Genomic DNA, 114772 nt, shown 5'->3' with positions numbered 1-114772 from the left:
GACGTGGGGCCAGTTCGGCCTCACGGTCGCCATCGGCGCCGTCCTGCTCGTGATCGGCATCTGGCTGCTCACCGAAGCCACCGGCATCCTGTAAGGCGAGGCCGGTATGTCTGAGCAGCAGCACGTCCGTGCGGACGGGACCGTGACGTTCCTTCCGCACCGGCTCAACCGCCACCCCGTTGTCGTGCGCGGCCTCACCGCCGACGAGCTGTGGATCTGCTGCGGCTTGTCCGGCGCCGCCGGCCTGCTGGTCGGCGCGCCGCTGTCGTGGGTGTTCCGCACGATCGCGCTAGCTCCCACGTTCGTCGTCCTGGGCGTGGCCTTGGGCGTGTTCATCGGCGGCGGCATTCTTCGCCGCCTCAAACGCGGGCGTCCCGACACCTGGCTGTATCGGCAACTGCAATGGCGCATTGCGACACGTCATCCACTGATGGCGGGTTGGGTGGGCGGCCATGTGCTGATCTCGCGTTCCGGCTTCTGGACCACCCGAAGGAGCGCGCGATGAGCCGCTTCAAGAACGAGATCACCCACCTGCAGGCGCACATCAAGACGCTTCGCCTGGGGGCTGGCGCCCTGGTCATCGTCGCCCTGGTCATGGGCGGCGGCTGGTGGAGCGCTCCGCGCGATCTGACCATCCACGTTCCGCCTGACCTGCGCTCCGGCAGTACCAGGAAGTGGTGGGAAGTGCCGCCCGAATCGGTCTATGCGTTCACGTTCTACGTGTTCCAGACGCTCAACCGCTGGCCGACGAATGGCGAAGAGGACTACGCGCGCAACCTCCACACGCTCTCGCCGTATCTCACCCCGTCCTGCCAGGCCTTCCTTCGCGCGGACTACGACTACCGCCGCAGCACGGGCGAGCTGCGCCAGCGCGTGCGCGGGATTTATGAAATCCCCGGCCGCGGCTACGGCGACGACCCTACGGCGCGCGTGCGCGTGGTCTCCGACCGCGACTGGGTGGTGACGCTGGACATCACCGCCGACGAGTACTACGGCGCCGAGCAAGTCAAGCGCGCTCTGGTGCGCTATCCAGTGAAGGTCACGCGGGTGGACGTCGATCCTGCCCGCAACCCGTTCGGCCTGGCGCTCGACTGCTATGAGGGCGCGCCCCAGCGCATCAGCACGCCGGAGCCAACGCGCCCGGCGTCTGGCGGCCTGTCTCCGCAAGCGCCCCAAGGAGAAACCCCATGAAGCATCCTGTACTCACGCTGCTGGGGCTGTTGGCCGTGGCCGCCGCTCCTGCTGTCCAGGCAGTGGAGATCCTGCGCTGGGAACGTATGCCGTTGGCGGTGCCGCTGAAGGTCGGCCACGAGCGCATCGTGTTCATCGACCGCAACGTCCGCGTGGGCGTACCTGCGGGCGTCGGCGAGCGCCTACGGGTGCAGAGCGCGGGCGGCGCGGTGTACCTGCGCGCCAGCGAGCCGATCGAGCCCACGCGGCTGCAATTGCAGGACGCCGACACGGGCGCGCTGATCCTGCTGGACATTGCGGCGGAGCCAGCCAAGGACGGCGAAGCCGAGCTGGAACCAGTGCGCATCGTCGAGGGCAACAGCACCCCGGCGCGCTATGGCGATCAGCCCGGCGATGACAACGAAGCTCCGGCGCGCGCCCAGGACCAGGCCGGCGCGCGAGCGGCGCGACGCGAGACCCCGGTGTCGGTTGTCCTGACGCGCTTTGCCGCACAGAACCTCTACGCGCCGCTACGCACCGTGGAGCCGCTGCCGAGCGTCATGCGGGTGAACCTGCGCCGTGACCTCGACCTCGGCACGCTGATGCCGACGCTGCCCGTGCGCGCGGTCGCGCTCGCGTCATGGCGTCTGGAAGACCAGTGGGTGACCGCCGTGCGCCTGACCAACAGCAGCAGCGGCTGGATCACCCTGGACCCGCGCGTGCTGCAAGGCGATTTCCTCACCGCCACCTTCCAACACGAGGCGCTTGGCCCGCGCGGGACGCCCGAGGACACGACCGTTCTGTACCTGGTGACGCGCGGGCGTGGCCTTGCGCAATCGCTGCTACCAGCGGTCAACCGCTTCGACCCGGCCGTGCATCTCCCGCAACCGGAAGCCGGTTCCCAGGATGGCACCGACCGCAAGGAGGTCCGCCATGCGCAGTAATGGACTCCTGAAGTGGCTGATGATCCCGGTTGCCGTGCTGGTGCTGTTCGTCGCCATCCGGCTGTTCTCGGGAGGCAGCACTTCGGCACCACCGACCGCGGATGCCGGCGCCAAGCTCACGCCAGCGGAAATGAAGGCGCTGGGCATCGAGGGCGATACCCCGCGCGACACCGTGGCGACGCTCGTTGCCCAAGTGAAGCAGTTGCGCACCGAGCTTCAGACCGCGCTCTCGGACAACAAATCCCAGCGCGAAGAAAACCAGCGACTGCGCCAGCGCGAGAACTCCATTGACCAGCGCATCAATTCGGCCCTCGACTCCGAGCGCACCAACCTGCGTCGCGACCAAGAGCAGGCAGCCAGCGCGCGTCAGCAGACCGAAGGGCTGCTGGCCGACCTGCAACGGCGCCTGGACAGTATCGGCGGACGTGGCGGCGGCCATGCCGACCTGCCGGTGGGTCTGGGGCTGCGTGACGGCGACGAGGCCGGCATGGAAGGCGGCGTGCGCTGGGTCGAACCCGACGATGCGAGGAAAGCCGAGGGGCGCAACAGCAGTCGTGGCACGGGTAGCGGCATGAGCTTCCCGACGAGCTTCGGCCCCGCGCAGAGCACGTTGGAAACCACGGCGGAAACCGTGGCGAACGCGGGCGCACGCGCCGCAGGCGTGAAGAGCGCCAAGGCGGTCTATACCGTACCGACCAATTCGACGCTGATGGGGTCGGTGGCGATGACGGCGCTGATCGGCCGCGTGCCGATCGACGGAACCGTCAACGATCCGTACCCCTTCAAGGTGTTGGTCGGATCGGACAACCTGACCGCCAATGGCATCGACATTCCCGACGTGGCCGGTGCCGTGTTCAGCGGCACCGCATCGGGCGACTGGACGCTCTCGTGCGTGCGCGGCCAGGTACGCAGCATCACCTTCGTCTTCCACGACGGCACGATCCGCACCATCCCCGAAGACCGCGACGGCAACCAGCAAAACAACCAGCAGCAGAACTCTCAAAGTGGAGGCCTGGGCTGGATCAGCGACCCATACGGCATTCCCTGCGTCAGCGGGGAGCGGCGCAGCAACGCCCAGCAGTACCTTGGCTCGCAAGCCCTGATTACCGCCGCCGGTGCCGGCGTCGCCTCGCTGATCGACAGCGACAGCGGCCAGATGTCCTACGTCGGCGCCGACGGCTCCATCGGCAGCGTCGGTATCTCGGGCAATGAAGCCGTGGGCCGCATCCTGGCCGGTGGCGTGCGCGACATGGCCGACTGGGTGAACAAGCTGTACGGCCAGGCGTTCGCCGCTGTCTATGTCCAGCCCGGCGCGAAGGTCGCCGTCCACCTCGAAAAGCCGCTCGCCATCGACTTCGATCCCGAAGGCCGCAAGGTCGATCACCGCGCAGGAGAAAGCCATGCTCTCGAACTTGAATAAGGCCCTGGCGCTGGCCCTCGCCGTCGCGGTGCTCGGCGGCTGTGCCACCAGCAAGGAAAAGCTGCTCCCCCACGGCGACAGCACGATGATGGACATCTGGCAGCAGAACGCCGGTGACGGGGGTGGTGGCGCCGGCCAGGTGGCGCGCAGGCAATTGCTCGATGCACGCCAGAGCCTGCGCCGGACGCTGACCGAGGCCGACGTGGAGGCCGCGCCCACCGAGCAGATGCGCTACACGCGCACGGCGCGCAACGAGGTCTATCGCCAGTTCCACCGCCTGCCGAACCCCGATCTTGTCATGTATGTGTACCCGCACCTGGCGGGCACCGATCCCGTGCCGGTTCCGGGCTACACGACGGTCTTTCCCCTGTACCAGCGTGTGCAGTACGCCATGCCGGGCGAGCGCGTGGAGGACTACTGATGCGCTGGAAACTCCCCTGGCCGAAGCTGGCTGCATCCGATGGTGGCAATGACGAGCAGCCGGACGGCTGGCAGCGCCACGTCGAGGCGTTGCGCCAGGCCGGCATTGCCGAACCCGGAGCGACGGTCCAGGGCCGCAGGCCGGCGACCGTGGCGGACGAGCAGGCGATGTACGACGTTGCGCAGTCATTCGCGGAGCTGCTGCCGTGGGTGGAGTTCCTGCCGCCGTCGAAGTCCATGCTGCTGGAGGACGGGCAATCGGTCGCGGCCTTCTACGAACTGGTCCCGCTAGGCACCGAAGGTCGGGAACCGGGCTGGCTCGCTCATGCCCGCGATGCGCTCGAAAACGCGCTCCAGGACTCGTTCGATGAGCTGGATGAGAACCCGTGGGTGCTCCAGCTCTATGCACAGGACGAGCCCAGCTTCGACCAGTACATGCAGACGCTACGCGACTACGTGCAGCCGCGCGCCCGCAGCACGGCCTTCACCGAGTTCTACCTCCGCTTCTTTGGCCACCACCTGCGCGCGGTGGCCAAGCCCGGCGGACTGTTCGAGGATACGGTGGTCACGCGGTTGCGCTGGCGCGGCCAGACGCGGCGCGTGCGCATGGTGGTCTATCGCCGGGCCGCCGGGCAGGCGAACCGCCGCGGCCAGACACCCGAGCAAATGCTGAACATCGTCTGCGATCGCCTCTGCGGCGGCTTGGCGAACGCCGGCATCCAGGCCCGGCGCATGGTCGCGGCCGATGTTCACGACTGGCTGCTGCGTTGGTTCAACCCACGCCCCACGATGCTCGGGCCCGGCGCTGAGGAGCGAGAGCGCTTCTATGCGCTGGCCCGCTATCCCGACGAGGTGGAGGAAGGTGAGATTGAGCTGGCGAGTGGTCGGGACTTCAGTCAACGGCTGTTCTTCGGTCAGCCTCGCTCCGATGCCGAGCACGGCACCTGGTACTTTGACGGTATGCCGCATCGCGTACTGGTCACCGACCGGCTACGCATGCCGCCCGGTACGGGGCACCTGACCGGCGAAACCCGCAAGGGGGACGCTATCAACACGCTTTTCGATCAGATGCCCGAAGACACCACGATGTGTCTGACCATGGTGGCGACGCCCCAGGACATCCTCGAATCGCACCTGAATCACCTGGCGAAGAAGGCTGTCGGCGAAACACTGGCATCGGAACAAACGCTCAAGGATGTGCAGGAGGCACGCTCGCTCATCGGCAGCGCGCACAAGCTCTACCGCGGCACGCTGGCCTTCTATCTGCGCGGACGCGATGAAGCCGAACTTGACAGGCGCGGTCTGGACCTCGCCAACGTGATGCTCAACGCGGGGTTGCAGCCTGTGCGCGAGGACGATGAAGTCGCGCCGCTCAACAGCTACCTGCGCTGGCTACCGTGCTGCTACAACCCTGCGCAAGATCGACGGAACTGGTTCACCCAACTGATGTTCGCCCAGCATGTGGCGAATCTCTCGCCGGCGTGGGGTCGCAGCCAGGGTACGGGTCATCCGGGCAACACGTTCTTCAACCGCGGCGGCGGGCCGATCACGTTTGATCCACTGAACCGCTTGGACAGGCAGATGAACGCCCATCTGTTCCTGTTCGGCCCCACCGGCTCGGGCAAGAGCGCAACGCTCAACAACCTCTTGAACCAGGTCACGGCCATCTACCGGCCGCGGCTGTTCATCGTGGAAGCCGGCAACAGCTTTGGCTTGTTCAGCGACTTCGCAAAGCGCCTGGGTCTGACCGTGAACCGGGTCAAGCTGGCTCCTGGCTCGGGCATCAGCCTGGCGCCGTTCGCCGACGCTCGCCGGCTGATCGAAACGCCCAGCAACGTGCAGACGCTTGATGCCGATGCACTGGATGAAGAATTGCCAGCCGATTCCTCGGTCATGGAGGAGGACGAGCAGCGCGACGTGCTGGGTGAACTGGAGATCACGGCACGGCTGATGATCACAGGCGGCGAGGACAAGGAAGAAGCCCGGATGACGCGGGCCGATCGCTCGCTGATCCGCCAGTGCATCCTCGATGCCGCCGAGCACTGCGTGGCCGAGAAACGCACGGTGCTCACGCGCGACGTGCGCAACGCGCTGCGCACGCGCGGCCAGGACCCGACGCTGCCCGAGATGCGGCGCGTGCGGCTGCTGGAGATGGCGGACGCGATGGACATGTTCTGCCAAGGCACGGACGGCGAGATGTTCGATCGCGATGGCACGCCGTGGCCCGAGGCCGACATCACGCTGGTGGATCTCGCGACCTATGCCCGGGAGGGCTACAACGCGCAGCTCTCCATCGCCTACATCAGCCTGATCAGCACGGTGAACAACATCGCCGAGCGCGACCAGTACCTGGGCCGTCCGATCATCAATGTGACCGACGAAGGCCACATCATCACGAAGAACCCGCTGCTTGCGCCCTACGTTGTAAAAATTACAAAAATGTGGCGCAAGCTAGGGGCCTGGTTCTGGCTGGCTACACAAAATATCGACGATCTGCCGCGTGCCGCGGAGCCCATGCTCAACATGATTGAGTGGTGGATCTGCCTGTCGATGCCGCCCGATGAGGTCGAGAAGATTGCACGCTTCCGCGAACTCTCGCCCGCGCAGAAAGCGCTGATGCTCTCGGCGCGCAAAGAAGCGGGCAAGTTCACCGAGGGCGTCATCCTTTCCAAGAGCATGGAAGTGCTGTTCCGCGCCGTGCCGCCCAGCCTGTACTTGGCGTTGGCGCAGACCGAACCCGAAGAGAAGGCCGAGCGCTACCAGCTCATGCAGCACTACGGCTGCACCGAACTGGAAGCGGCCTTCAAGGTGGCCGAGAAGATCGACCAGGCGCGCGGCATCGAGTCGCCGGCCTTGGAACTGTCGTAAGACGGAGAACGCCATGGAACAGAAACGTCCTTCCATTCCGATGCAGGTCCAGGCGTTCCGCCGCCGCAACGGGCGGCCCCGCTGGCCCTGGGCATTGGCTGCTGTGCTGGTCGCGCTGCTGCTGATCTGGCTTGTGTCAAGGTCGCCCGGCGAATCCCCGCCGCAGCCGCCCACGCCGGTCAGCATGGCACCGGTGGCCGGGCCGCCCTGGCTAATGGGCAACCCCAAAGGCCGTTTCACGCTGACGCTCTATGCCGACCTGGAGTGCCCGTTCTGCCGGGAGTATTTCCCGCAGCTCAAGCGGTGGATCGGCAACAACACCGACGTGGCGCTGCAATGGCACCACCAGCCGCTGGCCGAGCACGAGCCGGCCGCGTCAGCCGAGGCACGCCTAGTGGAATGCGCTGCCGAAGCAGGTGGGCATGTCGCGTTCTGGCAGGCGATCGAATGGGTCTATGCCCACACGCGCAGCGGCGGCCAGGGCTTGCCCGATGGCTTGCGGTACCCCGAATCGACGCCAGCCAGCGAGCAGTGCATGGCAAGCGAAAGGCCCAGTGCGGCTATCCGCGCCCAGGCTGCGGAAGCCACCAAGAGCGGCGTAACCGCCACGCCGTCGCTGCGCCTGCTCGATCGCCAAACGGGCCAGGCCATCCTGCTGCAGGGGCCGATCGAGGGCGATGCCTTGCTGTCAGCCATGGACATGCTGGCGGCTGAGGGTCCGACCAGCACACCCACATCCGAAATGCCTGCCGACGTCGTCGGCGACATGCCCAGGTAGCCCCGGTCTTCAAGGCTACGGCGCAGTCCTCTGCGCTGACCGCGACTCGTTCGCCTTGCATCCTGGCCGCGAACGGTCACCGCAATCGCGGTGATGGATGCATCTTTTCATTCTCATCCCCAGGAGGGCTTGCCCTCGGGGGCGCGCGCCCTCCGATCTCACCGTCTGGAGGTTCGCCATGTCTTTCGCCATCAATGACTCCTGTGTGGAGTCGCTTTCCGCCGTAGCTGCCCAGCACGAAGACTGGATCATCCAGCAGGCCATCGTGCTGCTGGAAAAACGGATCTTCAAAGCTGGACCATGCCTCAGCCAGCCGGCCGCCGTGCGGGACTATCTGCGCGTGAAACTGGTCGCTGAACCCAACGAGATATTCGCCGCTGTGTTCCTGGATAGCATGCACCAGGTGCTGGCCTACGAGCCATTGTTCAGGGGCACGATCAACTCGACTTCTGTTTATCCACGTGTCGTCGTACAGCGTGTGCTGGAGTTGAACGCCGCCGCGGTGATCTTCGCGCACCAGCACCCCTCGGGCATCTCCGAGCCGTCGAGCGCGGATCGTGTGCTGACCCAGCAACTGCAGGCCGCGCTGGCGCTCATCGATGTACGGGTACTGGATCACATCATCGTAGGCCAAGGTTCCCCGTTCTCCTTTGCGGAGTCAGGCCTGCTGTAACGGTCGCATTGCTTCATTGATCCTCGCGGAGGCTTCGGCCTCCGTTTTTTTATGGCCCGGGACAAGCAGGTATGCGGGCAGCCCGCGATGCGCATTGTTTGTTGGGGTGGCATCGGGTTCGCGTTTGACTATGGCCCTGATCAACTTTCGGGGCACGCGACATGCCGGCATCCTTTTCCACGTTCGCGTCGGGCTGGCGAACCCTTGGTCTCGTCGTGGCGCTGCCGGCGTCCCTGGCCGTGTTCAGCCCCGTCACCTTCGCAGCCGACGTACTGGTCGTCACCGACAGCCACCACCCGGTCAAGACCATGGGCGGCGAGCGGCTGATCGAGCTGGACGAAGCCCGCCGGATTGAAGCGGAGCTTTCTGCGGAACTGCCCGCCGCCCCCGAACAGGCGGCGGCCACCGTCAAGCGTCGGCTGAACCAAGGCGGCGCCGACCTACAGCGCCGCATCGCTTCCGCATACCAGGGCGTCACCGACGCATGGAGCCTGGGCATCACCAGCATCCCGGCTGTCGTGGTGGATCAGCGCTACGTGGTCTATGGCGAGCCGGATGTGGCCCGCGCTGTCGCGCGCATCGAGCAGCGTCGGAGGACCCAGCCATGACGAGGCCATTCGACCTTATGCGCCGCATGCGGGCTGGCGTGGCTTCCTTGCTGCTGCTCAGCGCCACGGGTAGCTACGCCTTGAACACCACCGCCATCGTTGCCTCGGTGGCCTCGCCCGATTGCTTGGAGTACCGGGTGGTGGGTATCTGCTACTGGCTCTACTGCACCTGGGGAGGCTGCACGGTGCGCACCTCTGTCAAGGTGCGCCACTACATCCCCGATGCGGTCGTCTCCAGCTACAGCAACACGGGCGAGAACCCGTGGGTCGAAGTCCGGGCGATGAGTACGGCCAACCCGTCCGCCCAAGCGGGCGGCGATGGAACGACGAACGAGGATCACGAAAACAATCTCGCGAAATTCAAGAACGCCGACGTGATCGGCCATCCCGGCGTCGAGGTGTTCAACCAGTTTGTTTCGTCCTCGGGCTACTTCTGCGAGGGCGCGGGAACGGCATTCATGCCGTATCTGCTCAGCACCTTGGACACGCTTGCCTGGCGCTACAACGTGCCCGAGATGGCCTACCCGGAGGCATTGATTCCCGGCATGCGCGAGGTCGGCGCACGCACCACGATGAACCTTTGGGGCAACGTGTATCCCCGCGGCGGCTTCCTGCACCAGACCGACGACCACAAATCGGGAGCCGTGGTGGCCCAGCGTGCGGGCGATGTCGTCACGCGCCGCGGGCAGTTGCACGTGTACCAGCCGCTGCTTGCCAATGCCCGCGATGGCTACTGGCCCGCCAGCGCGCTGATGGAGGGTGATGCCTCGACTGGCAAGTGGCAGGAACTCACGCCCGTCCTGTCCTCGTCCTGCACGGTTTTCCCACGCACCGGCTTCCTGACTCAGGCCCAGCAAGGCGACTACGCCTGGGCGCTGTGGCGGCCGTATGCCTGCTGCGAACGCCGTGGACAGGTGTTCCTTGGCAGCGTTGATTTCCTTTGAGGTGCCGCGATGAAGCGTTCCGACTCTATGCAGTTCTCCCCACCGGCTCGTGGCAAGAGGATCTGTTTGGCGCTTACCGGCGCGTTGGTTCTGGCAAGCGGCGTGGCCTGGGGCCAACTGGGCTACCAGACCAGCGGCAACGTCATCGGCGATGACGTCATGTACTCCATCGGCGGCGGCAGCGCCGTTTCGATGGGCCGCGCAGCCGGCATGCGCTCGCTCGGCGTGGGTGTCGGCTGGAACAGCAATCTGATCTGCGGCGACATGAGCATCCAGACCACGTTGAAGAATCAACTCAACGGTGTCACCAATGGCTTTCAGCAGATCATGTCCTCGGTGATCCAGAGTGCTACGAGTGCTGTGGCGTCCCTGCCGGCGTTGATCATCCAGCGTGCAGATCCAGGCCTCTACAACCTGCTCACCAACGGCGTTCTGCAAGCGCGGCTGGATTTCGACCGCTCGAAGCTGACGTGCCGCGCCATGGCCGAAAAGATGGCCGAAACGGCTGGCGGCCAACTCGGCTGGAGCCAGATGGCAGAGGGGTTGGCGCTGCGTGACGCTGTTTCGAGCACGGATGCCGTCTCGGCCATCGAGCAGGCCGAGACGCGCCGTGGCAACGATGGCGTGCCCTGGGTCGGGGGAAGCAATGCCGGCGGCTCCGGTCAGCCCGCGATCAAGGTGGTCGGTGACGTCACCCGCGCGGGCTACAACCTGGTCAATGGCCGCGGGGTGACCGACACGTCGGCAATCGCTCCGGCCAGTTGCACGAGCCTGTCGTGCCAAACCTGGACCACGCCGCAGGCGGCCATCGAGTGGGCAACACGGGTGCTCGGCGAGAAGGAGCAGCGCACCTGCGACGCCTGCACCAAGACGGAGACGGTGCCCGGCGTCGGGCTGACGCCCCTGATCCAGGAGGAGTACGACGCCAAGCTGCAGGCGCTCCAGGACCTGGTCTCCAAGGCGAAGAACACGACGCCCGAAAACCTGCGGGAGGCCGGCAGCGCGTCGCTGCCCATCACGCGCGGCGTGGTCGAGGCACTGCGCGACGAACCGGACCAGCACCTGCTGTCGCAGCGCCTGGCGTCCGAGGTTGCGCTGGCGTCGGTGCTGGAGAAGGCGCTACTGCTGCAACGCACGCTGCTGACCGGCAAGAAGGAGCCCAACGTGGCGGCCAACCAGCTCGCCGTGGAGGCGGTGAACCACGAGAGCGACACGCTCGATCGCGAGATTCGCAACCTCAAGACCGAGCTGGAGCTGCGCCGGGAGCTGGCGAACAACTCGCCCATGGCGATCATCCAGCGCCACGGCACGCGCGCGGCGGGCTCGCGTGGCATCTACGAAGGCGATCCGGTGCCTGACCGCCTCGATCAGTTGCAGAAGGGCAATCCGGGAGGCCGGCCATGAGCCTGATGCGTGCGGCCTGGCTGCGCCCGCGCTGGCTGTTCAACCGGCGCGCAGCGAAGGCGCTGCTGTGGACGATGGTACTCGCGGCCGTCGCCGTGGGTGCCAACATCGTTGGCATCTACCTCGTCGGAAGTGTCGCGGGCTGGGAGCGTTGGCTGGCGGCAGCAGCGGGCTACTTCCTGGTCTGGCGGCTGTGCCTGTATGGCGCGACGGCCTACGGCTGGGTCTGGATGCGTCGCCGGCTGCTTGCGCGTGAGGACGACGCGCAAGCGCGGCGCCGCCTGGTACGCAGCGAGATCGCCGGCGTCGTTGCCATCGTGGCGCTTGAAGCCAGCCTGTTGATGCAGGGCTGAGGGGAGGTCCGAGCCATGACGCTTTTCACAACCGACTACCTGGAGTACTACCTGACCTTGGTGTCCTGGATCGTCAACAACGGCATCTGGGCGGTACTGGTATCCAGCGGGGTATTCGCACTGCCCTTCGTGGCGATCATCGTGCAGGAATGGCTTAAGGCCCGTGCGGAAGGTGCCGACGAAGGCAACAAGGGCGTGCTCTCGGCCGCACGCATCGAGAACCGGGTGTTCGTCGCCATCGTGGTGGTGATGTTCGCCGGCATCCCCTTCATCGACGTGGACCTCAACACAATTCAGTACGACAGCTCGCGCTCGGCCCAGTGCCAGGTCAACGTGCCGCAGCCCACGGATACCGGCTGGTCCCAGTCCTTCAGCACCATCAACAACCAGAGTGCCAAGGTGCCGGTCTGGTGGGCCTTCATGCACGCGCTCTCGCGCGCCGTCACCAGCGCCTCGGTGGCGGCAATCCCGTGCGGGACAGACCTGCGACAGATGCGCATGGAGATCGACGCTACCCGCATCAATGACCCGGTTCTGGCTCAGGAAGTGGCCGATTTCACACACGACTGCTACGGACCTGCACGCGCTAAATTGTTCATGGCGCGGCCGGAGCTGGACGACGCTCAAATGAACGACGTGACCTGGATCGGTTCGAGGTTTTTCACGGATACCGGCGGCTACTACGACAGCTACCGTTCCAGCACGGCGCGCGAGTCATGGCCCTATGACGACACCCGCGACGCAGGGCTTGCGCAGGTGGCCAGTGGCGGCGGCTACCCGACCTGCAGGCAGTGGTGGGCCGATGGCAGCAACGGCCTGCGGGCACGGCTGCTGGGCCAGGTGGACCCCAGCCTGTTGAATCGCTTGGCGGGCTGGGCCGGGTTCCTGAGCCGTACCGAGGTGGACGATTCGGTGGTCCGTACCATCGCGTCACCGCGACAGCAGAAGCTCAACCAGGGTTCGGTCTATACCGACTACGGCGGCCAGATCGACAAGACCCTGCCGAACATCGTGACGCGGGCCACGGGGGATGTAGGAATGGCGGTCGGGGCACTTGCCGCATTTCCCGCCATGGACGTGGTGCGCCAGGCGCTGCCCATGGTGCTTGCCTTGCTCAAGATGGCACTGGTCATCTGCATCCCGCTCGTACTGGTCGTCGGAACCTATGACCTGAAGACGGTCGTCACCGTCAGCGTCGTGCAATTCGCGCTGTTCTTCACCGATTTCTGGTTCCAACTCGCACGCTGGATCGACAGCACCATCCTCGATGCGCTCTATGGGTGGGGCTTCGGCTGGAACCGGCCACACACTAACTTCGATCCGCTGGTGGGGTTGAACAATGCCTTTGGCGACCTGCTCCTGATGTTCGTCATGGGCACGATGTTCCTGGTCTTGCCGGGCTTTTGGCTTGCGAGCCTTACCTGGGTTGGGATTCGGGCCGGGCACGTCATCCAGGGGCTTTCAGATGGCAGCAAGAGCGCCGGCCAAGCAGGCGGTAAGGGCGCTGGGGCCCTTACCGGAGGTAAGCTGAAGTAGGGGTCGTTTGCGGGAGGGGGCGGAATCCTACGCTAAGGCTTTGGCCAGCGATATTCTCCGGTGAGATTGATGTGTTCCCATCCGAGCGGCGAAACATGGGCCAAGAGATCGGGCGATAGCAGCTTTCCATCGCGTTTCTGGTTTGCAACGACCTCGCCGAGCTTCATGGTGTTCCAGAAGATGATGATGGCGGCGAGCAGATTCATGCCGGCGATGCGGTAATGCTGGCCTTCGGCGGAACGGTCGCGGATTTCACCGCGGCGGTGGAAGCTGATTGCCCGCTTCAGCGCATGATGAGCTTCGCCTTTGTTGAGCCCGATCTGGGCACGCCGTTGGAGTTCGGCATCCAGAATCCAGTCGATCATGAACAGGGTGCGCTCGACGCGACCGACTTCCCGCAGGGCTGTCGCGAGCTCGTTCTGCCGCGGATAGGAGGCGAGTTTCCGCAGAATCTGGCTTGGCGCGACGGTCCCGGCAGCAATGGTGGCGGCGATGCGCAGGATGTCGGGCCAATTGCGCTCGATCATGGCTTGGTTGACCTTTCCGCCGATCAACGCTCGCAGGTGCGCCGGGGCGGCCGACGGATTGAACGCGTAGAGCCGTTTGGATGGCAGGTCGCGGATGCGCGGAGCGAACCGGTAGCCGAGAATGGCACATGCGGCAAAGACGTGATCGGTGAAGCCGCCCGTGTCGGTGAACTGCTCGCGGATATGGCGTCCAGCATCGTTCATCAGCAGGCCATCGAGGATGTAAGGCGCTTCGCTTGCCGTTGCAGGAATCACCTGGGTTGCGAACGGCGCATATTGGTCGGAGACGTGGCTATAGGCTTTCAGGCCCGGGGTATTGCCATATTTCGCGTTGACCAGGTTCATGGCCTCACCTTGCTCTGTAGCGACGAAGAACTGTCCGTCGCTCGAAGCCGACGTGCCCATGCCCCAGAACCGGGCCATGGGTAACGCTGCCTGTGCCTCGACCACCATGGCCAGCGCCCGGTCATAGGCTTCGCCCTCGACATGCCACCGTCCAATGCGGATCAATTCCCAGAAGGTGTGGGTGTTTGTCGCATCCGCCATTTTGCGCAAGCCGAGGTTGATCCCTTCCGCCAAGATAACGTTCATTAGCCCGATCCGGTCAGCGCAGGGTGCTCCTGTGCGCAGATGGGTGAACGCTTCGGTGAAGCCGGTCGCCGCATCCACCTCCAGCAGGAGATCGGTGATGCGCGTGGGCGGGATCTGCTTGTAGAGATCGAGCACCAGATCTTCGGCGCCTGTCGGCGCGGCGGCTTCGAGTTTCTCGATATGCAGAACGCCGTTTTCAATCGACCCGCCCGGGATCGTGCCTGCGCGAGCGGCACGGCCAAGCTCGCGCAACCGCATGTCGAGGCGAGCTTGCCGGTCTGCCAGCCATTCCTCCGGCCGCAATGGCACAGCGAGACGACCGCCTTCCGCGATGGATTGTGCCGGAACGAGTGCGTGTTTCAGATCGCCATAGCGCCGGGACCTAGTAAGCCAGACATCTCCGGAGCGGAACGCATCGCGCAGATGGAACAGCACCGCGATCTCCCATAGGCGAGCGTCGCCAGCCCTCTGGGCCCGAAGGTGGCGATGCCATTTCGAGCTGGGCCGCAAGAAGCTGGTCATCGCGGCATCGTTCAAACCGGTACGAAGGGCCGTCACCGCTTCCAGAAGCGGCAGTGCAACGGGCGCAGCTCGCAGATCGAGCAGGCGCAACATGCGTGGAGCGTATCGGCGGAAGCGGTGATAACCGTCGAGCACATGATTGAGCGGATCGTCGGCCATGGTGGCGGTCAGCCTGGTTGCCATTGCAACAAGGGTTTTTAAGCCGTCCCACCCTGACCCACTCGCGATGACATCGCCCAGCGGCTGGCCATCATCCTGTGCATCGACCAGGGCGCCCCCGATCTCGGCGAAGGATTTCAGGGTGTCACGCACCACCCCCGCTTCGTCTGCGACCTTTGCATGGCAAATACGCTCCGAAGCACGGTAGAGACGGCCGACGATCCGGTCGTGGGTTTCGACCACTGCGTCGGCCAACATCGCCTGCCATTCCGAGACGCAAACAGCCAAGATCGCAAGCCGCCTGTCCTCCGGGAGATCGCGCATGCCGTCGGCATAATACCGTTCACCCTGCCTGCGCAGACGAGTCACCCGATGGGCAGGAACGCCGGCAAGCAGATCCTCGGGGAGATCGATGCGTTGCAGATATTCGGGCACTGTTGCAAATAGTCGGTGGTGATAAACTTATCATCCCCTTTTGCTGATGGAGCTGCACATGAACCCATTCAAAGGCCGGCATTTTCAGCGTGACATCATTCTGTGGGCCGTACGCTGGTACTGCAAATACGGCATCAGTTACCGTGAGCTGCAGGAGATGCTGGCTGAACGCGGAGTGAATGTCGATCACTCCACGATTTACCGCTGGGTTCAGCGTTATGCGCCTGAAATGGAAAAACGGCTGCGCTGGTACTGGCGTAACCCTTCCGATCTTTGCCCGTGGCACATGGATGAAACCTACGTGAAGGTCAATGGCCGCTGGGCGTATCTGTACCGGGCCGTCGACAGCCGGGGCCGCACTGTCGATTTTTATCTCTCCTCCCGTCGTAACAGCAAAGCTGCATACCGGTTTCTGGGTAAAATCCTCAACAACGTGAAGAAGTGGCAGATCCCGCGATTCATCAACACGGATAAAGCGCCCGCCTATGGTCGCGCGCTTGCTCTGCTCAAACGCGAAGGCCGGTGCCCGTCTGACGTTGAACACCGACAGATTAAGTACCGGAACAACGTGATTGAATGCGATCATGGCAAACTGAAACGGATAATCGGCGCCACGCTGGGATTTAAATCCATGAAGACGGCTTACGCCACCATCAAAGGTATTGAGGTGATGCGTGCACTACGCAAAGGCCAGGCCTCAGCATTTTATTATGGTGATCCCCTGGGCGAAATGCGCCTGGTAAGCAGAGTTTTTGAAATGTAAGGCCTTTGAATAAGACAAAAGGCTGCCTCATCGCTAACTTTGCAACAGTGCCCCTGCGTGCGCTGCTGCCATGTCCACTACCTGACGCCGGTGATGGTGATGGCCTCGCCGGAGCGGGAATTTCTTAACCTCGACGAATTTAGACGATCGGCGGGCGAGGGGATGTCGTGGCAAGGTCCGCCTTGCGCTGCTCCGCAAGGGCGACACCAGCGGGTTCGTCGGCGGCCACGCCTAGCGCGACCGCAACCAAGCGTCGAAAAAGTATACGCTCGTCACCCGCCGTCTCCTGTGCTGAGAGTCTCAGGCCGATCGGCCGGCAGGGCTCAATGTCAGCAAACGCGTGATGAGCGGTGGCCTTCAACAGTGATAAGGCGGCACCAGAGAAAAATCACTCAGGGTCAATGCCAGCGCTTCGTTAATACAGATGTAGGTGTTCCACAGGGTAGCCAGCAGCATCCTGCGATGCAGATCCGGAACATAATGGTGCAGGGCGCTGACTTCCGGTGCCAGCAGATATTTTGGCAGTTTGCCTTGGATCAGAGCCATCTGACGCAGGGCTAGTGCAGCCGGATAGTCAATAGCTACCGGCAGCGGTGCGGACTGTTGTAACTCAGAATAAGAAATGAGGCCGCTCATGGCGTTGACTCTCAGTCATAGTATCGTGGTATCACCGGTTGGTTCCACTCTCTGTTGCGGGCAACTTCAGCAGCACGTAGGGGACTTCCGCGTTTCCAGACTTTACGAAACACGGAAACCGAAGACCATTCATGTTGTTGCTCAGGTCGCAGACGTTTTGCAGCAGCAGTCGCTTCACGTTCGCTCGCGTATCGGTGATTCATTCTGCTAACCAGTAAGGCAACCCCGCCAGCCTAGCCGGGTCCTCAACGACAGGAGCACGATCATGCGCACCCGTGGCCAGGACCCAACGCTGCCCGAGATGCGCCGCGTGCGGCTGCTGGAGATGGCGGACGCGATGGATATGTTCTGCCAAGGGTTGGTTTGCGCATTCACAGTTCTCCGCAAGAATTGATTGGCTCCAATTCTTGGAGTGGTGAATCCGTTAGCGAGGTGCCGCCGGCTTCCATTCAGGTCGAGGTGGCCCGGCTCCATGCACCGCGACGCAACGCGGGGAGGCAGACAAGGTATAGGGCGGCGCCTACAATCCATGCCAACCCGTTCCATGTGCTCGCCGAGGCGGCATAAATCGCCGTGACGATCAGCGGTCCAATGATCGAAGTTAGGCTGGTAAGAGCCGCGAGCGATCCTTGAAGCTGTCCCTGATGGTCGTCATCTACCTGCCTGGACAGCATGGCCTGCAACGCGGGCATCCCGATGCCGCCGGAAGCGAGAAGAATCATAATGGGGAAGGCCATCCAGCCTCGCGTCGCGAACGCCAGCAAGACGTAGCCCAGCGCGTCGGCCGCCATGCCGGCGATAATGGCCTGCTTCTCGCCGAAACGTTTGGTGGCGGGACCAGTGACGAAGGCTTGAGCGAGGGCGTGCAAGATTCCGAATACCGCAAGCGACAGGCCGATCATCGTCGCGCTCCAGCGAAAGCGGTCCTCGCCGAAAATGACCCAGAGCGCTGCCGGCACCTGTCCTACGAGTTGCATGATAAAGAAGACAGTCATAAGTGCGGCGACGATAGTCATGCCCCGCGCCCACCGGAAGGAGCTGACTGGGTTGAAGGCTCTCAAGGGCATCGGTCGACGCTCTCCCTTATGCGACTCCTGCATTAGGAAGCAGCCCAGTAGTAGGTTGAGGCCGTTGAGCACCGCCGCCGCAAGGAATGGTGCATGCAAGGAGATGGCGCCCAACAGTCCCCCGGCCACGGGGCCTGCCACCATACCCACGCCGAAACAAGCGCTCATGAGCCCGAAGTGGCGAGCCCGATCTTCCCCATCGGTGATGTCGGCGATATAGGCGCCAGCAACCGCACCTGTGGCGCCGGTGATGCCGGCCACGATGCGTCCGGCGTAGAGGATCCACAGGACGGGTGTGGTCGCCATGATCGCGTAGTCGATAGTGGCTCCAAGTAGCGAAGCGAGCAGGACTGGGCGGCGGCCAAAGCGGTCGGACAGTGCTCCGAGAACGGGTGCGCATAGAAATTGCATCAACGCATATAGCGCTAGCAGCACGCCATAGTGACTGGCGATGCTGTCGGAATGGACGATATCCCGCAAGAGGCCCGGCAGTACCGGCATAACCAAGCCTATGCCTACAGCATCCAGGGTGACGGTGCCGAGGATGACGATGAGCGCATTGTTAGATTTCATACACGGTGCCTGACTGCGTTAGCAATTTAACTGTGATAAACTACCGCATTAAAGCTTATCGATGATAAGCTGTCAAACATGAGAATTCGCGAATGAACAAGCTCCAACGCGAGGCCGTGATCCGAACCGCGCTCGAACTGCTTAACGACGTGGGCATGGAAGGTCTAACGACGCGCCGACTGGCTGAGCGCCTCGGGGTGCAACAGCCAGCGCTCTACTGGCATTTCAAGAACAAGCGTGCGTTGCTCGACGCACTTGCCGAAGCCATGCTGACGATAAATCACACGCATTCGACGCCAAGGGATGACGACGACTGGCGTTCGTTCCTGAAGGGCAATGCATGCAGTTTTCGACGGGCGTTGCTCGCTTATCGCGATGGCGCGCGTATTCATGCCGGGACGCGGCCAGCCGCGCCGCAGATGGAAAAAGCCGACGCGCAGCTTCGCTTCCTTTGCGATGCTGGCTTTTCGGCAGGTGACGCGACCTATGCGTTGATGGCAATCAGCTACTTCACCGTCGGCGCTGTTCTTGAGCAGCAAGCTAGCGAGGCAGACGCCGAGGAGCGGGGCGAAGATCAGTTGACCACCTCAGCGTCTACGATGCCGGCGCGCCTACAGAGCGCGATGAAAATCGTCTACGAAGGCGGTCCGGACGCGGCATTCGAGCGAGGCCTGGCTCTCATCATCGGCGGTCTTGAAAAAATGAGGCTCACTACGAACGACATTGAGGTGCTGAAGAATGTTGACGAATGACAGGGGGCGGCAGGTGCGGAGGGCGCGGTTGCTTCGTCATATGAAGCAAAGTCACCTAGCTGAATTAATGGGTGTGGATCAGGCAACCGTGTCGCGCTGGGAGCGGGGCACCCTTGCATTGTCGGATGGGAGGTGGTCAGCGGTTCTTCAATTGCTTACCGGGCCTTCCGATTCATCGTACGACGCTGCGCTGAAGCGTCTGGTGCAATCCTCCGCCCACAAAGTCCATCTGGTAGCGACCGGACACATTGTTTGCTCGCGGCATCTCCGGCCAGGCAAAGGGAATTGCGGATTGACCTAGCCGAACTCCTTGGTAAATCGCTGCGTGTTTATGCGTCCCCGAGATAGTTGCGGCCGACTCTGCGCTTAATGGGCTCGGTTGGCATGAGGGGCGGCTGGGGTCACTCGAGGTGGATACCGGCCCGAACTGGAGCGAGGAACTTCCATACTGCCAAGGCGAATGCTGTGGGAGCGCATCATGCTCGCTGATGGTAGCCCGGCACTACTTGTTACCACCACAGCTTAATGCGAAGGGTGCTCCTGTTCTTGTGCATATTTTATGCGCTGCTGATTGTGCATCGAACTGATAACCTCAACGGGTCTGCTTTGTAGTTCACCACACCCCTGACGCGCGCGTGCCGGATAAGCAGAACTATGGTGCCGATGGATGTCAGGAACACTCGGCCTGGTTCGTAACTAGGTCGTCCTGCGCGATCCTGCGGCTAGGGCCGGAATCGTGCTCGCCAGTCAGGCGCTGATGAAGCCTATGGGCACTGTTGCAAATAGTCGGTGGTGATAAACTTATCATCCCCTTTTGCTGATGGAGCTGCACATGAACCCATTCAAAGGCCGGCATTTTCAGCGTGACATCATTCTGTGGGCCGTACGCTGGTACTGCAAATACGGCATCAGTTACCGTGAGCTGCAGGAGATGCTGGCTGAACGCGGAGTGAATGTCGATCACTCCACGATTTACCGCTGGGTTCAGCGTTATGCGCCTGAAATGGAAAAACGGCTGCGCTGGTACTGGCGTAACCCTTCCGATCTTTGCCCGTGGCACATGGATGAAACCTACGTGAAGGTCAATGGCCGCTGGGCGTATCTGTACCGGGCCGTCGACAGCCGGGGCCGCACTGTCGATTTTTATCTCTCCTCCCGTCGTAACAGCAAAGCTGCATACCGGTTTCTGGGTAAAATCCTCAACAACGTGAAGAAGTGGCAGATCCCGCGATTCATCAACACGGATAAAGCGCCCGCCTATGGTCGCGCGCTTGCTCTGCTCAAACGCGAAGGCCGGTGCCCGTCTGACGTTGAACACCGACAGATTAAGTACCGGAACAACGTGATTGAATGCGATCATGGCAAACTGAAACGGATAATCGGCGCCACGCTGGGATTTAAATCCATGAAGACGGCTTACGCCACCATCAAAGGTATTGAGGTGATGCGTGCACTACGCAAAGGCCAGGCCTCAGCATTTTATTATGGTGATCCCCTGGGCGAAATGCGCCTGGTAAGCAGAGTTTTTGAAATGTAAGGCCTTTGAATAAGACAAAAGGCTGCCTCATCGCTAACTTTGCAACAGTGCCCATCCAGGCGCCAGCTCGGATCAAAGCCACGCCGCCAGAACCAGCGCAGCCGCTTCTCCATCTCCGGGGCGTAGCACTGGACCCAGCGATAGATCGTCGTATGGTCGACCGAAATGCCGCGTTCCGCCAGCATTTCCTCAAGGTCGCGATAGCTGATCGGATAGCGACAATACCAGCGCACCGCCCACAGGATCACATCACCCTGGAAATGGCGCCACTTGAAATCCGTCATCGTTCCGTCCGTCCAATCTCCGCCAAGCATGCTCAAGCTTCACGATTTTTGCAACAGAGCCCGCTGGCGCATGGCGCGGGCCTTGGCGGCGTCAACGTCCGGCTCGTCGTCCAGAAACTCGAACTCCTGTTCGGGCGATGGCGTCGGCGTGACGATTTCCTCATGCTCGGGCAATTCCGGCTCGCGGCGGATGCCGGCATTGGCCGGGTCGCCCTCGGCCTCGTTTCCCCTCGTCGCGGAACGGCTTTCCGCCGCGACCACGCGGCCGGACCAATCATCGGCGGATGGGCTGGGCGCCAGCGGAGCGGCGACCAGATCGGGCGGGGTCAGGATGCGTTCCTGCAACCGCGCGTCCTCGAAATAGCGGGCCTTGGTCGCGCGGATCGGCGGCGTGCCCGCGACCATGACGATTTCATCGGTAGGCGGAAGCTGCATGATTTCGCCCGGCGTGAGCAGCGGCCGGGCTGTCTCCTGCCGTGAAACCATGAGATGCCCGAGCCACGGCGCGAGCCTGTGGCCGGCATAGTTGGTGGAATCGCGCATCTCGGTCGCGGTGCCGAGCGCGTCGCTCACCCTTTTGGCGGTCCTTTCGTCATTCGTGGCAAAGCTGACGCGCACATGGCAGTTGTCGAGGATCGCGTTGTTCGGCCCATAGGCCCGCTCGATCTGGTTGAGGCTCTGCGCGATCAGGAAGCCTTTGATTCCGTAGCCTGCCATGAAGGCCAAGGCGGACTCGAAAAAATCCAACCTGCCCAATGCCGGAAACTCGTCGAGCATCAACAGCAGGCGATGGCGCTTGCCGGAGGTGGTCAATTCCTCGGTCAACCGCCTCCCAATCTGGTTGAGGATCAGGCGGATTAGCGGCTTTGTGCGGTTAATGTCGGATGGCGGCACGACCAGATAGAGCGTGACGGGCTGGCGGCTGCCGACCAGATCGGCAATGCGCCAGTCGCAATGCGCCGTCACCCGCGCCACCACGGGATCGCGGTAGAGGCCGAGAAACGACATGGCGGTGGAGAGCACGCCCGACCGCTCGTTCTCGGATTTGTTCAACAGTTCGCGGGCGGACGACGCGATGACGGGATGAAGGCCCGCCTCGCCGAGATGCGGCGTGTCCATCATGGCGCGCAAGGTCGCCTCGACCGGGCGGCGGGGATCGGACAGGAAGTTGGCGACGCCCGCCAAGGTCTTATCCTTCTCCGCGTAGAGAACATGCAGGATCGCGCCGACCAGCAAGCTATGGCTGGTCTTTTCCCAATGATTGCGCTTGTCGAGACTGCCTTCGGGATCGACCAGAATATCCGCGATATTCTGCACGTCGCGGACTTCCCATTCGCCCTGCCGCACCTCCAGCAGCGGGTTGTAGGCCGACGATCTGGCGTTGGTCGGATCGAACAGCAGCACGCGGCCATGCTTCGCGCGGAAGCCCGCTGTCAGCGTCCAGTTCTCGCCTTTTATGTCGTGAACGATGGCGGATGCCGGCCATGTCAGCAGCGTCGGCACCACCAGCCCGACGCCTTTGCCGCTGCGCGTCGGGGCGAAGCATAGAACATGCTCGGGACCATCATGGCGCAGATAGTCCCGGTCGTATCGGCCGAGCAGGACGCCATCGGGGCCGAGCAATCCGGCCGCGCGGATTTCTCTGTCCTCGGCCCATCGCGCCGAACCGTAGGTGGCGACGTTCCGGGCTTCGCGCGCGCGGATGATCGACATGAAGATGGCGGCAGCGATGGCGAGGAAGCCGCCCGATACGGCGATGATGCCGCCCTCGACGAAGATCGCGGGCGCATAGGCGTCGAACGAAAACCACCACCAGAAGAAGGCCGGTGGATAATAGACCGGCAGGCCCACCAGCTCGAACCACGGATTGCCAAGCTGCGGCTGGAAGCCGAGGCGGAATGCTATCCATTGCGTCGCCGCCCACGTCATCACCAGAACGATGGTGAAAACGACAGCGATCTGACCCCAAAGGATTCGGCCTCCGCGCAATGCAGGCTCCAGTTGGCAAGAGAGATTGAGCCGATTAGAGAATAAGCGTTTGCGCGGGAGGCAATAGCAAAGATGATGCAGGAGGGCTGCCGGATACTATCGGCGGCAAATAGGATGGGTGCTCGCAATTTCGAGCACATCCAAATGAATCAATTAGATCGGCTCATCTTGTCGGCGAGTCCAAGCAAATTTCGGAGCGCAACACTGCGATTGTGAGGCGACCAGACCGCCGAGAAAGCGACCGGCTCGGGTTCGTCGGTGATCGGCAGGAAGACCACCCCGGATGTTGGCAAGAGGGACGAAGCCGCACCTATGACAGTGATACCGAAATCCTGTCCCACCATCGACAGCAAGGTGCCGCGCCCAACATCAAATCTAAGGATCGAAGGCGCGGGCCAGGTTCCGGCAAGGCGTAAAACGATATGGTCATGCACTTGTGGGCCGGTGCCACCATGTCTGACGATGAACGTGTCCGCTGCCAGATCAGCCCATGTGGCGGCCGAGCGTCCAACAAGAGCGTGCCGCGCCGACACAGCGGCTAAAAGGGGTTCGGTCCATATTCGCCGGGAATGACAGTCGGGCGGTTTGGACGTGCCGGCAACGAACGCAATATCCAGCCGGTCGGCTCGAAGCTGCGTGAGAGTATCGCGTGCTGTGCCCTCCGTGATTTCGATGTCGAGATTGGGATGGTCCTTTCGATACTGACCAATCAGCTCTGCAAGGAAGCTGCCCGGAATCAGGGCATAGACACCGATGCGTAGCCGGCCGCATTCGCCTTGCGCTGTCATGCCGGCGGTCTTGACGGCGTGATCGAGTTGATCGACGCCTGCCACGACCCGCTCCATGAAGTGTCTGCCTGCATCCGTCAGCCGGACGCCTCGCGCATGGCGCTCGAACAGCAGGACACCAAGATTTTCTTCCAGCGCCTTAACGCGCGCGCTGACGCTCGACTGACTGACGCCGAGCGCGTTGGCCGCGTGCCGAAAGTTCAGATGCTCAGCGACGGCAACGAACTGAACAAGGGAAATGAGCGGTATCCTGCCGGACAGGATACCGCCATTCACGAGGCTGCGATGGCGGGTGCGCCGCATGGGTGCCAGCCGTCCTACCAATCGCCGGTTAGACGACTGGCGACCTCTCGGAAGGAACGTCGCGGGATCGAAGTAGCGCCAGACCCACCGATACCAGCACCGCCATCGTCGTCGCGTAGACGATCACGGGCCATGCGGTGTCGCCATTTAACAGCGTCACCGCCAATGTCCCGACGATGCTGACGATCAGACTTTGAATGCAGAAGTAGAACGCGACTGCCGATCCTGCGATGTCATCGAACTGTGCAAGCGCGCCGTTGGCGGTAACAGACACCGTGACGACAATGCCGACCGCCATAACCCACATTGGTAGGACGAAGGTGAGGAATGACGGCGAGCCGTAGAGTTCGCCTATCCCCAACAGGACCGCTCCGCAAACGAGCAGCGCCATCCCACGCGCCACGCATCCCGCGATGCCCCATCTGGCGACAAAGGACTTCGCGAAGCGGGTTGTCACGATCATGACGAATCCGACAGTGGCGAAGGCTAAGCTGAATCCGATCTCCGAATAGTCCGCTTGGCCTATGAGCACGCGGGGGGCCGTCGAGAAGAAGACAAAGAAAGTGCCCATGCCGGCGCTAAAGCCGACCGTGTAAACCCAAAAGGCCGGACTCGCGAAGATCGGCAAAACGGATCGGCGCGTTCCTGCTCCGTCCAACGGGCGGGTTTCGTGCCATCTGAAACCGGCATTCAAGAGTGCGGGTAACGCAAGCGCAGCCAGCGTGACGAATATCGCCCGCCATCCGAAAAACTCGCCGATGAGTGCTCCAGCGATTGGGCCAAGAGCAGGTACGAAGGCCAGCATCGAACTGAAAAGGCCGTAGATGACGACGCCCTCGGGCTGGCTGGCATACACGTCGCGAACCGTCGCGAACGTCGCCACCAGCGCAGCCGATGCGCCGACCGCTTGAAGCAGGCGGAAGGCGACCAAGGCTGCGGCCGTTGACGACCATGCTGCTCCGAGAGACGCAACGACGAAAATCACCCCGCCAGCAAGCAGGACTGGCCGTCGCCCGATGCGATCCGAAAGCGGCCCGAAGATCACTTGGCCCACGCCGAGCATCACCATGTAGAGGCTCAACGTGAGTTGGATAGTAGATGGCGTCGTATTCAGGATGCCGGGCATCGCCGGAACGACGGGAAGGTAAATATCCATCGCCAGTGACGCGAGGATGTCGAAGGGAGCCATCAGCAGCAGAGCTGCCGGCAACGTATAAGCCCACGCGGGGCGTGTGGTGGTCATGACGAATCAACCTCTCGAATAAGGATTCCGGGCGGCGTCTGCTCGTCAGCAATCAAACAGGATTGGTCTTACAGAACGCCGCAACAACAATGCTTGTTGTTGCGGCTTACTTGTCTGCTGTAATACTGGCTCCCATGCCGTTGACCTCACATTGAAAAGATGGATGGCGATTCTATCCGATCATCCCTTCCATCGCAATGCGTCGAGCTGCCAATCCGGGGTTGGACCACCTAGAGTCCAATCCCTCTCTGCCGGCCCAACTGCCAAGACACCGATCCGCCCTGCACGACGCCCATGACCTCGCGGCCGAGCTGACGGTCGATGATCGGCCGCCATGGGACAAGGGTGAACTCATGGGATTTCTCGACCACGGCGAACTTGCCGCTCGATAGCTGCACGGTGCCGGTGAACTTGCCGCTGACGCTCTCGCCATCCGCTGCTGCGCGGAACGGCAGACCTTTGCTCTCGGCCATCTCGGCGCCGACGCGGGCAACCTCGCGTTCGCGCAACGTGGCGAGAAGACTACGCCGATAGAAGATGCGGCCGTCCCGCGCTCGGGCGGCGTCGCCCTGTTCGATATGATGCTCGCGGCGCTGGTCCGCCACTCGTTCGCGACGGCCTTGCTCCGCAGCGGTTACGACATTCGAACCGTGCAGGATCTGCTCGGCCATTCCGACGTCTCTACGACGATGATTTACACGCATGTGCTGAAAGTTGGCGGTGCCGGAGTGCGCTCACCGCTTGATGCGCTGCCGCCCCTCACTAGTGAGAGGTAGGGCAGCGCAAGTCAATCCTGGCGGATTCACTACCCCTGCGCGAAGGCCATCGGTGCCGCATCGAACGGCCGGTTGCGGAAAGTCCTCCCTGCGTCCGCTGATGGCCGGCAGCAGCCCGTCGTTGCCTGATGGATCCAACCCCTCCGCTGCTATAGTGCAGTCGGCTTCTGACGTTCAGTGCAGCCGTCTTCTGAAAACGACAAGTCCCCTGCACGATGCTGTCTTGCGCCGTCACTTTACTAACCATAAACACCCTTTGTATGCCTTAGACAGAATTACGGGTTAAGTGACAATTTTTGACGACCGGCACGTTCTGGCTCACACTGTCACATAATCGAACGTTTGTGATACATGCTGATCGGATATGCCCGCGTCTCCAAAGCCGATGGCTCGCAGTCTCTCGACCTGCAGCACGACACCTTGCGCGCCGCAGGTGTCGAACGGGACAATATCTATGATGATCTTGCTTCCGGCGGTCGTGATGATCGCCCTGGCTTGACTGCCTGCCTCAAGTCATTGCGTGACGGCGATGTGCTGGTGGTCTGGAAGCTCGATCGCCTCGGACGATCGCTTGCCCATCTGGTCAACACGGTGAAGGAGCTGTCAGACCGCAAGATCGGCCTGCGGGTTCTGACTGGAAAGGGCGCTCAGATCGACACCACGACTGCGTCCGGTCGCATGGTGTTCGGAATCTTCGCCACCTTGGCCGAGTTCGAGCGGGATCTGATCCGAGAGCGCACCATGGCGGGTCTCGCCTCCGCGAGAGCGCGCGGTCGCAAGGGCGGACGAAAATTCGCGCTCACCAAAGCTCAGGTGCGTCTCGCGCAAGCCGCCATGGCCCAGCGCGATACTTCAGTTTCCGATCTCTGCAAGGAACTCGGCATCGAGCGCGTCACTCTCTACCGATATGTCGGTCCCAAAGGCGAGCTCAGAGACCATGGAAAGCATGTTCTCGGACTTACGTCGCAACTCGTTTCTTTTCGCAAGTTGAGCCACCTCCGCGCTTCATCAGAAAACTGAAGGAACCTCCATTGAATCGAACTAATATTTTTTTTGGTGAATCGCATTCTGACTGGTTGCCTGTCAGAGGCGGAGAATCTGGTGATTTTGTTTTTCGACGTGGTGACGGGCATGCCTTCGCGAAAATCGCACCTGCTTCCCGCCGCGGTGAGCTCGCTGGAGAGCGTGACCGCCTCATTTGGCTCAAAGGTCGAGGTGTGGCTTGCCCCGAGGTGATCAACTGGCAGGAGGAACAGGAGGGTGCATGCTTGGTGATAACGGCAATTCCGGGAGTACCGGCGGCTGATCTGTCTGGAGCGGATTTGCTCAAAGCGTGGCCGTCAATGGGGCAGCAACTTGGCGCTGTTCACAGCCTATCGGTTGATCAATGTCCGTTTGAGCGCAGGCTGTCGCGAATGTTCGGACGCGCCGTTGATGTGGTGTCCCGCAATGCCGTCAATCCCGACTTCTTACCGGACGAGGACAAGAGTACGCCGCAGCTCGATCTTTTGGCTCGTGTCGAACGAGAGCTACCGGTGCGGCTCGACCAAGAGCGCACCGATATGGTTGTTTGCCATGGTGATCCCTGCATGCCGAACTTCATGGTGGACCCTAAAACTCTTCAATGCACGGGTCTGATCGACCTTGGGCGGCTCGGAACAGCAGATCGCTATGCCGATTTGGCACTCATGATTGCTAACGCCGAAGAGAACTGGGCAGCGCCAGATGAAGCAGAGCGCGCCTTCGCTGTCCTATTCAATGTATTGGGGATCGAAGCCCCCGACCGCGAACGCCTTGCCTTCTATCTGCGATTGGACCCTCTGACTTGGGGTTGATGTTCATGCCGCCTGTTTTTCCTGCTCATTGGCACGTTTCGCAACCTGTTCTCATTGCGGACACCTTTTCCAGCCTCGTTTGGAAAGTTTCATTGCCAGACGGGACTCCTGCAATCGTCAAGGGATTGAAACCTATAGAAGACATTGCTGATGAACTGCGCGGGGCCGACTATCTGGTATGGCGCAATGGGAGGGGAGCAGTCCGGTTGCTCGGTCGTGAGAACAATCTGATGTTGCTCGAATATGCCGGGGAGCGAATGCTCTCTCACATCGTTGCCGAGCACGGCGACTACCAGGCGACCGAAATTGCAGCGGAACTAATGGCGAAGCTGTATGCCGCATCTGAGGAACCCCTGCCTTCTGCCCTTCTCCCGATCCGGGATCGCTTTGCAGCTTTGTTTCAGCGGGCGCGCGATGATCAAAACGCAGGTTGTCAAACTGACTACGTCCACGCGGCGATTATAGCCGATCAAATGATGAGCAATGCCTCGGAACTGCGTGGGCTACATGGCGATCTGCATCATGAAAACATCATGTTCTCCAGTCGCGGCTGGCTGGTGATAGATCCCGTCGGTCTGGTCGGTGAAGTGGGCTTTGGCGCCGCCAATATGTTCTACGATCCGGCTGACAGAGACGACCTTTGTCTCGATCCTAGACGCATTGCACAGATGGCGGACGCATTCTCTCGTGCGCTGGACGTCGATCCGCGTCGCCTGCTCGACCAGGCGTACGCTTATGGGTGCCTTTCCGCAGCTTGGAACGCGGATGGAGAAGAGGAGCAACGCGATCTAGCTATCGCGGCCGCGATCAAGCAGGTGCGACAGACGTCATACTAGATATCAAGCGACTTCTCCTATCCCCTGGGAACACATCAATCTTACCGGAGAATATCGTTGGCCAAAGCCTTAGCGTAGGATTTCGCCCTCTCCCGCAAACGACCCCAAGTAGCGCGGTGCCGATCAGTCGTCGGTGTACAACTCGTGCGACGTATCGTTGTACAGATTGGGATCGTAGCCGGGTGTCTTGCGCAGTTCGGTGAGGTCGGTGAACGGCCACTCGTCTTCTTCCGATGTATTGGCAGCCGCCGCCCATCCCGCCACCACGACTCCCAGCAACACGAGTGCGAACCAGAAGGCGGCGTAGAGCAGCGCGCCCAGCACAGCCAGCTTGACCACCCACAGCAGCACTGTGGCACCAACCGAAGGCACCCCTTTGGCCACCAACCAATTCGATACCCGCCGTTCGCCACGCGCATAGACGCGCCATCCGCGGCCAAAGGTACGGCCGAGGCGTTCTGCGGTACTGGTGCGGGTCGTCGTGTTCATGGTCGTCTCCTGCTACTGAGGAATGCCTATTCCTGTTTGCTCCACTTCATTCCGTTTCGGGCTTCAATGTGTTTTCTTGCTGCTTCAGGACGCTTCGTCATCCGGTTCCACCGGGCCGGGGTCGGGCTCCACGCCGATGCGGTAGGTGGCAACGAAACGCGGCCAGTCCACATGGTCAACCAGGTCGATGTCCTCGACAACGCTGACCTTCGTTCCCGCACGCTCGAACAGGGCGATGCTCGCGGCGGGATAGTTGTTGCGCGACGGATAGAGCACCCCGTCGAACAGCGGCTGGCCGTCGTCGCCGACCATCGCATGCACCTGAGCGGACACCTGCTGCGTGTGCGTGTAGTCGCGGCTCGCCAACTGCTCCAGATTCAGGCCGAAGTAGCCCGCCATGACGCCCGGCGCCGTGAGGTCGGCCAGGAGCACGTCGTCCAGCACGCCCACGGCGCGGACCATCCGGGCGTGGACCTCCTTCAGGGCGATGGAGCGCTTCGTGTCTTCAAGCCACTGGTGCTTGTGAAACACCGACTCCATCAGCGCCGTGGGCAGGTCGCGCCCCAGGTAGAGCACGCCGTAGGCCCCCGCCGGGTCATCGTAGCGATTCGTGCTGCTGCGACCATAGTACAGCGGGCTGCCCCGATAGACGACGCGGCTCACATGCTGGAGCAGTTCACCGGCATCGATCAGGAACGAAGGCAGCTCGTGGCTCATGGCGATCTCGCTTCAATGCACCTGGACGCCCAGCACGTTGAACACGGCCTCGGCCACGTCATCGATCGTGCCATGCGTCACCGCATCCACCGGCGAGCGCCCACCCAAGCCTTCGAGCGGTTCGGACAGTGCGCGGTAGATCGTCCAGTGATCGATACCCTCGACCTCCTGAAGCACGGTTTGGGTCAACTGCTGTTTCACCGGGTCGAGCTGCCAGTCGGGCAGCTTCTGACCGCGCGGCCCCACGTTCAGCGCCAGCAGCCGACGCGCGAGGATGTCCTTGTAGATCTGCTGGCGCGACTTGTCCGCCAGCTTGGCGAACTCCGCGGGCGGCAGGTTGTGCGGCTGGTTGAAGGTTTCCAGCAGCACGGCGCGGCCTCGCTGGACGTCGGTTTCATTCGGTGCCCAGCGCGTGTCGGCGCGCAGCGCGGCCGCCTTGCGTGCAAGGGCCTGCCCAACGGTCTCCCCCTCCAAGTTGGCGGGCAGTGTCACCGCTTCCACACGCTCGTGGACGAACGCCTGCAACTCGGCCGCGAAAGCCGTGGCATCCCGGATTTCGACGGTATCCGCGAAGCGGCGTACATCTTCCACCGTGACGCGCGGCAGACGGTCGGCAATGAATTCAATGGCAGTGGGCATGGTCATCTCCCGAGTAGGTTTGGGACAGGATTCACTCTAGTCGCCTTTGTCGCGTCTGTCAACTTAGTCGCCTGAGTGAGAACAACCTACCTGGCGGAAGCAGCGTTCCCACAGCATAGGCAGAGGCCAGCGCCGGGTCGCCGTCCAATGCATTCGAGCGGGTTCCACATTGACGCTGGAGCCGCAACCCAGGCCTCGCTATACCGAAACGGTTAAAGGCCAAAGGGCCGAAATGGCAAGGGAATGGGGTGCAAGGGGAAAGGCCCTACCTCGAAAAGGCCAAAAGGCCTCCCGGTCGGCCCGTCATCAGGACACCCACATGCTTTCCCTGTTCCAGCGAAAACGGCCCCCGGTCGCTGCCGCACCGACGCCACCACCCGTCACCGCCCTCCCGAAAGGGCTGCTGCGTCCTGAGTCGGCCGCATCGCTGCTGGCCACCCCACGCCGGCAGAAGCTGCTGGAGCACATCTGGCAGCGTACCTCGCTCTCGCGTAGGCAATTCGCCACCCTGTATCGCACGCCCCTGGAACGCTATGCCGAACTGGTCCAGGCCTTCCCGGCCTCCGAGGCGCATCACCATGCCTACCCGGGCGGCATGCTCGACCACGGCCTGGAGATCGTCGCCTACAGCCTGAAACTGCGGCAGTCCCATCTGCTGCCCATCGGTGCCAGTCCCGAAGACCAGGCGGCCCAGTCCGAAGCCTGGACCGCCGCCGTTGCCTATGCTGCGCTGCTCCACGATATTGGCAAGATCGCCGTCGATCTACACGTCGAACTGGCCGACGGCAGTACTTGGCATCCGTGGCATGGCCCGCTGCACCAGGCGTACCGATTTCGCTACCGTGACGACCGCGAATACCGCCTGCACAGCGCCGCAACAGGCTTGCTCTATCGCCAACTGCTCGACCGCCACGTCCTGGACTGGCTCAGCGACTATCCGGCTCTCTGGGCACCGCTGCTCTATGTGCTGGCCGGTCAGTACGAACATGCCGGTGTACTGGGGGAACTCGTCGTGCAAGCAGACCGGGCGTCGGTGGCCCAGGAGCTGGGCGGCGATCCGGCGCGCGCCATGGCCGCGCCCAAGCACGCACTGCAACGCAAGCTGCTGGACGGGTTGCGCTACCTGCTCAAGGAACAGTTGAAGCTGAACCAGCCGGAAGCCTCCGATGGCTGGCTCACCGAGGATGGTTTGTGGCTGGTGAGCAAGACGGTTTCGGACAAACTGCGCGCACACCTCCTGTCTCAGGGGATCGATGGCATTCCTGCGAACAACACCGCCGTGTTCAATGTGCTGCAGGACCACGGCATGCTGCAGCCCACACCGGACGGCAAGGCGGTCTGGCGCGCGACCGTGACCAGCACGACCGGCTGGTCCCATTCGTTCACCCTGTTGCGTCTCGCTCCCGCGCTGATCTGGGAGTCTGGCGAGCGACCAGCACCTTTCGCGGGCACGGTAGAGATCGACGCGACGCCCGCGGAAAACGACGCCAGCATGTCGGCTCCCGCGCCTACCGTCTCGGTGAACCCAGCGCAGGGAGGTCAAGAGCCTCCGATTTGGGAGGGCGACAGCACCACCATCGTTTCACCGCCCGCAGCCCAGCCCGTGCCCGACGTCATGGAGGATTTGCTCGCGATGGTGGGCTTGGGTGAGTCGGCCGGCGTTGGCCAGGATGCCGAGGAGTTCCTCCACACCCCCGCGCCAGCAACAGCCGCGACGTCCATTCCATCGCCTGCACCTGCACCCGCGCCTACGCCTGGGTCATCGGCAACGAAGCCATCCGGGGAACAGTTCATGGTTTGGCTGAAGCAGGGAATCGCCTCACGACGGCTCATCATCAACGACGCGAAGGCACTCGTGCATACGGTGAATGACACGGCCTACCTGGTCAGCCCGGGTGTGTTCCAACGCTATGCGCAGGAGCATCCCGAAGTGGCCGCACTCGCCAAGCAGGAGAGTCAACAGGATTGGCAGTGGGTGCAGAAGCGCTTCGAGAAGCTGCAGCTACATCGAAAGCAGCCCAATGGCCTGAACATTTGGACCTGTGAAGTCACGGGCCCGAGGAAGTCCCGCCGACTGCATGGCTACCTCCTCGAAGATGGGTCCTTGGCACTCGCCGAAATACCGCCCAACAATCCCTATCTTGCTCTGACTCAGGAAGGATGACGCGATTCGGGCATTGATCGCCACCGTCGTGTGGCGACGATCAATGCCCCGCGAAAACTGGCAACATTTGGCGAACTGAGCTACTCGGCCCGCGCCAACTCCTGTGCAAGGAACGGAGCGGTTCTGCTGCCAGACGTTCGGGCCACCTGCTGAGGGGAGCCCGCCACCACGATGCTGCCGCCGGCAGCGCCTGCACCAGGCCCCACGTCGATCACCCAATCGGCCTGGGCCACCGCGCGCATATCGTGTTCGATCATCACTACGGTATTGCCGGCATCGACCAGGCGCTGCAACTGCACCAGCAGCCGGTCGGCGTCCGACGCATGCAGCCCGGTAGTCGGCTCGTCGAGCACGTACAGGCTTCGGCCGCGCTGGCTGCGCTGAAGCTCGGTCGCCAGCTTGATACGCTGCGCCTCGCCACCGGAAAGCTCGGTGGCCGGTTGCCCCAGGCGCAGGTAGCCCAGTCCGATATCGCGCAGCAGTTGCAGTGGCCTTGCCACAGCGTCTTCACCCGCGAAGAATTCGCTGGCTTCGTCCACGGTCATCTGCAGCACCTCGGCGATGTTGCGCCCGTTCCATTGCACCTTCAGCGTGGCCTCGTTGTAGCGTGCGCCATGGCACGTCGGGCACGGCGCGTACACGCTGGGCATGAACAGCAGTTCCACGCTGACGAAGCCCTCGCCCTCGCAGGTCTCGCAGCGCCCCTTGGCGACGTTGAACGAGAACCGTCCGGCATCGTAGCGGCGGCGTCGCGCATCGGGCGTGGCAGCGAACAGCTTGCGCACATGGTCGAACAGGCCCGTGTAGGTGGCTAGGTTCGACCGCGGCGTGCGCCCGATCGGTTTCTGGTCCACCTGCACCAGACGCTGTACGGCGTCCACGTCGCCCGCCAGATGGCCGCCGGTCGCTTCGATCACTGCCGGCCCTTCGCTGGTGGCGCTTTCGGCTACATCGTCTTCCGGCTCGTGGCCCAGGTGCAGCAGCACCAGCTCCGGCAGGGCCTGCGCGACGAGGCTGGACTTGCCCGAGCCGGAGATGCCGGTGACGGCCGTCAGCACGCCCAGCGGAATGCGTGCGTCCACGCCATGCAGGTTGTGGCGGTGGACGCCCTGCAGCTCCAGCCAGCCGATCGCTTCGCGTGCCCGGCTCCCCGGCGCGGGGATCTCGTCGAACAGGTAACGGGCGGTGCGCGATTCGGCAATCTTGCGCAGGCCATCCGGCTCGCCACTGTAGAGCACGCGGCCGCCACGCTCCCCGGCATCCGGCCCGACATCCACTAGCCATTGCGCGCGGCGCATCAGTTCCAGGTCGTGCTCCACCACGAACACCGAGTTGCCTGCGTCGCGCAGCCGATCGAGTGCGTCGTACAGGGCCTGGCTGTCGGAGGGGTGCAGCCCCGCCGAGGGCTCGTCGAGCACGTACACGACGCCGAACAGCAGGGAACTCAATTGCGTAGCCAGCCGCAGGCGTTGCAACTCGCCAGCCGAAAGCGTCGGCGTGGCCCGGTCCAGCGTCAGGTAGCCCAAGCCCAGCCCGCGCAGTTGGCGCAGGCGTGCCATCACGCCACCGGCCAGGCGCTGCGCGGCGAGGCGCTTTTCTTCCGACAGCGCGGAGGTGCGGCGCACGTCGGGCGATACCGCGTGTACGGCACGACCGGAGGCCGCGCGTTGGGCACGGTCGCGCCGGGTCGCTTCCTTGTCCGTAGCCGCCCCCGCTGCATGGGCGCGGAAATCACCCTGGGCAATGGGTTCGAGCAAGGCCGCCAACTGGTCCAGCGGCATCTGCATGAACGCGCCGATGTCCACGCCGGCGAAGGTGACCGACAACGCCTCGGGCTTGAGCCGCTTGCCGTGGCAGGTGGGGCACGGCTTGCCCTCCATGAACCGGGACACGCGCTTTCTCATCAGCGCGCTCTGGGTGTTGGCAAAGGTGTGCAGCACATACCGGCGAGCACCGGTGAAGGTGCCCATGTAGCTCGGCTCCATCTTGCGCTTGAGCGCGGCGCGGGTCTCGGCGGGCGTGAAGCCGGCGTACACCGGCACCGTCGGTGTTTCCTCGGTGAACAGAATCCAGTCGCGATCCTTCTTCGGCAGGTCCTTCCACGGTCGGTCAACGTCGTAGCCCATGCTGACCAGGATGTCGCGCAGGTTCTGGCCTTGCCAGGCGGGGGGCCAGGAGGCGATCGCCCGCTCGCGGATGCTCAGGGAGGGATCGGGCACCATGATGGCCTCGGTCACCTCGTACACATGGCCCAGGCCGTGGCAGGTCGGGCACGCTCCCTGCGGCGTGTTGGGCGAAAAATCCTCGGCGTACAGCATCGGCTGGTTGGCTGGGTAGGCGCCGGCGCGCGAATACATCATCCGCACCAGGCTGGACAGGGTGGTCACACTGCCCACGGAGGAACGCGCGTTGCTGGAGCCACGCTGCTGCTGCAGCGCCACCGCCGGCGGGAGGCCGTCGATCGCATCGACGTCGGGCACGCCGGCCTGGTCGATCAATCGCCGCGCATAGGGGGCCACCGACTCGAAGTAACGTCGCTGAGCCTCGGCATAGATGGTGCCGAAGGCCAGCGAGGACTTCCCGGAGCCGGAGACTCCCGAGAACACCACGAGCGCGTTACGCGGGATGGAAACGTCCACCTCTTTGAGGTTGTTCTCGCGCGCCCCGCGCACCTGCACGAGGCCGCTGGCCGCAGCGGTACAAGAGGATTCACCGAAAGAATTGTTTGGCATGTTCTTATCCTGTAGTTCGTCCCGCTCAGGACGGGACTTCCTGAGTTCGTGGGCCGCGGCGACTGGCTTCGAGCGCCGCGGTGACAGTGCGGGCGTCGTAGCTGCCGCGCAGACGACGACCCTCGACGAAGAACGTCGGCGTGGCGTGCGCACCGCTGGCGACCGCACTGGCGAGGTCGCGCTCGACACGCTCGATCACCGCGGTGCTGTCGAGATCCGCGATGAACCGTTCGACGTCGAGCCCAAGCTCGGCGGCGTAGCCGATCAGATGCTCGCGCTCCAGCGCATGCTGACGGGTGAACACGAAGTCCAGCCACGGCCAGAACATCCCCTGGTTCGCCGCTGCCTCGGACGCCCGCGCGGCGATCGGCCCGTGCGGGTGGTGCGGCAGATGGCGCACCACATACCGCAGGTCGTCCCCGAAGTGGGCACGCAGATCGTCCCAAGAACCGGTCGCGTGCGCACAGTACGCGCACTCGAAGTCCACGTACTCGACGAGTGTGAGCTGGGCGTCCTCCGGCCCGCGGATGTGATCGATCTCCGGATCGACCGGTGGCTCAAGCACCATCGGCAGGTCAGCGGTCTTCTCACCCCACCGCTTGGCGGCGACCTTGAAGATCAGCCACCCGAGCAACGTGGCGAACACCATCGACACGAGCACGCCGACCGTCGCCTGGCGGCCCAGGTCGGAGGTCGTGCCGAACGCGAGCCCGATGATCAGCAGCGACACGGTGAAGCCGATCCCGGACAGTGCCGCACCACCGAACACGCTCCCCACCCCGACGCCCTCGGGCAGCCGGCCCAGGCCGAGACGGACGGCGACGAGCGTGATGAGCCCGATGCCCACGAGCTTGCCGAGCACGAGCCCTGCGATGACGCCCCACGTGACTGGCGAGCCGAAGGCCTCGGCGAGCAGCCCGCCACGCACGTCCACTCCGGCGTTCGCCAAGGCGAACACCGGCACGATCAGCAGCGCCGTCGGCAGCCGCAGGAACTCGTGCAATCGCTCGTTCACCGAGATACCCCGGGACAGCCCGCAGTCCACCGCGCGGGCCGATGCGGCACTCGGAGACTGCCAGAAGTCGCGGAACAGTTGTTTTGCCGCGACGACCTTGTGACGTTGCGTCGCGTAGGCGGGGATCAGCAGCCCCGCGGCCATCCCGGCGAGAGAGGCATGGATGCCGGAGTACACGGTTGCGAGCCACAGCACGATCACGATCAGCACATACGGCATTGCCCGCCACTGGCGGGTGCGCCCTAGCCACCACAACGCAACGAGACTGGCGAGGGCGATCAACAACGGGACGATCCGAATCTCCTCGCTATAGACGATGCCGATGATGGACACGGCGAGGAAGTCATCGACCACGGTCAGGGTGAGCAGGAACACGCGCAACTGACCGGATAGCCGCGGGCCGACGATCGCCAGGGTGCCCAGCATGAATGCCGTATCGGTGCCGACCACCGCCCCCCACCCGTGCAGGCCTTCACTTCCGGCCAGCCCCACGATCAGGACATACACCAGCGCGGGAAGCACGACACCTGCGACACCCGCGATCAGAGCGAGACGGGCACGGCTGCGGTCCCTGAGCGATCCGTGGGCGAACTCCTGACGCACCTCCAGGCCGATCAGGAAGAAGAAGACCACCATCAGGCCGTCGTTGACCCAGTGATGCAGATCCATGTGCATGCCCAGCGGCCCGAAGTCAAACCCGACGTCCAGGTGCCACAACGCGAAATAGGCATCGGATAGCGGCGAGTTCGCCCACGCCAGCGCCACGACCGTGACGATCACCAGCAGCACCGCAGCACCAGACTCCGTGCGCAGATAGCGGGCAACGCGTCCCCGGCTGATATTCGCCGAGGATGCACCGAAAGAAGTGGCTGACATGTTCTTATCCTGTTCCTGTAGTTCGTGAAGTCGCGATGAGCCGGTTTCGGAGGCGACCGGTCAGGCGTCCGCCTCTGGCAGCGTCCCATCATCCAGCGAGCGCAGCCAAGTAAGCCTTTCTCCCAGCCTGCGCTCAACACCTCTGTCCGTTGGCTGATACCAGCCCGGCCGCGCCACGCCCTCGGGAAAGTAGCTTTGCCCAGCGGCATAGCCGTTGGGCTCGTCATGGGCATAGCGGTAGCCTTCGTGATACCCCATCTGCTGCATCAGCTTCGTCGGCGCATTGCGAAGATGGAGAGGCACAGGCAGGGAGCCGCTGTTCTTGACGAAGGCCTTCGCCTTGTTCCAGGCGGCATAGGCAGCGTTCGACTTGGGGGCGGCAGCAAGGTAGGTCGCCGCGTGGGCAATCGGTATTTCGCCTTCGGGGGAACCCAGCCTCTCATAAGCCAGCGCGGCATTGAGCGCCAGTTGCAGCGCCTGCGGGTCGGCATTGCCGATGTCTTCGCTGGCCACCACGATCATGCGGCGCGTCACCTGGCTGACGTCGCCGCTGCCGTCGAGGATGCGGGCCAGCCAGTACAGGGCCGCGTCGGGGTCGGAGCCCCGCAGCGACTTGTGGAAGGCGGAGAGCTGCCAGTAGAACTCGTCGCCGCCCTTGTCGAACCTGCGCAGTGATGGGCTGGTGGACAGTTTGGCAAACTCGCCATCGACCACGGCCTTGCCCGCGCCCGACGCAGCATTCGTCACCTGCTCAAGCAGATTGAGGAAGCGCCTGCCATCGCCATCGGCAAAGCCCTTGAGCAGATCCAGCGCGTCCGCGTCCAACGTGACGCCCTGGAGATGCGGCAGTGCGCGTTCGTAGAGCTGGTTCAGTTCGTCGCCGGACAGCGGTTCGAGGGTATAGACCTGCGCGCGTGAGAGCAGAGCGGAATTGACCGCCAGCCCCGGATGCTCGGTCGTTCCCCCCACCAGGGTCAGGAGCCCCGACTCGACATGGGGCAGTAGGGCATCCTGCTGCGCCTTGTTGAAGCGATGGATCTCATCGACGAAAAGCACCGTCGATCGACCATGGTTGCCCAGTTCTGCCTGGGCCTCGTCGATGGCTTGCCGGATGTCCTTCACCCCGGCAAGCACGGCCGAGATGGCGATGAATCGGCTGTCGGTCGCACTGGCGGCCAGGCGCCCCAGGGTGGTCTTGCCCACGCCTGGCGGCCCCCAGAGGATGAACGAGTGCAACTTGCCCGCCTCGAACGCGAGACGAAGCGGCTTGCCGGGGCCGAGCAAGTGCCGTTGCCCGACGAATTCATCCAGCGTCTTGGGCCGCAGGAGTTCGGCCAAGGGAGGCTTGGGCTTTGTCGTGAATAGATCGGTCAAGTTCCTCTCCCTGGTATTTCTGATAGTTGACGTTCCGATAAGGTGTGCACCTCAATCCAGAGAGCCGGATTTATCCAACGCCGTGGGCTCTTTGTCGCTAATCGCATGCATGATGATGCGAGAGCCGCGGTAGCCGATGCTATGGTTCCATACCCAGCTCAACGCGACGCTGAGACGATTTCGCGTACCGATCAGAAAGTAGATATGCGCGAGCTTCCAGATCCACCACGCAAAGGCTCCACGCAGCTTAACCCGCCCCATGTCAATTACGGCCAGGCTGCGGCCGATGGTGGCCAGGTTCCCCTGATGCCGGTATTTGAAAGGCCCGTCAGCGGGCTTGCCTTTCAAACGCCGTCCAATGAGGTTGGCGACGTACTTGCCTTGCTGTTTGGCGGCGGGGGCGATGCCCGGTACGGGCTTCCCATCAGCCATGGTGCACGAGGCGGTATCGCCGATGGCGAAGACCTCCGGGCGACCGGCCACCGTCAGGTCGGGACCAACGACCACTCGACCCGCACGATCAGACGCAGCACCCAACCAGCGAGCCGCGGGAGACGCCTGGACGCCGGCGGCCCAAACGATGGTCTTGGCCGAAAGAGGCTTGCCGCCATACACCACGCCGTCGGCCGAGCATTCGGTGACCGGCGTACCCAGCACGACCTCGACCCCGAGCTTTTCGAGTGCCTGGCGCGTATAGGCCGAAAGATCCTCTGGAAAGACGGACAACAGACGCGGGCCCGCCTCGATCAGTACAACCCGGGACGTGCTCGGGTCGATCGAGCGGAAGTCACGCGCCAGCGTGTCTCGTGCAAGCTCGGCGATGGTCCCGGCCAATTCAACCCCGGTGGGACCACCACCGATGATGACGAACGTCTGCAGCGCGGCACGCTGCTGAGGATCGCTCGTGCGCTCGGCCTCCTCGAAAGCCGCGAGGATTCGGCCTCGAATGGTCGTGGCATCTTCCAGCGTCTTCAACCCCGGCGCGAAAGCCCCCCATTCGTCGTGTCCGAAATAGGCATGGGTAGCACCTGTCGCGAGTACGAGCGTGTCGTAGGTTTGGCGCGAGCCATTGTTGAGAATGACCTGACGCGCGTCCTGGTCGATACCTTCCACTTCCGCCATCAAGGTGTTCACTTCCGGGCGATTTCGGAATAGATAGCGAATAGGCCAGGCGATCTCGGATGTCGAGAGAGATGCCCCTGCGACCTGGTAAAGCAGCGGCTGGAACAGGTGATGATTGCGCCGGTCGATGATCGTCACATCGACCTCGGCACCAGCAAGCTGGTTGGCAACCTCGATCCCGCCGAAGCCCGCTCCGATAATGACGACGTGATGTCGGTTTTTGGAGGTCTTTGTCATGACCTGATCTCCTCTCTCTCAGCGTTTCAGCGCCGATGCGTGGTGTGCCATATGCTCGCCAATGAAACTGGCAATGAAGTAGTAGCTGTGGTCGTAGCCTGGGCGCAGATTCAACGTGAGCGGGTGCCCCGTCTCGTCGCAGGCCTTGCGCAGCAGATCGGGCTGAAGCTGACTCTCCAGGAACTCGTCGCCCAAACCCTGATCCACCAGCAGCGGCAGACGCTCCTGCACGGTGCGAATCAGCTCCACGGTGTCGTACTGCTTCCACGCCTCCCGGTCGCTGCCCAGGTACGCCTCGAAGGCCTTGTGTCCCCAGGGAACCTGGGTGGGCGCGACGATGGGCGAGAAGGCCGAGACGCTTCGATAACGGCCCGGGTTGCGCAGGGCGATGACCAGAGCACCGTGTCCCCCCATGGAATGGCCGCTGATGCTCCGCTCCGCTGTCACGGGAAAGTGGGCCTCGATCAGCGCCGGTAGTTCCTGCACCACGTAGTCATACATCCGATGATTCGCAGCCCAGGGTTCCTGCGTGGCGTTGACGTAGAAACCTGCCCCCTGTCCGAGGTCATAGGCGGGATCGTCGGCAACGCCTTCGCCGCGAGCGCTGCTATCGGGCGCGACGACGGCAATGCCATGTTCGGCTGCGTAGCGCTGGACGGCGGACTTGGTGATGAAGTTCTGCTCGGTGCAGGTGAGGCCTGAAAGCCAGTACAGCACCGGCACCTTGCCGTGCTGTGCCTGCGGAGGCAGATAGACGCCGACTTTCATCGTGCAACCGAGCGTCGTGGATTCATGCTGATAAACGTCCTGCCAACCATCAAAGCTGGCGTGATGTTCGATGCGTTCCATGGTGTTCTCCTATGTTCAAAGGAACGGCGCAGCTCTCGCGCGCCAGGACGGCAGCTCGTCAGGAAGATTTCTCTTCCGCTGCCGTGTCGCCGTGGGCGTGTCTGATCCTGCGCACGATCCACCAGATCGTCAGCATCACCGCAGGCACCAGAACCGCCATCACCGGCGCCACGCTGTCGTGAACCATCGGAATGCCCTTGAGCAAATAGCCGAGAAGACTCACGACGTAATAAGAAATTGCCGCGACCGACAGGCCTTCGACGGTTTGCTGAAGGCGCAATTGCATCTTGGCCCGGTTGTTCATCGACGCAAGCAGATCGCGGTTCTGGCGTTCAAGCTCGACGTCGATCCAGGAACGCAGCAACGCGATGGCCCGGGTCAGCTTGTCGGAGAGCTTGGTCTGGCGCTCCTTTACGGATTGGCATGTCCGCATGGCGGGAGCGATGCGACGCTGCAGGAAATCCGCCCAGGTGCAGTACCCGGATACGGCCTCTTCCGAAAGCGCTGCCAGCCTTTCCTCGACGATCTCGTAGTAGGCACGGCTGGCGCCGAAGCGATAGAGATTCGCCGCAACGCCAGCTTCCAGCTCGGCAGCCAGGCCGGTCAATTCGGACAGCAGCACGTCGCTGTCGCGCCGTTCCACCAAGCTCGTACACATCTCGTCGGTGATCGCCGCAAGGCGCGACTCCATGCGTCGCAGTTCCGACGTCATCGATCGTGTCAACGGCAGGGACAGCAACGCCAAGGTGCGGTAAGTCTCGATCTCCAGCAGACGTTGAGCCAGCGCACCCGCCCGCGCCGGGGTCAAATCGCGGGCCAGGACGAGGATCTGCGTCAGGCCATCCTCATCCTGTCGAAAGTCGGTCAGGATGGCGGCAGAGCCGTTCTCCACCAGCGAGTAGCACAGGCTGGCAGGATCGAAGCGATCGACCTCCTTCTCCGTTTCCGGCGTCCACGGAAGAAGTCTCAAACGGATGCCGGATACGACCGGGCCGGGAGGAACAAATCCATGCTTGAACGGATTTTCGCCGCACGGCTCTCCCGTCTCGGAATCCAGCGAAGCGCACCAGAGATACGTCGAGAACTCGGTGTGCTTTTCGCAGTGCAGGTCTCCTTCATCCCATGTCACGCCGTGGAGCGGCGTAGTATGGTCGGGTTCGGCAACGCCGAAGCGATGAGACAACTCGCTCATCGCCATCTGATCCCTGGCCTGGTCGCCTTCGGTCATGAAAGCGAGCTGCAATATGCCGCGGGGGGCCTGAATCAAGAGATGCGGGCGCGCGTGCACTTCACCCACGGCGGCAGCACGATCGGTATAGGCCGGCATGCCGTACACGGTGGCGGTCGGGGTGGGTTGTACGGTCGTCGTATTGATGTTGGCCGGCTCTTTCATAACGACCTCATTTCTTCTTGGTTGAAAAACACGCTTCAAAGCAAATGCCCGCAGCCATGCGTTTCGCACATGGCTGCGGGCCGATCTTCATGAGCGGGCACCGCTCTACACGGTCCGTCTAATAGGCTCGCCGTGTAGAGGCTTGTGCTGGCCCTTTCAGAACGCCCTCAGCTTCCTAGCTTTCAGACGAAGGTGTACGAGCAAACCTTGTTGCCCGCCGGATCACGCAGGTAGGCCGCATAGGCACCCGGCAGGTGGCCACGCGGGCCAGGCTGGCCCTCGTCGGTGCCGCCTGCGGCAAGGCCGGCGGCGTGGAAGGCATCCACTTCGGCGGGAGTGGCGGCCGCAAAGCCGACCGTCACGCCGTTGCTGGAAGGCGCTTCACCATTGCCCGGACGGGCGATGATGAAAGCCGGCTTTTCGCGACCGAAAAGCACCCATCCGTTGCCGAAAGGACCGAGGTTCTTGATGCCGAGAGCACCCAGAGCGGCGTCATAGAACGCGGCCGACTTCTGGACGTCGGCGGCGCCGATGAAGACGTGCGAGAAGATGCCGTCGCCGGAAATGACAGGATTGGACATGGTTAATTTCCTTGGTGGTTGGTGTTGAATGGATAGTGAGTGATCAGTAGTGGATCACCGTGCGAATCGACTTGCCTTCATGCATCAGGTCGAAGGCGTGGTTGATCTCGTCGAGACCCATGGTGTGAGTGACGAACGGGGCGAGATCGATCTCGCCTTTCATTGCGTCTTCCACCATGCCCGGGAGTTGGGTGCGCCCCTTGACCCCGCCGAAAGCCGACCCCTTCCAGGTCCGGCCGGTGACCAACTGGAACGGACGGGTCGAGATTTCCTTGCCGGCCCCGGCGACGCCGATGACGATCGACTGGCCCCAGCCGCGGTGGGCAGCTTCCAGAGCCGAACGCATCACGTTGACGTTGCCGATGCACTCGAAGGTGTGATCGACACCCCAGCCAGTCATCTCGATCAGAACCTCGTGAATCGGCTTGTCGAAGTCCTTCGGGTTGAGACATTCGGTCGCGCCGAAGGTACGAGCCAGTTCGAACTTCGCCGGATTGGTATCGATGGCGATGATGCGGCCCGCTTTGGCCTGGCGTGCACCTTGAATCGCAGCGAGACCGATGCCGCCGAGGCCGAAGATGGCCACCGAGTCGCCGGGCTGTACCTTGGCCGTGTTGTGCACGGCGCCGATGCCGGTGGTCACGCCGCAGCCCAGCAGGCAGACGTGCTCGGGGTTGGCGTCCGGGTTGATCTTGGCCAGCGAGACTTCGGCGACGACCGTGTATTCGCTGAAGGTCGAGCAGCCCATGTAGTGGTAAAGCGGCTGACCGTTGTACGAGAAGCGAGTCGTACCATCGGGCATCAGCCCCTTGCCCTGGGTTGCGCGAACCGCGACACACAGGTTGGTCTTGCCGGACTTGCAGAACAGGCACTCGCCGCATTCGGCGGTGTAGAGCGGAATGACGTGATCGCCAGGCTTCACGCTGGTCACACCTTCACCCACCTCCACGACGATACCCGCACCTTCATGACCCAGCACGACCGGGAAGAGACCTTCGGGGTCGTCGCCCGACAGGGTGAAGGCGTCGGTATGGCAAACGCCGGTATTCGTGATCTTGATGAGCACCTCGCCCTTGCGCGGCGGCTCGACGTCGATCTCGACGATTTCCAGCGGCTTTCCTGGCCCGAAGGCAACTGCTGCACGTGATTTCATGATGTCGCTTCCTTTACTAGCTAACTAAATTTGCCCTCACCGAGGGCACCCTGGTGCCTCTATCGCAGATAGGAGCGGACGATAGAGATGGTCTCGTCAATGGACTTGTTCTGCGAATCGCTCCTGATTTCGCTACTGGGAAATTCTTCCCGCAGATAGCTCTCCAGAACGGTTGCCATCAATCCGTTGACTGCCCCACGAACGGCCGCAAGCTGCTGAAGAATTGCAGGGCATTCCGCACCTGCATCAAGCGTTTGCTCAAGAGTCGCTACCTGACCTTTGATGCGCCGGATGCGCGTCAGTGCTTGCTTCTTTTCTTCCGGACTGTGTGGCATCGAACACCTCTCTACTTGGGTACACCGCCGCATTATACAATACTCCCCCATAGTATATGCGGCCGAACTTTGCCACAAATTCTGTGCTCTTCGAGCACTCTTACAGGCTAGTACAGGTTTGTTCCCAAGAAGCGCAAAACATTCAAATCAATGAATATTTCTTGCATGTATCGACAGCATCGGGGCAAGTTCAAAACTGGTCAAACTGGAAAAATCTATGCGCAGATAGATATGACCTATCTAAGCCGACTCATCGAGTTGAAGCTATCAAGATGAGACCGGCTAGGCGACCTGATGACCCGAGTGTCGAGCTTTCCGCAGTGCAGGCAACATCTGTCCGTCCCAGTCACGATCGACCGCAACCTGGGCCTGTTCTTGGTTTCGTTCGAGTGCTTCAACGTCAAGATCACCGATCGCCCATGTCTGCGTGCCGCAAGTAGTCGCGAGAATGCCATCCTCGGGGAATCCACGATCCATGGGTGCATAGATCGTGGCCTCGCCAGTGTTCGTGTCCAGCGCCGGACTCCAGTCAGCAGCTCCGGTCGTCACGGCCTGTGCGACGAACATCCGGTTCTCCAGTGCCCGCGCCATGCAGCCCACACGAACCCGGGTTGCACCTGCCCTCGTGTCCGTACAGCTCGGGACCAACAGCAGGCGTGCACCCGCCTCTCGCTGGGCTCGCACGGGCAATGGAAACTCACTGTCGTAGCAGACAGCGATGCCGGCACGCACGCCTTTCAAATCGAACACCTTCAGTTCGTCGCCACCCTCGATGACGCCGGCGTCTTTCTCGAACCCCGTCAACTGCAATTTGTCTTGGTAGTCGCGTGTGCCGTCAGGCGCAAACCACCAAGCCCGGTTGCGGTAGCGGTCCAATCCAACCTGGGTCAAAAACGTACCGGCCTGAATGGTCATGCACAACTCGCGCGACAGGTCGGCATACAGTGCCAGCCACGCAGGCTGCAAGGCCTGCAGCGCGGCCAGAGAGGCGTTGAAATCATGGCGGATGCCAGGCTCGAACGTTGCAGCCAGTTCGAGGGATAGATACTCGGGCAACACGGCCAGTTCCGCCCCGCCACGGCGCGCCTCCTCCAGAACCAGCCGCTGCCGCGCAGCAAATGCCTCGAAGCCCGCGGGCTGACCCACTGAGTATTTCGCAACTGCTACTTTCATTTCGCGTTCTCCAGGGAGTGCAGCCACATCGTGAGCGTCTGCTCGGTTTCGCTCGGCTCACCCACCTGCTTCCAGGGCAGCGTAACCTTCATGTCCGACTGCCGCACGTAGCCGCGACGGGTCCAGAAGGGGTCATTACTGCGGTAGTTGGAAGGACGCCGGAGATCGTCGTCTGCACGATCCACCGACGCGAACGATGCCCACTGCATGCCGCCCAACGAACGGGCATGCGCTTCGCGCTCGTCAAAGAAGCGATGGCCCAGGCCAAGGCCCCGGAAGGCCGGGAGCAGGACTGATTCGCCGCAGTAAAACACTGCCTCCATCGGGATTCCTCGATCGGCGAACGGCACCTGGAAGGCCGGCTCCGCATCGCCGAGCGGCAATCCCGTGGACGCACCCACGACCACGTCATCAGCGAGCGCGAGTACCAGCAGGCTGTCTGCCGAACGGGCGTACATAGCGAGGTAGTGCTTCTCGTATTCGGTGTCGCCCTCGTACAGGTAAGGAAAGCTGCGGAAGACGCTCGCCCGCAGGCCTGCCACGGCATCGAACCATTCGGCAATGTCCGGACCACGATGAACCAGCACCTGCACGTCGCTGGTCATTTCAGGCGTCCCCTCCAACCTGTGCGATCCAGTCGCCGAGGTTGTAGTAGTTGGTGACACGAGCGATCTTGCCATCGCGGATCTCGAAGAACGCGCCGCCCGGCAGCACGTAGCGCTGGCCCTGGGCTTCCGGCAGCCCGTCGTCCGTGACCTTGTATTCGCCATGCACCACGTACTCCGCGCCTGCACACAGGCCGTCGGCGCTGACCATCACCACGATCCCGCGCAGTTGCTCGCCATAGCAGCGGTCCATGCGCTGCAGGAAGGCGCGGAAGGCTTCGCGACCGACCTCACGAGCGCCCTGGTTCAAGTCGTGCGCGACGTCATCGGTCAACATTGACAGCATGGCCTCGCGGTCACCGCGGTTGAAGGCGTCGTAGTAGGCAGTGATGAGAGTCGCAGCGTTCATTCGCGTTCCTTATTGGGTTGTTCGGAGCGGAGCATTCCGGGGTGTTGTCAGTCTGGGCAACCGCGCCTCCCTTGTATATGGAATTGTTGCGATTTTATAATTCCACAATCTGGAACAATCAACGAGCAGCGAAATCGGCCATAAGGCGTGCGTCATGAACAAGGAAATGGAACTACTGCGCATCTTTCGGGTGGCGGCCGAAAGCAGCAGTTTTCGCGATGCGGCCGTCCGGCTGGGGACTTCTCCGCAAGGTGTAACCCGTGCCATCCAGCAACTGGAGCAACACTACGGCGAGGTGTTGTTTCATCGAAGCACGCGCCAGGTGCGCATCACCGCCTTCGGCGAAGGGCTGCTAGACCAAGTGCGCCCCGCATTGGAGCGGTTCGAGGATCTGTGGCGAACGCCTGGCTCCGACCAGCAGGCCTCTCTGTCCGGTACGGTTCGCATCACCGCACCGCACAGCTTGGGCACCAGAGCGGTGCTACCGGCACTGGAGCGCGTGGCCGCGCGCCATCCCGGCATCACGCTGGATGTGCGCCTGTCCGATCGCATCAGCAATACGGTTGACGAAGGGATTGACGTCGGGATCAGGGTCGGATTCATGCGCGATAGCCGCTTCGTCGCACGCAAGGCCGCCGACATGAGACTCCCCATCGTTGCCGCTCCGCGCCTGATCAAGAAAGTGGGCGTACCTGCAAACATCGATGCGCTAAGCAGCCTGCCAGTTACCGTGGCCTTGGATATCAATACCGGCCGTCCCTGGCCTTGGCACTTCAAGGCGGGACGCCAGTGGACACCTACCGCACCCACTCTCGTCGCAGACAATGCCGACATGGAAATGGGAGCGGCGCTGGCCGGGATCGCGTTCGCGCAACTGGCGGACTACATGGCCGCCCCCTACATTGCCAGCGGGAAGCTCGTGCGAGTGCTGGAGAACGAAGAACCTCCGGCATGGGGGTTGTACGTCTATCGGCCTCAGCGTGGCCCCATTCCGGGAAGGGTTCGAGCGGTATTTGATGAAATGCTGGTCGCCGTTGGATCGTTGCCAGCTTTGCGCTGACACGTCGCAAGACGCTGTAGGGCACACACCTTGGAAAGCGGGGCACTGAGCCTCGGCGGCTCACCCCTCCGGTTGAATGATGAGCCGACCGTCTGCCCGCTTGCCCCAGATGCAGATCGGTCGGCCATGCAACCCAATGCCGGCGAACGATTAGATGTAAATGAATTGCCGGTACAACCCATCCAACTGACGACGAATGTCTTCGACGCGCTGCTCGTCACCGGTATCGGTAAATTCGAGTAGCTGCTGTTCCTTGGCAGTGATCTGATCGCAAAGGTCGGACAAGTTCTCGCAGAAAGCCTCGGAATGAACGGTGGGCTCCTCCGTATTCGTCTCTTCCCCTGCTAGTTTTCGCACAGACGAGGCTGGAGAAATCCCATTTTCCTCGTTAAAGGCAATTTGAAGCTGCCTGCGCCTATTGGTCTCATCGATCGCCTGCTTCATCGCCGGCGTCACCGCGTCGGCGTACAAGATCGCCTTGCCGTTTTCATTCCGAGCGACTCGACCGATCATCTGAATGAGCGCATGGGCCGAACGCAAGAACCCTGCACGGTCTGCATCGAGAATGGCAACCAATGATGCCTCTGGAATATCCAGCCCTTCGCGCAAAAGACTAATCCCAATCAAAACATCGAACTCTCCTGCGCGCAGGCCATTGATGATCTCAACACGATCCTCCGCTTTTATGTCCGAATGCATGTAGCGCGCTCGAATCCCGTTGTCCGTCAAGAAATCCGTTAGCTCTTCTGCACTGACCTTCGTCAGCGTAGTCACAAGCACTCGATTCTTTCTCTTCACGCACTTCGATATTTCGGCAAGCAGGTCATCTATGTATCCATCCGCTTTCCGCACTTCAACCTTGGGGTCAAGCAGTCCCGTTGGCCTGATAACCTGTTCGACAACCCTGCCTTTCGACACCCTCAGCTCGTAGTCGCCCGGAGTAGCGGAAACAAAGATGGTCTGAGGCTTGACCTTCTCGAACTCGTCAAAGTTCAATGGCCGGTTGTTCTTCGATGAAGGCAAACGGAACCCGTAATCGATCAGCGTGTCCTTGCGCGCCTGATCCCCCCGGTACATTGCGGATATCTGTGGCACCATGACATGAGATTCATCGACGAACAGCAGCCCGTCTTTCGGCAAATAATCCAGCAACGTGATCGGAGGAGAAGCTGCGTCTCGGTCGCTGAAGTAGCAGGAATAATTCTCCATCCCCGAGCAATAGCCGACCTCGCGCATCATTTCCACGTCATGCGTGATCCGCTCGTACAGCCTGATTGCCTCGACCAAGCGATTATTCCTGTTCAGCTCGGCAACCCGCTCTTCCATATCAGCGAGTATCTTTTTGGATGCAGAATCTATTTTGTTCGTGGGCGGCGCGAAAAGCGTTTTTGGCGAAACCAAATAATGGTCTATCTCTCCCAACGTCTTGCCGGTAACAGGGTCCATCCATTGGACAGACGCAACAGTGTCATCCAACAGTTCCACCCGAACCGCCCTGTACTCGGAATCAGCGGGGAAAATGTCAATCACATCACCTTGGACGCGGAACGTTGCACGCTTGAGAGTGCGCTCCGTGCGATCATATTGCAGCAAAGCCAAGCGACGAATTAGCTCTCTCTGGTTTAGTTTGACCCCAGGGGACAGAGCGATCTGTAGCGCTCGGTATGCATCTGGATCACCCAGGCCGTAGATTGAAGACACCGAAGCGACGACGATCACGTCACGACGCTCAATCAAGGATTTGGTCGTGGACAGGCGCAGGCGCTCAAGGTGGTCATTGATGGCCGAGTCCTTTGGAATGAAACGATCGGTGCCCGGCATATAGATTTCGGGCTGAAAATAATCGTAGTAGGAAACGAAGTACTCGACCGCGTTCTCAGGAAAGAAGTGCTTCATTTCACCATAAAGCTGCGCGGTCAACGTCTTGTTAGGAGCCAAGATCAACGTAGGCCGCTTCAGACGATGAATCACATTGGCCATGGTGAAGGTCTTACCTGAGCCGGTGATACCTTTCAGCGTCTGGTGCGTCGCACCTTCTTCTATGTCCGACAGCAGGCGCGCTATCGCCTCTGGCTGGTCCCCCGCCGGCGTATAGTTGGAGTGCAGAATAAACATACCGGTTGACATTAGATATCTCCTAATTGAGCTACTTCAATTTGTCCTGATGTATCGGCTATTCCAGAAGACCTATAGCAGTACCAAACTGGGGTGTAAATGACGGCGATCCTGCCGCGCCCCACCTGGGCGTAGGCGTCGCCAACATGATAGCCCAGCACATGGGCGGGCTTCCCAGTGCATATCCGCCGATCGCCACGACGTCAGCCAGCGGCCCGTCTGCCAATGCACCTGGAGCCACTCGCCTCGTTGAGCGCTGACATCGAGCCGTGGCGGGCGAGGTTGCTCTGTACGCCCAATGTGTGGCGCCGGCTCCCGCCGATACGCGCCTTTGTCTCTCTCAGCCCTCCAGACGAGGCGTTGGAAACGTGGAGCTACGTCAATGTCATCAACTTAAGGAATTTTTCCTATAAATATCATATAATTAGCGCTAAATTCAGCGCATAGGAGAAACCCTTTTGGCCCCTCATTCCACACCGTTTGACACCGCCCAGCAAACCCTGGCTTGAAAATTGTACAAAAAATAACCAGTCAGCTCGATTGTCCCGACTTCATCGATACCCACCGCCAGCGCCCTCACGACTTTACCCGCCGACGCCAACTGACCTTCAAGAACCTCGTCCTGTTTTTGCTCAATCAGCCACGCACCGCCCTGCAAACCGAGCTCGATCAGTTCTATCGCGTGCTCAACCAGGCCTCGGCCGAGACCCAGGTGGTCACCGCGCAGGCCTTCAGCAAGGCGCGCGGCAAGCTCAAGCCCGAGGTCTTCGAGAGCCTCAACCAAACCCTTCAGCAACAGCTCGACAGCCTCGGGCTGCGCCAGACGTGGCGCGGGTTACGGGTACTCGCCGTGGACGGCTCGACCGTCCATTTACCGCTGGAGTCGGTCATGACGCGCTTTTTCGGCTGCCATAGCGAGTTTCCCGTTGCCCGTCTGTCCATGCTCTACGACGTCGCCGACGGCCAGACGCTACACAGCCTGATCGTGCCATCCGCAGTCGGCGAGCGCGATTGCGCCCATCTGCACCTCGAGCATCTGCCCGCTGACAGCCTGACGTTGTTTGATCGCGGCTACCCCGGACACTGGCTGTTTGCGCTGTTCGAGCAGCACCGGCGACATTTCCTGATGCGCCTGCCGTGTGGCTACAACGCGCAGGTCAAACAGTTTCTCCGCTCGGGGCAGACAGAAGACACGCAGTTCTTCTCTGCCAGTCATCCCGAGGCGCGCCTGTTCTGTACCGAGGCCGGCGTCGATCCCGCGGGCCGGGTCGAATTGCGCCTGATCCGGGTCGAGCTAGCCAGCGGTGAAAGCGAAGTGCTGCTGACCTCCCTGCTGGATCGACAGGCCTTCCCGGCCGAGGTGTTCGCGGATCTTTACCACCGCCGCTGGGGCATCGAAACGGACTACCGCCGCCTCAAGCAGACCCTCTGCCTCGACAACTTTAGCGGCCGTAGCGTGACGGCCGTGAAGCAGGACTTTCATGCCGGGCAACTGCTGAAAAACCTAGCGCTGCTGATGCAACATCTGCTGCAACCGGTCATCGAGCAGCGCCACAAAGGCCGCAAGCTGCGCTGGAAGGTCAACTTCACCCAAGGGGTGTCACGCCTCAAGAACACCCTGGTCGACCTGCTGGTACGCCCCGGTGTGCAGGGGCTGGCCAACGTGATGGAGTTGATGGCCAACAGCCTCAGCGCTGTGCGCCCGGGCCGCAGCTTCCCGCGCCAGCGTATGCGCCTGGCCAGTCGCGGCTGCGAGGGCTACAAACCGACGCGCTAAGAACAAGCAGCACCCGAACTGCACCGCAAAAAAGCTGGCCAGACAGCGGCCGGCACGCGCTCGCCCGGAAAACGAGAAATCCCGCCCGCCGAGGCGAACCGGCATCCATTAAGCTGGCGTCTGGGTCGCACATGCGCTGAACTGGGGAGCAAAACCAGTGAAGGCACTGCTGCAACCGCGCGTCCAAGCCCCGGGATTTCTTGCCCCGGCCAGGGCTGGGGGCTTAAGTTGATGACATTGGGAGCTACGTCGCCCCTCTAAAGATGCACGATCTCAACATTCGGCCATTTGCCTGCAAGGTACTCGGCCACTAGCCTCCGATGGCAGTGATGGGGCTTGTCTTCGCTGCAAAGCAGGCAACTGTTATCAATCTTTTCTTTATCGATTGACTCAATCTTTCGGGACGACATTAAATCCAGAAATTTACTGGCGTAGATATCCCAATCTCCCCCTTTTATTTTATATTCCTCGAACATGTCTTTGGTTGGAGCAAGTGCTGGTAGATGTTCATATTCCATCCCACACAACGCCTCGGAAAAATATCGAAGATCCTCGCGTTTAGCGAATCCGGCCAATTGCGAAACATTATTCAGGCGAACATCGACAAGGCGCTTGGCACCAGATGCACTTAACTTGGTGAAGAAGGACCGCGCGGAGGTCTTAGTGAATCCAATCGTGAATATCTTCATCTGCCTTATTCCCCTCGTTCCTTCATCCATAAATGGCTGTTATTGAGCTACCGCCAGGCATGCCCGTCAATCGCAGCTAAGGAAACGCTGGGGGCATGGTGTACTAGCTGCGCCACAACGGCCATGGCAGGCTCCATTCTCTCGCCGCTTCAACGGCCACGACCCGAACAGCTCAAGAGCTTAGCACCGCCTTTTGCGGTTGCGTGCCTCACCACTCACGCTTACTCCCTTCCAGAACGCGCCAACTGCTAAGCTACATGAGGACGACTCGCCCACAGCGCAAAGCACCTGTGTTCGCGCTATTGGCTGTCCCGTGCGTTGTGGTGCTGACCGTCGATGACGAGTCGAACCTACTGTATGGACACTGCGCGCGGCAGCCTTTCATGCGTGCCAGCTACGTGCCCAAGGTTGGACGCGGATCGAAGCGTGCGCAGGGTTTTTCGTGAAAGTATAAAATCCAATCAACTTTATCAGAAGAAAATATATGATCGTAAGAAACTTTGAATACTTGCTTGCTTTGCACCGTGAAGGCCATTTTGGCAACGCGGCCAAAAGCTGCAATGTTTCTCAGCCGACACTCTCCGCGGGCATTAAGCAATTGGAGGAAGACATGGGTGTCGAGATCGTGCGTCATGGCCGACGCTATGACGGCCTCACTTCTGAAGGGATGCGCGTACTGTCTTGGGCTCAGCAGATGTATGACGTCTGCAAAGGGCTGGAGCGAGAACTCTCCGCACTACGGCGAGGTATAGAGGGGCAATTCCGGCTAGGGATACTCCCAGGAACTGCCGGTGTAGCGCCCACATTAAGCATCGCCCTTGCTGAAAAAACACCCTTACTTCAACAATCAGTTCTGGTTTCCGGCGCTTCTTCCCTGCTACAGGCGATTCGAGAAAACAATTTGGATATCGCACTCATGCATTTGGAGGATATCCCAGGGGAAGACTTCGATACTCACCTTCTGTACCGTGAACGCATTTTCCTTTTTCACGCCGCGAGAACACAGCAACCCCGAAGCACAACGTGGGACCATGTTCTCAATAGACAACTCTGCGTGCTGAACTCGGCAGTACCTGAACCCATTCAAGATAGGCTGATGCAATGTACCGCGCAGACTATTCGCACTGATTCAATTGACGTGCTATCGGCACACGTGGCGACAGGAAAATATTCGGCAGTTCTTCCGCAATCTCTCGCCGGCCAACTCGCGCACATTCCAAATCTCCACGCAATCGCAATCAATGGACCAATGTCGCACTCAAATGTCGGATTCGTTGCTGGGAAAAATGCGTTCGAGGCACCGTCATCGCGTGCATTGCTCGAAATGGTGCACACCCCCGAACTCGCCGCCACTCTTCAATCCGTTATATCGATCCATCGTCGGTTCCAGCCCAAAGCAGACTCATCTCAAAGCCCCCTGAAATAGCGAGTCTTGAAGAGCAACTCTGTATTGCTTCAACCAGGCGAAGATTGCAGGCATGCCGTGTGCGCCGCTAACAGGCGCCACGTGCTGAGCAACCCATCGAAGGCCACTAGGTCCAGGGGCAACTCGGGGGGCAGGAGTACCTGCTGCATGCGGCCTCCTCATGTCTCGCTGGGTCGAGCTGACTGTTCCTAGATCAAGCTAGGAGGCGCGATGTAGCGATGATCGTTGCCCTCTCCCGGCTAGGAGACGAGCACGGCTCGACGATCCCGCGTAGATAGATCGTGCCTATCTGCACATAGATTATTCCAGTTTGACCACTTCTGAGCTTGATCCGATGCTGTCAAGACCGCAGAAGGAGACGCGACCAACGGCTAGGCAATACCACGATCGTTCTTCTTGACAGCGGTAAATTTCGTTTCCCACTTCGATTTAGAAGATGGAAACATTAACGCACAGAGGTGACGAAATGACTCCGACCGGTAACCGAATCGTGACTTTCGAGAAGCCCTTGGAAATGAAGGTCAACACCTTCAAATTTCCAGAGCTGATAACCCCTCAAGGGAAAAGCGCACCCCATGGCGCTATCCTCAAAATAGTTACCACAAATATCTGTGGCAGCGACCTTCACATTTATCGCGGTTCGTTTGCTGTTCCCAAGGGAATGACCATGGGCCATGAAATGACCGGCGAAGTGATCGAAGTGGGATCAGACGTCGAAGTCGTGAAGAAGGGCGACATCGTTTCCGTTCCCTTCAATGTGGGGTGTGGGCGTTGCTACAACTGCAAGCATATGCGCTCCGATGTATGCGAGAACACCAACCCCGAAATCGACTGCGGAGCCTACGGGTTCAACCTCGGTGGCTGGACGGGGGGGCAAGGTGATTATCTCTTCGTACCGTATGCGGATTTCAATCTCCTTCGCTTCCCTGACAAGGATGCCGCCATGGAAAAAATCCGCGACCTGACCCTTCTCTCTGACGTATTACCCACAGCTTTCCATGGGTTCGCTGGCCCAGACTGGCCAGCCGCGCCGGCCTACGTCGTCGGCGAAAACATCCTGATCTTCGGTGCCGGGCCGGTCGGCAGAGCGGGTGCCGCCTGCGCCAGACTTCTGGGTGCAGGCGCCATCATCGTTGCCGATTACATTCAAGAGCGGCTGGACCTTCTCAAGCCACACGGCGTGGAAACCATCAACCTTTCCGACGGCGTGCCGATCGAGGAGCATCTCGAACGCATTACCGGGCACAGGGAGGTGGATCGCGTCATCGACTATGTTGGTGTGGACTGCCGCGGGTTTGGCGCGGAGGCTGACAAGATCGTGGAGAGCGCTGTTACCAACGCAATGCTCAAATATGTCCGCTTCGGCGGAATGACCAGTACGGTCGGTGTGTACTGCGCAAACCCGATCTCGAAAGACCCGAAAGCCAAGAAAGGCCATATGGATCTGGAATGGTCCAACGCCTGGATCAAGTCGCCGCGAATGTCGGCTGGTCAATCTCCGACGGCCAACTACAACCACGCGTTAATGCGGGCGATACTGAACGATCGCATGCCTTACCTTTCGCCGATGATGAACACTAAGTTCATCAAGCTCGAAGACGCGCCCGCCGCGTACAAAGAGTTCGACGCGGGTTCTGCATACAAGTACGTCATCGACCCGCATGGTTCAGTGCGGCATTAAGCATCCGGCGCGGGCTAAGCATCAGGATGTCTCACACTTTCTGGTGAGAGGCATTCTGGTCCCGCCAGTCTCCGGGCAGCAACTGGAGCCGGCGAATATTTTCGCCGGCATTTGCCGTCTGCCCCAGGGTACTTGCCTTGGCTCGGACCAGGAGCAGAGCCTCAGCAATCCGCAGGTGATGATCAACCGCAAGCGTGTTCAAGCGCTTGGTTCGCAATCGGCCAAGGGTCAGACGGGGACGATGCACGGCATCCATTGACGTGCGTGGCTGGAGATAGCCTTCGTCTGATCCTTATCACCCCACGGACTTGACAGGCTCGCCTGGTGTTGTGCCTGCCTCGGGCCATCGCACGGTCAACCCAGCCCTGGCTCATTCAGCCAGAAGTTTCCAATGATGTGGCCGAACTCGCCGCCGCCAGAATGGCAGTCACTTCTATAGGGAGATAGCACAGTGTTGGATAAGTCGGAACGGGAGGGTGGCCTATGGAGCTGCGCCATCTTCGCTGCTTCGTAGTTCTTGCTGAGGAGCTACATTTCACGCGGGCGGCTGAGCGCCTGCATATCGAACAACCACCGCTATCACGAGCCATCAAGGAACTTGAGGACGAGTTGGGCGTAGTGCTCTTCGACCGAAACCGACGAGGAACAGTTCTAACGGCGGCGGGCGCGGTCTTCTTGCAAGATGTTCGCCGTCTATTCACAGTGCTGGAACAGGCTCGTGAAAATGCCAAGGCTGTGGCATCGGGCTTGCGCGGTAGCCTGCGCATCGCTGTATCAGATGGGGCTATCGATCCACGGCTGTCGGCATTTCTGGCTCGTTGCCGCGCCGAGGAGCCGGAGATCGAAATACGCTTGTCAGAAGTGCCTCTGGCAGAGCAAGTGCGTGGCTTGCGTTCGGGCGACTTCATGATCGGGTTCGCGCACACGGGCGATGTCGGCGACGGTATCGCTGCCGAACCAATCTGGCACGACCCGCTGGTGATTGCGGTGCCAGCTCGTCACTCATTGCTCACCTACAAGGAGGTGCCACTTCAAGAACTTCAAGGCCATCCACTTGTCCTGTGCGACCCGCAGGTATGCGAGGGCTATTGCCGCGAACTCAAGCGGCTGCTCAACACGTTGGAGCACAAGCTGAATGTTGTCGAGGAAGTGTCCTCGCTGGACATGATGCTCACGTTGGTCGGCGCCGGCTACGGCATCGGCTTCATGACGGCGACCAAGATTCCCATCTCCCAACGGCCGGATGTGGTGATCCGCCCCTTGGCGATGGATTCTGCCGTGATCACCACCTACCTGCTTCGGCCCGACGGCGGCAATTTATCGGCTTCGGTGGAGCGATTTATCGTTCGCCTTCGCGACTCTTCGGACGGTTGACGGAGCCTGGCAGGCTAGACACTCAGGGATCAGTGTCGGCACGCAGATTGCGTTCGGTCGCCGTCATCAGGTCAGCCGCGCTTATTCCAAGTGCCGTAGAAATTTTCAGTATGAGCGGAAGCGTGGGCACGTGCTCACCACGCTCGATCTTACCCATGTGAGAACGCGAAATGCTTGCCCGAGATGCGAACTCGTCTTGCGCGACTCCTTGAGCGACGCGCGCAGCGCGCACGGCCTGTCCGAAGGCTAACGCCGACTCGGATTCATACGTCGATGTGCCAGAAGGACGGCCTGGCTGAATTGTTGATTTCTGCATTAGCAGAAGCGTCAAACAATCTGCCACAATTAACCACGTTAAAGATAACGACGTTAAACTTCACTCTTTCCTGCAACGCTGGTTTGCCTTTCTGGACAGATCGCTTATTGGGGGCCCTCATGCATGACGCCACCAGCCAGTTTTCCCATTTCAGGCTTGCTATCGCGCCCGGAGTGCCATCCTCTTGCCTCACAACGCTTCTTGCCCTACAGCGCGCGGAGGAACCAGAAGTCACCATCACGTTCTTTGAGACCTCAGCCGATGATCTGTTGACGGGCCTTGAGGAAGGCCGCTACGACGCTGGAATGACGCTTCGGAACGCTGGTGCTCCGGCCGTGAAAAGCCAACCGCTCTGGGTGGAGAACGTGGCTGTTGCAGTGCCGCTGGGGTCCCCCTTAGTTGCCCAGGCGAAGATCACGCTTGCCGAGCTTCTGGACTATCCGGTGTTTCGCTGGCCGGCGGAGGCTTGCCTACTGCTGGATCAGCGACTGTCCTTTCTTCCGTTGAGCCAGCAGAGCATTCAGCACGTGACTTCGTTCGAGATGATGGCGCTTTGGGTGACCGCTGGCTACGGAGTGGGGCTCTCCGCGCAATCGCGCATTGAGCGTGCCCATGCGTGGGGGATCACTATGCGACCGCTTTCAGACGGCCCCTACGAGATCGTGACATATCTGCAGCGGCCCCACGGACGAGCCAATGTTGTTTCTGAGCGGTTCGAGCACAGGGCAATGTTGGTTGCCAGGGACAGGGCGGCTTGCTCGAATACCCCATAGCCCGCTCTCGCCGAGGCTGCGTGCGGGTAATTGCAGCGGCACGCGCCTGTTAGCGCGCCAGTGATAGCGCTTCCATCTCTGGCAATATGATGAATTAACATGGTCTTTGGAGGCACGAATGGTTGGAAGTGGTTGGGATCGAGTACCAATTGACTCGCAAAGCATCGATGCGCCGCTGTCGCGCGCGGCGGTGTTTCTCACGTTGACAGTCGCCGAGGGCCACGAGGCCCTTCAGGCGGTCGCCGGCGTCTTGGACGGGCTGGACGACCTGATCAAAACGGTGGGCTTCCGCGATCTCAACGGCCGGCTGTCGTGCATCACTGCACTGGGATCGGCGCTATGGGACCGTTTCCAGACCGGGAAGCGCCCGAAGGAACTACGGCCCTTCGTGCCCATCGAGGGTGCCAAGCACACCGCGCCTGCCACGCCCGGCGACCTGTTCTTTCACATCCGTGCCGAACGCGAGGACCTCTGTTTTGAATTCGAGCGCCTGCTGCTGGACCAACTGGGCAGCAGCGTGACGGTGGCCGACGAGGTGGTCGGTTTTCGCTACTTCGACTCCCGCGACCTGCTTGGCTTTGTCGATGGCACGGCCAACCCGACCGGGCACGACATCGGCGCCTCGACGCTGGTCGGCAGTGAAGATCAGGCGTTCGCCGGCGGCAGCTACTTGGTGGTGCAGAAGTATCTGCACCAAATGCAGCCGTGGGCTCGGCTCGCCAAGGACGAGCAAGAGCGGATCATCGGCCGGGAGATCGTCAGCAATGTCGAATTGCCCGACGCGACGAGCGGCCAGAAATCGCACAAGACCCTCGCCACGATCGTGGACGACGACGGCACCGAGCACGACATCCTGCGCGACAACATGCCCTTCGGCCGCCCCGGCCAGGGCGAATATGGCACCTACTTCATCGGCTACTCCAGGCATCTGTGGGTGACGCAGAAGATGCTGGAGCGCATGTTCCTCGGCGATCCGCCAGGCATGCACGACCGCCTGCTCGATTTCTCGACGGCGCACACCGGCGCCGTGTTCTTCGCTCCCGCACCGCGCACGCTGAGCGAACTCGTGGAGGCGGTGCAAGCGTAATGCAGGGGCCGCAAGGCCCCTGCAAGGTTTGAGAGCCCTATGCTCCGTCTAGAACTACTGCGCTATCCACCAGCCGACGAACGCTTTGCCGCACATCCTCGGGGATGGGGTACGGGGCAATGGCCTCGGGCATATCCGCATAGTGCTGGTAGTCGCCCATGATGACCTGGATGATCGCCGGCACGTTGGTCGGCGTGACCGCATCAATGGCCGCGCGGTCCCCCAGGTCAGGGTGCGGCTGGGTCAGCATGCGGTACAGATCCCACGAATCCGCGTGCGGGCACTGGTTCATGAGCACCTGGGCCAGCTTGTGCTTGAGCGGCACCAGTTGCCAATCGGGAACACGCTGCCCCCGATTGCCCAAACTGATGGACAGCAACTTGCCCGCTTTCAGTTCGCGGTTGATCTGGTCCTTGGACTTTCCGGCCAGCTTGCCGAACAGCGGGACCGGCAAGCTGCTTGGAGACTCGTAGATGGTCAGCATTTCCTCGCGCTCGCGCTGGATCGCGGACACTTCCGGCTCTGGGGCATGCGTCGGAGGCGGCGGTACCTGAGACAGCCGCTGGAACGTGATGCCGCCGTTGCTCGGGGTTACGACAATAGGCGTGGCCACGACGGGCGGGACGCCGGGAGGAGTGGGCTCGGCCATCGCGAGGGTCGCATCCACCGCTTCCTCCACTTCTGCCATCGCCGGCACCCCGTCGATACGGATGGTCAGATGCGCGCTCGCGGCTTCCACTTCGCCCTGTTCGAGCAGGTCGAGCCGATCGGCCCAGTCCTGCATCATCCGACGGCGCGGCTCAACGTACTTGGCGTGGTTGTAGGACGAACTCACCTTGTTGGGGTCGGAATGGGAAAGCTGCGCGTCCACCCAAATCTTCGGGTAGCCAATCTCGTTGAGCGCCGTCGAGATAGTGCCGCGGATGCCGTGGCCGGTCAGGCGCCCCTCATAGCCCATGAGCTGCACGGCCTTGTTGAGGGTGTTCTCGCTGATGCGCTTCTTGAGTTCGCTGCGGTGTGACAGCAAGTACTTCTGCGCCGGCCGCATCACCCCCAGGAGATAGCGCACGATCTCGATGGCCTGCAGGGATAGCGGCACGATATAGGGGGGCACATCCTGCGGCCGCTTCCCTGCCTTGCGCATTTCATCCTGGAGCTGCTTGACGATCTGCGGTGGGATGATCCACAAGCCCCTGTCGAGGTCGAACTGTTCGGGTTCGGCCAATCGCAGTTCGCCGGTGCGCACCCCGGTCAGGAACAGCAGCCGGACGCCAAGCTGGGTCTGCCAGCCACGGGGGTTGTAGAGCCGGAGCTTCTGGAGGAACTCGGGCATCTCGGGCAGGTGCAGGTAGGGATTGTGGGCTACGGGGGGCTTGGGCTCTGCCACCACGTCCAGGTCGGCGGCCGGGTTGACTTCCAACCCCTCGGCAATGACCAGGGCATAGCGGAACAACTGGTTGAACCAGGTGCGGACCTTCTCGGCGGTGGTGAACGCCTTGCGTTTCTCGATCGCCGCCAAGACGCCCAGGAGTTGGGGGCGGCGAATGTCGTAGATCGACATTCTTCCCAGGGTGGGCAACACGTCCTTGTTGAAGATGCGCAGGATCTGCGACAGCGTGCTTTGACGGCCTTCCTTGAGTTCCTTGCGGCGATGCTCGACCCAGGCATCGAAGACGGTCTTGAAGGTGTATTCGCCCGCCAGCTTGGCCGCGTGCCGTTTCTGGTCGCGCTCGACCTGAGGATCGATCCCCCTGGCGAGCAGGGCCTGGGCCTTGTCTCGCTCGATCCGGGCCTCGCGCAGGCTGAGAGCAGGATAGCCGCCCAGGCACAGGCGCTTTTGCTTGCCCAGCCAGTAGTAGCGGAATTGCCATGACTTGCCGCCTGCGGCTGAGACCATCAGGCCCAGGCAGTCGTTGTCGGAGAGGGTGTAGCGTTTTCCGGTGGTCTTCGCCTGCCGGACGGTCAGATCAGAGAGCGCCATTTCGAGACTCCTAAGTAATGACTTAGGCCCTATGCTCGTCATGGTCCCCGCTCAGCCCCAGCAACTATCCGGTAGCCGACCCACCCGTATTCTTGTGCCTTATTTGGTCACTCAAAAACGGTAGCTGTGGGTGGATTTCCGTGGCACTCGCTGGAATGAAAAAAGGAGCCGAAGCTCCTTTTTTCAATGACCTACAGACCCCAGTAGAAGTCTGTGGATCAAAATTTGGAGCGGGAAACGAGACTCGAACTCGCGACCCCGACCTTGGCAAGGTCGTGCTCTACCAACTGAGCTATTCCCGCAAATGGCGTCCCCTAGGGGACTCGAACCCCTGTTACCGCCGTGAAAGGGCGGTGTCCTAGGCCACTAGACGAAGGGGACACGCTACCCGGAACACATGGTGTGTGTTTCGGTGTCCAGATCCGCATCCGAAGACTTGGTTCTGGTTTCACTCAGCCCCGCCCTAAAGCAGTGCTGTTTAAAAATGGAGCGGGAAACGAGACTCGAACTCGCGACCCCGACCTTGGCAAGGTCGTGCTCTACCAACTGAGCTATTCCCGCATTGGCGTCCCCTAGGGGACTCGAACCCCTGTTACCGCCGTGAAAGGGCGGTGTCCTAGGCCACTAGACGAAGGGGACACACTACAACATTCACTCCCTACCGCGTTTCGCTGTGTGCTTTACGCTGTAAGTGGCGCGCATTCTATGGATGGATTGGAGGGTCGTCAACCCCCTGATATAAATTTATTTAAATCAATGACTTCGACCTGCTTTCAGGCCCCGTTCCGGCTTTTCCTTCGCCCGACGATTGACGCCTATATTCCGGCAGTCGCCAAGACGTTATAGTCACCGCACAGTGATGGCAATCTGCATATCATGCGCCAGCATTCATATAAGTGGTGCATGGCCGATACAGATAGAACCCACTGCGCCAACTCGTCGAACGGCGCTAGGCGCATAAATGCCCAACCACTACACTCGCATGCGAACCCTATAAAGAGGTCTTACCGGTGACACCACTCATGATCACCCTGCTAGTAGTAGCCGGGATCGCAATTCTGATCGCCATTGGCTACATGAACCATGTGGTGGAAAACAACAAACTGGAAAAGGCCCGCACCAAAGTCGAACTCAACGACCGCCTGCGCCGTTGCGGCGAACTGACCGAGACCTTCCCCGGCCAGTTCATGACCCCGGCCCTCAAGCTGTTGCTGACCCGCCTGGAACTCAACGTCTGCCAGCGCCTGCTGAACCTTGAGAAAACCAGCGCCGCCACCAAAGCCCGCATCACCGAACTGAATGCACTGGTAGCCCAAGGCGAATCGATCCCGGTCAACAATCCACCGGCGCCGATCCTGACCGAATCCAAAGCCAAAGACGTACGCTTCCTCCTCGAAGCCCTGCACGGCCAGATCACCCGCGCCGCCCATGACGGCTTCCTGCCACCGAACGAAGCCAAACACTGGATCCGCGAAGTCCGCCATATACTGGTACTGCTGCACATCGAGTTCTTCAACAACCTCGGCCAACAGTCCCTGCAACAAAACCAACCCGGCCAGGCCCGCCTCGCCTTCGAACGCGGCGTGCAATACCTGCGCAAACAGCAAGACCCGCAGATGTATGCCGAACAACTGCAGTACCTGGAAAAACTGCTGGCTCGCGCCAACGCCCAGGTCATGGACAAAATCGCCCCGGTCGAAGGTGAAGAAAACCAACTGACTGCAGGGCTCAAGGATGCTGAAGCAGATGCGGACTGGAAGAAAAAAGTCATCTACGACTGATCGCTGATGCTGAAAGAGAAGCCACCGAGAGGTGGCTTTTTTGTGGGCTGATGTTGGTGTTTCATTTGCACAAGCAAGGTGAATGACAGGTCGCCATCGCGAGCAGGCTCACTCCTACAGTTTGGGATGGATGCATTCAACCAGGGATTGGCCAGCTCACACAAAGAGCAACAGCAAAATCAAAAGATCGCAGCCTTCGGCAGCTCCTACAGGGAGTCCCCACTACAAGCAAAACAGCAAGCAGCACCACCGCGGCGCAGCCGCCCCACTCAACAGAATGAGCGTTAGCTCGACTGCAGCTCTTGATCTTGATTCACCTGCCCCGTCGGCAGGCTGAGAGGAGGGATTCATCCGGGGGGCAGGCGCGCAGCGCCGTTCGACGAAGTCGAACACATCGAAAGGAGGTGCAGCGAAGCAAACCGGAAGCGATGCGCCCGGATGGATCCCGGAGCGAAGGAACCCCGAGCCCCAGCGAGCGGGCCGAACGTTGGGGCAAAGCCTTTTGGGTTACCTTTTCGGCGTTTGGAAAAGGTGACCCGCCGTAAGGGCGGAACCCTAAGCCGCCATCACAAAAAAACGGATATTCACCCCAAACAACCCCAAACATGGTCGGCCCAAAGGCCGCCAAGTCAAAAGCGTCAAAGCCGAAAATGCCCAACCATCCCCCGCAACTCACTCCCCAACTGCGCCAGCTCAATACTCGAAGCCGCATTCCCACGCATCGCAATCGACGACTGATCCGCACTCGCGCGAATACTCGTCACACTGCGATTGATCTCCTCCGCCACCGAACTCTGCTCCTCCGCCGCCGCTGCAATCTGCTGATTCATCTGCTGAATCAACGAAACCGCCGCCGCAATACTCCCCAACGCACTCTCAGTCTGCAACGCATCACTCACCGCCAGCTTCACCAACTCACCGCTACTCTGAATCTGCTGCACCGACGAATGCGCCGCCGAGCGCAATGCACTGACCAGCCGCTCAATCTCTTCGGTCGATTGCTGCGTGCGTCGAGCCAATGCGCGTACCTCATCGGCCACCACCGCAAAGCCCCTGCCCTGCTCCCCGGCCCGCGCCGCCTCGATCGCCGCATTCAATGCCAACAGATTGGTCTGCTCGGCAACGCTTTTGATCACACCCAGCACCGTCCCGATATTCTGGATTTCGGCACTGAGACTCTCGATGCTTGAGCTGGCCGAATTCGCCGAATCCGCCAGTTGCTCGATCCGCGCCATGCTCTGGCGCACCACTTGCTGACCACTCTCGACCTTGCCGTCCGCCGTCTGCGCCGCCAACGCCGCTTCTTCAGCGTTGCGCGCGACATCGTGGACGGTGGCGGTCATCTGGTTCATGGCGGTGGCCACCTGTTCGGTTTCTTCCTTCTGACTGCTGACCTCAAGATTGGTCTGCTCGGTGACGGCCGACAGCGACTGCGCGGAACTGGCCAATTGTTCGATACCAGCCTGCAACCCACTGACAATCGTGCTCAACCCCGCGCCCATCTGCTGCATCGCCAACATCAGTTGGCCAATCTCGTCACGGCGAGTGACTTCCACGGTCGCACTCAAATCACCGGCCGCAATGCGCTGCGCGACATTGATCACACTGCGCAACGGCGCGACGATCAGCCGAGTAATCAGCCACGCCGCAATCAAACCGACCAACAGCGCCAGTGCCGAAGAACCTACAATCAACAGCGAGTTCTTTTTCAGCTCGGCCTGCATGGCGGCATCTTCGGCAACGTAAGCCTGATCCACCCGTTCCACCACTTGTGCCGCGCGCTGATGCAATTGCTCGTAGACAGTCTTTTCCTGTGCGAGCAATCCGGTGTACTCGGCCAGTTTGTCGTTGAAACCGGCGATGTGCCCCGAAACTTCATTGAGCACCGTCAGATACCCATCGTCCTTGACCGAGGACTTCAGCGCTTCGGCCTGGCTCTGGGCCTGCGCGGCCTGTTCGATATTGCCCTTGCCACCACTGTCATCGCCCTTGCGACTCTGATCCAGGCGAACCCGCGCCTCATTCATCGCTTGCAGCATCAGCCTCGACACCTGGCTGATCTGACTGGCCTGCTCGATGAACTGCGCACCGTCCTTGCCTTCGGTGTCCTTCAGGGTATAGGCACCGTCATCCGCCAGCCCGGCCTGCAACACGTCGAGGTTGTTGGCCACGCTTGAGACTGACCAACTGGCCATTTCCAGCGCCAGATCCTTGGCCTGGGTCAACGAGACAAACTCGTCGAACGCCTTGCGATAGGCGCCCAACGACTGCTCGACATCCGCCATTACCGTGACGTTGGCAGGCGATTGCGCCTTGAGCTCGTTGGCCAGGGCAATCAAGCCATCCACGCCCTCACGCAAGGCATCGGCCGTTTTCGGATTACCGCGCAAGGCATACTCCTGCTCGAGCAATCGAACCTTGAGCAGGCCGCTATTGAGCGAGGACATCTGTTTCAGCCCGTCAAATCGGTGGCTGATGGTTTGCAGGGACCAGACGCCAATCGCCGCCACCAGTGCGGTCAGCAGCAAAACCAGCACAAACCCGATACCCAGTTTTTTCGCCATACCGAGGTTGGCAAAACGTCCTTGCACGGCCGAAATCATTGCGCGTAGTCCCCTGCCAAAGTCAGTTGACGAAGAGTCGCAATGGCCATGAACGAGCACAAGTCTCTGGCATCGGAATAATGGCAAAAAGCTACGCCTGCGTCGTTTTCAGAACACTTGAGGTCGATCCGAACCGGTATTGCGAAAAAACTGTCGAGCCCGCGGATCACAGGCGTAAGCGACGTTGATGCGATGCCAGTCGCCTCCCTCGCCACTGGGGCTGAAGGCATCCGGGGCTGACAGCAAAACACCGCAACGCTGAGCCTGTGCGCGTACTCGCGCCTGATCGGCCACCCGCGCACGTGCCCAGATGAACAAGCCGCCAGTCGGTTTGCCGAACACTTCCCAGTCGGCGTCTTCCAGTGCCTGCAACGCCGCGGCGCGATCGGCATTCAAACGTTGCCGCTGGCGCTGCACCAGTTTGCGATAAGCACCGGTTGCCATCAGGTTGGCCAGCACCGCCTCGGAAAACCTTGAGGCCCCCAGGCCACTGATCATCTTGACCTGGGCAAGCCGCGCAACAATCTCGCTGTCGGCGAGAACAAATCCGACCCTTAACGAACTGCTGAGTGTCTTGGAAAAACTGCCGACGTAAATCACTCGCCCTTCATCGTCCAGCGCGGCCAGTCGAGTACCGTTGCCAGTGTGCAGGTCGGCGTAGACATCGTCTTCGATCACGCGCAAATCGTAGGTCTTGCTCAATTGCACGATGCGCTGCGCCACCGCCGGCGTCAGGCAACTGCCAGTCGGGTTCTGGTGATGGCTGTTGATGAACAATGCACTGGGCTGAAACTGGCGCAGCAACGCCTCGAGCGCGACAGTATCCGGCCCGCTCGGTGTGCGGTGCACTTCAAGCATCCGTACCCCGTGCAGCCGCAACAGGTCGAACAACGGCGCGTAACCGGGGGTTTCGACCACCACACAGTCGCCGGCCTTGAACAAGGTTCGAACGATCAGATCCAGCGCGTGACTGGCGCCGCACGTGCTAAGCAACTGCGTGCTGCGGGCCTCGACCCCGAACAATCTCAGGCGTTTGACGATCTGCTCACGCAATGCCGCAAGGCCCAGCGGCGTGCTGTAGTTGAACAGGCTGGCCATGTCGGTGCGCGCCACCTCTCGCAGCGCATAGCTGAGATCGTCAGGTTCGCGCCAGCTCTGCGGCAAACCGCCGCCGCCAAGCTTCAGACCACTCGCGGCCCCACACACCGCATCACACCAGGCAAGCCGGCTCTCGAAGGGTACGGACTCATCCTCTGCGCCCGTCGTCGACGGCGACGCTGCCACGATAAACCCCGCACCTTGGCGGGTGGTCAGGACGCCCTGCGAAACCAGCCGTTCGCACGCCTCGACGACACACGACTGGCTGAGCAGATTACCCCGGGCGATTTGCCGGATCGAGGGCAAACGGGTGTCTGGCGGTACCCCGCTTTGCAGGATCCACTCAGTCAGCCCGTCAACAATCTGCTGTACGACGGGCACCATTGCCTGTCGGTCAATTCTCAATTCCATGAGCAAGCAAACTCCTGTCCGTTTTGCTGGCGGCAGTTAATCACAGCCACGCCGCACAGGCTGTGCGACAACGCCCTCAAAAGCGACTGTTCTAATCATTTGATACACATTGTTTAGTGGTTTAAGTGAAGTGAACACGGCGCATAAAAAAACCCGCACGAATGCGGGTTTTTTCAACAGTGTGATTCAGAACGCGGTAACGCCACCATCCACGGCCAACGAATGACCGGTGGTGAACGCCGCGCCGTCGCTGCACAGATACAACACCGCACTGGCGATCTCCTCGACCTTGCCGATGCGCCCCACCGGATGCATGGCGTTGGCGAACTCGCCTTTCTTCGGATCGGCCTCATAGGCACGACGGAACATGTCGGTGTCGATGACTGCCGGACACACCGCGTTGACGCGGATTTTCTTCTTCGCGTACTCGATGGCCGCCGACTTGGTCAGACCGATCACCGCGTGTTTCGACGCCGCATAAATGCTCATCTTCGGCGCCGCCCCCAGGCCCGCCACCGAGGCGGTGTTGACGATCGCACCGCCCCCTTGAGCCAGCAACAGCGGCAACTGATATTTCATGCACAGCCAGACGCCTTTGACGTTGACGCCCATGATCGCGTCGAACTCGTCCATCGAACCGTCGGCCAGTTTGCCCTTCTCGATTTCGATCCCGGCATTGTTGAAGGCATAGTCGAGACGGCCGTAGGTATTGATTACCTCGTCCATCAGATTTTTCACTTCGCTTTCGACGGTAACGTTACAGCGCACGAAGGTCGCTTCGCCGCCGGCTGTACGAATAAGCGCGACAGTGCCCTCCCCTCCGGCAGTATCCAAATCGGCCACCACCACTTTCAAACCTTCGGCGGCGAATGCCTGGGCCGTTGCGCGGCCGATGCCGTTGGCGGCTCCCGTGACTACGGCAACCTGACCGGAAAACGTCATGCTCATTGTTATGTCCTCGAACGGATAGATGCGGGGCGGTTTAGACATGCAGCGCAATTGCAGCATAGCGACAAGGGTTTGCCGGACGTCAGCACTATCAGAAGGCTGTCTATGTGCCCATGCGTCGCAGTGATAAATCCATGCCTATGACTATCACTGCATTGGATCGGCGTGCATTCGCCGCATCAGCCAACCTTGCGGCATCGCCCATGAAGGTCTATCAACAAGGCTTCATTCAACTTGAGTGCCTGTCATGACTTCCCAGACCAATCGCCAGTTCCTGCTCGCCAAACGCCCGGTGGGTGCCGCCACCCGCGAGACCTTCACCTATCAGGAAGTGCCGGTCGGGGAACCTGCGGCAGGACAGATTCTGGTCAAGAACGAATACCTGTCCCTCGACCCGGCCATGCGCGGCTGGATGAATGAAGGCAAGTCCTACATTCCGCCGGTCGGTATCGGCGAAGTCATGCGCGCCTTGGGCGTAGGCAAAGTCGTCGCATCGAACAACCCGGGGTTTGCAGTCGGGGACTACGTCAATGGCGCCCTTGGCGTGCAGGATTACTTCCTCGGCGAACCCAGAGGTTTCTACAAAGTCGATCCGAAACTGGCACCGCTGCCGGTTTATCTATCTGCGCTGGGCATGACCGGCATGACTGCTTACTTCGCCCTGCTTGATGTCGGCGCACCGAAGGCCGGCGACACCGTGGTGCTTTCCGGCGCGGCCGGTGCGGTGGGCAGCATTGCCGGACAGATCGCCAAGATCAAAGGTTGCCGCGTGGTCGGCATTGCCGGCGGTGCCGACAAGTGCAAATTCCTTATTGATGAATTGGGCTTTGACGGCGCCATCGACTACAAGAGCGAAGACGTGGTTGCAGGGCTTAAACGTGAATGCCCGAAAGGCGTCGATGTTTATTTCGATAACGTCGGCGGCGATATTCTCGACGCGGTGTTGAGCCGTCTGAACATGAAGGCGCGAGTGGTGATCTGCGGTGCGATCAGCCAATACAACAACAAAGAGGCGGTGAAAGGCCCGGCCAACTACCTGTCGCTGCTGGTCAATCGTGCGCGGATGGAAGGTTTTGTGGTGATGGACCATGCCGCACAATTCGCTGCCGCCGGACAGGAAATGGCCGGCTGGATGGCCAAGGGCGAACTCAAGAGCAAGGAAGATATTGTCGAGGGGCTGGAGACGTTCCCGGAGACGCTGATGAAATTGTTCAGCGGTGAGAATTTCGGCAAGTTGGTGTTGAAGGTTTAAAACAAAGTCAAAAGGATCTCAGCCTGTAGGCAGCCCATGTAGGAGCTGCCAAAGGCTGCGATCTTTTTACCGCTTGCAGCCATTTATATCAGCTGAGGGAAGGTCAAAAGATCGCAGGCTGCGCAGGGTCTGATCAGGCGATTTCGGCGACGACGGAGGCCAACGCCTGCGCCGGATCAGTCGCCTGGCTGATCGGACGGCCGATCACCAGGTAATCGGAGCCTGCATCCAGCGCCTGACGCGGGGTCAGAATGCGCCGTTGATCGTCCTGCGCGCTGCCCGCCGGGCGAATCCCCGGGGTCACCAGTTGCAGCGACGGATGCGCAGTTTTCAGCGCTTGGGCTTCCAGTGCCGAGCACACCAGACCATCCATCCCGGCTTTCTCGGCCAGTGCTGCCAGACGCAGAACCTGCTCTTGCGGCTCGATATCCAGACCAATACCCGCCAGGTCTTCGCGTTCCATGCTGGTCAGCACGGTTACGCCGATCAGCAACGGCTGCGGGCCGCTGCGCTTGTCCAGCACTTCACGGCAGGCTGCCATCATGCGCATACCGCCGGAGCAGTGAACGTTGACCATCCAGACGCCCATCTCGGCAGCCGCTTTTACGGCCATCGCAGTGGTGTTGGGAATATCGTGGAATTTCAGATCAAGGAATACTTCAAAGCCTTTGTCCCGCAGGGTGCCGACAATTTCAGCGGCGCAACTGGTGAACAGTTCCTTGCCCACTTTGACCCGGCACAGTTTCGGGTCTAACTGGTCGGCCAGCTTCAGTGCGGCGTCACGGGTGGGGAAATCCAGGGCGACGATGATAGGAGTCTGGCAGACGGACATTGGAAGGGCTCTCAGGCAGGTCGAAATCGGCGCGCATTGTAGCGGAACCGGCGGCGGCGCGGCACCCGATGATCGGTAAATCGTCGTGCCAGCCGAGATCAGCATAGCGCTCGCTGCTATTGTGTCGACTCCGATACACAGCCGACATGTCGCCAACACGCGCCCGCGCTAGCCTCGCCAGCCGCAACACGTCCTTACATCAGCACTTCCCGCCTCACCGCCGGACGCCTATGCTGAAACCACCACCTCGCAGCCCATCTTTGTGGTTGGCGGCCTACTGGCAGATGAACAGCCCCATGCACAACACCCAAACCACCATGACGGATGAGCAAAAAGACGACAAGCGCTGGAGCATTCGTGCACTGATCGTCGACGATGACGTGCCGATCCGCGAATTGATGATCGACTACCTCGCGCGTTTCAACATCCACGCGAGCGGCGTCACTGATGGCACAGCGATGCGCCAGGCCATGCAAGCCGAGCATTTCGATGTGGTGGTGCTGGACCTGATGCTGCCCGGCGAGGACGGCTTGTCGCTGTGCCGCTGGCTGCGCGCCGAATCGGACATCCCGATCCTGATGCTCACCGCACGCTGCGAGCCCACCGACCGCATCATCGGCCTCGAACTCGGCGCCGACGACTACATGGCCAAACCGTTCGAGCCACGCGAACTCGTCGCGCGAATCCAGACCATCCTGCGCCGCGTGCGCGATGATCGCACCGAGCAGCGGGCGAACATCCGCTTCGACAACTGGCGTCTGAACAGCGTCCTGCGCCAACTGGTCGCCGACGATGGCCTCGTGGTGCCGCTGTCCAACGCCGAATTTCGCCTGCTCTGGGTGTTTATCGAACGTCCGCGCCGGGTACTCAGCCGCGAACAATTGCTCGACGCTGCGCGCGGTCGCTCGATCGAAGCGTTCGACCGCAGCATCGACTTGCTGGTCTCGCGCCTGCGACAGAAACTCGGCGACGATCCAAAAGCCCCGCAGTTGATCAAAACCGTGCGCGGTGAAGGTTACCTGTTCGACGCCCGAGACATCGGCTGATGCGAGCGCGCTTCGACACGCTGTTCGGCCGTCTGTTTGGCGTGCTGTTCTTGGCGATCGTCCTGGCGCACTTGCTCGCTTTTACCTGGTTCCGCCTCTACGGCCCACCCCCGCCTCCGCCGCCACCGGAATTTTCCCAGAACATCGAAGGCCAACAGCCGCCACACGATCCGCGCTACCCACCACGCCCACCGCGCCCCTGGTTCGGCGGCCCGATCGTGCCGCTGACTTTTCAGTTCATCACCTTGATGATCGCCGCCTGGTACGGCGCCAAGTTGCTCAGTCGACCGATCCAGCGCCTGAGCGACGCCGCTGAAAGGCTCAGCGAAGACCTCGACAGCCCACCGCTGGATGAGTCCGGCCCACGCGAGGCGCGGCAAGCGGCGCACACCTTCAACTTGATGCAGCGGCGCATTCGCGAACAAGTCCAACAGCGCGCGCGCATGCTCGGCGCGGTGTCCCATGACCTGCGCACACCCTTGTCACGATTGAAACTGCGCCTGGAAAACATCAGCGACGACAAGCTGCAAAGCCAGATGCGCCAGGACCTGAACGACATGATCGCCATGCTCGACGCCACTCTCACCTACCTGCACGAGCAACGCACCAGCGAAGTCCTGCAGCTGATGGACGTGCAGGCGCTGGTCGAATCATTGTGCGAAAACGCTCAGGACCAGGGCGCAGACGTACACGTCAGCGGCCACTGCGCACCGCTGCCGGTGCAGCCGATGGCGCTGCGGTCCTGCCTCAACAACCTGATGGATAACGCCCTGCGTTACGCCGGGCAGGCGCGCATCGAATTGCACGATCAGCGCGAGCAACTGCTGATCCGCGTGATCGACCATGGGCCGGGGATTGCCGAGGACAAACGTGAAGCGGTGTTTGAACCGTTCTTTCGTCTGGAAGGATCGCGCAACCGCAATTCCGGTGGGGTCGGGCTGGGCATGACCATCGCCCGGGAAGCCGCGCAACGACTGGGCGGGCAATTGAACCTGGAAGAAACACCGGGCGGTGGTCTCACAGCGATCATTCGTCTGCCCCGCACCTGAAAACACCCACCCTGCAGGAGTGAGCCTGCTCGCGATAGCGGTACATCCGTCGATATTGATGTCGACTGACACGCCGTCATCGCGAGCAGGCTCACTCCTACAGGTTCAATGGTAATCGTTCGATCTGTGTACCAGCCGGTACAAACTCCACATACCCACGACAACTTGCACCTTGAGGCTGCATAAGCCGGTACGCCCACCGGTTTTCCAGTCCAAGGAGTGAGCCCGATGATCGGTAGCGTCAGCAACTACACGAGCTATACCAGCACCAACAGCACCGCCACGCAAAACGCCCGCAGCCAGCAACTGCAAAAAGACCTGTTCGCCAAACTCGACAGCAACGGCGACGGCGCGGTGGATCAGGACGAACTGAACAGCGCCCTGTCGCAAAAGTCCGACGACGGCCTGCTCGTCAACCTGAGCAAACAATTCGGCGACCTGGACAGCGACGGCAGCGGAAGCCTCAACGCCGAAGAAATGACGGCCATGGCGCCGCCGCCACCACCACCGCCGCAAGACCAAGCTCCCAACACCGACCTGGCCGACGCCCTGATCAGCGCCCTCGACACTGACGGCGACGGCGCCATCAGCAACGATGAACTCAGCAGCGGCCTGACCAGCGCCGGTAGCACCGATGACAGTGCTGCGTTGCTCAAGGTACTGGATAGCGACAGCAGCGGCGGCGTGAGCAGCGATGAGTTGAAAGCGGCTTTGCAGGCAGGGCGTGAACGTCCTGACGAAGAGCAGACCGCCAGTGTCCAGACCAGCTCTGAAGCGTTGAACCGCATGATTGCCAACTTGAGCAAGCAGTACTCGCTGGATAATGCGGCGCCAGTGGGCAAGTACCTCAACGTCGCTACGTAACCCGCCTACTGTAGGAGCTGTCGAGTGGAACGAGGCTGCGATCTTTTGATTTTGCTTTTTGAATTATTAGCAAGATCAACAGATCGTGGCGTTTGGCGGTTCTTGCATGTGTGTGGGGGTTGGGGGGGTGGGGGCATATCCGTTGCTGCGGTAACGGCTGCTTAGGGTTCCGCCCTTACGGCGGGTCACTTTTTCCAGACGCCGAAAAAGTAACCAAAAAGGCTGCCCCCTGACGTTCGGCACTTCGCTGAGGCTCAGTGTTCCCTCGCTACGGTGTCCATCCGGGGGCATCGCCTACGGTTTGCTTCGCTGCACCTCCTCTCGATGTATGCGGCTTCGCCGCACGGCGCTGCGCGCCTACCCCCTGATGAACACCTACGCTCGGCCTGCCGATGGGGCAAAAAATCAAGAGCCAGATCAAGAGCCAGATCAAGAGCCAAGGCCAGATCAAGAGCCCCTCACCCTAGCCCTCTCCCGGAGGGAGAGGGGACTGATTGAGGTGATTGGGCAAGGTGCGCCGACGTGGGATACCGAGTCGAACTCAGATTCTGAAAGCCTCACACATCGGCTCCCTCTCCTCGGGGAGAGGGGTGAATCCAACACCGAACAAAAGCCGACCGCATGCTCTCCCACCACTCAACACAATGAGCGCAAGCTCGAGTACCGCTCTTGATCTTGATCTCGGAGCCCGTCGGCAGGCTGAGTGGAGGGATTGATCCGGGGTTGGGAGCGCAGCGACCGTTCGACGAAGTCGAACACATCGAGAGGAGGTGCAGCGAAGCAAACCGGAGGCGATGCCCCCGGATCAATTCCGCAGCGAAGGAACCCGAGCCACAGCGAGGGCCGTACCTCAGGGTAAAGCCTTTTTGGTTATTTTTTCGCTGGGCCGGCACCCCGGCGTCTGGAAAAAGTGACCCGCCGTAAGGGCGGAACCCTAATCAGCCATCACCACAAAAACGGATATACACACCTCAAAGCGCCCCTAAACCCGAGCCTGACTCTTACTCCAGTCCGTCAACAAACTATAAGCCACCGCCAAAAGCGTAGGCCCGATAAACAACCCGATAAACCCAAACGCAATCAACCCGCCAAACACCCCAAGCAACACAATCACCAACGGCAAATTCCCGCCTCGGCTGATCAGATAAGGTTTCAACACGTTATCCACGCCACTGATGATCAACGCGCCCCAGATCCCCAAAAACACCGCCATCCCATACTCGCCCTTCCAGGCCAGCCAAGCCGTGGCCGGCACCCACACCAACGGTGGCCCCATCGGAATCAGACTCAGCAGAAACGTCACGATCCCCAGCACCAGCGCACCCGGCACCCCGGCAATCAGGAACCCGATCAACGCCAGAACCGCCTGCGCCGCTGCCGTGCCGATCACCCCGTTGACCACCCGCTGCACCGTTCCGGCAACCAGTTCGATGTAGTACCCGGCGCGATCACCGATCAAACGCTCCAGCAAACCGTGCACGAACGCCGCCAGACGCGGCCCGTCGCGATAGAAAAAGAACACAAAGACAATGCTCAGCGTCAGCTCGAGAATTCCGCCGCCGATCTGCGCACTGCGCGCCAGCAACCAGTTACCGACCTGCCCCAGATAAGGCTTGATCGACACCATCAACGCAGCGCCCTGCTGATCGATGCTGTCCCAAATGCCGACCAGCCGTTCGCCCACAAGCGGCACACTGCCGAGCCAGGTCGGCGCCTCCGGCAACCCATCTACCTGCACATCCTTGATGAACGCCGTCGCGTCACGCACATGATCGGCGAGGTTGAAGCCCAGCCAGACCAGCGGCGCCGCCACCAGTAACATCCAGCCCAGGGTCAGAATCGCCGCCGCGAGTGATTCGCGGCCATTGAGTAGCCGGGTCAAAAGACGCATCAGCGGCCAACTGGCAAACGCCAGTACTGCGCCCCAGAACAGCGCCGACCAGAACGGCGCCATCACCCACAGGCTGGCGCCAAACAACACCAGCAGCAGGATCTGCACCAGCAGTCGATCGTTATTGAGCATGTAAGGTCTCGAAAAAGTCAGTCAGGCAAAGAGTAGGCGAACATGCTGCGCGTGCCCGCCCGATGCAGCTTATCGCAACAGATCAATGCGCAAACCTGTGCCATCGACCTTGCCGGTTTCCATCCGCGCCGCGCGCACGCCCTGATTGATCAATGCCTGGCGCCAGGCCTCGGCTTTGGGCCCCGACACTGTCACCCGCTGCGTGGTATCGAGATTCAGTCCACGAGAAATCAGGCGCAACCAGGTGTCATCCGGGTCATTCACGAGTTTGGGGAAATCCAGCTCACCCGTGCTCTTGAGCTGGCGCAGCAGGGTCGCCGACGTCGGCAGCAACTCGCCCAGCGGCGCAGCCGCTTCGAACTGTTCGACATGCAGATAGGCTTTGCGATTGCCCCGCGTGATGCTGTAGAGCGCCACCAGCGTGTTGTCCCGCGGTGCGGCCAGCCTCAGCAACAAATACGCCTGTTGTTCGTCGGCACCGTACAGCTTGGCATTGCCGAACACCTCGTTGGCCCACAGGCTGCTTTCGCCGCAGTCGCGGGCCTGGCACCAGAACAGCAACTCGGCGTCCTGCTTTTGCAGGGCTTCGCGGGCGGCGGTGAAGGCTTCGGTGGCGGCGTGTTCGGGTGGCAACTCGTAAGTGACCGAGGTCGTCTGGCCACGGGCAGTGACCTGGCCGTCAAAGCGCAACTGGCCGCTGATCTTGCGGATCGAGCCCAAGGGGTAAATCCGCTCCTGCTCTGCCGGAGCGCGATAGTCGACGATTTGCGCGTCGGCCAGTCGCGGCACGATCTGCAGATCCTGACTGCCCGGCACATCGGCGGCGAACGAAATGGAACTGAAGCAGCACAGCGCCAACAGACTGAGTGACCGCATAGTCAGGCTCATCGGATCGGCATGGCTTGGCGGATCGGGGTCGTAGCGGTATAGAAATCCATCGTGGTTGTCTCCCATTTCAACCCGCCCAGCCTCGACAGTTGCCCGGTGCAAGTCAAGGAATGGCGAAGAACCGATTGAAACAGTCTGCGACAAGATCCGCACCGGCCTCGTCGTTCAGGTGCAAATGGTGCCCGCCGGGCAGCTGTTCCCGGCTAAAGGGTAGACGCTCCAGCAGCTCAGGATGCTTGGCCAGCATGCCGTCCGCCGCGACCACCAATTGCGCCGGGCAACCGATGCGCTGGACGAAGGCCATCGCCTGCTCCTGAGTCAGGCGCAGTGGCGATGGCAGGGTCAGGCGATTGTCGGTGCGCCAGGTGTAACCGCCGGGTACCGGCATCAAGCCGCGCTGGGCCAGCAACTCTGCGGCCTCCCGACTGACCGCGACCAGGCCTTTCATCCGCGCCTCGATGGCACGGTCGAGGGTGTTGTAGACCGGTTTGCGCTTGTCGCGCAGATCCAGTTGCGCTTGCAGGGCCATGCCCATGCGCTCGGCAGCGTTTTCGCCCTTGTCTGTAGGAGGAATCACCCCATCGATCAACGCCAGATGAGTGATCCGATCCGGCAACGATCCCGCCAGCACCATGGAAACAATCGCGCCCATGGAATGCCCGAGCAGGCCGAAACGCTTCCAGCCCAGTTGCTCGGCGACTTGCAATACGTCATGGGCGTAGTCCCACAGCGCATACCCGGCGCCGTGCGGCCGATGCCCGGAATGCCCGTGTCCAGCCATGTCCAGCGCGATAATGCGCAGGCCTTTGAGCTTCGGCGCGAGACGGGCAAAGCTGTTGGCGTTGTCGAGCCAGCCATGCAAGGCAATCACCGGCACACCGTCTTCGGGGCCGAACAAATGCGCTGCCAACTCGATATGCGGCAGGCTCAGGCGCACTTCTTCGAAGGTCGGGGTCATGCGCAATCCTTGTCCAGGGGGTTTTCCCAGCGCGTAAACAGATTCTTCAACAGCCGTGCGGTGTCTTGCGGACGCTCCAGGGGAAACATATGGCCACCGGGCATGCTCAGCGCTTCACCTTGGGCAAGACGCGAAACGAAGCGCGTGTGATGACGCATGACCACACGGCTGGTGTGCCCACGCACCACCGCCAGCGGCACTTGCAACTGGCGGGTGCGGCCGGGGCTGGTGTGCGGCACGCCGCGATAAATGCTGATTTCGGTGGCCGGGTCGAAGCGCAGGCGCAGTTTGTCGCCCACCTGGTGCAAGCCATGCTGCAGGTAGGCATCGAAGCATTCCGGGTCGAACCCGCGAAACAGGCTCTTGCCGGCGAAATAGCTGCGCGCGCTGGCGAGGTCGGTAAATTCTTCACGTCGGCCAAGGGTGCGGCCGGCCGGGGTCAGTCTGTCGATGAAGCCGAAGCGCTTGGCGGCGCGGATCACCCATTGGTCGGTGCGGGTCAGCACCGGCGAATCGAGCATCACCACACCGCGATACAACTCAGGGCAACGCAACGCCGCATGCAGGTGCAGCACACCGCCAAAGGAGTGGCCGACGCCCCACACTGGCTGGTCTTGCTGCTGCAAATGGTGGATCAATTCGTCGACAAGGTTGTACCAGTTGTCATCTGCCGGGAAACGCGGGTCATGAGCATGCTGCTCCAGATGCGCGACCCGATACTCGGGCGCCAGCGCCGCGAACAACTTGCCGTAGGTGCCCGAAGGAAACCCGTTGGCGTGGGCGAAAAAGATAGGTTGCGACATGCTGGCAAATCCATGAGCGGGAAACGTGGCGTTGATTGTCCGCAAGACCGGAGGCTACAGCAATGACCGTAACTGCCAGGAATGATGACAGCGTCGTTTCATCGATGAAAACAATCCGAAAATATCGTCGAAAAACAGCCCTTACCTGTTAGTTCTGACAGTTGACGAGCGTCCGGCAAAGGCGGATGAATGCTGACAGTTCACAGCGTTCTCGGGGGCGCCACCATGCATGCCAAAACGCCAACAGTTTCTGTACGGGATCCTCGCGGACTCGACATCGCCTCGGTGTCCTACTGCCGCGAAGTCCCCGGCGCCGAGGCGCAACCGCGGATTTACCGACAAACCTATGATGCCGCAGGTCGCCCGACGGTCAGCCTTGATCCCCGCCTGCACGAACTGTTGAAGACTGAACCAGACGCCCGACCCAACCTGCAAACCATCCACGGACTGACGGGTGTGGCTCTGCGCAGCGACAGCGTGGATGCGGGCAGTCGTCTGATATTGCCAGGGTTAGCCAAAGAGACGGTTGTCGGCTGGGACAGCCTGTTGACTGAGGTCCGAACCGAATATGACCTCATGTTGCGCCCGGTCAAAAGGATCGAACTGGCTCATGGCGGGCCGGCAAGAAACAGTGCGTTTTACACGTACGGCGACAACGCCGCGCCGTTCGCCTCGCACAATCAATGCGGCAGAGTGGTTCGTATTGACGACAGTGCTGGCTCAATACTTTTTTCAAGCTACGCACTGACGGGCGGCGTCGCTTCCCAGACCCGATACTTTCTTGAAACTCTGGATGAGCCGCACTGGCCGGTTGCCGAGGCCGAGAGAGACCTGCTCCACGAACCCGGCAGCGGAGCCATAACGCGCACAGCCTTCAACGCCATAGGCAACACGCTCTGCGTGGAAGATGCGAAAGGTAATGTGCAGTTTTCCGATCTGAACGTCGCAGGTCAGCTCAGTAGTGTTCGACTGCAACAGGCCGGGGATTCGAATGCTGCACCGCTATTGCACGGCATTCAGTACAGCGCCGGTAATCAGATCCTGCGACAGACTGCCGGCAATGGCGTGACCAGCGAAAACCTGTACGACACGCGGGACGGCCGGCTTCTGGAAATCCGCGCGGGCCTGCCCGGTCAGCCGCCACTGCAACGTCTGCTGTACCAATACGATCAGGTGGGCAATATTCTCCGGATCGAGGACACGGCTCAGCGCACTTATTATTTTCGCAACCAGAGGATCGAACCCGTCAGCGAGTTTACCTACAACAGTCTTTATCAGTTGATCGAGGCTACCGGTCGCCAGCGAATCAACACCCGCAACGGCCCGCATGAACCGGTATTCACCTCCCCCTCCGATCCCGGACAACTGGAAAATTACCGACAGACATACACCTATGATGCTGGCGGCAACCTGACCCTACTGATTCATGGCGCAGCCAGCCAGGGCTGGACCCAGCGCATGGCGATTTCCAGGTACAGCAATCGGGGCCTGACACAAAAGGATGATGGCAGCCTGCCCGACGAGAGTGAAATCGCCGCCGGTTTCGATGCCTGCGGCAAACAGCATCAACTGCTTGCCGGCCAGAACCTGAGCTGGAGCCTCGACCAGCGGCTGCGCCAGGTTGACCAGGTCGTGCGCAAGGAGGCGGCGAACGATTTTGAACGCTACATCTACGATGTCGCCGGGCAACGCCAACGCAAAATTCGCCTGGTCCACAACGGCGTCACCACGCGAACCCACGAAACCCGATACTTGCCGGGACTGGAAATCCGCACGACACCGCAAGAAACGCTGGAGGTGATCTGCGTACAGGCTGGGCGCTGCTCCGTGCAGGTACTCCACTGGACTAACGGCGGCCACGGTGCCGACCAGTTTCACTACAGCCTCAGCAATCATCTGGGCTCCAGCCAGCTGACGCTCGACAAAGACGCCGCACTGATCAGCGAGGAAGAGTATTTCCCTTATGGCGGCACGTCATGGTGGGCCGGTCAGGACAAAGTGCAGGCCAGCTACAAGACGCGGCGTTACTCAGGACAAGAGCGCGACGCTACCGGCCTGTATTACTACGGCCAACGCTTTTACGCCCACTGGTGGATGCGCTGGCTCAGCCCGGACCCGGCAGGCATTGGCGATGGCCTGAACCTGTTTGCGATGGTGCGCGGCAATCCGGTCAGATTCGTCGACCTGCAAGGCCTCGCCGGTTCCGACACGGTCAAGGCGGCTGCAGCAACCGCGGGCCGAGAACTGCCCAGCGCCCTGCTTGCCGCCGGTGCGCAATATACCGTCACCGGAACGCTCTCTCCCCTTGGCGCGGGAGTAACTATTGCCGGTGCAATCGCGGGCGGCATCACCGGAGCGATCAGTGGGTACGCCAGCACTAACTGGGCACAGTCGCGCTTGTCTTTCGATGATCCCGGCAGCATGGCACCTTTTTTAGCTAAAGTCGGCGGAACTGTTCTTGGCGCAGCACTGGGGGCAGCCCCCTCTTTGCTCGGCGCTCTCGACCCATTAGGCAATACCGCTGCAGCCGCGCAAATCGGCAGCGCATTCGGGACTGTGTTTCGCGAACTGTCTTCACAATTTCTCGCCAACGCCGGCCCGAGCAATCCCTCCGTCGGCCGTGCCGATTTCAGCACCGGGGCCGCTAGCATGGGCGCCGTGGGTGCTGCGGGTGGCGCCTTGGGCTATGCTGGCTCGCTGTTGTTTGGCGCCGAGCCTGCGGGACAAGCCTTGCAATCAACCTTGGTCGCCGCCACGGCGACGGCCGTCGGCGCAGCTGGAGCCTCCGCGGCAAGGGGCCTTTTGGGAACGCCCACCAAACCCTCGACAGGCAGCGGGCCGACACTCGACAAGGCCAAAGCCGTCGTCGGGTACAGCAGCCGGCATTTCTTTTCCTCACTGGGTCAACTGGCCAACCTGGCGGTCGCACAAATACCGGGTTTTGACAAATTGGACGCCAATGCTCAGGCAGCAGTCAGTCGAGCGGTCGCCAATGGGATTGGCGACTTGCGCTCGACATTTGTCACCACTGCGACTCCCGGCTTGAGCGCAGATCTGGGCCAGACCCGTTGGGATGTGGAAAATAACACTGTCGGCAGCGGCATCGAACTGGAGGAGGTGCCGATGTCCAGCAATCAGGCCTACGACCCCGCCGCCACAGAGGTGTTCTACATCGTCAGCGAAACGGCGCCCGGTCAACGCAAATACTCGCGATCAAATCTGCACTTTTAGACGGCACATGTGACGACTCAATCGCATGATCCTCATCGAGCCGGCGGTTGTTGCCCCAGTGGCACAACCGCCATGGTCAACCGCGACACACAACTGGCCTTGCCTTCATCGCTGGTCAGGCGGATATCCCAGACATGCGTGGTACGGCCGATGTGAATCGGCTTGGCCACCGCTGTCACCCGGCCACTGCGCAGGCCGCGCAAATGGTTGGCGTTGATCTCGAGCCCCACGCAATAAAACTTGCTGGCATCGATGCACAGATAACTGGCCATCGAGCCGACGGTTTCCGCCAGCACCACCGAAGCGCCGCCGTGCAGCAAGCCATAAGGCTGATGAGTGCGGTGGTCGATGACCATGCTCGCGGTCAGCGACTCCTCGTCGAACGCTTCGAAACGGATGTCGAGCACTTCGCCGATGGTGTTTTTCTGGATCGCGTTCAACTGCTCGATGTTGGGAGTGGTACGCCACAAGCTCATCGCTGACTTCCTTTATTGTTTTAGTCGTCGCTCAATCCTGCCACAGCACCGCCTCGCTGCGCGCGCTCCATTCTTCGAAACGGGCGCCGTAGGTGTCTTCAATGACGTTGCGTTTGATTTTAAGGGTCGGCGTAAGGAAGCCGTTTTCCACCGCCCAGCTGTCCTTGACCACCACCAGCCGGCGCAGACGCTCGTGCTTGTCGAGCACGGCGTTGACCTCCTCCAGCAGTTTTTCCAGGCTCGAATGCAGGCTCGCGCGAGGCTCTTCCTGATTGACGCTCGAGAGCACACACAACCCCAGCGGCGCGCTCAAACCATCACCGACCACACACACCTGTTCGATGCGCGAGTGCACGGCCAAACGGTTTTCGATCGGCGCCGGGGCGACGTATTTGCCTTTGCTGGTCTTGAAGATTTCCTTCAGTCGCCCGGTCAGGCGCAAGCGCCCTTCGGCATCCTGTTCGCCCTTGTCGCCGGTGCGCAGAAAGCCGTCTGCAGTCAGGGTCTCGGCGGTTTTCTGCGGTTCCTTGAAATAACCGAGCATGTTCGCCTGACTGCGCACCTGCACCTCGCCGGATTCATCGATGCGCACCTCGACGTCCGGGCACGGTTTGCCGATCCAGCCCTGTTTGTATTCGCCGGGCAAACAGATGTGCGAGTAACCGCAACCCTCGGTCATGCCGTAGACCTCCAGCACATCGAGGCCGAGTTTCTGATACCAGGCGAGCAATGTCTGCGGCACTGGTGCTGCACCGGAAAGCGCCACGCGCAAGGCGTCCAGCCCCAGGCCCGCCAGCACTTTATGCCCCACACGCTTGCCGATGAAGGGCAGACCGAGCAGCAAATCCAGACGCTTCGCCGGGATCTTGCTGTAGACGCCCATCTGGAATTTGGTCCAGATCCGCGGCACCCCGAACATCGCCGTCGGCCGCGCCCGCTTGAGATCGGTGATGAAGGTGTCGAGGCTTTCGGCAAAGAACACTGTCTGCCCGGTATAGATCGAGGCCATTTCAACGAACATGCGTTCCGCAACATGGCACAACGGCAGGTACGACAGCAGCCGATCGCTCTCGTTGAGCCCGAACAGCTGCGTGCCCCGGCTGGTGGCAAATCCCAGATTGGCAAAACTGTGCATCACGCCTTTGGGCAGGCCAGTGGTGCCGGAGGTGTAGATGATGGTCGCCAGTTGCTCGGCGGCGGGACGCGGATCGTCCTGAATCGGCGAACTGCTTTGCAAATCGGCCCAGCTGAAATCGAAATCGCCAGGCGGATGCAGCGGCAGGCTGATGGTCGGCAAGCCCGCCGGCACGCCTGTCGACATGCTCGGCCAGTCATCGAGTTTGCCGATAAACGCCAGCACACTCTCCGAGTGTTTGAGCACTTGAGCGACGGAGTCGGCCGTCAGGTTGGGATACAGCGGCACTGACACGTGCCCGGCCATCCAGATGGCCAGATCGGCAATGATCCAGTGCGCGCAATTTTTCGAGATCAGGGCGATGTGGCTGCCTTGCGGCAACTCCCGTGCACGCAGCCAGTGTGCGGCGCAGCGGGCCTGATGGCCGACGTCGGCCCAGGTCAGCGTGTCGACCTGGCCACCACCAATGGGCTGCACAAGAAAGCGCTGGCGCGGATGCCGGGCTTCACGTTCGTAAAACACGTCCAGCGGCAAACGGAATGCGGCAGACATGCGACTCGCTCCTGTTTTTTTAGGTCTGGAGCAAGCGTAGTCAACCAAGCAAGTGCTTGGTTGGAATTTTTACTAAAAGAAACAAGATCAAAAGATCGCAGCCTTCGGCAGCTCCTACATGGGATCGCATTCTCATGTAGGAGCTGCCGAAGGCTGCGATCTTTTGCTTTAAGGATGCTTGAGGCTGTTGAGGGTCATCGAGCCGATCAGCAGTTCAGCACTCTCCAGCTCGGCCAACCCCGCCGTGCTGACTTTCTCCGGCGGATACCCGGCGCCATGCTGCAGATAGCTGAGCAAATTGCCCACCAGCGGGTTGTGGCTGACCAGCAGCACATTGCTCACCGAAACCAGCTGATCGGTGACCTTGTCCGGATCGACCTCCGGCGTCAGCCACTCGACCGTGCGGATCTCGGGTTCGAAGCCCAGCGCCTCGCGGACAATCTGCGCGGTCTGTTGCGCGCGCAGGTAGGGGCTGGCGTAGATCGCCGTCAGCGGCTGACCGATCAATCGGGCCGCGCTGCTCAAGGCTTCCTTGCGACCGTGCTCGGTCAGTTCCCGTTCGGAGTCGGGGCACGAGCCATAAGGCACGGCCTCACCGTGACGCAATACCCAGAGTTTCATAGCTTGGGTTCCTCATCGCGAACCGGATGCGGTGCTGGCGGCACGGCATGTGGCGCCTCACCTTCCGGCGTACGCGGCGCTGGCCAGTCGGCAAACGGCCAAGGCTTCTGGTCGCTGTGAAAACTGCCGAAGCGGCCGATCTGCGCCAGAAACTGGCTCAGACTGTCGCCGAAGTTCATCAGGCTGGCGCTCGGTGCGCCATAGATCAAACGATAGATCAGTTGCACCAGCACCACCGCGCCGAGAATAAACTGCGCCACTTGCCAGACCAGCAGGTAGACGATCATCCACAACACCCGCAGGAGGATGGATTCGTACCTGGCTTCGGATTTTGATTCGTTCATGTTCAGCTCCCCTACCCGTGAATAACAGCAGTCAGTTGAAACCACTGGTGGAAATAAAGTCGACGTCGGTTTTCGGCTCGGCGCGCATCAACAGCTCGATGACCTGTTCCAGCGTGCGCCCCTCGAACAGGATCGCGTGCAAGCCGGCGACCAGCGGCATGTAGACGCCGACTTCCTGGGACTTGGCTTTCAGCACTTTCAGGGTATTGACCCCTTCGGCGACTTCACCGAGGCGCGACACCGCTTCCTCAAGGCTCAGGCCCTGGCCGAGGGCGAATCCGACCTGATAGTTGCGGCTTTTCGGCGACGAGCACGTGACGATCAGATCGCCAACACCCGCCAGACCAAGGAAAGTCATGGGGTTTGCGCCCTGATTCACCGCAAACCGGGTCATCTCGGCCAAGGCGCGGGTGATCAGCATGCTCTTGGTGTTCTCGCCCATTTCCAGGGCCACCGCCATGCCGGCGATAATCGCGTAAACGTTTTTCAACGCCCCGCCCAGTTCGACGCCGAAACGGTCGGCGCTGGCATAAACACGAAATGTGCGGCCATGCAGCGCGGCTTGCACCTGTTTGCACAGTTCTTCGTCTTCACTGGCGACCACCGTTGCCGTCAGCGCGTGCTCGGCGATTTCCCGCGCCAGATTCGGCCCGGACAACACGCCGATGCGCGCCTGCGGGGCGATCTCTTCGAGGATCTGGCTCATCAGCTTGAAGGTGTGGGCTTCGATACCTTTGGTCAGGCTGACCAGCATCTTGCCGCTCAGACGCTCGGCGTGCGCGGCGAGCACTGCGCGCAGTGCGCTGGACGGCAGCGCGACAAAGCACAAGTCGCAGGCGTCGAGGGTGTGCTGCAAGTCGGTGACCGCAGTCACGCCCGGCAGAATCTTGATGCCTTTGAGGTAACGCGGGTTTTCGCGGTTGACCCGGATGGCCTCGGCCTGCTCGGGGTCACGCATCCACTGCAAGACTTGATGGCCGTTCTCGGCCAGAAGGTTGGCCACGGCGGTACCAAAACTTCCGCCTCCCAGGACCGCAATCGGGCGCTGCTCAGTCATATGCAATCCGTTAATCCATACCAGTGGCGATGCCGGCATTATACGGGGCGACCCGGTCGCGGCCAGCCCCTGCGTCAATTACCGACACTTGTAGGAAGAAGACCAATAAAACCTAGGAAAATGCCTGCAACGTGATTAGAAAAGTCGCTGTCCTCGGTTAACATGCGCGCCAATTCTTCGCTCGATAGGCTGCGTCGTGTTTTTTGCTCCTCCCCCACCGCGTTCTTCCCTGCTGCTGGCGCTGTTGTTCAGCCCGGTATTGCTGGCGGACGACCTGTTCATGGACAGCCAGGCGCTGCCGCAGGTACTGACAGCCACTCGGCTGAAACAGACGCCGGCGGAAGTGCCGGGGAGCATGACCGTACTCGACAGCGAATTGATCAGCGCCAGCGGCGCCCGCGACATCAGCGAACTGCTGCGGCTGGTGCCGGGCATGATGGTCGGCAACATCAGCGGCAATCAGGCGGCGGTCAATTACCACGGCACCAACGCCACCGAAGCGCGGCGCATGCAGGTATTGATCGACGGCCGCTCGGTGTACCGCGCAGGTCTGGCCACGGTGGACTGGAGCGATATGCCGGTGGCCATGGAGGACATCGAGCGCATCGAAGTCTTTCGCGGCCCTAACACGGTCAGCTACGGCGCCAACGCGCTGATGGCGGTGGTCAATATCATCACCCGCAATCCGGCAGACAGCCACGGCACACGGCTGAAAATCACCCGAGGCCAGCGCGGCATCAACGATTTTTATGCCAGCCAGGGCACCGGATGGAATGGCGGTGATCTGCGTCTGTCGCTGTCCGGCCAGGAGGATGACGGTTTCGACAGCGATCGCACGGGCGCCGATTACCGTGACAGCCGCCGCTTGAACCGCTTCAGCCTTGCGGTCAGCCACATGCTGACTGACAACCAGAGCCTCGACTGGCAGGTCAACGCGAAGGACGGCAGCAATCAACGGCCTTATACCTACCGCCCGGTGTTCTCGGGGATTACTGACAGCGGCAACAATTCCGACGTGGTGGCCAAGGACTATGCCGGTTCAGTGCGCTGGAATCTCGACATCAATCCCGAGCACAGTCTTTATATACAAGGCTCGGCGCAGCACTGGGATCGTCAGCAGGTATGGCGCGCCTGTGATGCCGAGGTGTCGTTCAGCCCGGAGCTGACACAGCTGTGGCAGCTCAACCCGAATTACACCGAACGTTTAGCGCGCAACATCACGCGCTTCACCGGTCCAGGCGCGGAACCTGGTACGCCGCAGGAAATGGCTCTGGCCAACCAAGTGCTCGATCAGTGGCGCAACGGCGCCAGTCAGACCCTGTGCGGCGACATCGACCAGAGCGCGCGCGAGTCGCGCTACGACCTCGAACTGCAAGACACCCTCAGTTTGTCCGACAGCCTGCGTCTGGTCAGCGGCCTGAACTATCGTTACGACCGCGCCAATTCCGAGACCTACTTCAACGGCACGCTGGACGACACTACGTGGCGGGCGTTCGGCCAATTGGAGTGGCGCGCCACTGAACACTGGCTGTTGCAGGGCGGCGCGATGTTCGAGGACACGCAACTGATCGGCAGTTCGCTGACCCCACGCTTCGCGATCAATTACTTGATCAACCCGCGTCACGGCCTGCGTGCGGTGTACTCGGAGGCGATTCGCTCGCCGGACATGTTCGAGAACAACGTCAACTGGAGCTATCAGGTCAGCAAACTGCGACCTTCGGCGTACGGCAAATCTTCGGCGCGCTACTTCGTCAAGACCCGCGGCCCCGGCGATCTCGACCAGGAACACATGCGCTCGCGAGAGCTGGGCTACAACGGCTACTTTGCCGAATGGGGCCTGGCGGTCGACGTCAAACTGTTCTACGACGAGATCACCGGGATGATCAGCGAACCGCTGCGCAACAATCAGTACATCGCCAGCAACGCCAACAGCTCACGTTTTCGCGGCACCGAAACCCAACTCGACTGGCGCGTTAACACGGTCGACCGCTTGCGCTTCACTTACGCTTACGTCGACGCCGAGGCGAGCAATCCGCTGGATCAGCAATTCACCGCCAGTCACAGCGGTTCTGCCGGATGGCTGCGCGATTGGGGTCACGGCTGGAACAGCGCCCTCTTCTATTACGGCGACAACGCGCTCAACGGCTATCGCTTCGAGCGCGTCGACACGCGAATCGCCAAACGCATCACGCTGGGCAAGGCCCAACTGGAACTGGCGGGCGTGCTGCAGCAGCGCCTCGATCACGAGCCGACCACCTTCGTCGACAACAATTACGACGAACGCCGCGTGATGTATGTCAGCGCCGAGCTGGAGTTCTAGGATGCGCCACGGTCTGTCAAGGAAGGCGCCGACCCTCGGCCATTGGCTGGCCGGACTTTGCCTGTTTGTGACCGTGTGGTTGCACGGCGTGGCGGTGCAAGCCGCCGACATTTTGTTGACCGGCGCCGAAGAAAGCCCCGGCGTGCAGGCGTTCGTCCAGGCGCTGAGTGAATTGCGTCCCACCGACAACGTGCGTTTCCAGCCCTTGGCCAGTCTGCCTGCGCCAGGCAAATTGCCGGCCAGCCTGCGCCTGATTCTGCTCGACCTGCCGAGCCTCGACTGGCGCCTGCAAGAACCTCAAGGCCCGGCGACGCTGGTGTTGCGCATCAGTCGTCTGCAAGCCCGACAACGCCTCGGCGCCGCGCAACCGGCGCACCTGAGTTTGCTCTGGAGTGATCCGCCGCTGAGCCGACAGTTGCAGTTGATCCGCCACATCCTGCCTCAGGCGAGCAGGATTGGCGTGTTGTTCGATGAACACAGCGAGTTCCTCCTCAAAGAGCTGCTTCTGGCTGCCGAGCCGCTGAATCTGCAAGTGGTCAGCCAGCGCTGGGACAACACTCACGACAGCCGCCCCCTGCAAGCCGTGCTGAAAAACAGCGACGTGCTGCTGGGCCTGGATGACCCCGATCTGTACAACCCGAAGACCGCGAAAAATCTGCTGCTCAGCAGCTATTCCCGGCAAATGGCGCTGGTCGGGCCAAACGCTGCGTTCGTGCGCGCCGGCAGCCTGGCCAGCACTTACAGCGACCAGAGCGATTGGCTGAGCGTTCTCGACCGGTTGCTCGACCAGCCGCCGATCCATTGGCCGCGATCGCTCTATCCCGAACGCTTCAAGGTCTCAAGTAATGCCCAGGTCGCTCGTTCCTTGGGTATCGAACCGCTGAATGAAGCGTCTGTCGCCAGCGCGTTGGCTGAAGGAGAAAGCCGCCCATGAATTTTCGTCGTCGTTGGGATATCAACACCCGCACTCAGCTGATCAGCCTGGGCCCGGCGCTGTTGCTGACCTTGTTGTTGATCAGTTTCTTCACCTTTGTGCGCATTCAGGATTTGCGCCAGGAGCTCAACCACACCGGTCAACTGATCGCCAACCAACTGGCGCCCGCCACCGAATACGGGGTGATATCCGGCAACAACGACGTGTTGGAAAGTCTGCTCAAGGCGACGCTGGCAACGCCCAACGTGCGCTTCCTTGAAGTACAGGACAGCGCCAACCGGATTCTGGTGTATGTCGAACAACCGGCGGATGCCCACAGTCGTCCGCATCAGGTCGAAGTGTTTCAGGCGCCGGTACGGCTGCAACGAATTGCCCTGAACAATGATTTTTTCCAGGACGCCAAAGTCAGCAGCGGCGCGGCCAGCGAGGACTATCTGGGGCGAGTGATCGTTGGTCTGTCCAACGATGCCTTCAGTCAGCGCCAGCAGGAAATTCTGCTCAAGGCCGGGATTCTGGCGCTGTTCGCCCTGCTCTTCACGTTTGTCCTGGCGCGGCGTCTGGCCGGCAGCCTGTCGCAGCCGATTCGCAATATCGGCGACGCGGTCAAGGCGATCCAGGATGGCGACTTTAAAACCCCGCTGCCGATCGTCGATGACACCGAACTGGGCGCACTGTCGCAGCACATCAACAATCTCGCTCAGGCGCTGGAACAGGCCAGTCGTGAACAGCATCAGGCGATGGCGCAACTGATCCAGACTCGCGAGGAAGCGGAAAAAGCCAACAACGCCAAATCCGACTTCCTGGCGATGATGAGCCATGAACTGCGCACGCCCATGAATGGCGTGCTGGGCATGCTGCAATTGCTAGAAACCACCGAGATGACCGAGGAGCAGATCGAGTACGCCGCGCTCGCCTCGGAGTCCACTGAACACTTGCTCAAGGTGATCAACGACATCCTCGACTTCTCACGCATCGAGCGTTCGGAGCTTGAGCTGGAACATATTCCGTTCAACCTCGCCGAACTGATCGGCGCGTGCGCCCAGTCGTTCCAGCACAGCGCAGTGCAACGTGGCTTGGCGCTGAACCTGCGGATTCCCGAAGACATGCGCGGCCTGCAGGTGCAGGGCGATCCGACGCGCATCCGGCAGATTCTGGTCAATCTGGTCGGCAATGCCTTGAAGTTCACTGAACAGGGCCGGGTCAGTATCGAGGCGCAGTGGCAGTCGCTGGATCACGAATTGCTGTGGTTCACCTGCTCGGTGCGCGACAGTGGCATCGGTATTTCGTCCGAGCACCTGGAGCTGATGTTCAATGCGTTCCAGCAGGCTGACAGCTCGATTTCGCGACGCTACGGCGGCACCGGTCTGGGCCTGCCGATCGCCCGCACACTCGCCGAACGCATGGGCGGTACATTAAGAGCGCAGAGTGAGGAAGGTCTTGGGTCGGTGTTCACCCTGGAAATTCCGCTGGCTCTATATAAGCAGGCATTGCCACCATTGGCTGCGCCGCGGGTGCTCAATGGCAGCGGCGATGGTGAAGGGCGCCATGTGTTGTTGGTCGAAGACAATCCGGTCAATCAGACGGTTATTGAAGCGATGCTGCGCAGTCTGGGCTTTACTGTCAGTGTCGCCACCGATGGCGTGCAGGCGGTGCGTAGTGTCGAGGGCAGTGAGTTCGAAGTGATTCTGATGGACTGTCGTCTGCCGATCATCGATGGCTATGAAGCGACCCGGCAGATCCGCCGCCTGCCCGGACGCGGCAACGTGCCGATCATCGCGCTGACCGCCAATGCCTTGCAGGGCGACCGGGAAACCTGTCTGTCGGCGGGGATGAACGATTATCTGGCCAAGCCGTTCAAACGTAATGATCTGCAGCAGATTCTGCAGCGGTGGGTGTCTTAGTGTCGGCTTTTCGACCATCTGCGACTGGCATGAAAAGCGAAAGTGCGGCAGTCTTAGGCACCCGAACGAGCCTCAAAAGAGGCTTGATTAAAAATTTCAGTGCACAAGTGTACATTCATGTCCTTGGTGCTGTGACTTTCACCACAACGCAATAGTCTATGAGTAGGCTGCCGGTTCGAGGCATGAATGCTTCGAACGGTCGGGAAGATTTGCCCCACCTGCCGCATGGGATTATTGAGGAGCTCGCATGACCAAACAAAACGCCTTTACTCGGGAAGACCTGCTGCGCTGCAGTCGCGGTGAGCTGTTCGGCCCAGGTAACGCGCAACTGCCCGCCCCGAACATGCTGATGGTGGATCGCATCACCCATATCAGCGAAGAAGGCGGCAAGTACGGCAAAGGTGAATTGGTCGCCGAGCTGGATATCACCCCTGACCTGTGGTTCTTCGCTTGCCACTTCGAGGGCGATCCGGTGATGCCGGGCTGCCTGGGCCTTGACGCCATGTGGCAACTGGTTGGCTTCTTCCTGGGCTGGCAAGGTCTGCCGGGCCGTGGCCGTGCGCTGGGTTCGGGCGAAGTGAAATTCTTCGGCCAGGTTCTGCCGACCGCCAAGAAAGTCACCTATAACATTCAAATCAAGCGCGTCCTCAAGGGCAAGCTGAACCTGGCAATCGCTGACGGTTCGGTCTCTGTGGACGGTCGCGAAATCTACACCGCCGAAGGCCTCCGGGTCGGCGTGTTTACCTCCACTGAAAACTTCTAAGGGTTATCCGCATGCGCCGCGTCGTTATCACTGGTCTGGGTATCGTTTCTTGCCTGGGCAATGACAAAGAGACCGTCTCCGCTAACCTGCGTGCAAGCCGCCCTGGCATCCGGTTCAACCCGGAATATGCCGAAATGGGTCTGCGTAGCCAGGTTTCCGGCTCCATTGACCTTCCCCTCGAAGAGCTGATCGATCGCAAGATCTTTCGCTTCGTCGGCCACGCCGCGGCTTACGCCTACCTGGCGATGAAAGACGCGATCACTGACTCCGGCCTGACCGAAGAGCAAGTGTCCAACCCGCGTACCGGCCTGATCGCCGGCTCCGGCGGTGCTTCCACGCTGAACCAGATGGAAGCGCTGGACATCCTGCGCGAGAAAGGCGTGAAGCGCGTTGGCCCATACCGTGTAACGCGGACCATGAGCAGCACCGTTTCCGCTTGCCTGGCCACGCCATTCAAGATCAAGGGCCTGAACTACTCCATCGCTTCTGCCTGCGCCACCAGTGCTCACTGCATCGGTACCGCCATGGAACAGATCCAGATGGGCAAGCAGGACATCGTTTTCGCCGGTGGCGGTGAAGAAGAGCATTGGAGCCAGTCGTTCCTGTTCGACGCGATGGGCGCCCTGTCCAGCAAGCGTAACGACACCCCGGAAAAAGCCTCCCGTGCCTACGACGCCGACCGTGACGGTTTCGTCATCGCCGGTGGTGGCGGCATGGTCGTGGTTGAAGAGCTGGAACACGCTCTGGCCCGTGGCGCGAAGATCTACGCGGAAATCGTTGGCTACGGCGCGACGTCCGACGGCTACGACATGGTTGCCCCAAGTGGCGAAGGCGCGATCCGCTGCATGCAGATGGCGATGTCCACCGTTGATACCCCGATCGACTACCTGAACACCCACGGCACTTCGACTCCGGTCGGCGACGTCGCGGAAATGAAAGGTGTGCGTGAAGTGTTCGGCGACAAGGCTCCAGCGATCAGCTCGACCAAGAGCCTGTCCGGTCACTCCCTGGGCGCTGCCGGCGTTCACGAAGCGATCTACTGCATGCTGATGATGGAAGGCAACTTCATTGCCGGTTCCGCCAACATCGACGAGCTGGACCCGGAAGTGGCTGACATGCCGATTCTGACCAAGACTCGCGAAAACGCCACCATCAACACCGTGATGAGCAACAGCTTCGGCTTCGGCGGCACCAACGCCACGCTGGTGATGAAGCGCTGGGAAGGCAAGTAATTCCCAAGGCTTGAGCCACACATGAAAAAACGCCCCGACTGGTTCGGGGCGTTTTTTTTGGCTGAAGAAAACTCATGGCCGACACAAATCCCTGTGTAGGAGTGAGCCTGCTCGCGATAGCGGTGGATCAGCCAACAGCGTCGGTGACTGACACTCCGCTATCGCGAGCAGGCTCACTCCTACAGGGGGATGCGGTGTTCTGAAAATGAAACTTCTGTCATGAAACTTACCGCCCTGCGACCGAATGTCGCGGATTACGCGGCCTGCAGCACTGTTGCAAAATACGCAACAACACCTTGCGCGAATAAGCCGTTTACTTAGCTGCCTAACAAATCCTATAAAAGAGTCCTGCACACGCCTTGCTGCAGATAACTTGAGATTTGGAGCTAGCAGATGACTGTAAAAGTAACTGAACGCGACGATTCACACATGTCCCATGAAGGCGTAGCCGCCGGTATCCGGATCTGGGATGTGCATCAACAAGACTTGCTGGTCGGGATGTTCCACAACGAAATCGACGCCCACAACTACAAGGCCGAACTGGAAGTGCAAGAACAGCAACGGGATTTACGATCTGCCTGAATCAACCACAGCATTGAAAACGACAAACCCCGCGATCAGCGGGGTTTGTCGTTGTTACAGGCTTAGCGATTTACCACATCAGATCGTCAGGGATCTGATAGGCCGCGTACGGATCGTCCTCGGCGTTGACCTCTTCGGTCTGCACGTTGAGTTGCACGATGCGCTGTGGATCGCGCTCCTGGATCTTCAGGGCCGCTTCACGGGGGATCACTTCATAGCCGCCGGCATGATGCACGATCGCCAGCGAACCGCTGCTGAGCTTGTTGCGCATCAGCGTGTTGACCGACAGGCGCTTGACCTTCTTATCGTCAACGAAGTTGTAGTAGTCCTCGGTGGTCAGCTTCGGCAGACGCGAGACTTCGATCAACTGCTTAACCTGCGCGGCGCGCTCCTTGGCTTCGGCCTTCTCTTTCTGCTGGCGGTTCAGCTCCTGGTCGCGCTTGACCTTCTCGGCCATGGCTTCCTGGGCGGCGCGCTGCTGCGAGTCGTCCAGCTCGATCTGACCTTTGTGGACCAGACGCTGCTGCTTCTGCTTGTCCTTGCTGACCTGCTTGGCCTGCTTTTGGTTGACCAGGCCTGCTTTGAGCAACTGATCGCGAAGGGAAATACTCATGGTGCTTACTCACTTGGGCAGTTGCTCAGCCGCAGCTGGGCAAATTCTTTTCCTGACGTTTGGCTTCACCCCACAGGGCGTCCAACTCTTCGAGGGTGCAATCTTCTATGGGACGGTGGGTGTCGCGCAATGCCTGTTCGATAAAACGGAAACGTCTTTCAAACTTGCCGTTGGCGCCACGCAATGCAGTTTCCGGTTCAACCTTCAGATGTCGGGCCAGATTGACCACGGAAAACAGCAGATCACCGATCTCGTCAGCCACCGCTGCGGGATCGTTTTCGGACATCGCTTCGAGCACTTCATCGAGCTCTTCACGCACCTTGTCGAACACCGGCAAGGCGTCCGGCCAGTCGAAACCGACCTGCCCTGCACGCTTCTGCAACTTGGCTGAGCGCGACAATGCAGGCAACGCAGCCGGTACGTCATCAAGCAATGAAAGCTGCTGCGGCGCGGCGGATTTCTCGGCACGCTCTTCGGCCTTGATTTCTTCCCAGCGCTGCTTGACCTGCTCTTCATTCAAACGCGGCACGTCCAGCGGCGCGTACAGGTCGCCAGTAGGGAAAACGTGAGGATGACGGCGGATCAGCTTGCGGGTGATGCTGTCGATAACTCCGGCAAACTCGAAACGACCTTCTTCGCGCGCCAACTGGCTGTAATAGACGACCTGGAACAACAGGTCGCCGAGCTCGCCCTGCAAATGATCGAAATCGCCGCGCTCGATGGCGTCGGCCACTTCGTAGGCCTCTTCGAGGGTGTGCGGGACGATGGTCGCGTAGGTTTGCTTGATGTCCCACGGGCAACCGAACTGCGGATCGCGCAGACGGCTCATGAGATGGAGCAGGTCTTCAAGGCTGTACATAAAAGTCTCGTTCATACCTCTGTAGGAGCTGCCGCAGGCTGCGATCTTTTGATCTTGTTTTTCAAAATCAAAGTCAAAAGATCGCAGCCTGCGGCAGCTCCTACAGGGGATTGCGTCACGGGGTGCGATTACGCCGCGTCTCGATGATGTTCGGCAACTGCGAAATCCGCCCAAGCAACCGACCCAGTGCATCCAGCCCCGGGATCTCGATGGTCAGGGACATCAGCGCGGTGTTGTCTTCCTTGTTCGAGCGGGTGTTGACCGCCAGCACGTTGATCCGCTCGTTGAGCAGCACCTGCGAGACGTCACGCAGCAGCCCCGAACGGTCGTAGGCGCGGATGACGATGTCCACCGGATAAGTGAGCACCGGCACCGGCCCCCAGCTGACCTGAATGATCCGCTCTGGCTCGCGCCCGCCCAGTTGCAGCACCGAGGCGCAGTCCTGGCGGTGAATGCTCACGCCACGGCCCTGAGTGATGTAACCGACAATCGCATCGCCCGGCAACGGCTGGCAGCAGCCGGCCATTTGCGTCATCAGGTTGCCGACACCCTGAATCTGAATGTCGCCACGCTTGCCCGGCTTGTAGCCGGTCGCTTTACGTGGAATCAGCTCCAGCTGTTCGTTACCGCGTTCCGGCTCGACCAGTTGCTGCGCCAGGTTGACCAGTTGCGCCAGACGCAGGTCGCCGGCACCGAGGGCGGCGAACATGTCTTCGGCGGTTTTCATGTTGGCCTTCTCGGCCAACTTGTCGAAATCTACCGCTGGCAGGCCGAGGCGTGTGAGCTCGCGTTCGATCAGGGTTTTACCGGCGGCGACGTTCTGGTCTCGGGCCTGCAACTTGAACCAGTGAACAATTTTCGCCCGCGCCCGCGACGTGGTGACGTAACCGAGGTTGGAGTTCAGCCAGTCGCGGCTTGGTGTGCCGTGTTTGCTGGTGATGATCTCGACCTGCTCACCGGTCTGCAGGCTGTAGTTGAGCGGCACGATGCGCCCGTTGATCTTCGCGCCACGGCAGTTGTGACCGATTTCGGTGTGTACGCGGTAGGCGAAGTCCAGCGGTGTTGCGCCTTTCGGCAAGTCGATGGCGTGACCGTCGGGCGTGAAGATGTAGACCCGATCCGGTTCGATATCGACGCGCAGTTGTTCGGCCAGACCACCAATATCACCCAGCTCTTCATGCCACTCGAGCACCTGACGCAGCCAGGAGATTTTCTCTTCGTAGTGATTGGAACCGGATTTGACGTCAGTGCCCTTGTAGCGCCAGTGCGCGCAGACGCCGAGCTCGGCTTCTTCGTGCATCGAATGCGTACGGATCTGCACTTCCAGCACCTTGCCTTCCGGGCCGATCACGGCCGTGTGCAACGAGCGGTAGCCGTTCTCTTTCGGGTTGGCGATGTAGTCGTCGAATTCTTTCGGAATGTGCCGCCACAGCGTGTGGACGATACCCAGCGCGGTGTAGCAATCGCGCATTTCCGGCACCAGCACGCGCACTGCACGCACGTCGTAGATCTGGCTGAATTCCAGACCCTTGCGCTGCATTTTGCGCCAGATCGAATAGATGTGTTTGGCCCGACCGCTGATGTCGGCGTCGACGCCGGTGGCCTGCAATTCATCCTTGAGCTGGGTCATCACGTCGGCGATGAAACGCTCGCGATCAAGCCGCCGCTCATGGAGCAACTTGGCGATCTGCTTGTATTGATCAGGTTCGAGATAACGGAAGGACAAGTCCTCCAGTTCCCATTTGATATGACCGATGCCGAGCCGGTGCGCGAGCGGCGCATAGATGTCGAAGACTTCCCGGGCGACACGGTTACGCTTCTCGTCGTCGGCGGTTTTCACTGCACGAATGGCGCAGGTGCGTTCCGCCAGTTTGATCAGGGCAACCCGCACGTCGTCGACCATGGCAACGAGCATTTTGCGCAGGTTTTCCACCTGCCCTTGCGTGCCCATGACCATCGACTGGCGCGGACTGAGACTGGCGCTGATCGCGGCCATGCGCTGCACGCCGTCGATCAGTTTGGCCACCACCGGACCAAAGCGCTGGCCGACCGCCGCAAATTCGATCTGGCCTTCGCGCACGCCACGGTACAAGACCGCCGCGACCAGCGAATCCTGATCGAGCTTGAGGTCGGCGAGAATCTCGGCGATCTCAAGGCCGGTTCTGAAACTCCCGGAGCCCTCTGCCCACAGGTTTTTAGCAGCATTGGACTGTTGTTCGGCCTCGCGAGCAAACTCGCAGGCTTCTTTCAAGGCTTCGCGATCCAGTGCCAGATCGACACTGACCGCGTGATCGAGCCAAGCCTCGAGATTGATACTGCCGTCAGTGTTGATCGGCTGGTGTGCTCTCACCTGTACCATCTTGCTTTACCTTCCCTACGACGCAGATTCAATGCGTCAAAATCGCTGACCTTCGTTGCCCGTTTGCACTCGTGGGGCTAGAGCGAGCGCTGTACGGACGGACCAGACGGATCAGACGAGCCATCCTGGCTCGCTTCAAATAACGCCATGGCCTCGACATGTGCCGTCTGAGGAAACATATCGAGAATCCCGGCACGTTTTAACCGGTAGCCCTGCTTGATCAATTCGACCGTGTCGCGCGCCAGCGTTGCAGGGTTGCACGACACATACACCAACCGCTTGGCACCCAGGGTCGCCAGCTTGCGCACCACCTCGAAAGCACCGTCACGCGGTGGGTCCAAGAGTACCGCAGAAAAGCCATTTCCGATCCACTGAGCATGGCTCAAAGGCTGGGATAAATCGGCTTGAAAAAACTTTGTGTTATGCAAATTGTTACTGGCGGCGTTCGCGGCGGCACGCTCGACCATGGTCTGCACACCCTCCACCGCCACCACTTCACGCACCGTTCTGGCCAGTGGCAAAGCAAAGTTGCCGAGCCCGCAGAACAGGTCCAGCACGCGCTCTTCGCTGGTCGGCTTCAGCCAGTCCAGTGCCTGCGCAACCATCGCTTCGTTGACGCCCGCGTTGACCTGAATGAAATCCCCCGGCCGGTAAGCCAGATCCAGATCCCACTGCTCCAGGCGATAACTGAGCGACTGCGTGGCATCGACCGGTTGCGGCCCGTCTTCGCCGTGCAACCACAACTGCGCTTCATGAAACTGGCAGAAGTCCTTGAGGATCGTCAGATCTGCTTCGGACAACGGCGCCATGTGTCGCAGCAACACCGCCAGCGACGAACCTGCGAACAATTCGACATGGCCCAACGCTTGCGGCTTGCTCAAACGACGGAGCATCTCCGGCAAACGGGTCATGATCGGCTGCAAGGGCTGTACCAGCACCGGGCATTCATTGATGCCGACGATGTCCTGACTGCCGGCGGCGCGGAAACCCACTTCGAGTTTCTTCGCTTTCATGTCCCAGCGTACGGCGACGCGAGCGCGACGGCGATAGCCGAACTCGGGGCCGGTCAACGGTGCTGCCCACTCTTGCGGTTCGACACCGGCAACCTTCGTTAATTGCTCGGCGAGCATGCGCTGTTTCAGGGCAAGCTGTTCGCTGTGGGGCAAGTGCTGAACGCTGCAACCACCACAGCGACCAGCGTGCTGACACGGCGTCGGGCGGCGCAGTTCGCTGGCCTTGAACACGCGTTCGGTGCGCGCCTCGACCACTTTGCCGTGGGCGCCGAGCACGCGCGCTTCGACCTCTTCACCGGCAAGCGCGCCGAGGACGAACCAGGTACGGCCTTCAAAAAACGCGATACCGCGCCCGTCATTGGCCAGGCGCTCGATGTTCAAGCGCTGTTTCTTGCCAGTCGGGATTTGCGGGGCCTTGCTGCCGCCGGTGGGCTGGAAGCGCAGGCCTCTCTCTTGCTTGGCCATCAGTTGGGCGCGTCGAAAATGCCGGTCGACAAGTATCGGTCGCCACGGTCGCAGATGATCGCGACGATCACCGCGTTTTCAACCTCTTGAGACAGACGCAGCATCGCTGCTACCGCACCGCCCGAAGACACGCCGCAGAAGATGCCTTCTTCGCGGGCCAGACGACGGGTCACGTCCTCGGCCTCGCTTTGCGCCATGTCGACAATCCGATCAACGCGATCGGCCTGATAGATCTTCGGCAGGTATTCCTCTGGCCAGCGACGAATGCCGGGAATGGCCGAGCCTTCCATCGGTTGCAGACCAACGATCTGCACGGTGTCGCTCTGCTCTTTCAAGTAGCGCGAGACGCCCATGATGGTGCCGGTGGTACCCATCGAGCTGACGAAGTGAGTGATGGTGCCCTCGGTCTGACGCCAGATCTCCGGACCGGTGGTGGTGTAGTGCGCTTCAGGATTGTCGCCATTGGCGAACTGATCCAGCACCTTGCCACGGCCTTCGGCCTCCATGCGTTGGGCGAGATCGCGAGCGCCTTCCATGCCCTCTTCCTGACTGACCAGAATCAGCTCGGCACCATAAGCGGTCATCGCCGCTTTGCGCTCGGCGCTGGAGTTGTCGGGCATGATCAGGATCATCTTGTAACCCTTGATCGCGGCGGCCATCGCCAACGCAATCCCGGTATTACCCGAGGTCGCTTCGATCAGCGTATCGCCGGCGTGAATCTGCCCGCGCAACTCGGCACGGGTGATCATCGACAGCGCCGGACGGTCCTTGACCGAACCCGCCGGGTTATTCCCTTCGAGCTTGAGCAATAGGGTGTTGCTGGTAGCACCGGGCAGGCGCTGCAAACGCACCAGCGGAGTGTTGCCGACGCAATCGGCGATGGTTGGGTACTGCAGGGTCATGGCGTATTCGCAATCCAGACGTGCGGGGGCGCCTATCATACCGGCAAACCCGCGAAGGCCATATCACGCAAAGTGCGGTGCTTATGGTTTATGGGAATAAGCAGATGACTCGGCGCTGTCCGTTTGCGAAACATTCAATGCGTAGAACTCATGCAGCTTGGCTTGCAGCAATTGCTTGTCCGGCAATCGAGTCTGGTATTCCGCTATTAACGCAGGCGAAAGACTACGGTTAAGGGAATACTCGACGACCTCGTCTTCTTTGCTGGCGCACAGCAATACGCCGATTGCCGGATTTTCGTGAGGTTTGCGCTCGCCGCGATCCAGCGCCTCCAGATAGAAGTCCAGCTTGCCCATGTATTCCGGCTCGAAACGCCCGACCTTGAGTTCAATGACCACGAGACAATTGAGGCCTCGATGAAAGAAGAGCAAGTCGAGCGAGAAATCCCGACCGCCGACTTGCAGTGGATATTGGGAACCGACGAAGCAGAAGTCGCGACCCAGTTCGATCAGGAATTCCTTGAGACGCCCCAACAATCCCTGATGCAGATCGGTTTCTGCATGAGCACCGGGGAGGTCGAGAAATTCGACGATGTAGGAATCGCGGAATATCTCCAGTGCTGCTGGGTGAGTTTGCTTCAAGGCCGCAGATGCCTTTGCTGGATCGGTGACACTTCGTTCGAACAGAGCTCCCTTGAATTGACGCTCTAACTCTCGCGTAGACCATTTTTCTTGAATAGCCATCCGCAGATAAAATTCGCGCTCTTGAGGGAGCTTACTCTGAGTCAAAATGAGCAAATTATGAGTCCAGGGTAATTGTGTCAGCAGTGCTGACACTTTCTCATAGCCTTGGTAAGCCTCGTAAAATTGGCGCATTCGGAACAAATTGCGCCGGGTAAATCCCCGCAATCCCGGTTGCGTCAGAGCCAAATGATCAGCCAATTGCTCAACCACCGAATCCCCCCACTCCGCTAGTTCAATCTTGCGACTGATATGCGCACCAACCTGCCAATAGAGTTCAATCAAGTGAGTATTGACTGCCTGCATGGCCTTGTGTCTGGAGCTCTGGATCAGTGCGAGCACTTCACTGAAACGATCGCCACCTGTGCTGCCGATCAGGCTGGATGCATTCATGCGCAATTCCTTGAAGATGAGGTGAAACAGGAGCTTAACCCCTCAAGAAACCTTGAAATGACCGCCAACACAGCTTGGGAAATGTCGTACAGAAATACCAGAGCACTCCCTCAACGCCTTCGGATACTGTGGTTGCAAGGGACTACATCGCGAGCAGGCTCACTCCTACAGGAGAACTGGGCTAGTCATACAATCACGGGCGAACCCAGCTCCACTGTAGGAGCGAGCCTGCTCGCGATAGCGTCATTCGGCGCGACGCCATCATCTGCCAGCAACCGCAAATTCAACCGCAACCCCGCCCCGCTATTCTCTGCCCATAGCGTTCCGCCCTGACGCTGCACGGCATTGCGCGCGATGCTCAGCCCCAAGCCAAAACCACCGTCCCCCGGTCGCGAGCCGTCGAGTCGGGTGAATGGATCAAAAATCCGCTGCAAATCCGCTTCAGCCACCCCGCCGCCCTGATCTTCCAGCCACAGGTGCCAGTAATCCCCGTCCCGTCGGGCGTCCAGCCGCACAATCCCGCCCTCGGGCGAATGACGAATGGCGTTGCGCAGGATGTTTTCCAGCGCCTGGGCCAATGTATTGAGATTGCCGCGCACCCAGCAAGAAGCCTGCACCGAGCACTGCAATTGCAGGCTCGGCCAGCCACTTTCGTAACAGGCGTTGTCGGTAAGCATCTCCCACAGCGCCTGAATCTGGATCGCTTCTTCGGGCAATGGTGAGCGTTCGGTGTCGAGCCACGCCAGTTGCAGGGTGTCGTCGACCAGTCGTTGCATGCCGTCGACTTCACGGCCGATGCGTTCGCGCAATTGCACCAGGCCCTGTTCGCTTTCGCTGGCCACGCGCAGGCGGCTCAGCGGTGTGCGCAATTCGTGAGAAAGATCGCGCAGCAATTGCTGTTGCAGGGCGACGGTGGTTTGCAGGCGTTCGGACATCGAGTCGAACGCCCGGGCCAGTTCACCGAGTTCGTCCGGGCGCTGGGTGATGCCGCTCGACAGCCGCACATTCAATTGATCGGCACGCCAGGCATTGGCCTGTTCGCGCAGATTGTTCAGCGGCACCACCAGCAGGCGATACAGCCCGACGCACAGCAGCAAGGTGAACAGCCCCGGAATCACCCCGTTGGTGATCACCCGCCAAAACAGTCGATATTTGCCCGGCAGGAAACGCTCGGGCAACTCGATCACCAGACTGCCGGCGGAAGGATCCTTGGGAAACGGTATGCGCAGCCCGGGCCGGCCCTTTTTATGAATCGGCCAATCGAGCCCGCGCAGAAACGTCAGGCGCTGGATTTCCTCATCATGCAGCGGCTCAGTGCCCAGCGACTGTAAATTGCTGTCAATTACGCCGACCCAGCCAGCCTCGCGCAATTCCATGCTCTGCAGCCAACTATCGATGCCGTCACGCCGACCTTGCTGCCATGCCCGTTCGGCCTCACCGGCATAACGCGCCAAAGTGCCGCGAGCCTCGTCGGAGAGGAACTGATTACGCTCCTCCATATAACGGCCCCACGACCAGCTCAGCCAGATCATCAGCAGACAGAACGCGACCAGCAAACAGGCCAGTTTCCAGAACAGCGAATGACGCCCCGGCAACTCAGACACTTTCATCAGCACCACTGAGCACGTAGCCCTTGCCCCACACGGTGCGCACTTCGCGCTCGGTGTAGCCGATGGCTTTGAGTTTGCGGCGGATCTGGCTGATGTGCATGTCGAGGCTGCGATCGTGAGCGGCGTAGCCGCGTTGCAGAACGTGCTGATAAAGGAAGGCCTTGCTCAGTACCTCCTCGTCATTGCGGTTGAGGGTTTCCAGCAGACGGAATTCGCTTCGGGTCAGGCCGGCAGGTTGCTCGCGGAAGAACACGTCGCACTGTTCATCGTCGAAGCGCAGGGTGCCTGTCGCCACTGGTACCGAGAGCCCTGGAGGACGCCGATCAAGGGCGACCCGGCGCAGGATCGCTTCGATGCGTACATGCAGTTCGGCCATGCTGAACGGCTTGGGCAGGTAATCGTCGGCGCCCAGCCGAAAGCCACTGATACGATCAGCTTCGGCACCAAGCGCCGACATCAACAACACCGGCGTCGAATGGCTCTGGCGCAGTTGGGTGAGCACGTTCAGACCGTCCAGCCCCGGCAACAGAATGTCCATCAACACCACGTCGAACGGCTGGCGTTGGGCGATGTTCAGGCCTTCCTGCCCGTTCTGGCACCAGGTCACCTGAAAGCCGCTGCGACCCAGATGCTCATGAACATAGGCACCGAGGACCGGATCGTCCTCGATGGAAAGAATGCGTGGCTGGCCAACGGAAACAGGAGTCATGAGTATCTGCAAGTAATTCTCAGTTAGGCGCGATTATTCAAGATTGTCGGACACCGGGCAACCCAAGGTTGCACTGTCGGACGAACGCGCCTTGCCACGCCGAACGACAACGCCCGTATTTTTCCGGAGATTGCCCGCGAGCAAATCGCTACACTGCGCCCATGTCGCGTGCCGGATGCACGCATGAGTCAACAGATCAGCGGGATGCAGGAGATAGGCGTGCTCAAGAAACTGGGAATCAAAGGTCGCGTGTTGTTGCTGACCTTGTTGCCGACCAGCCTGATGGCGCTGGTGCTGGGTGGTTATTTCACCTGGACGCAGCAGTCCGACCTGCAAACCCAATTGCTCCAGCGTGGCGAAATGATCGCCGAGCAACTGGCACCGCTGGTGGCGCCGGCGATGGGCCACGGCAATGGCGAATTGCTCGAACGCATTGCCACTCAGTCCCTTGAGCAACCGGACGTACGCGCGGTGACCTTTCTCGCGCCGGATCGCTCGCCACTGGCCCACGCCGGCCCGACCATGCTCAATCAGGCGCCGAGCGGCAACAGCGCGCATTTGCAACGACGCAGCGGCAATGACGCAACCCGTTACCTGATGCCGGTCTTCGGCAAGCACCGCAACCTTGCCGGAGAACTGATCCCGGCAGAATCCGACCGCCTGCTCGGCTGGGTTGAACTCGAGCTCTCGCACAACGGCATGTTGCTGCGCGGTTATCGCAGCCTGTTTGCCAGCCTGTTGTTGATCGCCGCTGGCCTTGCCGGTGCGGCGCTGCTCGCGTTACGCATGGGCCGCACCATCAACCGGCCGCTGAGCCAGATCAAACAGGCCGTCGCGCAACTCAAGGACGGTCACCTGGAAACCCGCCTGCCACCGCTCGGCAGTCAGGAGCTGGATGAACTGGCGTCGGGCATCAATCGCATGGCCGGCACCCTGCAAAACGCCCAGGAAGAATTGCAGCACAGCGTCGATCAAGCCACCGAAGACGTACGCCAGAACCTTGAGACCATCGAGATCCAGAACATCGAACTCGATCTGGCCCGTAAAGAGGCGCTGGAGGCGAGCCGGATCAAATCCGAATTCCTCGCCAACATGAGCCACGAAATCCGCACGCCGCTCAACGGTATTCTCGGCTTCACCCACCTGTTGCAAAAAAGCGAACTGACCCCGCGCCAGCTCGACTATTTAGGCACCATCGAAAAGTCTGCCGACAGCCTGCTCGGGATCATCAACGAGATTCTCGATTTCTCGAAAATCGAGGCCGGCAAACTGGTGCTCGACCACATTCCGTTCAACCTGCGCGACTTGCTGCAAGACACCCTGACGATTCTCGCCCCCGCCGCTCACGCCAAGCAGCTGGAACTGGTCAGTCTGGTGTACCGCGACACGCCGCTGTCGCTGGTCGGTGACCCGCTGCGCCTGAAGCAGATCCTCACCAACCTGGTCAGCAACGCCATCAAGTTCACCCGCGAGGGCACAATCGTTGCCCGCGCAATGCTTGAAGAAGAACACGAAGACAGCGTGCAGCTGCGCATCAGCATTCAGGACACCGGCATCGGCCTGTCGAATCAGGACGTGCGTGCGTTGTTCCAGGCCTTCAGCCAGGCCGACAATTCGCTGTCGCGCCAGCCCGGTGGCACCGGTCTGGGCCTGGTGATTTCCAAGCGCCTGATCGAACAGATGGGCGGCGAAATCGGCGTCGACAGCACGCCGGGCGAAGGTTCGGAATTCTGGATCAGCCTGAGCCTGCCCAAGGCCCGCGACGACGCCGAAGATTTGCCCTCGGCGCCGCTGCTCGGCCGCCGGGTCGCCGTGCTGGAAAACCATGAACTGGCGCGTCAGGCCTTGCAGCATCAACTGGAAGACTGCGGGCTCGTTGTCACCCCGTTCAATACACTGGAAAGCCTGACCAATGGCGTTACCGGCGCCCACCAGACCGATCAGGCGATTGATCTGGCGGTGATCGGCATCACCAGTAACGACATGCTGCCCGAGCGCCTGAACCAGCATATCTGGGACCTCGAACACCTGGGCTGCAAAGTGCTGGTGCTGTGCCCGACCACCGAGCAGACGCTGTTCCATTTGTCAGTGCCCAACCCGCACAGCCAGTTGCAAGCCAAACCGGCCTGCACGCGCAAACTGCGCCGCGCCCTGTCGGATCTGGCCAATCCGCGGCAACCGCGTAACGAACCCGGCGAACCGCTGTCTAGTCGCGCGCCGAAAGTGCTGTGCGTCGACGACAACCCGGCCAACCTGTTGCTGGTGCAGACACTGCTCGAAGACATGGGCGCCAAGGTATTGGCCGTGGAAAGCGGTTATGCCGCGGTCAAAGCGGTGCAGACCGAATCGTTCGATCTGGTGCTGATGGACGTGCAGATGCCGGGCATGGACGGTCGCCAGAGCACCGAAACCATTCGCCAGTGGGAAAGCGAACGGCATTGCACACCGCTGCCAATCGTCGCCCTCACCGCCCATGCCATGGCCAACGAAAAACGTGCGTTGCTGCAAAGCGGCATGGATGACTACCTGACCAAACCGATCAGCGAGCGGCAACTGGCGCAAGTGGTGCTGAAATGGACCGGTCTGGCACTGCGCAATCAGGCGCCGGAGCGAGTCAGCGAAAGTGCTGTGGGCAATCACGAATTGCCGGTGCTTGATCACGAGGAAGGTTTGCGTCTGGCTGCCGGTAAAGAAGATCTGGCGGCGGACATGCTGGCGATGCTGCTGGCCTCACTGGAAGCCGACCGCGAAGCCATCCGCACCGCGCGCGAAAGCCACGATCAGAATGCACTGATTGAACGCGTGCATCGCCTGCATGGCGCCACGCGTTACTGCGGCGTACCGCAATTGCGCGCAGCCTGCCAGCGCAGTGAAACCCTGCTCAAACAGGAAGACCCGAAAGCGTCGATAGCGCTGGATGAGCTGGAACGGGCGATCAACCGACTGGCCGCGCAAGCGAAGATCAGTGCCTGATCCAGCGCAATGCCGGTCAACGCCTTCACGGCTAAAGTGGACTCTGGGGATGCAGCCCAGGTGATGCCTCAGGAGGATTTCATGCGCACGATCGTTTTCAGCAGCCAGACCTACGACCGCGAGAGTTTCCTCGGCGCCGATTGCCCCGCGGGTATCGAACTGCATTTTCAACCGGCCCGGCTCAGCCTCGACACGGCGGCACTGGCCGACCAGCACGAAGTGGTCTGCGCCTTTATCAATGACGACCTCAGCGCTGCAGTGCTGGAACGTCTGGCGGCGGGCGGTACTCGGCTGATTGCCTTGCGTTCGGCCGGTTACAACCATGTCGATCTGCTCGCTGCCAAACGTCTGGGGCTGGCCGTCGTGCGGGTTCCGGCCTACTCGCCGCATGCCGTGGCCGAGCATGCCGTAGCGCTGATCCTCGCCCTCAACCGCCGCCTGCACCGCGCCTACAACCGTACCCGCGAAGGCGATTTCAGCCTGCATGGCCTGACCGGGTTTGATCTGGTCGGCAAGACTGTCGGCATCGTCGGCACCGGGCAGATCGGCGCCACCTTCGCGAAAATCATGCACGGTTTCGGCTGTGAGTTGCTGGCGTACGATCCGTATCCAAATCCCGATGTTCTGGCACTCGGCGCACGTTATCTGAGCCTGCCGGACTTGCTCGCGCAGTCGCGCATCATCAGCCTGCACTGCCCGCTGAACGAGCAGAGCAAACACCTGATCAATCGCGATTCACTGGCGCACATGCAAGCGGGCGCCATGCTGATCAACACCGGTCGCGGCGGACTGGTCGACACTCCCGCGCTTATTGACGCCCTCAAGGACGGTCAACTCGGTTATCTGGGGCTGGATGTGTATGAAGAAGAGGCGCAGCTGTTTTTCGAGGATCGTTCCGACCTGCCGTTGCAGGACGATGTGCTGGCGCGCCTGCTGACCTTTCCTAACGTGATTGTCACCGCGCACCAGGCTTTCCTGACGCAGGAGGCATTGGGCGCAATTGCCGCGACCACCCTGCACAACATCGCGACCTGGGCGGCGGGATCGCCGCAGAATCAGGTCGAAGGTTGATCGCTCAGGCGATTATTTCAGCGTGGACGCCAGAATCAGCAGGGCCAGCCAGCCGAAACCGAACAGCCGTTGTTTCGCCGAATGGCCGTTGCGCAGCAGGAACCAGACGAAAATCCACGGAATCAGAAACACCATGATCTTCAGCCAGCCTTCCACCGGGCGGCTGCCGTCCTCATTGATCTGCGCAGCTTGCGCGGCCTGTTGTCGACGCCGACGCCCCGCCGCGGCCGGCATGATTTTCGGCAAACCCTCGGACGCTTGCGGCAACACCGCAGCCTCAGGAACCGCGCTGTTACGCGGCAGACTGCCGAAAGAAATCGCCGAAGCCTGAACCCGAGCGGCTGCGGTCTGCGTTTGTGCGTGAGCCTGGTGCTCCGCCATCGGAGCCCCGCAATGAATGCACGCTTTGACTTCGGAACTGATGCTCCGCTTGCATTCATAACATTCGATCAGCGCCATGTTCCGTTCCTTCAGAGTCGAGGGCGGCAGTTTGCCATGCTCGCAGGTCGATTTGAACCTGATCGAAGGTCGCACGCGCGCATCATTCTGCAATCCAGCCCGTGCTAGCATGTCGCGCATATTTGGAGGACCCATGGTCGAACACGATTTCCGCTACAACCTGATGAACCCGCAACACACCCTCACCGAATGCCGCGCCCTCGTACCGGGCCGCTATCAGGTCACCGGCAACGGTGGCTCGATCCGCATCGGTGACGCGCTGTTGGTCACCCTCAAAGGCAGCAAGGATTTGTCCATGCGCCTGACCGTTGAAACCGTCCGCCACCTGATCAACCCGCCGGGCCAATGGACCGCGATGACCACAGGCCCGGTGTTCGGCGAACTGGCGATCCACACCTGGCAGGTCAATTGCGACAGCTGCGCCAAAGAGCTGAACTTCGAGTTTGCAGTGGACGCCAAGCTGGGCAAAACGGCAGAAAAACCGGCCGCCACCGCGCGCATCGCCGAGTTGGGCTGGAAGGCTGTTGGCGACAAGCACCTGTGCCCGAAATGCCAGGAGCCTGCGTAATGAAACGCTTTGCCCTGACCGCTCTGGTCGGTGTTGGCCTCGCGGGCTGCGCCGCCGAGCCTGTGCAACTGCAACAGAACCGCAGCTACATTCTGGAATGGATCGGCGAGCGGCCATTGATGGATTACAGCCATCTGACCGTGACCCTTGGCGATGATGGTCGCGCCTACGGTAACGGCGGCTGCAACCATTGGTTCGCGCCGTACACCCTGGATGGCGACAAGCTGACCTTCGGCAAGATCGGCAAGACCCGCAAACTGTGTGCACCGGCGCTGATGGAACAGGAACAACGCTTCCTGGAGGCGCTGGAGCATGTCGAGCGCTGGGACATTTCGCCCATCGAGCAGATGCGTTTCTGGCCGGCGCAAGGCAAACCGTTGCGCTGGTGGCTGGAAGAGGGTTGATCTGCTGTGGTGAGGGGATTTATCCCCGATGGGCTGCGTAGCAGCCCTGAAACCTCAGAGTACGGTTGTCTGAAACTACGCGGAGGCCGCTTCGCGCTCCATCGGGGATAAATCCCCTCGCCACAGAGGCTCATTTGCCACATATGCTTGGCATGCCTACTTCGTAGCCTGCAACGCCTCAAGCTTCGCCATCACCCCCGCCGCCGTCTGCTCACCCATCAGCTGTTCCCGCACCTTGCCCTTGTTGTCGATGATGTACGTCACCGGCAGCGCTTCGCTGCGTGGCAGCTCGAACAACTCCGCCGGATCCTGCGCCAGCACGGTGAACTTGATGCCGAGTTTTTCGCTGGCGCTCTTCAATTCTTCACCCTGCACGTTGTCGAAGTTGACCCCGAACACACCGACATTCCTGCTCTTGAGCTCGTCAGCCAAATGATTGAGTTCCGGGATCTCGGTTCGACACGGGCCACACCATTCGGCCCAGTAGTTGATGATTACCCATTGCTTGTCGAGGCGCTCGGATGCGACCTTCTGACCGTTCTGGTCAATCCCGTAATCGTTGCCGCAGCCCCCCAGCATCAACGCCCCGATTATCGTCAATGCCGCTGCCAATCGCCGTGTCATGTCATGTTCCTTGTGAAAATCTGAATACGCCTGCGACCCATCGCCTCTGAAGGTTCTGGATTGCGCGCTGCACAGTTAGAATAGCCGCCACTCTACGCCAGAAGCGACCCGACATGACCGATCTGACGCTTTATCACAATCCGCGCTGCTCGAAATCTCGCGCGGCACTGGAGCTTCTTGAAGCCCGCGGCCTGACGCCAAACGTCGTGCGCTACCTCGAAACCCCGCTGGACGCCGCGCAAATCAAGGCCCTGCTCGGCAAGCTCGGCATCAGCGCGCGGCAATTGCTGCGTACCGGGGAAGATGAATACAAAATGCTTCAGCTCGCTGACGACAGCCTCAGCGAAGATCAACTGATCTCTGCGATTGCCGAGCATCCAAAACTGATGGAGCGACCGATTCTCGAAGTCGGCAACAAAGCCGTCATCGGTCGTCCACCGGAGAATATTCTGGAGTTGCTGCCGTGAGCGCGCCGTACATTCTGGTGTTGTATTACAGCCGCAGCGGTTCGACCAACGAGATGGCGCGGCAGATTGCCCGCGGTGTCGAGCAGGCCGGCCTCGAAGCGCGCCTGCGTACCGTGCCGGCGATCTCCACCGAGTGCGAAGCGGTAGCGCCAGACATCCCCGACGAAGGCGCGCTCTACGCCACCCTGGACGACCTGAAAAACTGCGCCGGTCTGGCCCTGGGCAGCCCGACGCGTTTTGGCAACATGGCCGCGCCGCTCAAGTACTTCCTCGATGGCACCAGCAACCTGTGGCTGACCGGAGCGCTGGTCGGCAAACCGGCCGGCGTGTTCACCTCCACCGCCAGCCTGCACGGCGGTCAGGAAACCACCCTGTTGTCGATGATGCTGCCGCTGCTGCACCACGGCATGCTGATCACCGGCCTGCCCTACAGCGAATCGGCGCTCCTGGAAACCCAGGGCGGCGGCACGCCTTATGGTGCCAGCCATCACGCCGGGGCGGATGGTAAAAGTGGGCTGGATCAGCACGAAGTGGCGCTGTGTCGCGCGCTCGGTCTGCGCTTGGCCAAGACCGCGCAGAAACTGGAGGGCTGACGTGGCCAGGAAGCCGAAAGTCCTGCCCTCTGTCGAGTGGCTGGAGCCGCGCGTGAAGGCGATGCGAGTGATCAGCCTGCTGAGTTTTTTCGCCCTCGGCGGATTGCTGGCTGCCTATTACCTGATATTCGCCGACCTGCACGGCGCGCGGCCGTGGGTGATTTTGCTGGTCGAGCTGATCCCGTGGCTGATCCTCGCCCCGGCGATGATCATGGGCAGCGCCCGCGGGCATTCGTGGATGTGTTTTGTGGTGAATCTGTATTTCATCAAAGGCGCACTGGCCGCGTATGACCCGAACCGGCAGTTGTTCGGGGTGCTGGAGATGGCGGCGAGCCTGGCGGTGTTCTGCTCGGCGCTGTTGTATGTGCGGTGGCGGTATCAGTTGAATCGCAAACTGGCTGGCGAAGGGGAAATCTCCGTCGCCTGAGTGGACGCCATCGCTGGCAAGCCAGCTCCCACAGGTTTTTGTAGCGATCACACAATTGTGTTTCGATACAGATCCTGTGGGAGCTGGCTTGCCAGCGATTGGGACGACTCGGTCTTAATGATTGACGGTGTAAGCGAGCATCATCGAAATCTGGCTCATCGCCCGCCCGCCACTCTGTTCATGCAACTGATTGAACGCGTCCTGCACAATCGCCAGATCACGCAGACTGGTCGGCACTTTGTCGACGATCTTCTGCGCATTCAGCGCCGCCACCACGTCATAGCTCGGCACAAACGTGTCCTTGCCGACCATGCGCAAAAACCGTGGCGCCGACAGCCCACCCAGTTGATGTCCACGCTTTTTCAGGTACGTCCACAGACCGACAATGTCGGTCACCGGCCAGTCGGCAATCAACGCGCCAAAGCTGCCGCGTTCTTTTTCCTCATCGAGAATGAACTGCGCATTGCGCGGCACGCTCTTGAGCTTGCCCAAATGACGGATAATCCGCGCGTCCTGCATCAACCGTTCAAGGTGTTCGGCGCTCATCAGCACGACTTTTTCCGGGTCGAACTTGAAGAACACCTCTTCAAACGCCGGCCACTTGGCGTCTACCAGACTGTGCTTGAGGCCGGCGCGGAACACGCGCAGGGCCATGGTCGAGAGGTAGCGGTCGTCGCTGATCTTGCGCAATTGCGCCGGGGTCTTGGGAACGGGCAGATGGGCTTCCAGTTCAGCCGCCGAACCGAAACGGTTCAGACAGTATTCGTGCAGCCACTTGTAATCGCGCATGCCCTCTCCTGATGAATTCAACGAAAAACAATTGCAGGAGTGAGCCTGCTCGCGATAGCGGAGTATCAGTCAGCACTCATGTCGACAGACACACCGCTATCGCGAGCAGGCTCACTCCTACAGTTTTTGATTAGAGATTTACGACATTGACGAAGCGCGAAGCCGCCGTCTCGTCGATCTTGAGACTGGTGAAGTCGAACAGGTTGCGGTCGGCCAGTTGTGACGGAATCACATTCTGCAGACTGCGGAAAATCGATTCGGTGCGGCCCGGCGTCTTGCGATCCCATTCCTGAAGCATGTCCTTGACCACCTGGCGCTGCAGGTTTTCCTGCGAGCCGCAAAGGTTGCACGGGATGATCGGGAATTGCTTGAGGTCCGAGTAGGCCTGGATGTCTTTCTCGCTGCAGTAGGCCAGCGGACGGATGACCACATTACGGCCGTCGTCGGCGCGCAGCTTGGGCGGCATCGCCTTGAGGCTGCCGTTGAAGAACATGTTGAGGAAGAACGTCTCGACGATGTCGTCACGGTGGTGACCGAGGGCCATTTTGGTCGCGCCGATTTCGTCAGCGAAGGTGTACAGCGTGCCGCGACGCAGACGCGAGCACAGCGAGCAGGTGGTCTTGCCTTCCGGGATCAGCTCTTTGACCACCGAATAAGTGTCTTTTTCGACGATGTGATACTCGACGCCCAACTCTTTGAGGTAGGCCGGCAGCACGTGTTCGGGGAACCCCGGCTGCTTCTGGTCCATGTTCACGGCGACGATCTCGAACTTGATCGGCGCAACCTTCTGAAAGTGCATCAGCACGTCGAGCATGGTGTAGCTGTCCTTGCCCCCGGACAGGCAGACCATGACCTTGTCGCCGTCTTCAATCATGTTGAAATCGGCGACAGCTTCGCCCGCCAGACGGCGCAGGCGCTTTTGCAGCTTGTTCTGGTTGACCGTAAGAGTGCCCATGACGCGAAATCCGTGAGGTGTGACGAAAGGCCGGCATTTTACGCAAAAAACACCGTGAGGGCGAAGGGCCGGTCTGTCCTTCTTGCTCAGTAGATGTGGGGGGAATAAATTCCTGTGGCGAGGGGATTTATCCCCGTTCGGCTGCAAAGCAGTCGCCAAGGCATTCACCACGGTGCGTCATGCAAACCTGATGTTCAGGTTTTGGGGCCGCTGCGCAGCCCAACGGGGATAAATCCCCTCGCCACAGGAACTCCCTCCCTCATAGAAGGCGTGTCCGTAATGGCGCAAGACCTCAAGGCGATTAAGCCCGGTGTTTACAGCGCAATTTGCTCTAAGCCCCTAGTGCCTGTGCGGTTAAGACCTTTCTATACTGCGACGTAAGGTCGCACACATCTGAAGACCTGAATTTGCTCGGCCACCTTGGCCCGTACGCGCTCCGTTGGGGGGCGATGGCAATAACAAGAGGAGTGAATGGCATGATCCATCACGTAGTGGGACTTTTTACCCACCCCGATCAGGAATGGAAGGAAATCCGTGGCGACCAAGAGGAAAGCATCAGCCACATGTACCTGACGCACACGCTGATTCTGGCGGCGATCCCCGCTGTCTCGGCGTTTATCGGCACCACCCAGGTTGGCTGGGTCATTGGTAATCGCGCGCCGGTCATGCTCACGGTCGAAAGTGCGGCGTGGATGACGGTCATGTCATACCTGGCGATGCTTGGCGGAGTCGCGGTCATGGGTGCCTTCGTGCACTGGATGGCCCGCACCTATGACGCCAACCCGAGCCTGGCCCGTTGCGTGGCGTTTGCCACCTACACCGCGACGCCGCTGTTTGTCGGCGGGCTGGCGGCGCTGTATCCGCATATGTGGCTGGGAATGATCGTCGGCACGGCGGCCATCTGCTACACGGTGTATCTGTTGTATGTGGGGCTACCGACGTTCATGAATATTCCGTCGGACGAAGGCTTCCTGTTTTCCAGCTCGGTACTGGCGGTGGGTCTGGTGGTGCTGGTAGCCATCATGGCGTTCACCGTGATTGTCTGGGGACTGGGCGTGGGGCCCGTCTATACCAACTGACGCAATGACTTCCCGAGAAAAACAAGATCTGCCAACACAGGCCGCCGCAAGGCGGCCTTCTCGTGTGGAGGATGACCATTCGGCGGTTCGGCGATTCGCAAGTCTTGAGGGTTGCGGCATACTTGACGCCTCTGGAGATCCATCAAGCATGCCCGAGCAACTCAATACTCGCGTCGAAGACTGTTACCAACTCGCTGAATCCTTTTTCAAACGTCATTTCCAACGCCCCGTGGTGAGTCTCAAGCTGCGCGGACAAAAAGCCGGTGTCGCGCATCTGCACGAGAACCTGCTGCGCTTCAACCCGCAGCTCTACCGGGAAAACGCAGAACACTTCCTCAAGCAAACCGTGGCCCACGAAGTGGCGCACCTGATCGCCCATCAGCTATTCGGTGACCGCATCCAGCCCCACGGCGAGGAGTGGCAATTGATCATGCGCGGCGTTTACGAGCTGCCGCCGGATCGCTGCCACACTTATGCAATCAAACGCCGCAGCGTGACCCGCTATATCTACAAATGCCCGTGTGCGGAAAGTGATTTTCCATTTTCGGCGCAGCGCCATAGCCTGGTGCGGCAAGGACGGCGGTATCTGTGCCGGCGCTGCCGGAACACGTTGGTGTTCAGTGGTGAGATGCGGGTGGAATAGTCAGTGTTGTGTTGCCCTGACTGGCCCCATCGCTGGCAAGCCAGCTCCCACAGTGTTCGAGGTGTCCACAGATTCTGTGTACGACACCGAAACCTGTGGGAGCTGGCTTGCCAGCGATGAAGCCAGAACAGGCACTAAAGAATGACTTTGGCCCGGCGCAGCTCTTCAATTTTCGAAGGACTCAACCCCAACTCCCCCAACACCTCATCCGTATGCTGTCCCAACACCGCCCCGACATGCCGTGGCGCCGGCAACCCTTGGGAAAACTTCAGCGGGCATGCCATCTGCGCCTGCGTCGAACCATCCCCGCGTGGCACTTGCGTCACCAACTCCCGCGCCTGTAACTGCGGATGCTCGGTTGCTTCGCCGAGATTCAACACCGGCTCGACACACGCATCGATCCCGGCAAACAACTCGCACAGCTCGGCAAAGTCATGCTTTTCAAACTCGACCTTCAATGCCTCCTTCAGTGCCCGCTGATGCTCCGGCTTGGGCGACAAGCCCTGCGCCGCCAACTCCGGCCGCCCCAGTGCCGCGCACAATGGCCGCATGAATGCCGGTTCCAGACTGCCCACCGACATCCAGCGACCATCCCGTGAACGGTAATAATCATAAAAACTGCCGCCATTGAGCATCTGGTCTTCCCAGCCCGGCTCCGCGCCGCAGGCGAGAAAACCGGCACCGGCCATGGCATTCAGGCTGAATGCACAATCGGTCATGCTCACGTCCAGATGCGTGCCCTGCCCGGTTTGTTGACGGGCGATCACTGCAGCGAGCAGACCAATCACCCCGTGCAACGAACCACCGGCGATGTCAGCGACTTGCATCCCCAACGGCAACGGCCCGCTGTCGGCGCGGCCGGTGTAACTGGCAAGCCCGGCCAGCGCCAGGTAGTTGATGTCATGCCCGGCGCGGTCCTTGTAGGGGCCGGTCTGCCCATAACCGGTGATCGATACGTAAATCAGCTTCGGGTTGATCGCCTTCAACGCCTCATACCCCAGACCCAGACGCTCCATAACGCCGGGGCGAAACTGCTCGAGGACGATGTCGTAATCGGCCAGCAACTGCTTGACCAGCTCCAGCGCTTCGGGCTGTTTCAGGTCCAGCGCGAGACTGCGCTTGTTGCGGTTCAGATAAGCGTGACTGGCCGACAGACCCTGATCATGCGGCGGCAAGACTCGCAGCAAGTCCATGCGCGTCGGCGATTCGATGCGCAACACCTCGGCGCCCATGTCCGCCAGCAACAGCGAGGCAAAAGGCCCCGGCAGCAGAGTCGAGAAATCGAGAATCTTCAATGAGGCCAGCGGTGCGGTCATGGGCGAACTCCTTGGACGATGCCTTCAGCCTAGGCAGGCATTACCAATGCGGCAATCACCGCAAGTGTCACCAGCCGTGACCGTTACGCTCAAATCGCAGGCAATAAAAAACCCCTGTGGCGAGGGGATTTATCCCCGATGGACTGCGAAGCAGTCCCCTTCA

The 114772-nt window shown here is 60.9% G+C and carries 100 protein-coding genes, 4 tRNA genes and 7 pseudogenes (1 of these 111 only partly in view); 52 read left to right on the top strand and 59 right to left on the bottom strand.

Annotation, left to right across the window (positions count from 1 at the left end):
* From ICA15_RS15910 to ICA15_RS15845, 14 genes are all read left to right on the top strand, one after another.
* A protein-coding gene (locus ICA15_RS15910) for a TIGR03745 family integrating conjugative element membrane protein (RefSeq protein WP_023103906.1) crosses the window boundary here: on the top strand, positions 1–94 show its 3' end. Its footprint begins 266 nt before the window's first position; 94 of the gene's 360 nt are visible here — the last part of the coding sequence; the start codon falls outside the window, past its left edge; its stop codon occupies positions 92–94.
* A 12-nt stretch (positions 95–106) separates the two neighbouring features.
* The gene (locus ICA15_RS15905) at positions 107–505 is read left to right on the top strand and encodes a TIGR03750 family conjugal transfer protein (protein WP_023103905.1); all 399 of its coding nucleotides are present in this window, start codon (positions 107–109) and stop codon (positions 503–505) included.
* A complete protein-coding gene (locus ICA15_RS15900) occupies positions 502–1191 on the top strand; it encodes a PFL_4703 family integrating conjugative element protein (RefSeq protein ID WP_023835765.1) in 690 nt (229 codons plus the stop codon). The genes ICA15_RS15905 and ICA15_RS15900 overlap by 4 nt, the downstream gene beginning before the upstream one ends.
* Positions 1188–2114, top strand: a complete 927-nt coding sequence (locus ICA15_RS15895; RefSeq protein ID WP_023103903.1) for a TIGR03749 family integrating conjugative element protein — start codon at positions 1188–1190, stop codon at positions 2112–2114. Before ICA15_RS15900 ends, ICA15_RS15895 begins: the two co-directional genes overlap by 4 nt.
* Entirely contained in the window at positions 2104–3534 is a 1431-nt protein-coding gene (locus tag ICA15_RS15890; RefSeq protein WP_017515583.1) for a TIGR03752 family integrating conjugative element protein, read from the top strand. Before ICA15_RS15895 ends, ICA15_RS15890 begins: the two co-directional genes overlap by 11 nt.
* Positions 3515–3955 (top strand): TIGR03751 family conjugal transfer lipoprotein, encoded by a 441-nt coding sequence (locus ICA15_RS15885; RefSeq protein WP_023103901.1) that lies wholly within the window; start codon positions 3515–3517, stop codon positions 3953–3955. The genes ICA15_RS15890 and ICA15_RS15885 overlap by 20 nt, the downstream gene beginning before the upstream one ends.
* Positions 3955–6822 carry a conjugative transfer ATPase gene (locus ICA15_RS15880; RefSeq protein WP_023103900.1) on the top strand — a complete coding sequence of 956 codons (2868 nt, stop codon included), beginning with the start codon at positions 3955–3957 and terminating at the stop codon, positions 6820–6822. The genes ICA15_RS15885 and ICA15_RS15880 overlap by 1 nt, the downstream gene beginning before the upstream one ends.
* Positions 6823–6835: 13 nt before the next feature.
* A complete protein-coding gene (locus ICA15_RS15875) occupies positions 6836–7600 on the top strand; it encodes a DsbA family protein (protein WP_028690954.1) in 765 nt (254 codons plus the stop codon).
* 178 nt (positions 7601–7778) lie between these two features.
* Complete coding sequence (gene radC / locus ICA15_RS15870) at positions 7779–8273, top strand: RadC family protein (protein ID WP_023103898.1); 495 nt, start codon at positions 7779–7781, stop codon at positions 8271–8273.
* A 161-nt stretch (positions 8274–8434) separates the two neighbouring features.
* Positions 8435–8881: a TIGR03757 family integrating conjugative element protein gene (locus ICA15_RS15865; protein ID WP_017514119.1), complete on the top strand. Its 447-nt coding sequence runs from the start codon at positions 8435–8437 to the stop codon at positions 8879–8881.
* The gene (locus tag ICA15_RS15860; protein ID WP_023103897.1) at positions 8878–9825 is read left to right on the top strand and encodes a TIGR03756 family integrating conjugative element protein; all 948 of its coding nucleotides are present in this window, start codon (positions 8878–8880) and stop codon (positions 9823–9825) included. The genes ICA15_RS15865 and ICA15_RS15860 overlap by 4 nt, the downstream gene beginning before the upstream one ends.
* 9 nt (positions 9826–9834) lie before the next feature.
* Positions 9835–11229 carry an integrating conjugative element protein gene (locus ICA15_RS15855; protein ID WP_023103896.1) on the top strand — a complete coding sequence of 465 codons (1395 nt, stop codon included), beginning with the start codon at positions 9835–9837 and terminating at the stop codon, positions 11227–11229.
* Positions 11226–11582, top strand: a complete 357-nt coding sequence (locus tag ICA15_RS15850; protein ID WP_017516006.1) for a hypothetical protein — start codon at positions 11226–11228, stop codon at positions 11580–11582. Before ICA15_RS15855 ends, ICA15_RS15850 begins: the two co-directional genes overlap by 4 nt.
* Positions 11583–11597: 15 nt before the next feature.
* On the top strand, positions 11598–13118 hold the full coding sequence (locus tag ICA15_RS15845) for a conjugal transfer protein TraG N-terminal domain-containing protein (RefSeq protein ID WP_028698647.1): 1521 nt from the start codon (positions 11598–11600) through the stop codon (positions 13116–13118).
* 32 nt (positions 13119–13150) lie between these two features.
* Here ICA15_RS15845 and ICA15_RS15840 read toward each other — a convergent pair.
* A pseudogene (locus ICA15_RS15840) lies at positions 13151–15346 on the bottom strand (Tn3 family transposase); the annotation flags it as partial.
* A gap of 64 nt (positions 15347–15410) precedes the next feature.
* Between ICA15_RS15840 and ICA15_RS15835 the strand changes: the two are divergent.
* Positions 15411–16115: an IS6-like element IS26 family transposase gene (locus ICA15_RS15835; protein ID WP_001067855.1), complete on the top strand. Its 705-nt coding sequence runs from the start codon at positions 15411–15413 to the stop codon at positions 16113–16115.
* A 357-nt stretch (positions 16116–16472) separates the two neighbouring features.
* On the opposite strand, the gene ICA15_RS15830 is transcribed toward ICA15_RS15835, so the two are convergent.
* Positions 16473–16751 carry a tyrosine-type recombinase/integrase gene (locus tag ICA15_RS15830; protein WP_000015696.1) on the bottom strand — a complete coding sequence of 93 codons (279 nt, stop codon included), beginning with the start codon at positions 16749–16751 and terminating at the stop codon, positions 16473–16475.
* 268 nt (positions 16752–17019) lie between these two features.
* Here ICA15_RS15830 and ICA15_RS28660 point away from each other — a divergent pair.
* A pseudogene (locus ICA15_RS28660) lies at positions 17020–17109 on the top strand (type VI secretion protein); the annotation flags it as partial.
* A 91-nt stretch (positions 17110–17200) separates the two neighbouring features.
* On the opposite strand, the gene tet(C) reads toward ICA15_RS28660, so the two are convergent.
* Positions 17201–18391 (bottom strand): tetracycline efflux MFS transporter Tet(C), encoded by a 1191-nt coding sequence (gene tet(C) / locus ICA15_RS15820; RefSeq protein WP_001297013.1) that lies wholly within the window; start codon positions 18389–18391, stop codon positions 17201–17203.
* A 92-nt stretch (positions 18392–18483) separates the two neighbouring features.
* On the opposite strand from tet(C), the gene tetR(C) reads away from it, so the two are divergent.
* The 3 genes from tetR(C) to ICA15_RS15805 all read left to right on the top strand — a co-directional run bounded on the left by tetR(C) (position 18484) and on the right by ICA15_RS15805 (position 20680).
* A complete protein-coding gene (gene tetR(C) / locus ICA15_RS15815) occupies positions 18484–19143 on the top strand; it encodes a tetracycline resistance transcriptional repressor TetR(C) (protein ID WP_001038045.1) in 660 nt (219 codons plus the stop codon).
* Complete coding sequence (locus ICA15_RS28655; RefSeq protein ID WP_061342203.1) at positions 19130–19444, top strand: multiprotein-bridging factor 1 family protein; 315 nt, start codon at positions 19130–19132, stop codon at positions 19442–19444. The genes tetR(C) and ICA15_RS28655 overlap by 14 nt, the downstream gene beginning before the upstream one ends.
* A 531-nt stretch (positions 19445–19975) precedes the next feature.
* Positions 19976–20680, top strand: coding sequence for an IS6-like element IS26 family transposase (locus ICA15_RS15805; protein ID WP_001067855.1), 705 nt, complete (start codon positions 19976–19978; stop codon positions 20678–20680).
* 35 nt (positions 20681–20715) lie between these two features.
* On the opposite strand, the pseudogene ICA15_RS15800 reads toward ICA15_RS15805, so the two are convergent.
* The 6 genes and pseudogenes from ICA15_RS15800 to ICA15_RS15780 form a co-directional block, all read right to left on the bottom strand.
* Positions 20716–20964, bottom strand: a pseudogene (locus ICA15_RS15800) (IS6 family transposase); the annotation flags it as partial.
* 39 nt (positions 20965–21003) lie between these two features.
* Positions 21004–22953 (bottom strand): conjugal transfer protein TraG, encoded by a 1950-nt coding sequence (locus ICA15_RS15795; RefSeq protein WP_106761483.1) that lies wholly within the window; start codon positions 22951–22953, stop codon positions 21004–21006.
* 149 nt (positions 22954–23102) lie between these two features.
* Positions 23103–23741: a LysR family substrate-binding domain-containing protein gene (locus tag ICA15_RS15790; protein WP_258236883.1), complete on the bottom strand. Its 639-nt coding sequence runs from the start codon at positions 23739–23741 to the stop codon at positions 23103–23105.
* Between the two features lie 3 nt (positions 23742–23744).
* Positions 23745–24044: pseudogene (locus tag ICA15_RS28540) on the bottom strand (LysR family transcriptional regulator); the annotation flags it as partial.
* A 28-nt stretch (positions 24045–24072) separates the two neighbouring features.
* Positions 24073–25287: a chloramphenicol/florfenicol efflux MFS transporter FloR gene (gene floR / locus ICA15_RS15785; protein WP_169408290.1), complete on the bottom strand. Its 1215-nt coding sequence runs from the start codon at positions 25285–25287 to the stop codon at positions 24073–24075.
* Between the two features lie 230 nt (positions 25288–25517).
* A pseudogene (locus tag ICA15_RS15780) lies at positions 25518–25967 on the bottom strand (DUF3363 domain-containing protein); the annotation flags it as partial.
* Between ICA15_RS15780 and ICA15_RS15775 the strand changes: the two are divergent.
* The 4 genes and pseudogenes from ICA15_RS15775 to ICA15_RS15760 all read left to right on the top strand — a co-directional run.
* A pseudogene (locus ICA15_RS15775) lies at positions 25884–26063 on the top strand (tyrosine-type recombinase/integrase); the annotation flags it as partial. The pseudogenes ICA15_RS15780 and ICA15_RS15775 overlap by 84 nt on opposite strands.
* 351 nt (positions 26064–26414) lie before the next feature.
* The gene (locus ICA15_RS15770) at positions 26415–27083 is read left to right on the top strand and encodes a recombinase family protein (protein ID WP_023434504.1); all 669 of its coding nucleotides are present in this window, start codon (positions 26415–26417) and stop codon (positions 27081–27083) included.
* Positions 27084–27094: 11 nt separating this feature from the next.
* Positions 27095–27898 carry an aminoglycoside O-phosphotransferase APH(3'')-Ib gene (gene aph(3'')-Ib, locus ICA15_RS15765; protein ID WP_001082319.1) on the top strand — a complete coding sequence of 268 codons (804 nt, stop codon included), beginning with the start codon at positions 27095–27097 and terminating at the stop codon, positions 27896–27898.
* Positions 27898–28734, top strand: a complete 837-nt coding sequence (locus ICA15_RS15760) for an aminoglycoside O-phosphotransferase APH(6)-Id (protein WP_000480968.1) — start codon at positions 27898–27900, stop codon at positions 28732–28734. The genes aph(3'')-Ib and ICA15_RS15760 overlap by 1 nt, the downstream gene beginning before the upstream one ends.
* 123 nt (positions 28735–28857) lie before the next feature.
* Here the strand turns inward: ICA15_RS15760 and ICA15_RS15755 are convergent, their stop codons facing one another.
* The 3 genes from ICA15_RS15755 to ICA15_RS15745 form a co-directional block, all read right to left on the bottom strand.
* Positions 28858–29223 (bottom strand): DUF3742 family protein, encoded by a 366-nt coding sequence (locus tag ICA15_RS15755; protein ID WP_028690953.1) that lies wholly within the window; start codon positions 29221–29223, stop codon positions 28858–28860.
* An 84-nt stretch (positions 29224–29307) separates the two neighbouring features.
* A complete protein-coding gene (locus ICA15_RS15750) occupies positions 29308–29940 on the bottom strand; it encodes an RES family NAD+ phosphorylase (protein ID WP_028690952.1) in 633 nt (210 codons plus the stop codon).
* Between the two features lie 12 nt (positions 29941–29952).
* Positions 29953–30579, bottom strand: coding sequence for a hypothetical protein (locus ICA15_RS15745; protein WP_023657212.1), 627 nt, complete (start codon positions 30577–30579; stop codon positions 29953–29955).
* Between the two features lie 319 nt (positions 30580–30898).
* On the opposite strand from ICA15_RS15745, the gene mobH reads away from it, so the two are divergent.
* On the top strand, positions 30899–32743 hold the full coding sequence (mobH, locus tag ICA15_RS15740) for a MobH family relaxase (protein WP_028690951.1): 1845 nt from the start codon (positions 30899–30901) through the stop codon (positions 32741–32743).
* An 80-nt stretch (positions 32744–32823) separates the two neighbouring features.
* On the opposite strand, the gene ICA15_RS15735 is transcribed toward mobH, so the two are convergent.
* From ICA15_RS15735 to ICA15_RS15680, 12 genes are all read right to left on the bottom strand, one after another.
* Positions 32824–35475: an excinuclease ABC subunit UvrA gene (locus tag ICA15_RS15735; protein ID WP_028690950.1), complete on the bottom strand. Its 2652-nt coding sequence runs from the start codon at positions 35473–35475 to the stop codon at positions 32824–32826.
* Positions 35476–35500: 25 nt separating this feature from the next.
* Positions 35501–37366: a Na+/H+ antiporter NhaA gene (nhaA, locus tag ICA15_RS15730; protein WP_028690949.1), complete on the bottom strand. Its 1866-nt coding sequence runs from the start codon at positions 37364–37366 to the stop codon at positions 35501–35503.
* A gap of 60 nt (positions 37367–37426) precedes the next feature.
* A complete protein-coding gene (locus tag ICA15_RS15725; RefSeq protein ID WP_028690948.1) occupies positions 37427–38740 on the bottom strand; it encodes a replication-associated recombination protein A in 1314 nt (437 codons plus the stop codon).
* A 51-nt stretch (positions 38741–38791) separates the two neighbouring features.
* Positions 38792–40099 carry an NAD(P)/FAD-dependent oxidoreductase gene (locus ICA15_RS15720; RefSeq protein ID WP_028690947.1) on the bottom strand — a complete coding sequence of 436 codons (1308 nt, stop codon included), beginning with the start codon at positions 40097–40099 and terminating at the stop codon, positions 38792–38794.
* An 18-nt stretch (positions 40100–40117) separates the two neighbouring features.
* Positions 40118–40948: an S-formylglutathione hydrolase gene (gene fghA, locus ICA15_RS15715; protein ID WP_023464790.1), complete on the bottom strand. Its 831-nt coding sequence runs from the start codon at positions 40946–40948 to the stop codon at positions 40118–40120.
* A 58-nt stretch (positions 40949–41006) separates the two neighbouring features.
* The gene (locus tag ICA15_RS15710; RefSeq protein WP_023464791.1) at positions 41007–42341 is read right to left on the bottom strand and encodes a DUF3422 family protein; all 1335 of its coding nucleotides are present in this window, start codon (positions 42339–42341) and stop codon (positions 41007–41009) included.
* Between the two features lie 182 nt (positions 42342–42523).
* Positions 42524–42922 carry a VOC family protein gene (locus ICA15_RS15705; protein ID WP_023103885.1) on the bottom strand — a complete coding sequence of 133 codons (399 nt, stop codon included), beginning with the start codon at positions 42920–42922 and terminating at the stop codon, positions 42524–42526.
* Positions 42923–42965: 43 nt separating this feature from the next.
* On the bottom strand, positions 42966–44075 hold the full coding sequence (locus ICA15_RS15700; protein ID WP_011871467.1) for an S-(hydroxymethyl)glutathione dehydrogenase/class III alcohol dehydrogenase: 1110 nt from the start codon (positions 44073–44075) through the stop codon (positions 42966–42968).
* A 59-nt stretch (positions 44076–44134) separates the two neighbouring features.
* Positions 44135–44410, bottom strand: coding sequence for a formaldehyde-responsive transcriptional repressor FrmR (gene frmR, locus ICA15_RS15695; protein WP_028690946.1), 276 nt, complete (start codon positions 44408–44410; stop codon positions 44135–44137).
* A 282-nt stretch (positions 44411–44692) separates the two neighbouring features.
* The gene (locus tag ICA15_RS15690; protein ID WP_060764854.1) at positions 44693–45583 is read right to left on the bottom strand and encodes a carbon-nitrogen hydrolase family protein; all 891 of its coding nucleotides are present in this window, start codon (positions 45581–45583) and stop codon (positions 44693–44695) included.
* Positions 45580–46188 (bottom strand): GNAT family N-acetyltransferase, encoded by a 609-nt coding sequence (locus ICA15_RS15685; RefSeq protein WP_060764853.1) that lies wholly within the window; start codon positions 46186–46188, stop codon positions 45580–45582. The genes ICA15_RS15690 and ICA15_RS15685 overlap by 4 nt, the downstream gene beginning before the upstream one ends.
* Position 46189: 1 nt before the next feature.
* Positions 46190–46597 carry a ketosteroid isomerase-related protein gene (locus ICA15_RS15680; protein ID WP_023103882.1) on the bottom strand — a complete coding sequence of 136 codons (408 nt, stop codon included), beginning with the start codon at positions 46595–46597 and terminating at the stop codon, positions 46190–46192.
* A 154-nt stretch (positions 46598–46751) separates the two neighbouring features.
* Between ICA15_RS15680 and ICA15_RS15675 the strand changes: the two genes are divergently transcribed.
* The gene (locus ICA15_RS15675) at positions 46752–47657 is read left to right on the top strand and encodes a LysR family transcriptional regulator (RefSeq protein ID WP_023103881.1); all 906 of its coding nucleotides are present in this window, start codon (positions 46752–46754) and stop codon (positions 47655–47657) included.
* A gap of 150 nt (positions 47658–47807) precedes the next feature.
* Here ICA15_RS15675 and uvrB read toward each other — a convergent pair whose 3' ends face one another.
* Positions 47808–49784: an excinuclease ABC subunit UvrB gene (gene uvrB, locus ICA15_RS15670; RefSeq protein WP_020924944.1), complete on the bottom strand. Its 1977-nt coding sequence runs from the start codon at positions 49782–49784 to the stop codon at positions 47808–47810.
* Positions 49785–50277: 493 nt separating this feature from the next.
* On the opposite strand from uvrB, the gene ICA15_RS15665 reads away from it, so the two are divergent.
* Positions 50278–51549, top strand: coding sequence for an IS4-like element ISPa45 family transposase (locus ICA15_RS15665; RefSeq protein ID WP_020924943.1), 1272 nt, complete (start codon positions 50278–50280; stop codon positions 51547–51549).
* 257 nt (positions 51550–51806) lie between these two features.
* On the opposite strand, the gene ICA15_RS15660 is transcribed toward ICA15_RS15665, so the two are convergent.
* Positions 51807–52238: a DUF488 family protein gene (locus ICA15_RS15660; protein WP_023835768.1), complete on the bottom strand. Its 432-nt coding sequence runs from the start codon at positions 52236–52238 to the stop codon at positions 51807–51809.
* Positions 52239–52722: 484 nt separating this feature from the next.
* Here ICA15_RS15660 and ICA15_RS15655 point away from each other — a divergent pair, with 484 nt between their 5' ends.
* From ICA15_RS15655 to ICA15_RS15645, 3 genes are all read left to right on the top strand, one after another.
* Entirely contained in the window at positions 52723–53664 is a 942-nt protein-coding gene (locus tag ICA15_RS15655; protein WP_060765353.1) for a LysR family transcriptional regulator, read from the top strand.
* Positions 53665–54130: 466 nt separating this feature from the next.
* Complete coding sequence (locus ICA15_RS15650; protein WP_023093406.1) at positions 54131–55345, top strand: glutathione-independent formaldehyde dehydrogenase; 1215 nt, start codon at positions 54131–54133, stop codon at positions 55343–55345.
* Positions 55346–55828: 483 nt separating this feature from the next.
* Positions 55829–56719, top strand: a complete 891-nt coding sequence (locus ICA15_RS15645; protein WP_023103878.1) for a LysR family transcriptional regulator — start codon at positions 55829–55831, stop codon at positions 56717–56719.
* A gap of 22 nt (positions 56720–56741) precedes the next feature.
* Here ICA15_RS15645 and ICA15_RS15640 read toward each other — a convergent pair whose 3' ends face one another.
* Positions 56742–57035, bottom strand: a complete 294-nt coding sequence (locus ICA15_RS15640) for a helix-turn-helix domain-containing protein (protein WP_009459591.1) — start codon at positions 57033–57035, stop codon at positions 56742–56744.
* A 119-nt stretch (positions 57036–57154) separates the two neighbouring features.
* On the opposite strand from ICA15_RS15640, the gene ICA15_RS15635 reads away from it, so the two are divergent.
* Entirely contained in the window at positions 57155–57808 is a 654-nt protein-coding gene (locus ICA15_RS15635) for a substrate-binding domain-containing protein (RefSeq protein ID WP_023106332.1), read from the top strand.
* Positions 57809–57926: 118 nt separating this feature from the next.
* A complete protein-coding gene (locus tag ICA15_RS15630; RefSeq protein ID WP_020924940.1) occupies positions 57927–58895 on the top strand; it encodes a Dyp-type peroxidase in 969 nt (322 codons plus the stop codon).
* Positions 58896–58932: 37 nt separating this feature from the next.
* On the opposite strand, the gene ICA15_RS15625 is transcribed toward ICA15_RS15630, so the two are convergent.
* The 5 genes from ICA15_RS15625 to ICA15_RS15605 all read right to left on the bottom strand — a co-directional run bounded on the left by ICA15_RS15625 (position 58933) and on the right by ICA15_RS15605 (position 61515).
* On the bottom strand, positions 58933–60876 hold the full coding sequence (locus tag ICA15_RS15625) for a tyrosine-type recombinase/integrase (protein WP_009876631.1): 1944 nt from the start codon (positions 60874–60876) through the stop codon (positions 58933–58935).
* Positions 60877–61102: 226 nt separating this feature from the next.
* A tRNA-Gly gene (locus ICA15_RS15620) sits at positions 61103–61178 on the bottom strand.
* A 3-nt stretch (positions 61179–61181) separates the two neighbouring features.
* Positions 61182–61257, bottom strand: a tRNA-Glu gene (locus ICA15_RS15615).
* Positions 61258–61361: 104 nt separating this feature from the next.
* Positions 61362–61437 (bottom strand) — tRNA-Gly (locus ICA15_RS15610).
* A 2-nt stretch (positions 61438–61439) separates the two neighbouring features.
* Positions 61440–61515: transfer RNA gene (locus ICA15_RS15605), tRNA-Glu, on the bottom strand.
* A gap of 383 nt (positions 61516–61898) precedes the next feature.
* Between ICA15_RS15605 and ICA15_RS15600 the strand changes: the two genes are divergently transcribed.
* Entirely contained in the window at positions 61899–62657 is a 759-nt protein-coding gene (locus tag ICA15_RS15600; protein WP_210554042.1) for a hypothetical protein, read from the top strand.
* A gap of 638 nt (positions 62658–63295) precedes the next feature.
* Here the strand turns inward: ICA15_RS15600 and ICA15_RS28650 are convergent.
* The 4 genes and pseudogenes from ICA15_RS28650 to ICA15_RS15585 all read right to left on the bottom strand — a co-directional run bounded on the left by ICA15_RS28650 (position 63296) and on the right by ICA15_RS15585 (position 67717).
* Positions 63296–64159, bottom strand: coding sequence for a methyl-accepting chemotaxis protein (locus tag ICA15_RS28650; protein WP_411959658.1), 864 nt, complete (start codon positions 64157–64159; stop codon positions 63296–63298).
* Positions 64157–64381: pseudogene (locus ICA15_RS28645) on the bottom strand (HAMP domain-containing protein); the annotation flags it as partial. The gene ICA15_RS28650 and the pseudogene ICA15_RS28645, both read right to left, overlap by 3 nt.
* 987 nt (positions 64382–65368) lie before the next feature.
* The gene (locus ICA15_RS15590; RefSeq protein ID WP_210554044.1) at positions 65369–66769 is read right to left on the bottom strand and encodes a PLP-dependent aminotransferase family protein; all 1401 of its coding nucleotides are present in this window, start codon (positions 66767–66769) and stop codon (positions 65369–65371) included.
* Between the two features lie 186 nt (positions 66770–66955).
* Positions 66956–67717 carry an SDR family oxidoreductase gene (locus ICA15_RS15585; protein WP_150593011.1) on the bottom strand — a complete coding sequence of 254 codons (762 nt, stop codon included), beginning with the start codon at positions 67715–67717 and terminating at the stop codon, positions 66956–66958.
* Between the two features lie 247 nt (positions 67718–67964).
* On the opposite strand from ICA15_RS15585, the gene ICA15_RS15580 reads away from it, so the two are divergent.
* Positions 67965–68969: an NADP-dependent oxidoreductase gene (locus ICA15_RS15580; protein WP_150605200.1), complete on the top strand. Its 1005-nt coding sequence runs from the start codon at positions 67965–67967 to the stop codon at positions 68967–68969.
* A 133-nt stretch (positions 68970–69102) separates the two neighbouring features.
* On the opposite strand, the gene pyrF is transcribed toward ICA15_RS15580, so the two are convergent.
* Positions 69103–69801, bottom strand: a complete 699-nt coding sequence (gene pyrF / locus ICA15_RS15575; RefSeq protein WP_210554045.1) for an orotidine-5'-phosphate decarboxylase — start codon at positions 69799–69801, stop codon at positions 69103–69105.
* Between the two features lie 284 nt (positions 69802–70085).
* Between pyrF and ICA15_RS15570 the strand changes: the two genes are divergently transcribed.
* The 3 genes from ICA15_RS15570 to xopAW all read left to right on the top strand — a co-directional run bounded on the left by ICA15_RS15570 (position 70086) and on the right by xopAW (position 72760).
* Positions 70086–70847 carry a response regulator gene (locus tag ICA15_RS15570; protein ID WP_411959656.1) on the top strand — a complete coding sequence of 254 codons (762 nt, stop codon included), beginning with the start codon at positions 70086–70088 and terminating at the stop codon, positions 70845–70847.
* Positions 70847–71896: an ATP-binding protein gene (locus tag ICA15_RS15565; RefSeq protein WP_210554046.1), complete on the top strand. Its 1050-nt coding sequence runs from the start codon at positions 70847–70849 to the stop codon at positions 71894–71896. The genes ICA15_RS15570 and ICA15_RS15565 overlap by 1 nt, the downstream gene beginning before the upstream one ends.
* Before the next feature lie 228 nt (positions 71897–72124).
* A complete protein-coding gene (gene xopAW, locus ICA15_RS15560) occupies positions 72125–72760 on the top strand; it encodes an EF-hand domain-containing protein (RefSeq protein WP_210554047.1) in 636 nt (211 codons plus the stop codon).
* 982 nt (positions 72761–73742) lie between these two features.
* Here the strand turns inward: xopAW and ICA15_RS15555 are convergent.
* The 4 genes from ICA15_RS15555 to ICA15_RS15540 all read right to left on the bottom strand — a co-directional run bounded on the left by ICA15_RS15555 (position 73743) and on the right by ICA15_RS15540 (position 77432).
* A complete protein-coding gene (locus tag ICA15_RS15555; RefSeq protein WP_210554048.1) occupies positions 73743–74783 on the bottom strand; it encodes an AI-2E family transporter in 1041 nt (346 codons plus the stop codon).
* Between the two features lie 69 nt (positions 74784–74852).
* On the bottom strand, positions 74853–75659 hold the full coding sequence (locus ICA15_RS15550; protein ID WP_150604293.1) for a DUF4892 domain-containing protein: 807 nt from the start codon (positions 75657–75659) through the stop codon (positions 74853–74855).
* A 115-nt stretch (positions 75660–75774) separates the two neighbouring features.
* Positions 75775–76629: an alpha/beta hydrolase gene (locus ICA15_RS15545; protein WP_210554049.1), complete on the bottom strand. Its 855-nt coding sequence runs from the start codon at positions 76627–76629 to the stop codon at positions 75775–75777.
* The gene (locus ICA15_RS15540) at positions 76626–77432 is read right to left on the bottom strand and encodes an alpha/beta fold hydrolase (protein WP_210554050.1); all 807 of its coding nucleotides are present in this window, start codon (positions 77430–77432) and stop codon (positions 76626–76628) included. The genes ICA15_RS15545 and ICA15_RS15540 overlap by 4 nt, the downstream gene beginning before the upstream one ends.
* A gap of 477 nt (positions 77433–77909) precedes the next feature.
* On the opposite strand from ICA15_RS15540, the gene ICA15_RS15535 reads away from it, so the two are divergent.
* Positions 77910–80663, top strand: coding sequence for an RHS repeat-associated core domain-containing protein (locus ICA15_RS15535; RefSeq protein ID WP_224450885.1), 2754 nt, complete (start codon positions 77910–77912; stop codon positions 80661–80663).
* A 32-nt stretch (positions 80664–80695) separates the two neighbouring features.
* Here the strand turns inward: ICA15_RS15535 and ICA15_RS15530 are convergent, their stop codons facing one another.
* The 5 genes from ICA15_RS15530 to ICA15_RS15510 all read right to left on the bottom strand — a co-directional run bounded on the left by ICA15_RS15530 (position 80696) and on the right by ICA15_RS15510 (position 84848).
* Entirely contained in the window at positions 80696–81139 is a 444-nt protein-coding gene (locus ICA15_RS15530; RefSeq protein ID WP_150616045.1) for a hotdog fold thioesterase, read from the bottom strand.
* A gap of 31 nt (positions 81140–81170) precedes the next feature.
* Entirely contained in the window at positions 81171–82826 is a 1656-nt protein-coding gene (locus tag ICA15_RS15525; RefSeq protein ID WP_210554051.1) for an AMP-binding protein, read from the bottom strand.
* 168 nt (positions 82827–82994) lie between these two features.
* Positions 82995–83447, bottom strand: coding sequence for a phosphohistidine phosphatase SixA (sixA, locus tag ICA15_RS15520; RefSeq protein ID WP_150604226.1), 453 nt, complete (start codon positions 83445–83447; stop codon positions 82995–82997).
* A complete protein-coding gene (locus ICA15_RS15515) occupies positions 83444–83791 on the bottom strand; it encodes a DUF4389 domain-containing protein (RefSeq protein WP_042560479.1) in 348 nt (115 codons plus the stop codon). Before ICA15_RS15515 ends, sixA begins: the two co-directional genes overlap by 4 nt.
* Before the next feature lie 31 nt (positions 83792–83822).
* Complete coding sequence (locus ICA15_RS15510; RefSeq protein ID WP_150604228.1) at positions 83823–84848, bottom strand: NAD(P)H-dependent glycerol-3-phosphate dehydrogenase; 1026 nt, start codon at positions 84846–84848, stop codon at positions 83823–83825.
* 196 nt (positions 84849–85044) lie between these two features.
* On the opposite strand from ICA15_RS15510, the gene ICA15_RS15505 reads away from it, so the two are divergent.
* The 6 genes from ICA15_RS15505 (at position 85045) to ICA15_RS15480 (ending at position 92580) form a co-directional block, all read left to right on the top strand.
* The gene (locus ICA15_RS15505) at positions 85045–87168 is read left to right on the top strand and encodes a TonB-dependent receptor plug domain-containing protein (RefSeq protein ID WP_210554052.1); all 2124 of its coding nucleotides are present in this window, start codon (positions 85045–85047) and stop codon (positions 87166–87168) included.
* Position 87169: 1 nt separating this feature from the next.
* Positions 87170–88102, top strand: coding sequence for an ABC transporter substrate-binding protein (locus ICA15_RS15500; RefSeq protein ID WP_210554053.1), 933 nt, complete (start codon positions 87170–87172; stop codon positions 88100–88102).
* Complete coding sequence (locus tag ICA15_RS15495; RefSeq protein ID WP_210554054.1) at positions 88099–90003, top strand: response regulator; 1905 nt, start codon at positions 88099–88101, stop codon at positions 90001–90003. The genes ICA15_RS15500 and ICA15_RS15495 overlap by 4 nt, the downstream gene beginning before the upstream one ends.
* A gap of 247 nt (positions 90004–90250) precedes the next feature.
* Positions 90251–90766 (top strand): 3-hydroxyacyl-[acyl-carrier-protein] dehydratase FabA, encoded by a 516-nt coding sequence (gene fabA, locus ICA15_RS15490; protein WP_042560484.1) that lies wholly within the window; start codon positions 90251–90253, stop codon positions 90764–90766.
* Positions 90767–90777: 11 nt separating this feature from the next.
* Positions 90778–91998: a beta-ketoacyl-ACP synthase I gene (fabB, locus tag ICA15_RS15485; RefSeq protein WP_150604232.1), complete on the top strand. Its 1221-nt coding sequence runs from the start codon at positions 90778–90780 to the stop codon at positions 91996–91998.
* Between the two features lie 393 nt (positions 91999–92391).
* Positions 92392–92580, top strand: coding sequence for a hypothetical protein (locus tag ICA15_RS15480; RefSeq protein WP_008079144.1), 189 nt, complete (start codon positions 92392–92394; stop codon positions 92578–92580).
* Between the two features lie 70 nt (positions 92581–92650).
* Here ICA15_RS15480 and ICA15_RS15475 read toward each other — a convergent pair whose 3' ends face one another.
* The 8 genes from ICA15_RS15475 to ICA15_RS15440 all read right to left on the bottom strand — a co-directional run bounded on the left by ICA15_RS15475 (position 92651) and on the right by ICA15_RS15440 (position 102241).
* Positions 92651–93193 carry a DUF2058 domain-containing protein gene (locus ICA15_RS15475; protein ID WP_150604233.1) on the bottom strand — a complete coding sequence of 181 codons (543 nt, stop codon included), beginning with the start codon at positions 93191–93193 and terminating at the stop codon, positions 92651–92653.
* Positions 93194–93218: 25 nt separating this feature from the next.
* The gene (gene mazG, locus ICA15_RS15470) at positions 93219–94052 is read right to left on the bottom strand and encodes a nucleoside triphosphate pyrophosphohydrolase (RefSeq protein WP_210554055.1); all 834 of its coding nucleotides are present in this window, start codon (positions 94050–94052) and stop codon (positions 93219–93221) included.
* 115 nt (positions 94053–94167) lie between these two features.
* A complete protein-coding gene (gene relA / locus ICA15_RS15465) occupies positions 94168–96411 on the bottom strand; it encodes a GTP diphosphokinase (protein WP_150604235.1) in 2244 nt (747 codons plus the stop codon).
* Between the two features lie 77 nt (positions 96412–96488).
* Positions 96489–97889, bottom strand: coding sequence for a 23S rRNA (uracil(1939)-C(5))-methyltransferase RlmD (gene rlmD / locus ICA15_RS15460; RefSeq protein WP_150616050.1), 1401 nt, complete (start codon positions 97887–97889; stop codon positions 96489–96491).
* Positions 97889–98791, bottom strand: coding sequence for a cysteine synthase CysM (gene cysM / locus ICA15_RS15455; RefSeq protein WP_210554168.1), 903 nt, complete (start codon positions 98789–98791; stop codon positions 97889–97891). Before cysM ends, rlmD begins: the two co-directional genes overlap by 1 nt.
* 81 nt (positions 98792–98872) lie before the next feature.
* A complete protein-coding gene (locus tag ICA15_RS15450) occupies positions 98873–99922 on the bottom strand; it encodes a YhcG family protein (protein ID WP_210554056.1) in 1050 nt (349 codons plus the stop codon).
* A 185-nt stretch (positions 99923–100107) separates the two neighbouring features.
* On the bottom strand, positions 100108–101532 hold the full coding sequence (locus tag ICA15_RS15445; protein ID WP_210554057.1) for a sensor histidine kinase: 1425 nt from the start codon (positions 101530–101532) through the stop codon (positions 100108–100110).
* Entirely contained in the window at positions 101519–102241 is a 723-nt protein-coding gene (locus ICA15_RS15440) for a response regulator transcription factor (protein ID WP_210554058.1), read from the bottom strand. Before ICA15_RS15440 ends, ICA15_RS15445 begins: the two co-directional genes overlap by 14 nt.
* A gap of 219 nt (positions 102242–102460) precedes the next feature.
* Between ICA15_RS15440 and ICA15_RS15435 the strand changes: the two genes are divergently transcribed.
* Together ICA15_RS15435 and ICA15_RS15430 are read left to right on the top strand one after the other, a co-directional pair.
* Positions 102461–105214: a response regulator gene (locus tag ICA15_RS15435; protein WP_210554169.1), complete on the top strand. Its 2754-nt coding sequence runs from the start codon at positions 102461–102463 to the stop codon at positions 105212–105214.
* 81 nt (positions 105215–105295) lie between these two features.
* On the top strand, positions 105296–106285 hold the full coding sequence (locus ICA15_RS15430) for a 2-hydroxyacid dehydrogenase (RefSeq protein ID WP_210554059.1): 990 nt from the start codon (positions 105296–105298) through the stop codon (positions 106283–106285).
* A gap of 12 nt (positions 106286–106297) precedes the next feature.
* Here ICA15_RS15430 and ICA15_RS15425 read toward each other — a convergent pair whose 3' ends face one another.
* Positions 106298–106744, bottom strand: a complete 447-nt coding sequence (locus ICA15_RS15425; RefSeq protein WP_210554060.1) for a hypothetical protein — start codon at positions 106742–106744, stop codon at positions 106298–106300.
* Positions 106745–106877: 133 nt separating this feature from the next.
* Between ICA15_RS15425 and ICA15_RS15420 the strand changes: the two genes are divergently transcribed.
* Together ICA15_RS15420 and ICA15_RS15415 are read left to right on the top strand one after the other, a co-directional pair.
* On the top strand, positions 106878–107312 hold the full coding sequence (locus ICA15_RS15420; RefSeq protein ID WP_210554061.1) for a hypothetical protein: 435 nt from the start codon (positions 106878–106880) through the stop codon (positions 107310–107312).
* Positions 107312–107716: an META domain-containing protein gene (locus tag ICA15_RS15415; protein ID WP_150598205.1), complete on the top strand. Its 405-nt coding sequence runs from the start codon at positions 107312–107314 to the stop codon at positions 107714–107716. The genes ICA15_RS15420 and ICA15_RS15415 overlap by 1 nt, the downstream gene beginning before the upstream one ends.
* 156 nt (positions 107717–107872) lie before the next feature.
* On the opposite strand, the gene ICA15_RS15410 is transcribed toward ICA15_RS15415, so the two are convergent.
* On the bottom strand, positions 107873–108340 hold the full coding sequence (locus ICA15_RS15410) for a TlpA disulfide reductase family protein (protein WP_210554062.1): 468 nt from the start codon (positions 108338–108340) through the stop codon (positions 107873–107875).
* Positions 108341–108453: 113 nt separating this feature from the next.
* On the opposite strand from ICA15_RS15410, the gene arsC reads away from it, so the two are divergent.
* From arsC to ICA15_RS15395, 3 genes are read left to right on the top strand one after another with little or no spacing between them, the layout of a single operon-like run.
* Positions 108454–108807, top strand: a complete 354-nt coding sequence (arsC, locus tag ICA15_RS15405) for an arsenate reductase (glutaredoxin) (RefSeq protein ID WP_210554063.1) — start codon at positions 108454–108456, stop codon at positions 108805–108807.
* On the top strand, positions 108804–109400 hold the full coding sequence (wrbA, locus tag ICA15_RS15400) for an NAD(P)H:quinone oxidoreductase (protein WP_103306881.1): 597 nt from the start codon (positions 108804–108806) through the stop codon (positions 109398–109400). The genes arsC and wrbA overlap by 4 nt, the downstream gene beginning before the upstream one ends.
* 1 nt (position 109401) lies before the next feature.
* A complete protein-coding gene (locus tag ICA15_RS15395) occupies positions 109402–109827 on the top strand; it encodes a DUF2069 domain-containing protein (RefSeq protein WP_210554064.1) in 426 nt (141 codons plus the stop codon).
* A gap of 114 nt (positions 109828–109941) precedes the next feature.
* Here ICA15_RS15395 and ICA15_RS15390 read toward each other — a convergent pair whose 3' ends face one another.
* Together ICA15_RS15390 and ttcA are read right to left on the bottom strand one after the other, a co-directional pair.
* Complete coding sequence (locus ICA15_RS15390; protein WP_210554065.1) at positions 109942–110616, bottom strand: DNA-3-methyladenine glycosylase I; 675 nt, start codon at positions 110614–110616, stop codon at positions 109942–109944.
* A gap of 130 nt (positions 110617–110746) precedes the next feature.
* Positions 110747–111571: a tRNA 2-thiocytidine(32) synthetase TtcA gene (gene ttcA, locus ICA15_RS15385; RefSeq protein WP_150616060.1), complete on the bottom strand. Its 825-nt coding sequence runs from the start codon at positions 111569–111571 to the stop codon at positions 110747–110749.
* A gap of 476 nt (positions 111572–112047) precedes the next feature.
* Between ttcA and ICA15_RS15380 the strand changes: the two genes are divergently transcribed.
* A complete protein-coding gene (locus tag ICA15_RS15380; RefSeq protein ID WP_042560502.1) occupies positions 112048–112650 on the top strand; it encodes a Yip1 family protein in 603 nt (200 codons plus the stop codon).
* Between the two features lie 148 nt (positions 112651–112798).
* Complete coding sequence (locus ICA15_RS15375; protein WP_047302662.1) at positions 112799–113293, top strand: SprT family zinc-dependent metalloprotease; 495 nt, start codon at positions 112799–112801, stop codon at positions 113291–113293.
* Positions 113294–113427: 134 nt separating this feature from the next.
* Here the strand turns inward: ICA15_RS15375 and ICA15_RS15370 are convergent, their stop codons facing one another.
* The gene (locus tag ICA15_RS15370) at positions 113428–114609 is read right to left on the bottom strand and encodes a CaiB/BaiF CoA transferase family protein (RefSeq protein ID WP_210554066.1); all 1182 of its coding nucleotides are present in this window, start codon (positions 114607–114609) and stop codon (positions 113428–113430) included.
* Positions 114610–114772 lie beyond the last annotated feature (163 nt).

It is taken from the genome of Pseudomonas sp. P116 (assembly GCF_020149425.1).
Lineage (GTDB): Bacteria > Pseudomonadota > Gammaproteobacteria > Pseudomonadales > Pseudomonadaceae > Aquipseudomonas > Aquipseudomonas anatoliensis.
The sequence above is the reverse complement of the archived record's forward strand: the minus strand, read 5'-3'. Positions and strand labels throughout refer to the sequence as shown.

Bases quoted from the DNA above. Each gene is read 5' to 3' on its own strand.
- ICA15_RS15905 (WP_023103905.1), top strand. From the start codon at position 107: ATGTCTGAGCAGCAGCACGTCCGTGCGGACGGGACCGTGACGTTCCTT.
- ICA15_RS15900 (WP_023835765.1), top strand. From the start codon at position 502: ATGAGCCGCTTCAAGAACGAGATCACCCACCTGCAGGCGCACATCAAG.
- ICA15_RS15895 (WP_023103903.1), top strand. From the start codon at position 1,188: ATGAAGCATCCTGTACTCACGCTGCTGGGGCTGTTGGCCGTGGCCGCC.
- ICA15_RS15890 (WP_017515583.1), top strand. From the start codon at position 2,104: ATGCGCAGTAATGGACTCCTGAAGTGGCTGATGATCCCGGTTGCCGTG.
- ICA15_RS15885 (WP_023103901.1), top strand. From the start codon at position 3,515: ATGCTCTCGAACTTGAATAAGGCCCTGGCGCTGGCCCTCGCCGTCGCG.
- ICA15_RS15880 (WP_023103900.1), top strand. From the start codon at position 3,955: ATGCGCTGGAAACTCCCCTGGCCGAAGCTGGCTGCATCCGATGGTGGC.
- ICA15_RS15875 (WP_028690954.1), top strand. From the start codon at position 6,836: ATGGAACAGAAACGTCCTTCCATTCCGATGCAGGTCCAGGCGTTCCGC.
- radC (WP_023103898.1), top strand. From the start codon at position 7,779: ATGTCTTTCGCCATCAATGACTCCTGTGTGGAGTCGCTTTCCGCCGTA.
- ICA15_RS15865 (WP_017514119.1), top strand. From the start codon at position 8,435: ATGCCGGCATCCTTTTCCACGTTCGCGTCGGGCTGGCGAACCCTTGGT.
- ICA15_RS15860 (WP_023103897.1), top strand. From the start codon at position 8,878: ATGACGAGGCCATTCGACCTTATGCGCCGCATGCGGGCTGGCGTGGCT.
- ICA15_RS15855 (WP_023103896.1), top strand. From the start codon at position 9,835: ATGAAGCGTTCCGACTCTATGCAGTTCTCCCCACCGGCTCGTGGCAAG.
- ICA15_RS15850 (WP_017516006.1), top strand. From the start codon at position 11,226: ATGAGCCTGATGCGTGCGGCCTGGCTGCGCCCGCGCTGGCTGTTCAAC.
- ICA15_RS15845 (WP_028698647.1), top strand. From the start codon at position 11,598: ATGACGCTTTTCACAACCGACTACCTGGAGTACTACCTGACCTTGGTG.
- ICA15_RS15835 (WP_001067855.1), top strand. From the start codon at position 15,411: ATGAACCCATTCAAAGGCCGGCATTTTCAGCGTGACATCATTCTGTGG.
- ICA15_RS15830 (WP_000015696.1), bottom strand. From the start codon at position 16,751: ATGAGCGGCCTCATTTCTTATTCTGAGTTACAACAGTCCGCACCGCTG.
- ICA15_RS28655 (WP_061342203.1), top strand. From the start codon at position 19,130: ATGTTGACGAATGACAGGGGGCGGCAGGTGCGGAGGGCGCGGTTGCTT.
- ICA15_RS15805 (WP_001067855.1), top strand. From the start codon at position 19,976: ATGAACCCATTCAAAGGCCGGCATTTTCAGCGTGACATCATTCTGTGG.
- ICA15_RS15790 (WP_258236883.1), bottom strand. From the start codon at position 23,741: ATGACAGCGCAAGGCGAATGCGGCCGGCTACGCATCGGTGTCTATGCC.
- floR (WP_169408290.1), bottom strand. From the start codon at position 25,287: ATGACCACCACACGCCCCGCGTGGGCTTATACGTTGCCGGCAGCTCTG.
- ICA15_RS15770 (WP_023434504.1), top strand. From the start codon at position 26,415: ATGCTGATCGGATATGCCCGCGTCTCCAAAGCCGATGGCTCGCAGTCT.
- ICA15_RS15760 (WP_000480968.1), top strand. From the start codon at position 27,898: ATGTTCATGCCGCCTGTTTTTCCTGCTCATTGGCACGTTTCGCAACCT.
- ICA15_RS15755 (WP_028690953.1), bottom strand. From the start codon at position 29,223: ATGAACACGACGACCCGCACCAGTACCGCAGAACGCCTCGGCCGTACC.
- ICA15_RS15750 (WP_028690952.1), bottom strand. From the start codon at position 29,940: ATGAGCCACGAGCTGCCTTCGTTCCTGATCGATGCCGGTGAACTGCTC.
- ICA15_RS15745 (WP_023657212.1), bottom strand. From the start codon at position 30,579: ATGCCCACTGCCATTGAATTCATTGCCGACCGTCTGCCGCGCGTCACG.
- mobH (WP_028690951.1), top strand. From the start codon at position 30,899: ATGCTTTCCCTGTTCCAGCGAAAACGGCCCCCGGTCGCTGCCGCACCG.
- ICA15_RS15735 (WP_028690950.1), bottom strand. From the start codon at position 35,475: ATGCCAAACAATTCTTTCGGTGAATCCTCTTGTACCGCTGCGGCCAGC.
- nhaA (WP_028690949.1), bottom strand. From the start codon at position 37,366: ATGTCAGCCACTTCTTTCGGTGCATCCTCGGCGAATATCAGCCGGGGA.
- ICA15_RS15720 (WP_028690947.1), bottom strand. From the start codon at position 40,099: ATGACAAAGACCTCCAAAAACCGACATCACGTCGTCATTATCGGAGCG.
- fghA (WP_023464790.1), bottom strand. From the start codon at position 40,948: ATGGAACGCATCGAACATCACGCCAGCTTTGATGGTTGGCAGGACGTT.
- ICA15_RS15710 (WP_023464791.1), bottom strand. From the start codon at position 42,341: ATGAAAGAGCCGGCCAACATCAATACGACGACCGTACAACCCACCCCG.
- ICA15_RS15705 (WP_023103885.1), bottom strand. From the start codon at position 42,922: ATGTCCAATCCTGTCATTTCCGGCGACGGCATCTTCTCGCACGTCTTC.
- ICA15_RS15700 (WP_011871467.1), bottom strand. From the start codon at position 44,075: ATGAAATCACGTGCAGCAGTTGCCTTCGGGCCAGGAAAGCCGCTGGAA.
- frmR (WP_028690946.1), bottom strand. From the start codon at position 44,410: ATGCCACACAGTCCGGAAGAAAAGAAGCAAGCACTGACGCGCATCCGG.
- ICA15_RS15690 (WP_060764854.1), bottom strand. From the start codon at position 45,583: ATGAAAGTAGCAGTTGCGAAATACTCAGTGGGTCAGCCCGCGGGCTTC.
- ICA15_RS15685 (WP_060764853.1), bottom strand. From the start codon at position 46,188: ATGACCAGCGACGTGCAGGTGCTGGTTCATCGTGGTCCGGACATTGCC.
- ICA15_RS15680 (WP_023103882.1), bottom strand. From the start codon at position 46,597: ATGAACGCTGCGACTCTCATCACTGCCTACTACGACGCCTTCAACCGC.
- ICA15_RS15675 (WP_023103881.1), top strand. From the start codon at position 46,752: ATGAACAAGGAAATGGAACTACTGCGCATCTTTCGGGTGGCGGCCGAA.
- uvrB (WP_020924944.1), bottom strand. From the start codon at position 49,784: ATGTCAACCGGTATGTTTATTCTGCACTCCAACTATACGCCGGCGGGG.
- ICA15_RS15660 (WP_023835768.1), bottom strand. From the start codon at position 52,238: ATGAAGATATTCACGATTGGATTCACTAAGACCTCCGCGCGGTCCTTC.
- ICA15_RS15655 (WP_060765353.1), top strand. From the start codon at position 52,723: ATGATCGTAAGAAACTTTGAATACTTGCTTGCTTTGCACCGTGAAGGC.
- ICA15_RS15650 (WP_023093406.1), top strand. From the start codon at position 54,131: ATGACTCCGACCGGTAACCGAATCGTGACTTTCGAGAAGCCCTTGGAA.
- ICA15_RS15645 (WP_023103878.1), top strand. From the start codon at position 55,829: ATGGAGCTGCGCCATCTTCGCTGCTTCGTAGTTCTTGCTGAGGAGCTA.
- ICA15_RS15640 (WP_009459591.1), bottom strand. From the start codon at position 57,035: ATGCAGAAATCAACAATTCAGCCAGGCCGTCCTTCTGGCACATCGACG.
- ICA15_RS15635 (WP_023106332.1), top strand. From the start codon at position 57,155: ATGCATGACGCCACCAGCCAGTTTTCCCATTTCAGGCTTGCTATCGCG.
- ICA15_RS15630 (WP_020924940.1), top strand. From the start codon at position 57,927: ATGGTTGGAAGTGGTTGGGATCGAGTACCAATTGACTCGCAAAGCATC.
- ICA15_RS15625 (WP_009876631.1), bottom strand. From the start codon at position 60,876: ATGGCGCTCTCTGATCTGACCGTCCGGCAGGCGAAGACCACCGGAAAA.
- ICA15_RS15600 (WP_210554042.1), top strand. From the start codon at position 61,899: ATGATCACCCTGCTAGTAGTAGCCGGGATCGCAATTCTGATCGCCATT.
- ICA15_RS28650 (WP_411959658.1), bottom strand. From the start codon at position 64,159: ATGGGCGCGGGGTTGAGCACGATTGTCAGTGGGTTGCAGGCTGGTATC.
- ICA15_RS15590 (WP_210554044.1), bottom strand. From the start codon at position 66,769: ATGGAATTGAGAATTGACCGACAGGCAATGGTGCCCGTCGTACAGCAG.
- ICA15_RS15585 (WP_150593011.1), bottom strand. From the start codon at position 67,717: ATGAGCATGACGTTTTCCGGTCAGGTTGCCGTAGTCACGGGAGCCGCC.
- ICA15_RS15580 (WP_150605200.1), top strand. From the start codon at position 67,965: ATGACTTCCCAGACCAATCGCCAGTTCCTGCTCGCCAAACGCCCGGTG.
- pyrF (WP_210554045.1), bottom strand. From the start codon at position 69,801: ATGTCCGTCTGCCAGACTCCTATCATCGTCGCCCTGGATTTCCCCACC.
- ICA15_RS15570 (WP_411959656.1), top strand. From the start codon at position 70,086: ATGAACAGCCCCATGCACAACACCCAAACCACCATGACGGATGAGCAA.
- ICA15_RS15565 (WP_210554046.1), top strand. From the start codon at position 70,847: ATGCGAGCGCGCTTCGACACGCTGTTCGGCCGTCTGTTTGGCGTGCTG.
- xopAW (WP_210554047.1), top strand. From the start codon at position 72,125: ATGATCGGTAGCGTCAGCAACTACACGAGCTATACCAGCACCAACAGC.
- ICA15_RS15555 (WP_210554048.1), bottom strand. From the start codon at position 74,783: ATGCTCAATAACGATCGACTGCTGGTGCAGATCCTGCTGCTGGTGTTG.
- ICA15_RS15550 (WP_150604293.1), bottom strand. From the start codon at position 75,659: ATGCGGTCACTCAGTCTGTTGGCGCTGTGCTGCTTCAGTTCCATTTCG.
- ICA15_RS15545 (WP_210554049.1), bottom strand. From the start codon at position 76,629: ATGACCCCGACCTTCGAAGAAGTGCGCCTGAGCCTGCCGCATATCGAG.
- ICA15_RS15540 (WP_210554050.1), bottom strand. From the start codon at position 77,432: ATGTCGCAACCTATCTTTTTCGCCCACGCCAACGGGTTTCCTTCGGGC.
- ICA15_RS15530 (WP_150616045.1), bottom strand. From the start codon at position 81,139: ATGAGCTTGTGGCGTACCACTCCCAACATCGAGCAGTTGAACGCGATC.
- ICA15_RS15525 (WP_210554051.1), bottom strand. From the start codon at position 82,826: ATGTCTGCCGCATTCCGTTTGCCGCTGGACGTGTTTTACGAACGTGAA.
- sixA (WP_150604226.1), bottom strand. From the start codon at position 83,447: ATGAAACTCTGGGTATTGCGTCACGGTGAGGCCGTGCCTTATGGCTCG.
- ICA15_RS15515 (WP_042560479.1), bottom strand. From the start codon at position 83,791: ATGAACGAATCAAAATCCGAAGCCAGGTACGAATCCATCCTCCTGCGG.
- ICA15_RS15510 (WP_150604228.1), bottom strand. From the start codon at position 84,848: ATGACTGAGCAGCGCCCGATTGCGGTCCTGGGAGGCGGAAGTTTTGGT.
- ICA15_RS15500 (WP_210554053.1), top strand. From the start codon at position 87,170: ATGCGCCACGGTCTGTCAAGGAAGGCGCCGACCCTCGGCCATTGGCTG.
- ICA15_RS15495 (WP_210554054.1), top strand. From the start codon at position 88,099: ATGAATTTTCGTCGTCGTTGGGATATCAACACCCGCACTCAGCTGATC.
- fabA (WP_042560484.1), top strand. From the start codon at position 90,251: ATGACCAAACAAAACGCCTTTACTCGGGAAGACCTGCTGCGCTGCAGT.
- fabB (WP_150604232.1), top strand. From the start codon at position 90,778: ATGCGCCGCGTCGTTATCACTGGTCTGGGTATCGTTTCTTGCCTGGGC.
- ICA15_RS15480 (WP_008079144.1), top strand. From the start codon at position 92,392: ATGACTGTAAAAGTAACTGAACGCGACGATTCACACATGTCCCATGAA.
- ICA15_RS15475 (WP_150604233.1), bottom strand. From the start codon at position 93,193: ATGAGTATTTCCCTTCGCGATCAGTTGCTCAAAGCAGGCCTGGTCAAC.
- mazG (WP_210554055.1), bottom strand. From the start codon at position 94,052: ATGTACAGCCTTGAAGACCTGCTCCATCTCATGAGCCGTCTGCGCGAT.
- relA (WP_150604235.1), bottom strand. From the start codon at position 96,411: ATGGTACAGGTGAGAGCACACCAGCCGATCAACACTGACGGCAGTATC.
- rlmD (WP_150616050.1), bottom strand. From the start codon at position 97,889: ATGGCCAAGCAAGAGAGAGGCCTGCGCTTCCAGCCCACCGGCGGCAGC.
- cysM (WP_210554168.1), bottom strand. From the start codon at position 98,791: ATGACCCTGCAGTACCCAACCATCGCCGATTGCGTCGGCAACACTCCG.
- ICA15_RS15450 (WP_210554056.1), bottom strand. From the start codon at position 99,922: ATGAATGCATCCAGCCTGATCGGCAGCACAGGTGGCGATCGTTTCAGT.
- ICA15_RS15445 (WP_210554057.1), bottom strand. From the start codon at position 101,532: ATGAAAGTGTCTGAGTTGCCGGGGCGTCATTCGCTGTTCTGGAAACTG.
- ICA15_RS15440 (WP_210554058.1), bottom strand. From the start codon at position 102,241: ATGACTCCTGTTTCCGTTGGCCAGCCACGCATTCTTTCCATCGAGGAC.
- ICA15_RS15430 (WP_210554059.1), top strand. From the start codon at position 105,296: ATGCGCACGATCGTTTTCAGCAGCCAGACCTACGACCGCGAGAGTTTC.
- ICA15_RS15425 (WP_210554060.1), bottom strand. From the start codon at position 106,744: ATGGCGCTGATCGAATGTTATGAATGCAAGCGGAGCATCAGTTCCGAA.
- ICA15_RS15420 (WP_210554061.1), top strand. From the start codon at position 106,878: ATGGTCGAACACGATTTCCGCTACAACCTGATGAACCCGCAACACACC.
- ICA15_RS15415 (WP_150598205.1), top strand. From the start codon at position 107,312: ATGAAACGCTTTGCCCTGACCGCTCTGGTCGGTGTTGGCCTCGCGGGC.
- ICA15_RS15410 (WP_210554062.1), bottom strand. From the start codon at position 108,340: ATGACACGGCGATTGGCAGCGGCATTGACGATAATCGGGGCGTTGATG.
- arsC (WP_210554063.1), top strand. From the start codon at position 108,454: ATGACCGATCTGACGCTTTATCACAATCCGCGCTGCTCGAAATCTCGC.
- ICA15_RS15390 (WP_210554065.1), bottom strand. From the start codon at position 110,616: ATGCGCGATTACAAGTGGCTGCACGAATACTGTCTGAACCGTTTCGGT.
- ttcA (WP_150616060.1), bottom strand. From the start codon at position 111,571: ATGGGCACTCTTACGGTCAACCAGAACAAGCTGCAAAAGCGCCTGCGC.
- ICA15_RS15380 (WP_042560502.1), top strand. From the start codon at position 112,048: ATGATCCATCACGTAGTGGGACTTTTTACCCACCCCGATCAGGAATGG.
- ICA15_RS15375 (WP_047302662.1), top strand. From the start codon at position 112,799: ATGCCCGAGCAACTCAATACTCGCGTCGAAGACTGTTACCAACTCGCT.
- ICA15_RS15370 (WP_210554066.1), bottom strand. From the start codon at position 114,609: ATGACCGCACCGCTGGCCTCATTGAAGATTCTCGATTTCTCGACTCTG.